An 88,677-nucleotide genomic window follows, 5' to 3' on the forward strand; every position below is an offset into this window, starting at 1 on the left:
ACATACTCAAGAAATAATAAAAACAAAAACTATGATTAATGAACTTCTTGCACTACATACAAAACAACAGATAAAAAAAATTGAACAAGATACTGAACGAGATCGTTTTTTGAATGCAGAAGAAGCAAAACAATATGGATTAATTGATACTATTTTACAGTCTAGAACTAATAAAAATCCATCTATAAATCAAAATAAATATTAAAAATTACATAAATCTAAAAATATATTTTTTATAATCTATATCATATATTAAACATTATAAGGTAAATATATTAAATATGCATTATCATGAAAATTCAATATTAATACTTACCCCAAAAAAAATAAAAAAAAAATTAGATCAGCATATTATTGGACAAAATACAGCAAAAAAAATATTATCAGTAGCAGTCTATAATCACTATAAACGTATTTTATATTTAAATAGCCCGTCTAGATCTAAAGATATTGATATCAAAAAAAGTAACGTGTTATTAATTGGACCTACTGGATGTGGAAAAACATTATTAGCTGAAACATTAGCTAAAACATTAAATATTCCATTTGTTATTGTTGATGCAACATCATTAACTGAAGCAGGATATGTTGGTGATGATGTTGAAAATATTTTACAAAAATTATTGCAAAATTGTCAATATGAAGTTCCTAAAGCTGAAACAGGAATTATATATATTGATGAAATTGATAAAATTGCAAAGAAATCAGATAATGTATCAATTACAAGAGATGTATCAGGAGAAGGTGTACAACAAGCACTACTAAAAATTATAGAAGGAACGATAGCATCTGTACCACCTCAAGGTGGTAGAAAACACCCGAATCAACCATGTATACAAATTGATACATCTAAAATATTATTTATTTGTGCTGGAACATTTGATGGATTAGAAAAAATCATTTTTAAAAAATCAGAAAAAAGTAATAAAATAGGTTTCAATGTTAAACTGAATGTACGAAAAAAAAACATAAACAAAAAAAAACTGTTTGAAAATGTATCAACAAAAAATCTAATAAAATTTGGTTTAATTCCAGAATTTGTAGGACGTTTACCAATAATTGTTACATTAAATAAAATTAATAAAGATATGTTAATTGATATTTTATCTCAACCAAAAAATGCATTAATTAAACAATATCAACAATTATTTTCATTAGAAGGTATTTTATTACATTTTGAAAAAGATGCAATTATAGAAATTGCTAACCAAACAATAAAAAAAAATATTGGTGCTAGAGGTTTACGATCAATAATAGAACATGTTTTATTAGATATAATGTATGATTTACCATCACAAAATCATGTTCGTAAAGTAATAATTAATAAATCTGTAGTACAAAAAAAAATAAAACCAATCATTATATATGATCCAGAATAATTAAAATTAATACATATAAAGTCTGTTTTTATTATAAAAATTAAAATATAAAATTCTATTATAACATAAAATACATATATAACTTAAACAATTCTATATCATACTTTAATTAATACATAAATTTAAAAACAATTATAACAAAAATAAAGAGAATAATATGAACTCTAAATGTTCTAAAAACATTGTTATTCCAATATTACCATTAAGAGATATAGTAATATACCCAGATATAATAATCCCACTATTTGTTGGACGTAAAAAATCTATAAAATGTATTCGAGCTGCGTTAAAAAACGACAAAAAAATTATGTTAGTCACTCAAAAAATATCTAAAGTAGATAATCCAAGTATCAATGAATTATTCAAAATTGGTACAATATCAACTATCTTACAAATGTCTACATTACCTGACGGGACAATAAAAATTCTAGTTAAAGGTTTAAAACGTGGTCAATTACATACAGTATATGATAATAATAATTTATTAACTGCAGAAATTGAAACAATCAAGTCTTATGAAACTAATAAAAAAGAAGTAACAATATTAATGAAAATTGCAGTGGAAAAATTTGAACAATATATAAAATTTAATAAAAACATTCCAATTGAAATACTACATTCTTTACATGATATACATAATTCATCACGATTATCAAATATTTTATCATCGCAGATAACACTAAAATTAAATGATCAACAAAAGATTCTAGAAATACTCAATATTAATAAAAGATTAGAATATTTAATTTTAACAATGGAGTCAGAAATTAATTTATTTCAAATAGAAAAAACTATAAGAAACCGAATACAAAATAGTATTGAAAAAAATCAAAAAGAATATTACCTTAATGAACAAATAAAAGCAATTCAGAAAGAATTAGGTGAAATTGAAGGTATTACTAATGAATGTGATATATTAAAAAATAAACTTCAAAAACTAAAAATACCACAAATAGTAAAAAATAAAGTATTATTAGAATTAAAAAGACTAAAAATGATGTCCCCCATATCAGCAGAAGCATCAGTAATAAGAAGTTATATTGATTGGATTATACAAGTTCCTTGGTCAGCAAAAAGTAAAATTAAAAAAGATATTCATCAAGCTAAAAAAAAATTAGATAATGACCACTACGGTTTAAAAAAAGTTAAAAATAGAATATTAGAATATTTAGCAGTACAATCCAGAACTAATAAAATCAAAGGACCGATTTTATGTTTAGTTGGTCCTCCCGGTGTAGGAAAAACATCGTTAGGTAAATCCATTGCTCAAGCTACAGGAAGAAAATATATTAGAATGGCTTTAGGTGGTATACGTGATGAAGCAGAAATTAGAGGTCATAGACGAACATATATTGGATCACTTCCTGGAAAAATTATACAAAATATTGTTAAATCCGGAGTAAAAAATCCGCTGTTTTTACTAGACGAAATTGATAAAATATCACATGATATACGTGTTGATCCGATATCTGCTTTATTAGAAGTATTAGACCCAGAACAAAATACAAATTTCAATGATCATTACTTAGAATTAGACTATGATTTATCAAATGTCATGTTCGTTGCAACAGCAAATTCAACAAATATTCCAGCTCCATTATTAGATAGAATGGAAATAATTTATGTTTCAAGTTACACAGAAGATGAAAAATTCAATATTGCAAAAAATTACTTAAAACCAAAACAAATTTGTAGAAATGCACTTCAAGAACATGAAATTGAAATTTCAGATAATGCAATTAGAAATATTATTTGTTATTATACAAGAGAAGCAGGTGTACGAGGTTTAGAAAAAGCTATTGCTAAAATATGTAGAAAAGTAGTAAAAACGTTAGTTACAGATCCATCAATTAAAAACATTATTATCAATACAAAAAATATAAAACAATATTTAGGAATAAAAAAATTTTACTACGGAAAACAAAATCAAAACAATCATGTTGGACAAGTTACTGGATTAGCTTGGACAGAAGTAGGAGGTGAACTATTAACTATTGAAACAGCCTGTGTTCCTGGAAAAGGAAAATTAATATATACAGGATCATTAGGCGAAATCATGAAAGAATCTATACAAACAGCATTAACTGTTGTACGTTCACAATCTAAAAAATTAAATATTAAATTAGATTTTTATGAAAAACATGACATACACGTTCATATTCCAGAAAGTGCAACACCTAAAGATGGCCCTAGTGCAGGTATTGCAATTTGCACTGCTATAATATCCACATTAACAAAAAATCCTGTACGATCAGATATTGCAATGACTGGAGAAATTACTCTAAATGGTAATATTTTAATGATTGGAGGACTAAAAGAAAAAATATTAGCAGCACACCGTGGTAAAATAAAAAATATCATCATCCCATATCAAAATAGGTACAACTTAATAGAAATACCAAAAAAAATTTTATCAGACTTAACAATACATACAGTAAAAACTATTCAAGATGTTTTAAAACTCACTTTCAGTAATAAAACTGATGTTATATAAATACACAATTTATATATAATTTGGCTGGAAAGTATAATTTAATCCAGCCTATATTTTATACCAAATGAGCTATAAAAAAAAATATACTCTAAATTTGTAACATAAATAAATAATATTTTAAAATAAATGGGATATTTTGTGCAATTATTTAAACAAATACGATGGTATTTTTTGAAACAATGGAAACAATATGTAGGATCAATATTTTTATTGATAATTATAGCAATGTTACAGCTTATACCACCTAAAATTATTGGTATATTAATAGATCAAATTACAATAAATAAATCATATGAAAATAAATTACTTTACTGGACTGGATTAATACTTTTCATATCTATATTAATATACATATTAAGATATATGTGGAGAATACTACTATTTGGAACAGCATATAATTTAGCTATTATTATACGTATAAAATTATATAATTATTTAAGTAAAAAAAATGCAAAATTTTATCTAAAATACCGTACTGGAGATTTAATGGCACGTGCCACAAATGATGTTGATAAAGTTGTTTTTGCAGCTGGTGAAGGCGTTTTAACATTAATCGATTCTATCATCACTGGTCTATCTGTGTTAATAATTATGACTATATATATTAATTGGAAATTAACAATTATATCATTAATACCTATGCCAATTATGACAATTATTATTACAAAATATGGAAAAAAATTATATCATGCTTTTAAAAAATCACAAAAAACATTCTCAGATTTAAATAATCAAACACAAGAAAGTTTAACAAATATTTATATGATTAAAAATTTTGGATTAGAAAAATATGAAATGAAAAAATTTAAAAAAATTACTGATAATATCAATATAAAAAATATTATAGTATCAAAAATTGATGCAAAGTTTGACCCAATAATTTATTATTCTATTACATGTTCCAATATACTAACAATGTATACAGGAGGTTACTTAATCTGGAATCACAGTATTACCATTGGACAACTAACAAGTTTTATGATGTATTTAAGTTTAATGACTTGGCCTATGCTAGCACTTGCTTGGATGTTTAATATTATTGAAAGAGGTCATGCTGCTTGGAATCGTATTCAAAATATTATAAATAAAGAATATATGATTCAAAGTAATAAAAAAAATATTTTAGAAAATTCAAAAAACATAACAATTGAAATATCCCAATTTAAATATCCAAACACTATACAATATGCATTACATAATATCTCTATGAACATTAAATTTAATCAAATAATAGGTATTTGCGGACCCACTGGAAGTGGAAAAAGTACACTATTATCTTTAATACAAAGGCATTTTGAAAATTTTATAGGAAATATTTTTTATAATAATATACCTATAAAAAATTATAATATACTACACTGGAGAAATAAATTAACTTGTGTTCACCAAAAAACATTTTTATTTTCTGATACTATTAGAAATAATATTGCTTTTAGTAACATGCAAGCTCAGCAAATCGATATAGAAAATGTTGCAAAATTATCAAATATTCATCAAGATATTATAAATTTTACAAATGGATATGAAACAAAAATTGGAGAACAAGGAATTATTTTGTCGGGTGGCCAAAAACAAAGATTGGCAATTTCAAGAGCATTATTATTAAATACAGAAATTTTAATATTAGACAATGCTTTATCTGCAATAGATCGATTAACACAATATAAGATTTTAAAAAATATCATATCTTGGAAAAATGATAATCATACAATTGTTATTATAACAAATGAATTGCATATACTAAAAAAAACAAATAATATATTTATTATGGAAAATGGAAGTATAACAAATCAAGGTACTCATAATCAATTAATAAAATACCATAACTGGTATAGTACTATATTTCAAAAATATAAAATAAACAAAACAATATAATTATAAAAAATATCAATAAAAGGATATATATGGCTAATTTAATGCACGGTTGGCCAACATTAAAACGTCTACTAAAATATAGTATAAAATTTAAAAAAAAAATTAGTATAGCATGTTTATTATTAATATTCGCATCTTTTACTGAAATATTAGGACCAATTTTAGTAAGCTATTTTATTAATAATATACTTACTACACGTATATTAAATAAAAATATAATTATCATAATTTTTTTTTCTTATTTGATCACACAAACTATATCAATCATATTAAATTACTTACAAGTATTACTTTTTAATAAAATTGCTATTAAAATAATACAAAAATTAAGATTAAAAGTAATATCTTCCGTATTATCTCAACCCTTACAATTTTTTAATGAACAACCAATCGGAAAAATTGTTTCTACTATTACGAATGATACAGAAATAATTAAAGCACTATATGATACAGTATTAACAACTATATTTAAAAATAGTATCTTAATATGCATTGTACTATGCACAATGTTTTTTTTACAGTGGAAAATGGCAATTACTGCTATTACATTATTTCCATTAATACTGATCATAATATTAATTTATCAAATTTACAGTACACCAATATTACGAATGATGCGAATATATTTAGCACAAATAAATCATGAATTTAATGAAATAATTAATGGTATGTATATAATTCAACAATTTTCTCAAGAAAAACATTTCAAAAAAATAATTGAATATACTAGTAAAAAACATTACCAAACTAGAATGCAAGCACTAAAATTAGATAGTATATTATTAAGACCACTAATTAGCTTATTGTTTTCAATCGTACTATGTACATTAATAATATTATTTGTAATATCTCCAAGAAATATATTATCAATTGGAACATTATACGCCTTTATTACCTATTTGAACCGCTTAAATGAACCGTTAATCACTATTGCTACACAACAAACTATATTACAACAAGCAGTAGTTGCGGGAGAACGAATATTTAATATGATTGATAGAAATAAACAAATTTATGGTAGTGATATTATTCCACTAAAAACAGGAGAAATTATAATATCCAATGTAAGTTTTCAATATCAAAAAAAAACACCGATTATACTCCATAATATTAATTTACATATCAAACCAAAAACATTCACTTCTATTGTTGGAAAAACGGGGAGTGGAAAAAGTACATTAATAAATTTGTTAATGGGGTATTATCCCGTAACAAAAGGTATAATTCATATTGATAAACGACCATTGTCGACATTAAATTATAAAGTATTACGTAATGGAATATATATGGTACAACAAGAACCAACAATTTTTACAGGAACTATTAAAGTAAATATTACTTTAGGAAAAAAAGTTTGTGAAAAAAAAATATGGCATATTTTAAAAATAGTTAAATTATATTATTTTGTGCAATCTTTACCTGAAAAATTAAACTTTATATTAAAAGAAAAAGGTAATAATTTATCAGCAGGTCAATTACAATTATTATGCATAGCACGCGTTTTATTATTAAAACCTAAAATTTTAATATTAGATGAAGCCACAGCAAATATAGATTCTAAAATAGAGAAGGAAATTCAAAAAACATTAATTTCTATTAAAAAAAAATCAACATTAATTATTATTGCACATAGGCTATCAACAATTATTAAATCAGATAATATTATTGTTTTAAACAACGGAAAAATTATCGAAACTGGAAACCATAATACACTTCTTAAAAAAAAGGGTATATACTATAAAATATATAATATGTAGTAAAATATATTATAAATTTGTTAGCTCAATAATACCTATTTTCATTTAATTTAGCTGCTTCTTTCCAGACCTGACTAGTTTTTTAAATTACGATAGTATTAGAGCTAACAAATTTACTTAAACTAAAATTTTATTTAGTATAATATTCTTATAATACATAAAAAATATAAAAAATACAAATATTAATTTCTATATATGTATATATATATTATACTACATATTTCTTAAAATGTATTTAATAAAAAATATATAAACTAATGAACTACAAAATTTTAGCAAGAAAATGGAGACCAAAAAATTTTTCTGAGGTTATTGGTCAAGACTATATTATAAAAACAATAAAAAATAGTTTTATATTGAATAAAATTCATCAATCTTGGATTTTTTGTGGCACAAGAGGAATTGGTAAAACAACAATTGCTAGGTTACTAGCACAAGTTTTAAATTGTTCCGATAGAAAAGAAGAACGCGCATGTCATATTTGTTCAAATTGTCAAGATATTACAAATAATTGTTTTCCGGATATATCAGAAATAGATGCCGCTTCAAAAACTAAAGTAGAAGAAATTAAAGAAATATTAGAAACAGCGCAATACATGCCAATTAAGGGTAAATTTAAAATTTACATAATCGATGAAATACATATGTTATCTAAATATAGTTTTAACGCATTATTAAAAATTTTAGAAGAACCACCTAAACATGTAAAATTTATTTTACTTACTACAGAAATTAATAAATTACCAGATACAATTATATCACGATGTATTTTTTTTCATTTAAAGTTAATAAATTATCTAGATATTAAACAACACCTAAAAAAAATTTTGAAATTAGAAAAAATTGATTTTGAATCATCTGCTTTAAAAATTATTTCCGAATACTCAAACGGAAGTATAAGAGACGCATTAAATTTAACCGAACAAATAATATTATTTAGTAATCAAAATATTACAAAAAAACTTACCTTAAATATGTTAGGTATGTTAGATAAACACTATGCATTAAAAATTATTATTTCAGTTTTTAAAAAAAATGCTGTAAAAATTATAAATTTATTAAATTATCTTTACGATGAAAATATCAATTTAGAACAAGTATTAATTAAAATATTAAAAATATTTTATGATATTGCAATATTAAAAAAAATACCACAAAATAATGATAAAAATATATTTTCAAAATATAAAAATCAAATATTCAAAATATCTACACAAATTACTTATGAGGAATTACAAAATTATTACAAAATTATATTACATGGAAAAAAAATATTATATCTATTTCCTAGCATCAAAATGGGAATAGAAATAACACTATTAAACTTATTACATTCTGTAAAAAATAAATTGATTTTTTAAAATATTAAAATATAGTAAAATATTTATGTTATAAAAAAATATTATATTATTAATTAATATAAAAATTACAAGGATCAATTATTATGTTTAATAACAACAATGTTAGTGAATTCATGAAAAAAGCACAACAAATACAAGAAAAAATGCAAGAAATACAAAAATCCATTAATATTATAAAAGTTCAAGGTGAATCTGGAGCAGGATTAGTTAAAGTAATGATGAATGGTCAACATCATTGTATTAAAATTGAAATTGATGATAGTTTATTAAAATTATCTGAAAAAAATATACTTGAAGATTTAATAACAGCAGCATTTAACGATGCTAACCGAAAAATTAATGAAGAAAAAAAAAATAAAATGTCTAATATGAATCCTGGTATGCCTTTACCAAAAGATATCAATTTCATGATATAAAAAAAATAAATTATAGAATAATATAATAAATAATAACAAAAAATTTTTTAGGAAAATAAATATAATGATAAATACAAAAGAAAAACACCAATTTCAATCCGAAACAAAACAATTATTACATTTAATGATCAATTCACTGTATTCAAGTAAAGAAATATTTATAAGAGAATTAATATCTAACGGATCAGATGCAATTGATAAAATGAGATTCACAATTTTATCAAAAAATATAGATAATAAATTATCATGCAATATGTATATTAGAATTACATTAGATAGAAAAGAAAAAAAAATTATCATATCAGATAATGGTATTGGTATGACAAAAAATGAAGTTATTAAAAACTTAGGTATGATTGCAAATTCTGGGACAAAAAAATTTATAAATACTATAAAAAATCAAAACAATCAACACAATCAATTAATTGGTAATTTTGGTGTTGGCTTTTATTCTTCTTTTATGGTTGCTGAAAAAGTTGTTGTAAAAACCAAACATATGGATGCAAATCAAGATGATTATGGTATTATATGGGAATCGGACGGTAAAGGTGAATATATTATTGATAAAATTCAAAAAAAAGAACATGGAACAGATATTGAATTATATTTAAAAAGTACAGAGATACAATTTTTAGAAAATTGGAAAATACAAAATATTATTGAAAAATATTCAAATCATATCTCAATTCCAATTCAATTACAAGAATATGATAAAAAAAATAATACTGTACTATGGAAACAAATAAATCAAGGCCAAGCATTATGGACACGAAATAAATTACAAATTACTAAAGATGAATATAAAAAATTTTACTACAGTATTACTAAAGATACTGAAAAACCACTTATTTGGACTCATAATACAGTTGAAGGAACTTACGAATATACATGCTTATTATACATTCCAAGTAAATCAATATGGAATATACTAGATCAAGAAAAACAAAAAAATGGATTAAAATTATATGTAAAAAAAATTTTTATTATGGATGATGCGAATCAATTCTTACCTAATTATTTACGATTTATAAAAGGTATTTTAGATACAAATAATCTACCATTAAATATCTCTAGGGAAATTTTGCAAGAAAATAAAAGTACAAATATTTTAAGAATATCATTAACAAAAAGAATATTAAAACTAATAAAAAAATTATCTTTAGAAAATCCAAATAAATATAAAATATTTTTTAAAGAATTTGGACCAATTTTAAAAGAAGGAATTGCAGAAGATACAACAAATCAAGAAATAATTGCTAGCTTATTAAGATTTACGTCTATGAAATATAATTCTAAAGAACAAACATTATCGTTAACAGAATACATTACTAACATGCATGCTGAACAAAATAAAATATACTTTCTCATTGCAGAAAATTATGATGCAGCTAATACTAGCCCACATTTAGAAATATTTCGTAAAAATAAAATTGATGTTTTATTATTATCAGAACGTATTGATGATTGGATGATGCATTATTTAACTATATTTCAAAATAAAAAATTTCAATCTATTAGTAAATTTGATCCAGATTCTGAAAAATTATTTGGTAAAATTGATAATAACATTAATATTACTCCTGAAATACAAGATTTTTTAAATAAAATTCAAAATACACTACAAAAACATATCGCTTCCGTAAAATTAAGCCAAAGACTAGTAGATAGCCCAGCTGTATTAATTACAGATAAAAATGCTATTAGTCCACAAATGTCAAAACTATTTAAAGCTGCTGGACAAAATATACCATCAATAAAATATATTTTTGAAATTAATCCAAACCATTCTTTAATAAAAAAAATAATTAAAATAAAAAATACAGAAAAAATTAATATCTGGATTCAAACGTTATTTGATCAAGCATTATTATCTACACATGGTACATTAAAAAATCCAAATAACTTTATAAAAAATATTAATCAATTATTGACTGAAAAATAAAACTTATATATGAAAATTATAATTTTTGGACCGCCGGGATCAGGAAAAGGAACACAGTCTAATTTAATAATGAAAAAATATAATATTCCAATAATATCTACAGGCGATATCTTGCGTAATATTATGCTTAAAAAAAATCCATTAAGTACAGTTATTAAAAAAAATATAAAAAATGGAATGTTAATTGAAGATAATATAATAATTAATTTAATCATTACAGAAATAAAAAAAACATATATGTATGGTTTTATATTAGATGGTTTTCCAAGAAATATAACACAGTTACAAATCATGAATGAAAAAAATATTAAAATTGATTATATTATTGAGTTAATACTTAATAAAAAAATAATTTATGAACGTATTTTAGGAAGACGTATTCATGTTAAATCAGGAAGAATATATCATATTAAATATAACCCACCAAAAATTCCAGAACAAGATGATATTACTAATGAAAAATTAATTACTCGAATTGATGATAATATTAAAACTATTAAAAAAAGATTAATAGAATATCAAAATATGCATAATATTATGATAAATTACTATAAAAATCAAAAATATAATAACATGACAAAATATGCACAAATAAATACTGAACGATCAATAGAAAGTGTATTTTCTGAGATTAAAAAATTTATAAAATCATAAAAAATATATTTTTACAAATCAATTAATAATTATCAATAAAATACGCTCTATAGGATTCGAACCTATGACCTACGGCTTAGAAGGCCGTTGCTCTATCCAACTGAGCTAAGAGCGCAATATAAAATAATACAATTTATAAAATTTTTTATTAAATAAAATTATACTACATTAGTACATTAAAATCTATATTTAAATACAAAAATCAGGATAAAATATGATAAACAAAATTATGAATGGATCTATTCTTGCTAATGAAATAATTCAAAAAATAAAAAACCAAGTAAAATATGAAACGCGTTTTAGAAAAAGACCACCAGGATTAGCAGTTATTTGGATAGATAATAATGAATCATCTAAATTATATGTTCAAAAAAAAAGAATTGCTTGCAATAAAGTAGGTTTTTTTTCAGAAGAATGGAAATTAAAAAAAACAATTACAGAAATGGAAATAATTAATTTAATTGAAAAATTAAATTTAAATAATAATATTGACGGTATATTAGTACAATTACCATTACCAAAAAATATTAACACCAATAATATTATTGAAGCAATTTATCCTAAAAAAGATATTGATGGATTTCATCCTTATAACATTGGATGTTTATGTCAAAAAAAACCAAAACTGCGACCATGTACTTCTAGAGGTATTATTAAAATTTTAAATAAATATAACATTAATATGTATGGTATGAATGCAACAATAATAGGAGCTTCAAATATTGTTGGACGTCCTATGGGATTAGAACTACTATTATCAGGATGTACAACAACCATCACACATAGATTTACATCAAATCTAAATGAACATATTTCTAAATCAGATTTAATTATTGTAGCAGTTGGAAAACCAAATTTTATAGATGAAAAACATATTAAACCTGGAGCAGTAATTATTGATGTAGGTATTAATAAAATACCGTCTCAAAATATCATTGTAGGTGATGTAAATTTTGAAAAAGTATTACCAAAAGTTTCTTATATTACTCCAGTACCAGGAGGTGTTGGACCAATGACTGTTGCGACATTATTAAAAAACACATTAGAAGCTTATCAAGAAAAATATGAATATAGATACTTTAATGTAATATATAAAATATTATAATTTATCATTTTTTTTTAAAAAAACAGATGGATTTTGGTTTAATAACCCAATTGTATTTGACAAATGTTTTAATTGATATAATAATTGCATCGTTACACACATATTATTTTGTGTAATAGATATGTTTACTGCTTTTAATAAAGAAAATAATATAGATATTGCGCAAGGGGTATTAAAATCATCATGAATAGCATTGTAAAACTTTATACAGAAATCCTGATATTTTAAAGAAAATTCTGTTTTTAATACAGAATGATTATAATCTAATTTATCTAATGCAATGTACAATTTTCGTAAAGATATTTTTGATTGTATTAAATTATTGACATTATATAAAAGCGGTTTACGATAATGTGTTAATAAAAAAAAATATCGTATAACTTCAGCATCATATACTTTAAGTAAAGTATGTAAAAAAACAGTATTTTTTAATGATTTAGACATTTTATTTTTTTTAATTAATAATGAACCTACATGTATCCAATATTTTCCATACGATGGAACATCATATAACACAGTAGACTGTGCTCTCTCATTTTCATGATGTGGAAATAATAAATCCACACCTCCCCCATGAATATCAAGATGTTTTCCAAAATATTTATCATTTATTGTAGAACATTCTATATGCCATCCAGGACGACCCAAACCCCATGGAGAATTCCAATTTGGTGTATCTTGAACATCTAATTTTTTCCACAAAACAAAATCATGTGCAAAAAATTTATTTGAATAACATGTACTATTTTTCAATTGATCTAATTTTTGCCGAGATAGTATACCATAATTCTGATAACTTGAAATAGAAAAAAGAACATCACCATTTTTAGAAATATACGCATTTTTTTTTTCAAGTAGTTTTTGTATTATCAAAATAATATCTTGAATATGTAATGTTATTCTAGGTTCAATATCAGGTTTTAATAAACCTAAATTTAAAAAATCTCGCTTCATAGATTGAATCATTCTATTTGTTAAATCAACCACACTTTCATGATTCAGATTAGCTGCTTGTATAATCTTATCGTCAATATCAGTAATATTTCGTATGTATTGTACTTTATATTTAGAGTATTTCAAATACCTAACAATCATATCAAATACTGTAAATGTCCGAGCATGACCAATATGACAATAATCATATACAGTAATACCACATACATATATATTAACTGATTTTAAGAATATAGAAGAAAACACCTCTTTTTTTTTAGTTAGAGTATTAAAAATTTTTAACATCATGAACTCTTATATAAAATGTTTATATTACGTATAATATAAATATAATGAAAAATATATATATTGTAAAAATATTACATAAAAATGTAATTTCACCACAGAACGGTAGTAATATATTTGCACTGTGGCGAGTATGTTATATTAATAATAAAAAATTTAATTAATAAATACAACAATTATAAACTAACAACATTAGCCGCAGATGGTCCTTTTGCACCTTCAGTAATCTCAAATTCAACACTTTGACCTTCTGACAAAGTCTTAAATCCGTTACTTTGTATAGCTGAAAAGTGCACAAAAACATCCTTACTACCATCTTCTGGAGTAATAAAACCAAAACCTTTTGATTCATTAAACCACTTCACATTACCTTTAATCTTAGACATCAAAATTACCTTACTTATAACCAACAAATAAAAACTTTAACAGTACTTTAAAATGGATATTAACACAATATAATTATATAAAGGTTTCTACATTCACCACTAAAAAAAAGTATTCAAAAATTACCACACCATTACAATGATAAAAAAACATTTATAGTTTCAAACAATGATCCAAACTATTAATATTAATTATTAATAAATGTAAAAATAAATAAATTAGATAAATATGTAATAAATAAAAACTATAAATTATGTTTTAATGTTTGATTTTAATATTTTTACTAGAGGAATTTTATTACGAGGAGTTTAAGAACGGAGTTATAGGATGGAATATAATTGTATTTTAATAAATACAAACTTATAAAATAATCATAAATTTTAAAATAAAATTTTATAATTAAAAACATACCCTGGTAATTTCCTACTCTTGCACGAGGAGAGCCTCGTACTACCATCGGCGTTATAATATTTCACTTCTGAGTTCGGTATGGATTCAGGTGGTACCATTATGCTATTTTTACCAGGGTATAAAAAAATAAAATCATATTTTAAAATTTTTTAAAATATAAAATTAATAAAAAACAACTACAGTATTGTAAGATCAAGCCTCTCGGGTCATTAGTACTGGTTAGCTCAACATATCACTATGCTTACACACCCAGCCTATCAACGTTGTAGTCTTCAACGTCCCTTCAGTAGACTTTCGTCTCAGGGAAGACTAATCTTGGGGCAAGTTTCGTGCTTAGATGCTTTCAGCGCTTATCTTTTCCGCATGTAGCTACCGGGCAATGCCATTGGCATGACAACCCGAACACCAGTGATGCGTCCACTTCGGTCCTCTCGTACTAGAAGTAGACCCCCTCAATCTTCCTACGCCCACGGCAGATAGGGACCGAACTGTCTCACGACGTTCTAAACCCAGCTCGCGTACCACTTTAAATGGCGAACAGCCATACCCTTGGGACCTGCTTCAGCCCCAGGATGTGATGAGCCGACATCGAGGTGCCAAACACCGCCGTCGATATGAACTCTTGGGCGGTATTAGCCTGTTATCCCCGGAGTACCTTTTATTTGTTGAGCGATGGCCCTTCCATACAGAACCACCGGATCACTAAGACCTGCTTTCGCACCTGCTCGCGTTATCACGCTCGCAGTTAAACTGGCTTATGCCTTTACACTAACCTCACGATTTCCGACCGTGATTAGCCAATCTTTGTGCTCCTCCGTTACTCTTTGGGAGGAGACCGCCCCAGTCAAACTACCCACCAGACACTGTCTCTATACCGGATTACGGTATTAGGTTAGAAGACTAAATTTTAAAGGGTGGTATTTCAAGGTTGACTCTAATAAACCTAGCGATTTATCTTCTCTGTCTCCCACCTATCCTACACATTAAAAATCAATATTCCATGTCAAGCTATAGTAAAGGTTCACGGGGTCTTTCCGTCTTGCCGCGGGTACACTGCATCTTCACAGCAATTTCAATTTCACTGAGTCCCAGGTGGAGACAGTCTGGCCATCATTACGCCATTCGTGCAGGTCGGAACTTACCCGACAAGGAATTTCGCTACCTTAGGACCGTTATAGTTACGGCCGCCGTTTACCGGGGCTTCGATTAAGAGCTTCAAGTTTTAACTTTAACCCCCTCAATTAACCTTCCGGCACCGGGCAGGCGTCACACCGTATACGTCCACTTTCGTGTTTGCACAGTGCTGTGTTTTTAATAAACAGTTGCAGCCAGCTGGTATCTTCGACTAATCTCGGCTAAAAAAGCAAGTTTTTTCACCTAACATTAGTGTGCCTTCTCCCGAAGTTACGGCACCATTTTGCCTAGTTCCTTCACCTGGGTTCTCTCAAGCGCCTTGGTATACTCTACCTAACCACCTGTGTCGGTTTTGGGTACGATTTAATTTCACCTGTAGCTTAGAGGATTTTCTTGGAAGTGTGGTATTAATTACTTCATTACCGTAGTAACTCGTCATAACGCCTCAACTTAAAAATAACCGGATTTGCCTAGTTATTATATCTACACGCTTAAACCAGGATATCCGTTACCTGGATAATCTAACCTACTCCGTTTCCCCTTCGCAGTAAAATTAAGCACAGGAATATTAACCTGTTTCCCATCGATTACGCCCTTCGGCCTCACCTTAGGGGTCGGCTTACCCTGCCCCGATTAACGTTGGACAGGAAACCTTGGTTTTTCGGCGAGCAGGTTTTTCACCTGCTTTATCGTTACTCATGTCAGCATTCGCACTTCTGATACCTCCAAAACACTTTACAATGTTTCTTCACAGGCTTACAGAACGCTCCTCTACCCAATAAAAAAATAATTTTTTACTGCCACAGCTTCGGTATATAGTTTTAGCCCCGTTAAATCTTCCGCGCAGGCTGACTTGACCAGTGAGCTATTACGCTTTCTTTAAATGATGGCTGCTTCTAAGCCAACATCCTGGTTGTCTATGACTTCCCACATCGTTTCCCACTTAACTATAATTTTGGGACCTTAGCTGGTGGTCTGGGTTGTTTCCCTTTCCACAACGAACGTTAGCACCCGCTGTGTGTCTCCCGTGATAACATTCTTCGGTATTCGGAGTTTGCATCGGATTGGTAAGCCGGTATGGCCCCCTAACCGAAACAGTGCTCTACCCCCGAAGATGAATTCACGAGGCGCTACCTAAATAGCTTTCGAGGAGAACCAGCTATCTCCCGGTTTGATTGGCCTTTCACCCCTAGCCATAGGTCATCCGCTGATTTTTCAACATCAGTCGGTTCGGTCCTCCAGTCGGTTTTACCCGACCTTCAACCTGCCCGTGGCTAGATCACCGGGTTTCGGGTCTGTATCTTGCAACTTAACGCCCATTTAAGACTCGGTTTCCCTACGGCTCCCTTATACAGTTAACCTTGCTACAAAATACAAGTCGCTGACCCATTATACAAAAGGTACGCAGTCACCTGATACATTAGGCTTCTACTGCTTGTACGTATATGGTTTCAGGATCTATTTCACTCCCCTAACCGGGGTTCTTTTCACCTTTCCCTTACGGTACTAGTTCACTATCGGTCAATCAGGAGTATTTAGCCTTGGAGGATGGTCCCCCCATATTCAAACAAGATTTCTCGTGTCCCGTTCTACTTTTTGAGTCCACTAATTTAATTTTTTTAATATACTGGGCTATCACCATGTTTCGCTATTTTTTCCAAAATATTCTAATAAAAATTAAACAGATTATAACTCTGGGCTGTTCCCTTTTCGCTCGCCGCTACTAGGAGAATCTCAATTGATTTCTTTTCCTCAAGATACTTAGATGTTTCAGTTCTCTTGGTTTGCTTTATTAACCTATTTATTCAGTTAACAATGACATTAAAAATGTCGGGTTTCCCCATTCGGAAATTACCGGCTATAACGCTTCTTATCAGCTTACCGATACTTTTCGCAGATTAGTACGTCCTTCATCGCTTCTGATTGCCAAGGCATCCACCATATACGCTTACTCGCTTGATCTGACAATCTATAGTTGTTTTATATTAATTTTATATTTTTAAAGAGCGCTTTAAATTTTATATCTTATATTATATAAAATATAAAATTTAAAATTCAATAAATACATAATAACATAAAATGTTATTTTTGCATACATATTTTTTATTTTAAATTTGTCCCCTAGGGGATTTGAACCCCTGTTGCCGCCGTGAAAGGGCGATGTCCTAGACCTCTAGACGAAGGGGACTAAATAATCTAAAATAATAAAATATAAAAAAATAAATCTAGAAATTATTTACATAAGTATAAGATATTATTATTACAAAACATCAGAAAATAATCAATATTTTTTTATATGATATCACTCACTATTCACAAAAATATTTTTTATTTTTATTTAAAAGATTAATTACAGATTGCACATTTGGAAAAATTCCGTTCCATAAATAAAAAGAATATGCCGCTTGACTAACTAACATACCAATTCCATCTGCATAATAGATACCACCATGATCTTGATACCATTGTAAAAATGGTGTTAACTTATCATCATAAAATAAATCATAAAATACTGTACGTTCAGGATAAAAAATAGTATTGTCAAGAAAAAAACTACATTCTTGGTGTATACCAGCAGATGTAGCATTAATCACTACATGATAATTTAAAACCTTTAGATCATCAATTCTAATTGCTTTAATAAAACCAAATTTTTTAAAATATGAAGCTACATGCAAAGCGCGACTGAATGTTCGATTTACAATATCAATAGAACAATTTAAAGATAACAAATTTGGTATAATACCTCTTGCTGCCCCACCAGCACCAATTAACAAAATCTTTTGATTCATATGAATAAAATTTAGTCTATTCAAATCATATAAACAACCAATACCATCTGTATTATCTCCCAAAATTATGTTATTTTTTAATTTTTTTAAAACATTAACAGAATGAGTCATTTGAGCTCTTCTCGTTACAATATGTGATAACTTATATGCTTCTTCTTTAAATGGTACTGTAACATTAGCACCTTGCCCATATGTTTTAAAAAATTCTAATACGACATTTGAAAACATATTATTTTCAACTTGTTTAATATTATAATCAAACATCAAACCCGTATTATGTGAAAAATATTTATATATAATAGGTGACTTAGAATGATGTACAGGATTACCAAATAACAAATAATTATATTTTTTTTGAATAGGCATTACGAACATATTCTCCAGTTAAAATATTAAAAATTTTTGAAGGATATAAAAAATTACCAATGTTACCATCTAATATTGGAATATCAGATCCAAAATATTTTAATACATCTTTTACAGTACGTGATTCTGGCATACCAGTAAAATTTGCACTAGTTGATATAATTGGCTTACCATAATATAAACATAATCTTTTTACAACAGGATGTTTTGTAACGCGTACAGCAACTAAATTAGAAAAACCAGTAATCCAATTTGAAATATTGGATCGAGCAGGTACTAAAAAAGTAATAAAACCAGAATATAAAGAAAATATTTTTTGTTTTTGAAAATCAGATAATCTACATTCATTAATATATGGTATTAATTGATTATAAGATGCAGCGACTAAAATTAAACCTTTTCTTTTACTCCTATTTTTTAATTTTAATAAATTTATTATAGCATCATCACTATCAGGATTACAACCCAAAGCAAACACTGCTTCTGTAGGATACGCAATAATATAATTTTTATTTAAAAAATCTATACACTTTAAAAGTGATGTATATATATGACATGTTTTTAACATACATTTATTTCAATTAATTATGTTGATAATAGAACAAATATTATATAGTATCATAGAATAATAACTATCATTACATATATTATATATTTTACAAACTCTTATAATATTAAATTATACTCATTTATATATAACATTAATATGGCAATACTAAAAATATTAAAATATCCAGATAAAAAATTACGATTAATAGCAAATCCAGTAAGATCAGTAAATAAAAAAATTCAGAATATAATAAATGACATGTTTGAAACTATGTATAATAAACAAGGTATAGGTTTAGCTGCAACACAAGTTGATATTAAATTAAATATTATCGTTATTGATCTAATGATAAAAAAATACCAACCAATAGTTCTTATTAATCCAAAAATAATAAAAAAAATAGGTATCATACAAACCAAAGAAAGTTGTTTATCAATCCCTGGAATCAGTAAAAAAATTACTAGAGCAAAAGAAATTAAAATAAGTGCATTAAATTATTACGGTAAAAAAATATATATCTCAGCACATGAACTTCTTGCAATATGTATACAACACGAAATGGATCATTTAATTGGAAAATTATTGATTGATTATTTATAATATCATAAATTAAAACAGTAACACAATATAATATGAACGATAAAAAAAAAAAAATAAAAATCATTTTTGCAGGTACTCCACATTTTGCAGCATGCCACTTAGAAACATTAATAACATCAAAACATATAATATTAGGTATTTTAACACAACCAGACCGTCCTAATAAAAGAGGTAATATTACAACATACACACCAGTTAAAACATTAGCAAAAAAATATAAAATTCCAGTTTTTCAACCCATTCAAATTCAAAATACAACCGACTGTACAGAAATATTAAATATGAAAGCAGACATTATGATTGTTGTAGCATATGGAGTAATATTACCAAAATTTTTATTAAATGCATTTCCTATGGGATGCATTAATGTACATGCTTCTTTATTACCCCATTGGAGAGGTGCTGCACCAATCCAATGGGCAATATTAAAAGGCGAAAAAAAAACAGGAATTACAATTATCCAAATGGAAGAAAAATTAGATGCTGGAAAAATATTATATACAGTACCATGTAACATTCTTAATAAAGATACAACAAACAGCTTACTTCATAAACTCAGTAGAATTGGATCACAAGCAATACTAATAGTTCTAAAAAAAATAAATAATAAAAGTATTATTCCTATAATACAAGATGAAAATAAAGTAACTTATGCAACTAAATTATCAAAATTAATGGGAAAAATTAATTTTTTTACATCTGCAAAAGTGATAGAACGTATGATTCGAGCATTTCATCCATGGCCAGGAACTTATATTGAAATCAAAAATATAAAAATAAAAATTTATCAAGCAGAAATTATAAAATCAAATTTAATATATCAAATTGGTCAAATTATTAAAATAAATAAATATGGTATACAAATACAAACAAAGAAAAATATTTTAAACATTCAAAAAATACAAATACCAGGAAAAAAAATTCATTCAGTATGTAAATTTATACAAACAAAAAATAAATTATTTCAAGTTAATCAAATATTAACTACTGAAAGTATCAAGTAAATATAAACGGCAATAATATGCCGTTATATAAAACTAAAATATACAAAAATTTATTTTTTATATAAAATATCACGATCAACAAATTTCATATAAGCAATGTTTGCTTTATCTCCAGATCGAAAACCGTATTTCAAAATTTGCGTATATCCACCTGGGCGATTTAAAAAAAAAGGTCCTAATTCATTAAATAATTTTAATACACTAATATCATCTCTAATTTTTGAAAAAACTAATCTTCTATTAGCAACAGAGTCAATTTTAGAAACAGTAATTAATGGTTCAATAATGGTACGTAATTCTTTTGCTTTAGGCAAAGTAGTCTTTATAAGTTCATATTTTAATAACGAACATGCCATATTAGCAAACATAGCTTTATAATGACTAGAAGTACGATTTAAAGAACGACCACATTTTCTATGTCTCATTGGCTATCCCCATATGCATAAAAATAAAAAACACACATATTATTATATTCACCTTACGTTTTTGGAGGCCAATTTTTAATACGCATGCCTAACGATAATCCTTTTGAAGACAATATCTCTTTAATTTCAGTTAAAGATTTTTTACCAAGATTTGGTGCTTTCAATAATTCTGATTCAGTCTTTTGTACTAAATCACCTATGTGATTTACCATTTCTGTTTTTAAACAATTTGCAGATCGTACAGTCAATTCTAAATCATCAACCGACTTAAGTAAAATAGGATCAAAATCTGGTTTTTTTTCTTTAACTTCAACAACCGGTTGTTTTGTTAAATAATTTAAGTCAACAAAGGTTGATAATTGTTCAGATAAAATAGTAGCAGAACGACGCACTGCTTCTTCAGGATCAATAGTTCCATTTGTTTCTATTTCTATAATTAACTTATCTAAATCTGTACGCTGTTTAACCCTTGCCGGTTCTACAAAATATGCAATGCGTTCAATAGGACTATAACAAGTATCTAAAGATATACAACCAACATGTTTATTAATATCATGTGATGCAATTCTCGATGCAGCAGAAACATAACCAATACCTTTATTTACTTTCATAATCATATCAATTGATGCTGTTGGATCAGTTATATTACAAATTACATGTTGTGGATTCATGATAACAACACTACTATCATGTATAATATCAGACGCTTGAACAAACCCAATACCAGATTTTTGAATTTGTAAGACTGCTTGATCTTTACCATTAATTTTAATAGCTAACTCTTTAATATGCAATAATATCGTTAATATATCTTCTTGAATACCAGTTTTAGCACTATATTCATGTAAAATACCTTTAATTTGTACTTCAGTGACAGCATATCCTGGTATTGATGAGAGCAATATTCTACGCAACGCATTACCAATAGTATGACCAAAACCTCGTTCTAAAGGTTCAATGGTAACTTTAAAATAAGTTGCTCGAATTTGTTCAATATCCACTATACTTGGTTTTAATAAACCTGTCGACAAATTTTGCATTTATTCTCCCTCCCCCAATCATTTGTTTTTAATTTATTTTGAATAAAGTTCAATAATTAGGTGTTCATTAATATCCGATGCTAAATCAGAACGGTCAGGCACTCTAATAAATCTGCCTTCTAATTTATCTTTATTAATAACTAACCAAACTGGTTTTTCTCGTTGTTCTGATAATTCTAAAGAGAATTTTATCCTTTTTTGCATATTACATTTATCTCGAACTGTAATACAATCATCTGGGAATAATTGATAAGAAGCAATATTAACAACTTTATTATTTACCATAATTCCTTTATGATTAATTATTTGTCGAGATTCTGCACGTGTTGAACCAAAACCCAAGCGATATACTACATTATCTAATCTACTCTCTAAAAATATTAATAAATTTTCACCAGTATTACCTTTTAATTTCGTTGCGCGTTTATAATAATTATGAAATTGACGTTCTAATACACCATATAAACGACGTACTTTTTGTTTTTCTCGTAACTGTAACCCGTATTCAGATAATCTAGATCTTCTTGTACCTTGCTGACCAGGTAATTGATTAATTTTACATTTAGAATCAATACTACGATAACTAGATTTTAAAAATAAGTCTGTATTTTCTCTACGACTTAACTTTAATTTTGGTTTTAAATATTTTGCCATATCTAAGTCTCTCAAAATTTTAAATTATACACGTCTCTTTTTAGGAGGACGACAACCGTTATGCGGAATTGGAGTAACATCGGTAATATTTGTAATCTTAAATCCAGCAGTATTTAACGCTCGAATTGTCGATTCTCTTCCTGGACCCGGTCCCTTCACCATAACATCTAAATTCTTTATACCATACTCTTTAATAGATTCAATACATCGTTCTACAGCAACCTGTGCTGCAAAAGGTGTTGATTTACGTGATCCTCGAAAACCTGATCCACCAGAAGTCGCCCAACCTAAAGCATTACCTTGACGATCAGTAATTGTCACTATTGTATTATTAAAAGATGCATGAATATATGCAATACCATCTAAAATTTTTTTTTTAATTTTTTTCTTTGTCCGAATTGTAGATTTTACCATATTGAAATGCTCTTTAAAATTATTTTTTTATTGGTTTACGAGGACCTTTTCTAGTACGAGCATTAGTTTTTGTCCTTTGCCCTCTTACAGGTAATCCTCTACGATGTCGAAAACCGCGATAACATCCAAGGTCTATTAATCGTTTAATATGAATAGTACGTGTTCTACGCAAATCTCCTTCTACAATTAACGTAGAAATTGTATGACGTAATAAATCGATTTGTTTTTCAGTCAAATCTTTAGTTTTAATCGTTTCAGATATATTACAATTCATACAAATACTTTTAGCACGTGATTTACCTATACCATATATTGCACGTAATGCAATCATGATATGTTTATAATTAGGAATATTAATTCCTGCAATACGAGCCATTATATTCCTCTACAGTAACATTAATAAATAGTATTATTATCATAAATAAAAAAATACTATAAAAATAAATTAAAAAATTATCCTTGACGTTGTTTATGTTTTGGATAATGTGTACATACAACACGCAATACATTTTGTCTTTTTACAATTTTACAATTACGACATAATTTTTTAATCGATGCACGAACTTTCATATTTACACCATATATTTAAATTACAATAATTTAAAATAATTAAAAATATTATAGTTAACGATTCATCCTTAAAGGTGATTTCTTTAAAAAAATATTATATTTATTTGAAATCATAAATGTTTGAAATTGTGCAATAAAATCAATAACCACAACAACAATAATTAATAATGAATTTCCTCCAATAAAAAAAGGAATATGCATAGTAATTTTAAAAAACTCAGGTATCAAAACAACAAAAATAATATATAGTGCATTTAAAAAAATTAATCGATTAATAATATTATTAATATATCTTGTTGTCTGTATTCCTGGTCGAATACCTGGGATAAAAACACCAGATTTTTTTAAATTTTCAGAAATCTCTCTAGGATTACATACTAAATTATCATAAAAAAAACAAAACAAAAAAATTAATATAGAATACAATAGAATATAACACACTGTACCTGGCTTAATATAATACTCAAGAACTGAAAAAAATAAAAATCCAACATGTACCTTAAAATATGATATAACCACAGATAACAAAATAATTACACTAGAAGCAAAAATAGCTGGTATTACACCCGACATATTAATTTTTAAAGGTAAATGCGTGTGTTGCATAACATACATTTTATGTAAATTACGTTGTTTAGAATGATACAAAACAATTTTTCGATAACTACTTTCAATAAAAACAATACAAAAAATCAATACAAACAAAAGTAAAAATATAAAACATAAATAAAGCAGTGACATATGTATTAATTTCATATTTCGAATCATACTAGAAATGCTTAAAGGCATTTTAGCAACAATACCAATAAACATAATCATTGAAATACCATTACCAATTCCACATTCAGTAATCAATTCACCCAACCACATTAATAAAATTGTTCCAGTACATAAACTTAATATAGTGGTAAAATAAAAATATAAATCAGGGTGTTCAATCATTTGAGCAACACTAGATATATTCGGTAAAGTTAATGCAATTCCTATCGATTGAAATATTGCAATTAATAACGTAATATATCGTATATACTGATTGATTTTTTTTTTTCCTACTTCACCCGATTTTTTAATATTAGATAGTTTTTTTATAGTTAATGTTAGTAACTGCATGATAATAGAAGCAGAAATATACGGCATAATACCTAAAGAAAAAATTGATGCATAACTTAAAGCACCTCCGGAGAACATATTAAACAAATCAATTACTGTACCATTTTGTAATTTTAAAAAATTTGATAAAACAGTATGATTAATACCAGGAATAGGTATAAAAAAACCAACTCTGAAAATGATTATTGAAAATATTAAAAAAATAATTCTTTGTTTTAATTCTACTAAAGTATTATTCACATTATTTAATTTTGATTGTATAATAGTAGCCATATTATCAAACGGTTTCCTTAACTGTCCCACCTAACGTTTCAATAGCTACACGTGCACCTTTTGTAACTTTAATACCATGAACTACAACTTTTTTTTCTAAAATTCCTGTATTAATAATCTTTACATATCGAATATTTTTTCTAATAATATTTAAATCTTTTAATGTAATTAAATTAATACATGCACTAGATATTTTATTAATATCGGATAATCTAATTTCTTGAATAATGTATTTTTTACGTGAAACAAAACCAAATTTTGGAATACGCCGATATAATGGCATTTGCCCACCTTCAAAACCTCTCCTAATACTAACACCTGTTCTTGATTTTTGACCTTTATGTCCCCTACCACATGTTTTACCAAATCCGGTTCCAATACCCCGACCAACACGTTTATTTTTTTTTTTTGAACCGTATATTGATTTTAAATTATTTAAATACAATGTTTTATCCTTTTTTAATATCAATCATATAAGACACCTGATTAATCATACCACGAATAGATGGTGTGTCTAATCGAATTACTGTATGTCCAATATGTCGCAAACCTAATCCTATAATTGTTGCCTTATGTTTAGGTAAACGACCAATACTACTTTTAGTTTGTGTAATGAAAATTTTTTTTATCATATCTATTATCCTAATATTTCAAAAATAGTTTTATTTCTTTTAGCAGCAATCATTTCAGGAGATTTCATATTTTTTAAACCATTCATTGTTGCCCGAACAACATTAATTGGATTAGTTGAACCATAGGTTTTTGCTAAAACATTATGTATACCAACAACTTCTAAAATTGCGCGCATTGCACCTCCTGCAATAATACCTGTTCCTTTTGATGCTGGTTTCATAAAAACTTTAGAACTAGTATGTGAACCATTTACAGGATGTTGTAAAGTACCGTTTTTAATATTAATATAAATCATATTACGACGCGCATGTTCCATAGCTTTTTGTATAGCAGCAGGTACTTCTCGAGCTTTTCCATATCCAATACCTACTTTACCTTTATTATTACCAACAACCGTTAAAGCAGTAAATGAAAAAATTCTACCTCCTTTAACAGTTTTAGATACGCGATTAACTGTAATTAATTTTTCTTTTAAATCAACATGATTTTTTTTTCCGTAATTCACCATTTCACGATATCCTTTAAAATTTTAATCCTGATTTTCGTGCAGATTCTGCCAACATTTGTACACGACCATGATATTTAAATCCTGAACGATCGAATACTACAGATTGAATACCTTTTTTTAATGCACGATTTGCAATAATTACCCCAATAAAACTAGCAGATTTCTTATTTCCAGTATATGAATCCAGTTGTCTTTGAATCCCTTTTTCTAATGTTGATGCAGACGTTACAATAGTCGAAGTTTTGGTATCAAAAATCTGAGCATACATATGACGAGAAGTACGATGTATGATCAATCGTATTACATTTAAAGATTTAAGGTGATAACGTGTTTTTAAACTCCGCCGTACCCTCGAAGAGATATTTTTTTTTAAAACAATCATTATTTTTTCTTAGCCTCTTTAATACGTATTTTTTCATCAAAATAACGAATACCTTTTCCTTTATATACTTCTGGTTTACGTTTAGAACGTAAATTCGCTGCTACTTGACCAAGTAATTGTTTATTCATACTTGTTAAAACAATTTCAGTTGTAGAAATATTTTCCGCTATAATATCAGAGGGCAAACAATATTTAATTGTATGAGAATACCCTAAAGACATATTTAGTACATTATTTTTTTCAATATTAATACGGTATCCTACACCCACCAATTGTAATTTCTTTGAAAAACCAGTTGTTACACCAATAATCATAGAATTTACTAACGATCTTGTAGTACCTGCATGCATCCAACCATCCTTGGTATTTAATTTGGATTGAAAAAATATTTTATTATTATTGTATTTAATTATAACAGATTGATGAATATTATGTGACATAGATTTATTCTTATTACTAATAACAATATTATTCTTACGTAAAATCACGTTGATATTTTCAGGAACTACAATTGGATTTTTTGCAATACGAGACATATAAAAACCTCCATACTTAAGATACTATACAAATAATTTCTCCACCTATACCCATTTTATCAGCTTTTTTATTACTGATAATACCCTTCGAAGTAGAAATAATGGCAATACCTAAACCATCCATAATTACTGGTAAACTATTTTTATTTTTGTAAATACGTAAACTAGGTTTACTAACTCGTTTTATTTCTTCAATTACAGGATTACCATTAAAATATTTTAAAAAAATATTTAATACTGTTTTTTTTTCTTTTTTTTGTACTGTATAATAATCAATGTAACCTTCTTGTTTCAAAACATTAATAATAGCAATTTTAAAATTAGACGCAGGTATACAAACTTCTACCTTATTTGCTTTTTGACCATTACGGATACTAGTTAACATATCTGATATTGGATCTTGCATATTCATATTACAACTCTCTTTTTTAATATATATGTATTATATTTACCAACTAGATTTTCTTAACCCTGGAATTTCACCACGCATTGCAGCTTCTCGAACCTTAATTCTACTTAAACCAAATTTTCTCAAAAATCCATGAGGACGACCTGTTTGAAAACATCGATTACGTTGTCTAGATAAACTAGAATCGCGAGGTAAAGTTTGTAATTTTAATACTGCTTCCCATCTTGTTTCTTTTGATAATGACATATTTATAATAATTTTCTTTAATTTTTGACGCTTAACAAAAAATTTTTTTCCTAATTTGACACGCTTTAATTCACGTGCTTTCATTGATTCTTTAGCCATATTAATCCTTAAAAATTAAATCTGAAAAGGAAAATAAAACGAAGAAAGTAATGCAAAACCTTCAGCATCAGATAATGCAGTTGTTGTAATAGAAATATCTAATCCACGCACTTTGTCAATAGTATCATAATTAATTTCAGGAAATATAATTTGTTCAGATATACCCATATTATAATTCCCTCTTCCATCAAAAGATTTTTTAGAAAAACCGCGAAAATCACGAATTCTTGGTATAACTATTGTAATTAAACGATTTAAAAAATCCCATTTACGTATACCGCGTAACGTAACCTTACAACCTATTGGATAACCCTGACGTATCTTAAAACCAGCAATAGATTTTCTTGATTTTGTGATAATTGGTTTTTGACCTGTAATTAATGTTAAATCTTTTACTGCTTGCTCTAAAATTTTTTTATCATTATTTGCTTTTCCAACACCCATATTTAAAGTAATCTTTTCTATATTTGGTACTTGCATAATAGATGCATATTGAAATTCTTTCATCAATTTTTTAATAATTTCTGTTTTATACAACTTATATAATACAATCATTATAAAATCCTACTAATTATTTAATAATTTGATTATTAGATTTTAAAAATCGAACTTTTTTTCCAGAAATATATTTAAATCCAATACGATCGGCCTTTTTAGTATCAGTATTAAAAATAGCTACATTTGAAATATGTATTAAAGCCTCTTTTTTTATAATACTAGAATTAATATTTTGTGCAGGTACTCCCTTTTGATGTTTTTTAATTATATTAATACCTTTTACAATAACTTTAGATTTACTCGTTAAAATAAATTGTACTATTCCAGTTTTCCCTTTATCTTTACCAGATAAAATAATAACATGATCTAAACGATGAATTTTTAAAGCCATATTCTCCTCACATGTTTAAAATAACTAAAACACCTCTGGTGCTAAAGAAATAATTTTCATAAATTTTTCTGTTCTTAACTCACGTGTTATTGGACCAAAAATACGAGTACCAATCGGTTGATTAACGTTATTTAAAATCACGCAAGCATTGTGGTCAAAACGAATCAACGACCCATCCGAACGACGAATTCCTTTTTTTGTACGAACAACAACTGCATTAAATACTTCACCTTTTTTTACTTTACCTCTTGGTACTGCTTCTTTAATTGAAACTTTTATTAAATCACCAATTTTTGCATACCGCTTTTTTGAACCCCCTAAAACTCTAATGCACATTGCAGATTTTGCTCCAGAATTATCTGCAATACATAATATTGTTTGCTCTTGTATCATAATGTTTTATATTCCAAAATAAATTCATTCTCAATATAAATTAATTACATAGTATATACATAATATATTATTTAAAGTATCAGGAAGACATGTCAGTATTCATGTCTTCGAAAAAAAATTACTAAATAATAAACTTTTTAATAATTCTAATTAATTTCCATGACTTTGTTTTAGAAATCGGACGACATTCCGATACTTCTACAATATCTCCATTAACACATGTATTACACTCATCATGAATATGTAATTTAGTTTTTTTTTTAATAAATTTCTTATATATTGGATGTTTAATTAAACGTTCAACTAATATTACAGCAGATTTATTCATTTTATTACTTATAACTGTTCCTTGTAATGTATGTAATTTAACAGTCATGTATTATTCCTGTTTTTGATAGTAATTATTGTTTTAATACGTGCAATCTTTTTGCGAACTATTCGCAACATGTGATTTTTTTTAAATTTTCCAGAAGCAAGTTGTATCTTTAAACTAAATTTTTCACGTAATAAATTTAACAATTCAGCACGTAAATCAATAATTTTTTTTTGATGTAATACAGATAATTTCATTATATCACCATTTACTTACAAAAGTTGTTTTAACAGATAATTTTGATGTTGCTAACTTAAATGCTAATCTAGATTCATCCTCAGACAATCCAGAAATTTCATATAATACTTTACCAGGTTGTACCAATGCTACCCAATATTCAACATTACCTTTACCTTTACCCATCCTAACTTCTAGTGGTTTTTGTGTAATTGGTTTATCTGGAAAAACTCTTATCCATAGTTTACCCTGTCGTTTCATAGATTTTGTAATTGCTCGTCTTGCCGACTCAATTTGACGTGATGTTAATCTACCAAGTGTAATTGCTTTTAAACCAAAAGTTCCAAAGCTAATATTAGAATTTAAAATCATTCCTCTATTTCGACCTTTATGCATTTTACGAAATTTTGTACGCTTAGGTTGTAACATGATTATAATAACCTCCGTACTCTAGGTAATATTCGATACTGCCTTTTTTCATGTAAAAAACTTTTATTTTCATTTTTTAAAAATTGCATACCATCCAAAATTTCTCCTTTAAACACCCAAACTTTCACTCCAATTATACCATAAGTAGTATGTGCTTCAGATAAACTATACTCAATATTTGCACGTAAAGTATGTAATGGTACACGACCTTCACGATACCATTCTCGACGTGCAATTTCGGTTCCTCCTAATCTTCCACTAACTTCTACCTTAATACCTTTAGCACCTTGACGCATAGCATTTTGTACTGCACGTTTCATTGCTCTTCTAAACATAATTCTTCTTTCAAGCTGCATAGTAATATTATCTGCAATTAATTTAGCATCTAACTCAGGTTTTTTAACTTCGGAAATATTAATTTGTGTGGGAAAACCAGTCATACCTGCTACAATTAACCTTAATTTTTCAACATCTTCACCTTTTTTACCAATAACAATACCAGGACGAGATGTATAAATAGTTACACGCACACTTTTAGCAGGTCTTTCAATTACAATACGTGAAACAGATGCTTTTTTTAGTTTTGTATTTAAGAAAGCTCGTATTTTGAAATCACTATATAAATATTCGCAAAACTCTTTTTTTTGCGCAAACCAAGTAGAATTCCAAGTTTTTATTATACCTAATCGCATACCATGAGGATGTACTTTTTGACCCATAACTATTTTTCTCCTTAATGTTATTCATCAGATAAAATAACAGTAATATGACTAGTTCGTTTTAAAATTCTATCTGAACGACCTTTTGCTCGTGGCATCATCCTCTTCATCGTAGGACCAGAATCAACAAAAATACTTTTTATAAACAAATTATCTATACCTATACCATAATTATGCTCTGCATTTGCAATTGCTGACTTCAATAACTTGATTACAAAAAACGCTGTTTTTTTTTTATGAAAATATAATGTATTAAGTACTTGACATACTTTCTTACCTCTAATAGTATCTACTACTAATCTAACTTTTTGAGCTGATGACTTTACCTTACGATATTTTGCTATGATTTCCATAAATTCATCTTATGCCTATTTTTTTTTAATTTTTTTATCAGATATATGTCCTCGATAAGTTCTAGTTAGTACAAATTCTCCTAACTTATGTCCTACCATTTCTTCAGTAATAAAAATTGGTATATGTTGTCTACCATTATGGATTGAAATTGTTAATCCAACCATATTTGGAAAAATTGTTGAACGTCTGGACCATGTTTTTAATGGTTTTTTATTTCCATCTGCTACATATTTTTCAACTTTTTTGAATAAACTAATATCAATAAAAGGACCTTTTTTAATAGATCGCGGCATATAATACCCTTATATTACTTATTATAATTACGATTTCGTAAAATAAATTTTTCAGTTCGTTTATTTTTACGTGTTTTTTTTCCTTTCGTTTGTTGACCCCATGGTGTAACCGGATGTTTACCAAAATTTCTACCTTCTCCACCTCCATGGGGGTGATCAATAGGATTCATTGCTGTACCCCGTACAGTTGGTCTAATTCCTCTCCAGCGCGAAGATCCTGCCTTACCTAACATTTGTAACATATGTTCAGAATTACCCACTTCACCGACTGTTGCACGGCATCTGCCATCAATTCTCCGTATTTCTCCTGAACGTAACCTAATACTAACATAACTACCTTCATAAGCAATAATTTGTGCAGAACTTCCGGCAGTACGAGCAATTTGTCCACCTTTACCAATTTTTATTTCAATATTATGAATCAATGTTCCAGTTGGTATATTCTTTATAGGTAAACTATTACCAATTTGTATTGGAACTTTTTCACCAGAAATAATCTTCGATCCGACTAACAAACCTTTTGGAGCTAAAATATAGTTTCTTGTACCATCTTCATATAAAATTAAAAATATATTAGATGATCGATTAGGATCATATTCCAAACGTTCTATTTTAGCATAAATATTATCTTTAGTACGCTTAAAATCAATTATACGATACATTCTTTTGTGTCTACCACCAATATGCCGCATAGTAATACGACCAAGATTATTTCTACCTCCGCTTTTACTGTTATGTTGTATAAGCGGTTGAAATGGACGACCATGATATAAATTTTGTTGTACTACTTTAACAACATGACGCCTTCCTGGAGAAGTCGGGTTACATTTAACAATTACCATAATAAAATTTTACCTTTAAATAACATTATTAATAAAATCCAAATTTTGACCTGGTTTTAATTGAACATATGCTTTTTTCCAATGGTTACGCCGGATATTGTACTTACCTCGTTTTTTTACTTTCCCTTTTATTAATACTGTATTAACGCGCTCAATTTCAACTGAAAATATTTTTTTTACAGCCTGTTTAATATCATTTTTATTAGATTTTACTGCAACCTTTAATATTATTGTATTATTTTTTTTTAAAACAAGAGTTGATTTTTCAGAAATATGTGGTGTATACAACACATCGAATAATTTATAGTCAGATATCATATGAGTATTGTCTCAATTTTTTTAATTGCAGCAATAGTTATAATAATATTTTTAAAATTAATTAAACTAACTGGATCAATTGACTTTACTTCGTGCACACATACTTTATATAAATTACGTGATGCTAATAATAAATTATCATCTACTTTATTTACAATAATATATGCTTCATGTAACGATATACTCTTTAATTTATCAAATAAAAGTTTTGTTTTTGGTTGCGATATAGAAAAATTTTTAAAAATAAATAAACGATTTTGTTGAATTAATTTCGAAAAAATACTTCTTAATGCTCCACGATACATTTTTTTATTAATTTTTTGTGTATATGATTTAGGTTTTGCTGCAAAAGTAACCCCACCAGTCCTCCAAATCGGACTTCGAATAGAACCTACACGAGCACGACCTGTACCTTTTTGACGCCAGGGTTTTTTCCCAGAACCAGACACTTCTGATCTGTTCTTTTGAGCACGACTACCTTGTCTAGCACTAGCAAGATAAGCAGTAACTACTTGATGTACTAGTGCTGTATTAAATTTTTTTTTAAAAATAATATCTGAAACAGAAATACAAGATTGTTCTTCTTGAACAATTAATTGCATATTCACTCCTTATAATTTTATTGCTGGCTTAACAATAATATTTCCACCTACCGCACCAGGAATAGAACCCTTGACAAACATTAAATTCATCTTAAAATCAATTTGTATTACTTTTAAATTTTGAATTGTTACACGTTTATTACCTAATTGACCAGACATTTTTTTACCTTTAAATACTCTACCTGGAGTTTGATTCTGACCAATAGACCCCGGAGCTCTATGTGATAACGAATTACCATGAGTAGCATCTTGCATACTAAAATTCCAACGTTTTACTGTTCCTGAAAATCCTTTTCCTTTAGTAACTCCAGAAACATCAACTTTATTAATAGAATTAAATAAAGTAATATCAATAATTTGACCTAATTTAAAAACCTCACTTTCATGAATTCTAAATTCCCATAAACCAATCCCTGCTAACACTCCAGATTTATTAAAATGACCAACTTCTGGTTTAAGTAATTTTTTTTTTTTCTTAATTCCTGTTGTTAATTGAATTGCATTATAGTGGTCATTAACCTTATTTTTAATTTGTGTAACATAATGCTTTTTAATTTCAATTACTGTAATTGGGGTTGATACACCATCTTGATGAAAAATACGAGTCATACCAATTTTTTTACCAATAAGTCCAATCATAAAATTTTACCAAAAATAATTATATTTTATTTAATCTAAACTGATTTGTACATCTACTCCAGCAGCCAAATCAAGTCGCATTAATGCATCAACAGTTTTTTCAGTCGGTTGAACAATATCAATTAATCGTTTATGAGTACGAATTTCATATTGATCACGTGCATCCTTATCAACATGAGGTGATATCAACACCGTAAATCGTTCTTTTTTTGTTGGTAACGGAATAGGTCCTTTAACTTTTGCACCTGTTCTTTTAGCAGTTGCAACAATCTCAAACGTTGATTGATCAATTAAATGATGATCAAATGCTTTTAATCTAATACGAATTCTTTGGTTCTGCATAAAATAAGGATTCCAATAATATAAATATTAAAAATATCGCATAAAAAAAGCGCAGTTATATAAAAAATTATAAAATAAAATTCTTATGTAAATTTAATCTATATACTAATTTTAAAATCCTAAAAAACATATTAAATTAAATATTTGTATACTATAATAATATTTATAGTTTTATAAATAAAATCAAGAAAAGAGAATGTACTATCTCCCCTTCTTGATAATCATTTAAATCATTATTTATACTACAACCGATAAAATAAATATTTAAATTAATTCATTACTTTAATTACTACACCAGCACCAACAGTTCGTCCACCTTCACGAATCGCAAAACGTAAACCATCAGCCATAGCAATAGGATGTATTAATGTAACAACCATTTTAATATTATCTCCCGGCATAACCATTTCTACTCCGTCAGGTAATTCAATAAATCCTGTAACATCAGTTGTTCTAAAATAAAATTGAGGTCGATAACCTTTAAAAAACGGTGTATGACGTCCACCTTCTTCTTTTGATAAAATATAAACTTCAGATTCAAACTTTGTATGTGGAGTAATACTACCAGGTTTAGCTAAAACCTGTCCTCGCTCTATTTCATCACGCTTTGTGCCTCGTAATAATATACCGACATTTTCTCCAGCACGTCCTTCATCTAATAACTTCCGAAACATTTCAACACCAGTACAAATTGTTTTTGTAGTGGGTTTAATACCAACAATTTCAATTTCTTCACCTACTTTAATAATACCTTTTTCTACTCTCCCAGTAACTACTGTACCTCTACCAGAAATAGAAAATACATCTTCAATTGGCAATAAAAATGCCTGATCAATATCTCTCTTTGGATTTGGAATATAATTATCTAATGCATTTGACAAATCAAGTATTTTTGATTCCCAATTACTATCTCCCTCTAATGCTTTAAGAGCAGATCCACGAATAATTGGGGTATCATCTCCTGGAAAATCATATTGTGTTAATAAATCACGCACTTCCATCTCTACTAATTCTAATAATTCTTCATCATCAACCATATCACATTTATTTAAAAATACCACTATGTGAGGCACACCAACCTGCCGAGCTAATAAAATATGCTCTCTTGTTTGCGGCATAGGACCATCAGTAGCTGCAACAACTAAAATAGCGCCATCCATTTGAGCAGCTCCAGTAATCATATTTTTAATATAATCAGCGTGTCCTGGGCAATCAACATGTGCATAATGTCTAATTTTAGTATCGTATTCAACATGTGATGTATTAATTGTAATGCCTCTTGCTTTTTCTTCCGGCGCATTATCAATTTGATCAAAAGCACGAGCCGAACCACCATAATGTTTAGACAGAACAGTTGTAATCGCAGAAGTTAATGTAGTTTTACCGTGATCTACATGACCTATTGTTCCAACATTAACATGTGTTTTTAATCTTTGAAATTTTTCTTTAGACACGGTTTTTCCTTTTATTCATAATTTTTATAAGTATTAAAAGAAGTTACATGTTATGTATTATTTATCTCGTGATTCCACGATATTTAATGCAATAGTTTTTGGTGTCTCTAAATAATTTAGAAATTCCATAGAATAAGAAGCTCTTCCTTGAGTTTGAGAACGTAAATCTGTTGCATACCCAAACATTTCAGATAAAGGTACTTTTGCAAATATTAATTTTCCTAATGACAAATCTTGCATACCTTCAATAATCCCTCTTCTACGATTTAAATCACCTATAACATCGCCCATATAATCTTCCGGTGTTTCAACTTCAACCTTCATAATAGGTTCTAATAAAATAGGTTTTGCTTTCTTAAAAGCATCTTTAAAAGCCATAGATGCTGCAAACTTAAAAGCAAGTTCAGATGAATCAACATCATGATATGATCCAAAATGTAATCTTACTCCAATATCAACAACTGGATAACCTGCAAGCGGACCAGATTTTAATTGTTCCTGAATACCTTTATCAATTGCAGAAATATATTCATTCGGAATAACACCACCTTTAATATCATTAATAAATCGGTAACCATGTTCATCAATATTTAAAGGAAATAAATCAATTACAACATGTCCATACTGACCTCTACCTCCTGTTTGCTTAATATATTTACCTTCAATATTTTTCACAATATTACAAATTGTTTCACGATACGCTACTTGAGGTTGACCAATATTAGCACCAACATTAAATTCTCTTTTCATACGATCAATAATAATTTCTAAATGTAATTCACCCATACCAGAAATGATTGTTTGATTTGATTCATGATCTGTACGTACTCGAAATGAAGGATCCTCTTTTGCTAAACGGTTTAATGCTAAACCCATACGTTCTTGATCTGTTTTCGTTTTTGGTTCTATTGCAATTGAAATAACTGGCTCAGGAAATTCCATTTTTTCTAAAATAATAGGATGATTTAAATCACATAAAGTATCTCCGGTTGTAACATTTTTTAAACCAATAGCCGCAGCAATATCACCAGCACATACTTCTTTAATTTCTTCTCTTTTATTAGCATGCATTTGAACAATTCTTCCAAATCGTTCTTTTTGCATTTTACCAGAATTTAATATTGTATCACCAGAAGATACAACACCTGAGTAAACTCTAAAAAACGTTAAATTCCCAACAAATGGATCATTAGCAATTTTAAAAGCTAAAGCAGAAAAAAATTCTTTATCATCTGTAATACGTGTAGATACTTTTGATAATTTTGTATCTATTACACCTTCAACTGAAGAAATATCAATAGGAGATGGTAGATATTCAATAATAGCATCTAAAAGAGACTGTATACCTTTATTTTTAAATGCAGAGCCACATGTTACTAATACAATTTCATTTTTTAATACTCTAGAACGTAATGCTAATTTTATTTCTTCTTCTGATATAAAATCATTATTTAAATATTGTTCCATAATCTGTTCATTAGATTCTACTGCTGCCTCAACCAAAATTTGATTCCATTTCTTTGTTTCTAATATCATATTATCAGGAATATTTTTATAAGAGAATGTAATACCTTGATCATCTTCATTCCAATAAATTGCTCTCATTTTTAAAATATCCACTATCCCAACAAAATTTTCTTCTGTACCAATCGGTAATTGTAAAGGAATTGGAATAATTTTCAAGCGTTTTTTCATTTGTTGTAGTACTTGAAAAAAATTTGCTCCAATACGATCCATTTTATTTACAAAAGCAATACGAGGAACATGATATTTATCTGCTTGTCTCCAAACAGTTTCTGATTGTGGTTGTACACCACCTACAGCACAATACACCATAACTGCTCCATCTAAAACACGCATAGAACGCTCGACTTCAATAGTAAAATCGACATGACCTGGAGTATCAATAATATTAATTCTGTGAGATTGAAACTGATTATTCATACCAGACCAAAAAGTCGTAGTTGCAGCTGAAGTAATTGTAATACCACGTTCTTGCTCTTGCTCCATCCAATCCATTGTAGCCGTACCATCATGTACTTCACCAATTTTATGATTAATACCTGTATAAAACAAAATACGTTCTGTTGTAGTTGTTTTACCAGCGTCAATATGTGCACTAATTCCAATATTTCGATAATATGTAATAGGAGTTTTACGAATCATTAAATTCCTCTCTAAAAAAAATAAATATTATGTATCAAGATATATTATAAAATAATTTTGTAATTATATTTAGACTAACATTTTTAAATATATTTAAAATACCTTAAAATCAAAATTACCATCGATAATGTGCAAATGCTTTATTTGCCTCAGCTATACGATGTACCTCATCTCGTTTTTTAATTGCTGCACCTTTTTTATCTAAAATTTCTACAAACTCTTGAAATAATCTCAAAAACATTGAATGATCCTTACGACGACGTGCTGCACTAACAATCCATTTCATAGCTAATGTATTTCTTCGTACTGGACGTACTTCTACTGGTACCTGATATGTTGATCCACCAACACGACGTGACTTCACTTCAACAGTTGGACGCACGTTGTTCAAAATTAATTCAAATACATCTAACTCATTCTTATTGATTTGACGAGATATTTTCTCTAATGCAGAATATACAATAAATTCTGCAATAGATTTTTTACCATTCATCATCAATATATTAATAAATTTTGCTAAAATTTCTGATGCAAACTTTGGATCAGGTAAAATTTTCCTTTGATCAATAATTCGACGACGTGACATAATAAAGCTCCTTTTGTTATATATGTTATATATTATAATAAAATTATTTTTTTACTCTTTTTACACCATATTTCGATCTACTTTTTTTTCGATTTTTAACTCCTGCACAATCCAAAGCACCTCGAACAACATGATATCGTACACCAGGTAAATCTTTCACACGTCCACCACGAATCAAAATCACTGAATGTTCTTGTAAATTATGTCCTTCACCCCCAATATATGCAGTTACCTCAAATCCATTAGTTAACTTTACTCGACATACCTTTCTAAGAGCTGAATTAGGTTTTTTAGGGGTCGTAGTATAAACTCTCGTACAAACACCACGTTTTTGTGGACAACCTTCCAATGCAGGAACGTTGTTTTTAGCTATTCTTTTAACACGTGGCATTCGCACTAATTGATTTATAGTAGTCATACAATCCTTTTTTTTCAACATCATGAATAATAATTGTATATTCAAAACAATATAATATATACAAACAATATACAACTATAAAATATTTTATTTTCTACCAATTCATACATTTTGCATGTTGTTCTGTTAAATTTACAAACTTAGCATAATTAATTAATGTAAAATGACTAGAAATATAATGTGAAACTCCTCTAGCTAATACATCCTCTTCTAATACAAATAAATTTTTTGACTGTTTAATCAATTTATCTAAGAAAAAATTATCACTTAAAGAAATCAAAACACCATCTTGTAATGTAATAAGACTATCTTGAGCAGATAACATGTTTAACATAGAATAAATATCTATTTTAAAAGGCGAATTTGATAATATATGTAACATAAATTTTTTTTATAATTTGTTAAAAGTTTAGAATAAAATCAAATTTTTGTATTTTTTTTCTGATTTTTTTAAAACTACAAATATTTATATTTAGTATAAAATGAGAATGTTCATAAAAACCACGTTGCAACAAAGAATCATAACACAAATAAAAATTATTAATATTATTGGTAATTAAAATTTTAAAAGTAAGATAATAAGATTGTGATAATATATAATGTGGTTTTTGGTAATTTAATATTTGAAATATCCCATCTCCAACAAAAAATATACCTATATTTTCCACATAACATGACATCGATAATGCTAAATTTAAACCTTCTTGACCTAAATTTGTACCATACGGTGCATGTGAAAATATAATCGCTATTTTTTTCATATAAAGTTAAAATTGTAATAAACGATCTGAATGTAGTATTGAATAAGCCAATTTACCTAATCCGACTAACTGAAACCCAAAATAATTATTTTCCTTTACAACATCTACTTGTTGTTCAAAATCTGTAAATCGCATACCTCTAGTTTGTGCCGCAGTACAACAAATATATAAATTAATTGAAAATTCTTTACTAAGATTATACCAACAATCTACTAAATTAATTCCATTTACTACGTTTTTAACAATTTTTATCCCATTAAAAACTCCATCGCTATAAAAAAAAATACTCTTGATAGAATTATTAGTTGTTTGCATAATACTTTGGGAAAATAAAAACGCACTTTTTGCATTTTGTGAATCAAATAACGAACGTGTAACAAGTATAGTATATAATAACATGATATCCAAATAATACAAAGTCAAATTATACAATTATTACAATTTATCTTAACATATAATAAAAAAAAATAAAATACTTATAAATAATTTTAAAAAATTACTGTCATGATATTATTTATACCAATCATGTAAAATTATATAATATCAATACATAACATATAATATTAAAAATATTAACATAAAATACAGAAAATATGAACAATAAAGATAAAATTGGATTAACTATTATTAGTTTTTTAGCATATTATTTAACAGGAGCAATGATTGTTGTAACAGGAGTAATAATAAGAAGTATTTCAGAATATTTTAAATTATCTATTGCAGATATGAGTAGTATTTTTACTTTTCTAAATGCTGGTATATTAGTTTCTATTTTTCTAAACTCTTGGATAACAAAACTTATTTCCTTAAAAAAACAAATTATTTGTGGATTAGGATTAATAATAATATCAATTATAGGATTTATCAAAGTACATAATATACTGATTTTTTGTATTAATATATTTCTACTTGGTATGGTTGGTGGTATTACCATGTCAATAGGAACATTTTTAATTACAAACATTTATTTTGGGAAAGAACGAACGTCAAAACTATTAATTACAGACTCGTTTTTTAGCATGTCCGGTATTATTTTCCCAATTATTTCAGCATTTTTATTAAAAAATAATATATTATGGTATTGGATTTATTTTATTATTGGTATAATATATGCTATCATTTTTATAATTACTTTAAACGTAAAATTTCCAATATACCAACTAGAATCTTATATAACTGATACATCATCAAAAAAAAATTATCGAATCAGTATATTCATGTTATGTTGTTCTGCTTTATGTTATATTCTCGGACAATTAATTTTTATTTCTTGGATTCCGGAATATGCAAGACAAAACATTGGTATGAATATCCAATCAGCTAGTCATTTAGTTAGCAATTTTTGGTTATCTTATATGGTAGGTATGTGGTGTTTTAGTTATATTATAAAATTCATCGATTTACAAATCGCATTAACTATATTAAGTGGTATATCTACATTACTTATGTATTATTTTATTCATAACCATAATATACATTTATTTAATATCATTATGATTGCATTAGGTTTTTTTTCAAGTGCAATTTATACAATAATTATTACTTTAACATCTTTACAAACAAAAACACCATCACAAAAGTTAATAAATTTAATATTAATTTGTGGTACTGTAGGAACATTATTAACATTTATTATTACTGGACCTATTGTATTTAAAATTGGTATACGTGGAGCATTAATCATAGCAAATATACTATATAGTACAGTATTTATATTATCTGTACTGTTAGGGTTTACAAGCAAACATAAAATAAATTTTTAAAAACAATAAACTAAATTTATAAACCAAGAACATTATAAATCTTTTTCATAGTTTTTTTAGCTTGTTTTTTTGCTACACATGCACCAAAATCTAAAATATCACGTAAATAATTTTTTTTATTTTTAAAATAATAAAATTGTTCTTGTAATTGTAATAATTTTTCTGATATAGATTGTGCAACTAATAATTTAAAATGTTTATATGTTGTATTCATTAACATATTTTCTAATACTGCAATACTTATACCTGTTAAACTAGAATAAATATTTAACAGGTTTGAAATACCTGGTTTATTTTTAATATCATAAAAAATTTTATTATCTGAATCAGTTACTGATCTAGTGATCTTTTTTAAAATAGATTCATGATTATCTAATAAAAATATTACATTATTTATATTATTATCCGATTTAGACATTTTATTGTTTGGATTTAACAAAGCCATAATTTTAGCGCCATTTATATTCGGTATATACACTTCAGGTACTGTCACAATATGACCATATAAAAAATTTAATCTTTTAGCAATATCACGTACTAATTCCACATGTTGCATTTGATCCTTACCAACCAATACCTTATGACTTTGGTATAATAAAATGTCTGCAGCCATTAAAATTGGATAATTAAATAAACCAATATTAATATTACTAGAATTCACTTTTGATTTTTTTTTAAACTGTGTCATACGCATTAATTCTCCAAAATGTGTATGACAATTTAATATCCAATTTAATTGACAATGTTCTTGAACCTCTGATTGCAAAAATATTATACTTTTTTTTGGATTCACCCCAACAGCTAAATAAAGAGCTAATGTATCAAAAATATTTTTACGAAACAATTTTTTGTTTTGATTAACTGTTATAGCATGTAAATCTGCAATACTATAAATACAATGGTAAATATCCTGCATATGCATCCAATGCGATATTGTACCAATATAATTTCCTAAAGTAAGTTGACCAGACGGTTGTATAGCACTAAAAATAATTGATTTTGATAACGACATATAGATTCCTATATTTAAAAAATATTACAATATTATTTTTTATGTAAAGCATTTAATTTCTTTTTAATCATATCAATAGTATATTTATAATTATTAGATTGAAAAATACATGAACCTATAACAAATATATCAGCTCCTGCACAAGCAACATTAGCAATATTATTTACATTAATACCACCATCAACCTCTAATAATATTTTTGCATTCACTTCATTAATTTTTTTTCTTACATAATCAATTTTTCTTAAAACAGGTAAAATAAATTTTTGTCCAGAAAATCCAGGCATGACACTCATTAATAAAATAATATCTAAATGATCCATAAAATCAGATAAAATATTCAAAGACGTATTTGGATTAATTGCTAAACCAGCTTTACAACCGCATTGTTTAATTAAAGATAATGTACCTATAATATTTTTACTAGATTCTGGATGAAAAGTAATAAAATCAGCCCCTGCTTTTGCAAATAATGGAATTAAATTATCTACACAGTTAACCATTAAATGTACATCAATAGGTGCTTGAATACCATATTTGCGTAAAGATTTTAAAACCATAGGACCGAAAGTTAAATTAGGAACATAATGATTATCCATAACATCAAAGTGAATTATATCACCACCGGCACGAAGAACATCTGCTACATCTTGACCTAATTTCGAACAATCTGCTGATAAAATTGAAGGAGCAATAAAAAAATTTTTCATTTTCATCTCATATATTTGCAATCATAGAAAGTGGTTATATCAAACATGATTTTATTACATTAATAATAATATCTTGCTGTACATTTTGTAAAACTTGTAATTTACCAATTGCAGTAGGTACAATTAATTGTATAATACCAGAATAACTTTTTTTATCACGTATCATGTATTTTAAATAAGATTCAGGATGCATATCTTTTGGAGCATGAATAGGTAAATCAGCATGTTTAATTAAATTAATCATACGTTTTGCATCATTAGTATTAATTATACCTAATATTTCTGATGTTCGAATTGCCATAACCATACCTACAGATACAGCTTCACCATGTAACCAATGTGAATATTTAAAATGTGCTTCAATGGCATGACCAAATGTATGACCTAAATTTAATAAAAGACGACAATTTTTTTCACGCTCATCTATACTCACGATATTATTTTTTAATTCACAACATTTATAAATACAATATAAAACACTATCTAAATCTAATGATAATATTTTTTTTACATTTTTTTCTAACCATCTAAAAAAAATATAATCAAAGGAAATAGCATATTTAATCACCTCTGAAACACCCGATACTAATTGTTTATATGGTAATGTTGATAAAAAATCAATATCAGTAATTACAGATTCAGGTTGCCAAAAAGTACCAATCATATTTTTACCAAGGATATGATTTACTCCCGTCTTCCCACCTATTGCAGCATCAACTTGTGATAATAATGTTGTAGGAATTTGTACAAATCGTATTCCTCTCTGATAAATAGATGCAGCAAAACCCCCCATATCACCTATAACACCACCTCCCAAAGCAATTAATATCGAATTACGATCATGTAATTTTTTTAATAAATCTGTTAATAATAAATTAATTGAATTTAATGTTTTATAATTTTCACCATCAGATACAATAAATTCATCAACAATAATTTCATGTTCTGAAAAATATTTCAATATTTTTTTTTTCCATAATATTGATATTGTATTGTTTGTTAATAATAAACATCTATCTCCTCTTTTAAAAGGACTGAAAATATGTGTTTGATTAAATATATTATACCCAATATTAATTGGATAAGTATGACTTTTAGTTTTTACAAATAATGTTTTTATCATAATAATATGCTCAAATTCAAATAAAAATATAATTTAAATTGTTTTTAAAGTATTTACGATATAATTTACAATTGATTTTGTATGTTGATTATTAGTATTAATGGTAATATCAGACATTGCTTCATATAAAGGATTTCTAACAATAGCTAATCTTCTCAAAACCATTTCTGATGATTCAGTAGTATTTAATAATGGTCTATGTTTGTCCCGATTAGTACGTAATAATTGCTTTTCAATTGCTACTTTTAAATAAATAATTACACCACGAGCAGATAAAATATTTCTGATTCTTTTTGAAAGAATCGAACCCCCTCCAGTTGCTAATACAATTTTATTCATTTTTGTCAATTCGCTAATTACCTTTTCTTCACGTACTCTAAAACCAGATTCACCTTCTATATCAAATACCCAACTAATATCTACTCCAGTTCGTTTTTCAATTTCATGATCTGAATCATAAAATGACATACCTAGTTGTTTTGATAATTGAAAACCAATCGTACTTTTTCCAGCACCCATTGGCCCTATCAAAAAGATATTTCTTTTTTCAATCATATTTTTAATATTAATTGTTTTTTTATTTTATAATATCTAGTAGGTATCAAACTCTATTAGAAGAAAGAAAAATGTTTCGATAATTAAATATAATCATAATACTATAAATCTTTAAAATAATACAATAAATTTATACACATAACATACTATCGTGAAATATGATTTTTAAATACATAATATTCATACAATAAAATTACTTGATTATATTTATATCATATATGATAATATTATATATCGGTGAGATGTCCGAGAGGATTAAGGAGCATGCCTGGAAAGCGTGTATACATTTATAAAATGTATCAAGGGTTCGAATCCCTTTCTCACCAAAAATATCCATAATTTTTTACATACATCACGTTGTATAAAAAATCATAATATTAATGTATTTAAAGCAAGTTCAATAGTATTATTAAAAGTAAATTCTCGTTCTTTTGGTGTTAAATTTTTATTTAAGATAATATGATCTGATACGGAACATAATGACAATGCTTGTACATTATATTCAGCAGCAATACTATAAATACCTGCCGTTTCCATATCTATACCTAATATTTTATATCTATTTAATACATTATAAAATGATTTATTATGTGTATAAAAAATATCCGTAGTAAAAAAATTTCCAATATGTATTGTAAGGTTCATATCATCAGCACAAGTTTTTGCTTGTAATAATAAATTAAAATCTGCAATTGCTGAAAAATCATAATTTTCAAATTTAATTCGATTAAAATTGGAATCAGTACATGCACCCATTGCAACAACAATATCTTTTAAATGAATTGTGTTTTGTGTTGTACCACATGTCCCTACTCTAATAATTTTTTTAACATTATAAAATTTAATCAATTCTTCAACATAAATACTAGCAGATGGTATTCCCATTCCATGACTCATAATCGAAACTAAAATATTTTTATAATATCCCGTATAACCTAACATATTACGAACATTTGTTATTTGAAATGCATTTTTTAAAAAATTTTCTGAAATATATCTGACACGACGAGGATCACCAGACATAATAACACGATTAGAAAAATCACTTTTTTTAGCATTAATGTGAGGCGTAATCATAATATTTATTACCTTAAAAAATATAAATTTTATCAAATATATTTAAAAATACTATTATCATTATTGTATCAATTTTATAATATACTAACTCCATACTCCATAGAAGATAATAAAAAATATTTTGCTATCGTTTGTGCAATATCAGAAAAAGTTTTACGATGACCTAAATAACTATTTTGCATAAATTTGTTATATAATAAAATTGGAACAAATTCTCTAGTATGATCCGTTCCTGGCCAAGTAGGATCACATCCATGATCTGCTGTAATAATTAATATATCTTCATCATGTAAAGCATGTAAAATGTTTGGCAATTGCCTATCAAAAAACTCTAAACCAGATGCATAACCAGAAACATCTCGTCTATGTCCCCAAATAGAATCAAAATCTACAAAATTCACAAAAACAATAGTATTATGTAAAGCATATTGTATTTGTTCAATAGTTTTATTAATTAGTGCAGTTAATCCAACTGCACGAATAGATTGTGTTATACCAACATTAGCAAAAATATCTGAAATTTTACCTAATGCAATAACATGACCATCTTTTTCTTGTATCAATTTTTGTAATATAGTTTTCTGATGAGGTGGTTTAGAAAAATCTTTCCTATTACCTGTACGAATAAAGTTTAATTTATGTTCTCCAAGAAATGGACGAGCAATAACTCTCGTAATATTGAAATTATATTTATCTAAAATAACTCTAATACCATGACATAATTCATATAAATTATTTAATCCAAAATATTTTTCGTGACAGGCAACTTGAAAAACAGAATCAGAAGATGTATAAAAAATTGGTTTTTTAGTCTGGATATGCAGTTCACCAAAATCGTTTAATATTTCCGTTCCTGAAGCTTGACAATTACCTAGGGTGCCAGACAATTTAAACTTTAAAATTATTTTATTTAATATATCAATAGGAAAACTATTTTTTTTATTTTTAAAATAATCCCAATGAAACAACACTGGTACTCCTGCTATTTCCCAATGCCCAGACGAAGTATCTTTTGCTGTAGAAATTTCACTTGCAAAACCATAATTACTGATAATATTAATGGGTTGTACAATACCAAGCGGAAAATGTCCTGTAATTTTATAATAAATTTTCCCTAAACCTAAAGACATTAAATTTGGAATATTTAAATTACCCAAACGATTATGATTTGCTTTTCCAAAATAACAATGTTCAGTAATGTGACCAAATGTATCTGCACCAACATCATTAAACTTATTAGCATCACAACTATGTCCTACACCAAAAGAATCTAATACTAAAATAAACACTCGTTTCATATAACAACCTAGTAATATTTTTTTAATAATAAAAATATTTATATGAACATCCTGTATAATCAATCTAATCATAAAAAATTTTATAAAAAAGAATGTGCACCACGATTATGTACTGTAAGATCTTGTACACCATTTAAATCGGTAAAATTACTTAAAATTTTTTTTTCAATACTATTTTTTAAAGTAACATTTGACATCGTACAACCATTACAACCGCCTAAAAACCGTATCATCACATATTTTTGGTCTGAAATATCAACTAAAATAATTTTACCACCATGCATACTTAACATAGGATTAATTTGATAATCAATAAAATGTTGTACTTGATTAAATAACGATTTTTTTTTTACATCACTATATACATTATTATTATTTGAAATAATTCGTTTTATAGCATTTGGAGCTAATAACATTAATTTTTGATTCGTATCATCACCAACTAAATCAATTTTAGAATCGTATAAATAAGGAGAAATTATTTTATTAATATAAATACTAAAACCGGTATATTTCAATTCAATATCTTTATTTAATACTTTTTGATATGTATCATAAGAAATTTTACATTCAGCATATTCAGTACCTGGATATTTAATTGAAATTCTTAAATAATTTTTTTTTTTTTGTTTTGATAATAAATACTTCAAATATTTTTGTGCTTTTTTAGTAATATTTATCATAAAATTATTATAATATTAATTAAAAAATACATGATATTAATATATTATCATAAATATATGATTACATAATATCTAAAAATATTTAATATAAAATAGAAATAATCTATACATATGTTTGATATAAATGTTTAAAAATATATGATATAATATCTGATGAATTTTTATTATCATAATTAAAACGGTAATTCTTCATCAAATTCCACATGTGACATATCTTCTTCTAAAAGTTTATTTTTTAAATTAACATCAACCTGATCATTAGTATTTAATGATGTCGAATGTGTAATATCATTATTATTTTTATCATTATTATCAACAGAATTTGCACGTCGATTACCTAACATTTGCATTCTACCGTTCATATTCACTATAATCTCTGTTGTATAACGATCAACTCCAGACTTATCAATCCATTTACGAGTTTGTAAAGATCCTTCTATGTATATCTGTGAACCTTTATATAAAAACTTATTTGCAATTTCTGCTAATTTACCAAATAACACAATTTTATGCCATTCAGTTTTTTCTTTAATTGAATTTGTATGTTTATCTTTCCAACTATCTGATGTTGCTAAAGTAATATTCGTTACTGCATTTCCATTAGACATGTAACGTATTTCAGGATTTTTTCCTAAATTACCAATTAAAATTACTTTATTAATACCTCTAGCCATTTTTCATTCCTTATAATAAAAACATTATCAATAAATATACAATATTAAAAAAAATAATATATATAATTTAAATTATCCTATTTATATAATTTAAAAATATAATGTAATTTTCAAAATAGCAAAAAAATTAACCAATAAACTAATATCAAAATTAAAAATTGTAAATTAAATACTAAATAAATGAAAAAATCTAATTTTTTTAAACAAAATGAAATTAATAAACATCCACCTTATTCCCTGGAAGCAGAACAATCTATATTAGGTGGACTCATGTTAGATAATACAAAATGGGATATTGTTGCAAATTATATTATTGCAGATGACTTTTTTAATACAGCACATAAAATCATTTTTCATGAAATGCAAAAATTAACTGACCAAAATTCTCCAATAGATTTAATTACTTTATCTGAATCACTAGAAAAAAAAAAAAAATTAATACAAGTAGGAAAATTCTCTTATTTATCTGAAATGATTAAAAATACTCCAAGTGCTGAAAATATTATTGCATATATTAATATAATAAAAGAATATGCAATATTACGTGAAATTATTACTATAGGAAATAAAATTGCTTATTTAGGGTATAATACAAATGGAAAAACTAGTTCAGAAATTTTAGACTATGTGGAATATAATGTATTAAATATAACTCAAAAACGATTAAATCAAGATAAAAATCCTAAAAATATACGCTTCATGCTCGATAAAACAATTAATGCAATAGAAAAATTACTGAATTCACCTAATAATAACATTACAGGATTAGATACAGGATATATAGACTTAAATAAAATGACATTAGGATTACAACCGTCAGATCTTATTATTATTGCAGCACGTCCTTCTATGGGTAAAACTACTTTATCAATGAATATTTGTGAAAATATTGCAATGCAGTATAACAAACCAATATTAATATTCAGTTTAGAAATGCCAGGCGAACAAATAATGATACGAATGTTATCATCTTTATCACGTGTATATCAACATAATATTCGTACTGGATTACTTACTGATGAAGATTGGTCTCGTATATCTAGCACTATTAATATTCTTTTAAAGAAAAACAACATATATATAGATGATTCATCCCAATTAACACCTAATGAAATACGCTCAAAAGCTAGGCAATTATATAAATCTAGAGGTTTAAGTTTAATTATGATTGATTATCTACAATTAATACACGTACCACATTTATCTACGCAACGTACACTAGAAATTGCTGAGATCTCTAGATCATTAAAATCTTTAGCTAAAGAATTAAAAATACCTATCATTGCTGTTTCACAATTAAATAGATCATTAGAACAAAGATCAGATAGAAAACCTATAAATTCAGATTTAAGAGAATCTGGTTCATTAGAGCAAGATGCAGATTTAATTATGTTTATTTATCGGGATGAATTATATAATGAAAACAGTGAATTCAAAGGTATTGCAGAAATTATTATTGGTAAACAAAGAAACGGTCCTAATGGCACAATAAAATTAATATTTAACGGTAATTTATGTCGATTTGACAATTATTACCAGTAATTTATAAATATCATGATCAAGGAATCCTTGCTATCTCATACCTACTATGTAATTAAATTCATGACATCATTATATACAAATCACGCATATTATATATTTATACCATAAAAAATAGAAAATAAAATTTTCATTTAATTAAATATTAAATTTATATAAAATAATATATACGATAAATATAATGATTGAGCGTACTAAGTGGAAATGACTTTACAAAATAATCTGTTAATTGCTATGCCGGGGATCAAAAATCCTTTTTTTAAAAAAACAGTAATATATATTTGTGAACATAATCAAGAAGGAGCAATGGGTATTATAATAAATAAACCATTAAAAAAATTAAAAATAGAAAATATTTTAGAACAGCTAAATATTAATCCATCGTCATGCTTATTCGGACCTAAAGTGAAAGATGCGGTAATTATGGGAGGTCCTCAAGCACAGGAGAGGGGATTTATATTACATTCTTCAAGAAAACCATTTTATTCTAGTATTTATATTTCTGAAAAAACTGTAATCACAACATCTAGAGATATTCTAGAATCTTTATCTATTTTAGAAGAACCAACGAATATATTAGTTGCTTTAGGATATTGTACATGGGATAAAAATCAATTAGAATATGAATTATTAAATAATTTTTGGTTAACCGCTTCTGTAAATCAATCAATATTATTTCACACACCAATTAAAAACAGATGGATTAAAGCATCAAAAATTTTAGGTATTGATATCTATCAATTATCCATTTACTTTGGACATGCATGAATCATGATTATATTATCATTCGATTTCGGTACAAAAAATATCGGTGTAGCTATTGGTCAAAATATTACATATACAGCACATGCATTAAACTGTATTCAAGTTAAAAAAGGTATTCCAGATTGGAAAAAAATTAACACTTTAATTACGTGTTGGATGCCAAAATTAATTGTTGTAGGATACCCATTAAATATGGATGGTTCTAAACAAAATTTTACTAAAAAAACTATTACTTTTGTAAAACTATTAAAAAAACGTTTTCTTATCGATGTGGAATTACATGATGAACGATTAACAACAATAGAATCAAAATCAATTTTATATATGCAAGGAGGATATAAAAAATTAAAAAAAAATTATATAGATTCTTTAGCAGCTGCACTAATATTAGAAAGTTGGTTTCAAAACAACAAAAAAATAAAATTATGACTTTAATTGATAGGAAATATCATGATTTTTATGCCTTCATTAAGTTTATATATTCATATACCATGGTGCATAAAAATATGCCCATATTGTGATTTTAATGCATATAAATTAAAAAAACATGACTCAAAAATACATTATATCCGACATCTACTAACAGATTTAAACAATCATAAAGATATTATTAAAAATCGAATTATAAAAACCATTTTCATAGGTGGAGGTACACCAAGCCTTCTTGATATTAATTTATTAAAATACTTATTAAATACAGTAAAAAAAAATATATCCTATAATAATAATATTGAAATTACTATAGAAATCAATCCAGAAACCATGACAATAGAAAAAATACTAGATTATATACAATGTGGAATTAATAGAATATCATTAGGTATACAAACTTTTAATCCAATCTTATTAAAATTACTCGGTCGTACACATTCTATAGAAAATACAATCCATTTACTATATGAAATAAAAAAATACACTGAACTAAATGTTAATATTGATCTAATGTATGGTATACCACAACAAACATTACAACATTGTTTATCTGATCTAGAACAAGCTATATTAATTAATCCAAATCATATTTCTTGGTACCAATTAAATATAGAAAAAAATACTATTTTTTATTATCAAAAACCACAATTACCGAAAGAATCTGAAATTTGGAAAATGTATAATCAGGGTAATAAATTATTGATACAAGCAAATTATAAACGATATGAAATATCCTCTTATGCTAAAAATAATAAAACATGTTTACATAATTTAAATTACTGGAAATTTGGTGATTATCTTGGTATCGGATGTGGTGCACATAGCAAAATAACAAAAAAAAATGGAGATATTGTACGAATTATAAAAAAAAATAGATTATATGAATATTGTAATAAAAATAAAATGTATATTTCAGACAATATAATAATTCCAGACCAAGAAAAACCAGGAGAATACTTTATGAATGTATGTCGATTATTCAAACCAATTAAAAAAACAGATTTTAATTTGTATACACAATTAAAATTAGATTATATAAAAAAAAAAATAAAAAAAGCAGTATTAAAAAAATACCTTATAGAAACACCAGAGTACTGGAATATTACGTTAAAAGGGAGAAATTTTTTAAATGATTTGATTATGTTATTTATATAAATAGACTGTATATTTCATTATGAAGTAAATTTATCTTGTACATTGAAAAATTAAATTAAAAATTTTTTTTTTCTTTAATACTGCTTTCTGCCCAAATTTAGTCATGTTAATAAAATACTTTAATATGTCAGAATGAAAATAATTTGATATATTTATGAAATTTTTTATTGTACGAATCATATTAATAATATATTGTTTATATAACATACAATCAGTTATAATATGTAATATTCCATTATAAACTATTTTTTTTGAAAGTAATATTATAAATGATTTTTGTAAAATACGTCTTTTATGATGACAAGTTTTTGGCCAAGGGTCAGGAAAAAATAATTGAATAACATTAATTGTATTATTTGGTATCATATATTGTAGTACCTCTAAAGCATCATGAGCAATAACTTTTAAATTATATATTCTCAGTTTAGAATCATGTATTTTCCTAATAACACCAGCAATACCAGGTAGGTATACTTCAATACCTAACACGTTATACGATTTATTCTGTAAAGCAGTATAAAATAAATTTTTTCCATTACCAAAACCAATTTCTAATATTATTGGAAGTTTTTTTTTTATAAAAATATCATTAAAATTAATAAATTTATTTTGAAAATTTATTCCAAAATGACACCAATATCTTTTTAATATGTAAATAATATTTTTATTAATATGACGTAAACGAGATTTAAAACTATGTGTTGTACGTAAAAAAACACCATTTTTATTATACTGTGGTGTAATAAAATTATTAGTTATAATATTTTTCATAATTTTTTATAAAATTCATATAATTAATTATAAATATTTTTATATTGTACGTTACAAATATACATGAATCAAAAATATAAGTATTTTAAAATATATGATATGGAAAATTGGAAATTTGCACAAATTATAGTAAATTGGCAACATCAATTTGGCCGAAATAATTTACCATGGCAAAAAAATAATGACGTATATTCAATATGGATATCGGAAATTATGTTACAACAAACACAAGTGAAAACAGTTGTACCATATTTTAAGAAATTTATTCATACATTCAATAACATTTATGATTTGTCAAAATCTGATTTAAACAAAATATTACACTTATGGAGCGGTTTAGGATACTATAATCGTGCACATAACATATATAAAACATCAAAAATTATAGTTGATAAATATAATGGATTTTTTCCAAAAAATGTTTATAATTTAACACAATTACCAGGTATTGGATTAACAACAGCACATGCAATTCTATCCCTTGCTTATAATTTCTCACTACCAATTCTAGATAGTAATGTAAAACGAATATTAACTCGATTCTATAATTTAAAAAAAAATAACATCAGTAATATAAAATATGAAAAAAAATTATGGAAAATAATAAAATTACTTATTCCCATTCATCATGCTAAAAAATTTAATCAAGGTATGATGGATTTAGGTTCTCTAATATGTTCTTACAAAAATCCAAAATGTACTATTTGCCCAATTAAAATATCGTGTAAATATACTAAATATAAATCACATACTGTAAAAAAAATACAAATTAATAACCTAAAAAAAAGAAAAAGACTTTTTTATATTGTACTACAGCATAAAAAATACATTTATCTAAAATATAGAAAAAAAAAAACAATATGGAAAAAAATGTTTTGTTTTCCTGAATTTTATAATTTACAAGATATGCAATGCTGGTTATCAAAAAAAAATATTCAAAAAATTTACCATGAAAAATATTATCATACAAACCATAAATTCAGTCATTTTGAACTTAAAATGATATTTATACATATTACTATAAAAAATACAAAATTCAAAAAAAATAAACATAATTTATGGTATAACATACAAGAAAAACAACACATTGGTATACCTAAACCAATATATAATATCTTAATTCAGATCACTAATCAATTCCATAAAAATGAAAAAATAATATGAAACTAATATTTTGTCAATATTTTAAAAAAGTTTTAGAAGGTTTTGAAGATCCATTTTATCCAGGATTAATAGGTAAAAAAATATTTCATAATATCTCTAAAAAAGCCTGGAATATATGGATGAAGGAACAAACAAAATTTATTAATGAAAATAATTTAAATATGCTAAATAATAACGATATTCAGAAGGTTGAAAAATACATGATGAATTTCTTATTTATTAAAAATTAATAATAAAACTGTTTCATTAATAAACAAGCATATTGTTCTAATTCTACTAATAATGCACATAATCTATGATTTGTACTATGTTTATCTAATAATTGTTTCAACATAATAAAATAATTACTTACTATATTTTCAGAAAATACTTGTATACAATGTATTTTCCATTTTTTTCTTTCCAATTGACTTAATAAAATTGGAAAATTACGCGCTCGTAATCGAAAAAACATCTCTTGTAACTTTTTATTTAAATCGAATTGTATATTATTCCAAGCACTAATTTTAATACTATGTATTTTATACATAGTGTTTTTTTCTTTTTGAGAAAAAAATGAATCATATATCTTTAAATCCACATTATTAGTAATATTACTATAAGTATATTTTTTAAAAAAATTATTCATTTTTTTTAAAAAATTATATTCTTTCTGTAAAATACATATCTTATTTAAGTATACATTCATGTTAATAAAAAATGTCAATAATTTTTTTTTAGTAAAAAAATCTAACGGAATAAGAATTGGACATTTGTTAATATTTAAAAAACCAACACCAAAACTATATAATTTCTGAATATTAATTTTATTAATATGTGTAACACGTACATAATTTATTAAAATATCAAGATCCATATATAAATCAAAAAATATTAAATTATTAGAATTACTCCAACATATTGGAACAATACAAGTAATATTATTTCGCATGGAACCAAGATAATTTGAAATATGAATTAAAGGAGTATAATTATGAATATTAATTAACTTCTTAATATTACTTTTTAACCTGTATTTAAAAAAAAAATTAAATAATGCTGGTTTTTTTTTTTTTATAAAACGCATTACTTCTATTGTTGCATATACATCAGATAAAGCATCATGTGCATTATGATTAATATTATTAGTCTTAGTTAAATCTTCCAATTTAAAACTAACAAAACCAAGTTTATTTTTAGGCCAAATAATATTATCTGGTGTCAATATATAACATGCTCTTACAAGACATATTAAATCCCATCGAGAATTATTATTTTTCCAACTCCAAGAATAAGGATCTAAAAAATTACGATAAAAAATATTTCTTGTTATTTCATCATCAAACTGAATATTATTATATCCTACAATACAAGTATTCCTAGTATTTAAAATACTAAATATTTTCTTAGAAAAAAAAAACTCATTTAATCCATTTTTTTTAGTGTACTGTGGTGTAATACCTGTTAATAGTACAGATTTAGGATCTGGTAAATAATCAATAGGAGGATAACAAAAAAAATGATGGTGTGGTTCAATAATATTTAAATCTACATCAGTACGTATACATGCAAATTGAGATGGCTTGTCTAAAGCAGGATGTAATCCAAAAGTTTCATAATCATAAAACAAAAAAGTAAAATTATTTTCTATTAAATTTTTCACAAAAGGTTACGCTATATAAATATTTTTAAGAAGTATATTTACCTCCTCCGACTGGGCTCGAACCAGTGACATACGGATTAACAGTCCGCCGTTCTACCAACTGAACTACAGAGGATTATATTAAGTTATATATTACCATGTAAAAATAATTTTGTCAAAAACTTTTAATTATACTATAATGATTATAGTAATAAAATATTCACAATGAATTTTATTGGCCCTTTAGCTCAGTGGTAGAGCACGCGACTCATAATCGCTTGGTCGCTGGTTCGAATCCAGCAAGGGCCACACATAAATAATAAAGTCATAATATTTAAACATAAGAGATACAAAAAATATGTATCAAGAAAATTTTATTAAATTCGCTTTAAAAAGACAAGCTTTACAATTTGGAAATTTTTATTTAAAATCAGGACGTTATAGTCCATATTTTTTTAATTCAAATTGTTTTTACAATGGTTCAGACATATTAAAAATAGGAGAAATGTATAGCGATATTATACAAAAGACTCAAATAAATTTTGATGTTATTTTTGGTTTAGCTTACAAAGGTATTCCAATAGCAACCGCTATAGCAATAGCATTAAAAAAAAAATATAACTTAAAAATACCATATTTCTTTAATAGAAAAGAACGAAAAACCTATAGTGATTCAGGTACTATCATTGGTACACAATATACTAAAAAAAATATTATTATTATTGATGACGTCATAACATCAGGTATGACAATTCAACAATCGAGCACAATTCTTAACTTTAAAGAAAATAATAATAATATTGCAGGAATATTTGTCTTATTTGATCGCCAAGAATTGTGTCTATCACACCTTCAGACTGCAGAAAACGAATTAATTAAACAATATGATTGTCCAATATTTTCTATTATTAATATTATAGACATTATTAAATATCTAAAAAAAAAAAATATTCATCAAGATTATCTAAAAATAATAATTAAATATTATCAGAAATATGGATCATTAAATGTAAATAATATATAAAATATTATTTATTACACACCAGAATGTCCAAAACCACTTTTATTTCTAGTAGTAAGTGGAAAATTAGACACCACATTAAAATTAGGTTTAATAATTGGAACGAATAATAACTGTGCAATTCTATCACCAGGTTTAATATAAAATTTTTTTAAACTCCGATTCCAAATTGAAATCATTAACTCACCTTGATAATCAGAATCAATTAATCCTATTGTATTACCCAAAATAATACCATAATTATGTCCTAAACCAGAACGTGGTACAATTATTGCAGTAATTAAAGGATTACTAATAAAAATAGCAAGACCAGAAGGTAATAATATAACTTGATTTGGATACACTGTAATATTTTTATATATCATCGCCTGTAAATCTAAAGCACTAGATCCTGATGTTTGATATTTTAAAAACGAAGTATCATATTCTAATCTTTTATCTAAAATTTTTATATCAACATTATACATAAAATATACTTCACTATAAATCAATGTTTTTATTAAAAAATATTTAATTTGAAGATGTATTATTTAATAATACATCTTTTTTTTTATTAAAAAATATTGTTCAAAAAATTACATATAAAAATAATATTTATTATAATATATTTTTTACATATTACTATTCAGGAATAATTTTCACCAATATATAACATGAAACATTTTTATACGGTTGAAATATAACAAAATATTTACCTATCGTACGAATTACACCTTCTGGAATAACTAATTCATTTTTATCTATATGTACACCTGATTTTACAATCGAATGTACAATGTCTTTTACTCCAATTGATCCAAATAATTGCCCTGTTTTACGAGACTTAGTACAAATAATAATTGGACTAATTTGTTTTATTTTTAAAATTCTTAATTGTGCATTTTTTATATCAATCTTTTCTTTTAATTGTATTTCCTGATTATGATACTTTAATTCTTGAATATTATGAATATTCGAAAATACAGCCATACCATATGGAACAAGATAATTTCTAGCATATCCCGATTTTACTTTTACAGTGTTACCAAATTTACCTAAACCTGGCATATCTTTTAATAAAATAATTTTCATATTTATTTACTTAAAATAATTAACGATGTTGATCTGTATAAGAAATTAAAGCAAGATACCTAGCACATTTAATTGCTCTAGATAATTGTTTTTGATATTTTGAACGAGTACCTGTAATACGGCTTGGGACAATTTTACTATTTTCTGTAATATAATGCTTTAATGTAGAAATATCTTTATAATCTATTCGAATGACATTATCCGCCGTAAAACGACAAAATTTTCTTCTTCGAAAATATCGAACCATTTCTATTTCCCCATATCTACTCAAAATTATTATAAAAATATCAATCATTTATAACATAAATTATTTTAATACCGGTTTCTCATCCTTTAATTTTAACATTGGTGATATAGTCTCAATTTTATGTTTTAAATGTAAAATTAAATTTCGGATTACATAATCATCAAAATGAAATTTATCTTTCAATTTATTCAGAATATGTAGTGACAATTCAACATTCATTAAAATATAATACGCTTTTCTTAATTTTTGAATAGAATAAGCTAATTGCCGTCTACCCCAATCTTCAAAACGATGTATTAAACCATTATTTTGTATAATAAATTGTTTATAATCATGAATAATCTTCATCAACTGCTCTGATGTTTGATCAGGATGTATCATAAGAACAATTTCATAATGACGCATGATATTACAAATCCTTTTAAAAACGATAACATATAAAAAATAGTATATATTATAATATCAAATATAAACTAATTTATTAATATATATATTAACAAAATTGACATAATTAATAAAAAATTTACATTATATAAATCATAATATACTAATAGTACCTATACAATAACATAAAAAAAATAAAGTTAACAAACGATATCAATAAATATAAAAAATTTATACATAATTTACATTAGATATATCACGTACTATAATCGTATCTAATCTATCTGGTCCAGTAGAAATAATATCAATAAAAATACCTTGCCCAATATAATTTTCAATGTAATTAATATATTTTTTTGCCAATATTGGTAATTTTGAAAATATAGTTATACCTTTAGTAGATTCTTGCCAACCAGGTAAAACTTTGTACACTGGTTTAAACTCATTCCAATTAAAATTTTCAAATGGATTTGTAATAATTTTATCAGTATATATATTTTTATAAGCAATACAAACCTTAATTTCTGATAATCCATCTAAAACATCTAATTTTGTTAAACATAGAGAAGAAATCGAATTTAACATTACCATTCTTGATAATAATACTAAATCTAACCAACCAGTTCTTCTTCTACGACCAGTTGTCGAACCAAATTCTTGACCTACTCTACATAAATAATCATTTGTTATATCTGTTAATTCAGTAGGAAATGGTCCAGAACCAACCCTAGTACAGTATGCTTTTATAATACCAATAACAGCATGCATTTGAGTTAAACGTGCTCCAGAACCAGTAAAAATACCACCAATAGTACTATTCGAAGAAGTAACATATGGAAATGTTCCATGATCTAAATCTAATAATGCACCCTGCGCTCCTTCAAATATAACTTTCTTATTATCAAGTTCTGCTTGTTTTAATATTAAAGATATATCTCGAATACGATTTTTAAAAACTTTTTTTAATAATAATAAATCTTCTAAAATAAAATCATAATTAACTGGATTAGATTTATAATAATTTACAAATTGAAAATTATAATAATGTACAATATTTTTTAATTTTTCTCGTAAAGTAGATTCATGATATAAATCACGAATTTGTAAACCAAACCGTGCAACTTTATCTTCATACGCAGGACCAATACCTTTTTTGGTTGTTCCAATACATTTTTTATCAAGTAATTTTTCTCTGAGAATGTCCATTTTCACATGATATGGCAAAATTAAAGGACAATTATGTGATATAAATAAACGACCATCCAGTGAAATACCTAAATTAGATAACATATTGATTTCATCAAGCAAACTTTGTGGAGAAATTACAACACCATTACCTAATAAACAAATAATATTAGTATGCAAGATCCCTGATGGAATCAAATGCAAAATAATTTTTTTATTATTTACAACTAAAGTATGTCCAGCATTATGTCCACCCTGATATCGAACCACATAACTTGCTGTACGTGTTAAAAAATCTACAATTTTCCCCTTACCTTCATCACCCCACTGCATTCCTAATATAACAATATTTTGATTCATAATATACCTTATATACTGAATGTAATTAAAAAATTGAATATTTCACTTATCAATATATTTATAATAAAAATAAAAAAATTGTATAAATTATACTTAATATAAAATAATTAACTTGCTATCCAATGCAACGTATTATTTAATAATTGGGAACCGTATGTTGTTAAAATAGATTCCGGATGAAATTGAAAACCACATACTTTATCTTGATTACTCCGTACCGCCATAACCATATCATTAAAAAAAGCATTAATAACTAAATTTTTTGGAATATTTTTACAAACCAAAGAATGATACCTTGCTACTAAAAATGGATTCGGTAAATCAGTAAACATATCCTTTTGGTCATGATATATATAAGATGTTTTACCATGTACAATAGTACCTGAATACTCCACAATACCTCCATAACATTCTACAATAGCTTGATGTCCTAAACAAATACCAATAATTGGAATTTTTCCTATTATTTCCTGTAGTAATTTTAATATACAACCAGAATTTTTAGGTTTCCCTGGTCCAGGCGATAATAAAACAATAGGTTTATTTAATCTAGATAAAGCTGATAAAATAATATGCAATGATACTGTATTACGGTAAATAATAACGTTATTTCCGTTTACCCTTAACTGATCAACAATGTTATACGTAAAAGAATCAAAATTATCCACTAAAAGAATATCTTTAGACATTCTATCATACATCCTTTTCATAATTTGACTGAATAATTGAATTTAATACAACTTGTGCTTTATTACGACTTTCATTAGCCTCATCAATTGGAATAGAATCTAAAACTATACCTGCTCCAGCTTGTATTGTAGCAATGTTATTTTCTACATAAGCAGATCTAATTATAATACATGTATCCAAAATACCTGATGCTGTAAAATAACCAATAGCTCCACCGTAACTTCCTCGTTTATTTTTTTCTACTTCATAAATTAATTGCATAGCACGAATTTTTGGTGCTCCAGTTAATGTACCCATATTCATGCAAGCAGAATATGCATGTAATGCATCTAAATCACTTTTTAAAATACCAACAACCTTTGAAACTAAATGCATTACATGCGAATATCGATCAACTTTAGTTAATTGAGCAACATATCTAGTACCTGGTACACATATTTTAGCCAAATCATTTCTTGCTAAATCAACTAACATTAGGTGTTCCGACAATTCTTTATGGTTAGTACGCATTTCTAACTCAATTCTACTATCAAAATCAAGATCAAAATTCCCAAAATTATCTAAACCCCTTGATCTAGTTCCAGCAATAGGATAAATTTCAATTTTACGATTAATTGGATTATATTTCAATGAACTTTCAGGAGATGCACCAAATAATGTAAAATCTTGATCCTGCATAAAAAACATATACGGACTAGGATTATTTAATTTCAAAACATGATATGCTGATAAAGGATATGGGCATAATAAAGAAAATTTTCTGGATGGAACTACTTGAAATATTTCACCTTTTCGTATATATACTTTCATTTTATTAACAATTTTTTGATATTCTATATCACTAAAATTTATTTCAATATTTGATTTAGGAATTTTATGTATAGGTATACTAATAGGATTGTTTTTCAAACGGGCACGAATATTAAATAATTCTTTAGTAATCCGTTGCTTTTCATGAATATCCTGATAAAATACATTACCTTGAATGGTACTTTTTTTATTTAAATGATCCGTAATTAATAATATTTCTGACAAATAAAAACAAAAATCTGGACATTTTTGAGTACTACTTACATTAGGTAACGTTTCCAGTATGTTAACTAAATCATATGAAAACAATCCACCAAAAAAAATTGAATCAAGATCTTTAGGATCTGATTTGATAGATGCAATAATCCATCTAAAAATATCAAATATGGATAATGCACGTAATTTCATATCTTCATCTAAATCAGATGTATTATATGGAAAAATAAGCTTTAACTGATTGTTACAAAAATTAATTTTTACTATTTTAGGAATAATTTTACAAATTTCATGTAATATAGTTTGACCATTTTTTGTTAAAGCATCAAGAATGACAACTTGATTATATGCAGTAATACGTATTGCTGCATTAATAATCATCATACTTCTTAATTGATATTTTTTATTTATTTCTGCAGATTCTAACAATAAAGTTGATTTTTTATTACCACAAATTTCATAAAAAGTTGCTGCTGGATCACTTCTATAAGGAACATCCATTGTAATATTTTGAAAATTATTTTTTTTATTTCTCTGATTCATTTTTGTATATCAATTTGATAATAAATCATTTTTATTTTTATATTATGTATAAATACTACATATTAATTTCCTTAATATATAACATTTTATGTATATAACAAAAATCATACTATGTAATGATAGTATCATGTAATATAAAAATATTTAAAATAAAAATAATATACTAAAAAATAAATTATTTTTATACAATATTTATACTTATTAAACAAAAGTATCATATTATGTTAATATATATTAAAATTTAACAATAATATAAATATATCCAATTTAATACTTTAGATGTTAATATATTTATATTATTATCAGATAAAATATGTAAATTATTCCAATTTTTTAACCACGTCATTTGTTTTTTTGCAAATTGCCGTGTTGAAATAATTGATCTATAAATCATATCATTATAACTAATATTATTTAAAAAATATAACCACATGTGACGATAACCAATACATTGTATTGCAGGTGATTTGATATTTAAATCACTTCGATAAAATAACTTCCGTACTTCATATTCAAAACCTTGATGTAACATATGATAAAAACGTATGGTAATTTGATGATATAAAAATTTTTTTTCTGGAATAAGAGCAAATTGTATTACTTTATACGGAAAAGAATTAGATACTGTTTTTTTTAATACACTCATTTTATTACCAGTTAATAAATATACTTCTAAAGCTCGCACAATTCGATGAATATCATTCGGGTGAATAATATTAGCAGATTCACGATCTACACAAGATAAATATTGATGCAAAAAAGTTTTACCACTAATCTGATGATAATATAAAAGTCTATTACGTAATTCTATATTTGCTGTTGGCAGTATTGATATACCATGTAGTAAAATATAATAATATAACATAGTACCACCAACTAATAATGGAATCTTATTCATATATAAAATTTCTTCAATAGCCTGAATAACATCACGACGAAAATCAAATACAGAATATAAATCGCTCGGATCCACTAAATTAATTAATCGATGTGGATGTTTTAACAATTCTATACTACTAGGTTTAGCGGTACCAATATCCATAGTTTTATAAATTAAAGCTGAATCAACACTAATCAATTCTACCGGAAGATATTTACGTAAATGCATTGCTAATCTTGATTTACCAGATGCGGTTGGACCCATTAAAAAAATAACAAATTTATTATTAAAATAATTAATCATATATAAAAATTATTTAGTATATTTATTATAGTAATTAATTAAACCCTGTGTTGAAACATCATAATGTAAGCTACATTTATCATGAATAAAATCACTATAAATACTCTGTGATATCTGTTTACCAAGTTCTACACCCCATTGGTCAAAACTAAATATATTAAATATCACACCTTGAGTAAATATTTTATGTTCATATAATGTAATTAATAAACCTAATGAATAAGGATCTATTTTTTTAAATAAAAGCGTGTTACTTGGACGATTACCCTCAAAAAATTTAAATTTTTCAATATATTGATCTTTTATACCATGTATACATGAAAGATTACTATTTTTTTTATGAAAAAAATTACCAAAAGCTAATGCATGCGTTTGAGCAAAAAAATTCGATAATAATACTGTATGGTGATTATATATAGGATTATGAGATAATATAGGAGCAATAAAATCACAAGGAATTAACTTTGTACCCTGATGCATTAATTGATAAAATGAATGTTGACCATTTGTTCCTACCGCACCCCAAATAATCGGACCAGTTTGCCAACATACTCTATTACCATTCTGATCAATATTTTTCCCATTAGATTCCATATTACTTTGTTGAATATATTCTGGAAAACGATGTAAATATTGATCATATGGTAAAATCGCTTCTGTTTCAGTATTAAAAAAATTATTATACCAAATACCTATTAAAGCAAGTAAAACAGGAATATTTTTATTAAAATCAGTTTGTTTAAAATGAACATCCATATCATATGCACCAGTTAATAACTGATCAAAATTTGTAAATCCAATTGATAACGCTATTGATAATCCCATTGCAGACCATATAGAATAACGTCCACCAACCCAATCCCATAATCGAAAAATATTATTTTTTGAAATACCAAAATTTTCTGCTTTTCTAACTGCTGTAGTAACCGCAAAAAAATGCTGATCCATATGCTCAATATTATCTGCCTTTTTTAAAAAATATGTTTTAATAGTTTTAGCATTTATCATAGTTTCTTGTGTAGTAAAAGTTTTAGATGAAATTAAAAATATTGTAGTTTCAAAATCAATTTTTTGTAATAACTGAAATAATTCTGTACTATCAATATTAGAAATAAAAAACATATTTAAATGATTTTTATATGCTTGTAAAGCATCTGTTACCATTTTTGGTCCTAAATCAGAACCACCAATACCAATATTTACAACATTAGTAATTCTTTTTCCTGAATATCCTTTCCACTTACCAGAAATTATTTGATCTGAAAAAATTTTAATTTTATCTAAAACAAAATTAATTTCCGGCATAATATCAAACCCGTTTAATATAATTTGATTATTCAATTTATTTCGTAAAGCAGTATGTAAAACTGGACGATTCTCAGTAATATTAATACTTATACCAGAAAACATTTTTTGAATTGCTTCATGTAAATGCATATCATGAGCTAAATTTAATAACAACCGTACTGTTTTATAAGTTATTCTATTTTTTGAGATATCAACTAATAATTTATCCTTAAATGAAAATGAAAGATGTTTAAAACGATCCTGGTCTGTATTAAATAAATCAGTTAAATGTACATTCTTAATATCTTGAAAATGATTTTTCAAATTTTTCCAAGCAAGGGTTTCAATAGGAGTAATATTTTTCATCATACAACAATCCTTTTTTATGTAATAAATTTTTTATATAAAATTGAAACTTGAAAAAAAAATTAATAAACCTTATATTATCAAATAAAGTAAAATATAAAATTATTAAATACAGAATTTAAAAAATATTTTTATTAAATATAACATTAACAATAAGGTAAATAATTATGCCATATAATTCTATCTCTTTTACTCCAATATTATCAAATAGTTTATTTTCTAATAGATTTAATCAAATTGATAAAATTTTTAGTACTTTAACAGGAGAAAAACCATTATCTAATATTCCTGATTATGATATTATTAAATGTAATGATAGAAAATACCTATTTGTACTTACTGTTCCAGGATATTTAGAAAATGAATTAAATATATCTATTGAAAATAATCAACTTAAAATATCTGGAACCAAACAAAAAAAAGAAAACCAACAAAACAAAAATATACAATATATACATAAAGGAATTAAAAATAATAACTTTGATATTCAATTTAATTTACAACATCCAATTAAAATAAATCAAGCTACTTTGGAAACAGGATTATTAAAAATAAAATTTGAATACGAAGTTCCAGAATCACAAAAGATAAAAAGAATTCATATACAAAAAATATAAAATAATGTATAAAAAATAAAAAATATTATTATTTCTGATATCATTGTTATTATATCAAAAAAAAAATTATAAGACGAATAATACATATATTATAATAACAATGATAAATAATAATAATTTAATATGGATTGATCTAGAAATGACTGGATTAAATCCAGAAAAACATCGAATCATAGAAATTAGCACAGTAATTACAAATTCAAATATTGAGATACTTGCAGTTGGTCCATGTATCCCAATAAAACAGAATAACTATACTTTATCATTAATGAATACATGGAACAAAAAAATACATAACAAAAATAATCTAATTCATAAAATTAAAAATAGTAAATGTAATGAAAAGCAAGCTGAACAAGAAATACTCAATTTTATAAAACAATGGGTACCAAATAAAAAATCACCTATGTGTGGTAATACAGTTAGTCAAGACAGGCGTTTCTTAATTAAATATATGCCAACTTTAGAATCATATTTTCATTACCGCCATATTGATGTTAGTACAATACAAGAATTATTGAAACGATGGCATCCAAATCTGATGAAAAAATTTAAAAAACATAGTAAACATATGGCATTATTTGATATATACAATTCTATTGACGAACTTATTTTTTATAAAAAAGTTTTTATAAAAAAAAATATAATTAAAAAAACAACTTAAATACTTGCAGTTTATTTAAATTATGTTATATACTATAATAGTAAGCGCAAAAAAATGAAATCTGCGGGAATAGCTCAGTTGGTAGAGCGCAACCTTGCCAAGGTTGAGGTCGCGAGTTCGAACCTCGTTTCCCGCTAAATAATTTCATTAAAAAATATGTAAATACAGAAAAAATGAAATGTATACAATAATACTATTAATTAAAAAAATCTCTTATTAAAACGTTCAATACGACCTCCATGAGACACATTTCTTTGTTTTCCAGTATAAAATGGATGACATTGCGAACATATGTCAATATGTAAAGTACTTATATTTAAAGTAGAAAATATATTAATAGTATTACCACAAGAGCAAGTAACCATAGTTTCTTCATATTTAGGATGAATATTTTTTTTCATATTTCCTCTTACTATACAACTACTATAAAAGCAGTAATATGTTAAATAATAGAATTATAATTATAAGCACAACAAACAGTTATAATTTAAAATATATAATATTTACTAATTATAAATTAGATAATATTTATAATTAAAAAACGCAAAAAATATTCAATTTTTTTCATCTTATATAAAAAAAAGAGATCTATTTATGACCACAATATTAAGTATTAGACTAAATAATAAAGTAGTAATTGGTGGAGACGGTCAAGCCACCTTAGGTAATACTATCATGAAAAGTAATGTTAATAAAGTAAGATCTCTTTATAACAATAAAGTTATTTCAGGATTTGCAGGAGGTACAGCAGATTCATTTACTTTATTTGAACTTTTTGAAAAAAAACTGGAAATGTATCAAGGACAATTAAAAAAATCAGCAATAGAACTTGCTAAAGATTGGCGTAGTGATCGTATACTCAGAAAATTAGAGGCAATATTAGCTGTTGCTGATAAAAATACATCATTAATTATTACAGGAAATGGAGATGTCATACAACCAGAACATGATATCATTGCTATTGGTTCCGGGGGAGCATATGCTCAAGCAGCTGCTTATGCATTATTAAAAAATTCTCAACTAGAAGCACGAAGTATTGTTAAAAAAGCATTAAACATTGCAGCAGATATTTGTATATATACAAATCATATATTTACTATTAAAGAATTACATTCAGAAAAATAAAAGGATTATTCTTATGCCAACTATCACTCCTCAAAAAATTGTCAAAGAACTTGATAAATTTATTGTTGGACAAAAAAAAGCAAAAAGAGCAGTAGCAGTAGCGTTAAGAAATCGTTGGAGAAGAATGCAATTACCACATAACTTACAAAATGAAATTACTCCAAAAAATATTCTTATGATAGGACCAACCGGTGTAGGAAAAACTGAAATTGCTCGTAGATTAGCAAAATTAGCTCATGCTCCGTTTATTAAAGTTGAAGCAACAAAATTTACAGAAGTAGGATATGTTGGAAAAGAAGTTGATTCAATAATTCGTGATTTAATTGAAACAGCAATTAAAATAATAAAAATTAAAAAAAATAAACAAAATAAATACCAAGCAAAAAAAATAGCAGAAAAAAAAATATTAGATATTCTTGTACCAACATTTCAAGAAAACAAAGAAAATAATACAACTACAAAACCAACAACAACTATTCAAATGTTCCATAAAAAACTTAAATCAGGAGAACTAGATAATAAAGAAATTGAAATCAATATCACTAATAACCCTATGGGTGTTGAAATTATGGCACCACCAGGTATGGAAGAATTAACAAGTCAATTACAATCGTTATTTAAAAATCTTAACAATAGAAAAAAAACAAAAAAAAAAGTAAAAATTAAAGATGCTATGAAATTATTATGTGAAGAAGAAGCAGCAAAATTATTAAATCTAGAAGAAATAAAAAACGAAGCTATTACATCAGTCGAACAGAATGGTATAGTTTTTATTGACGAACTAGATAAAATTTGTAAAAAAAGAGGTACAACAGGTCTTGATGTATCACGAGAAGGTGTACAAAGAGATTTATTACCATTAATTGAAGGATGTACAGTATCAACAAAATATGGCACAATAAAAACAGATCATATTCTATTTATTACATCCGGAGCATTTCAAGTATCAAGCCCATCAGATTTAATACCAGAATTACAAGGTAGATTACCTATTCGAGTAAATTTACATTCATTAAATATTCAAGATTTTGAAAAAATATTAACTGAACCAAAAACAGCACTAATTACACAATATATTGCATTAATGAAAACAGAAGGTGTAAATATTAAATTTACAAAAGATGGAATATATAAAATTGCAGAAGCGTCATGGAAAGTAAATACAGTTATGGAAAATATAGGTGCAAGACGATTATATACTGTATTAGAAAGGTTAATGGAAGATATTTCATTCATGGCAAATGAAACTAAAGATCAAGTTATTATAATAAATGCTGAATATGTCAGTAAACATTTAGATCAATTAATATTTAACGAAGACTTAAATCGATTTATATTATAAAATATAAATAAAGACCAGTATTAAAAAAGGTTCTGATATGACTCAATGGATCAATGCTAAAGTAATAAAAGTAAAAAAATGGACAGAAAGGTTATTTTCAATAATTTTAAATGCACCAATACAAGAATTTTATGCTGGACAATTTGCAAAACTTGCAATAAAAACCCCTGAGAATAAATATATCAAAAGAGTATATTCATACGTGAATGCTCCATATGATAAAAACTTAGAATTTTTTATAACACTCATACCTAATGGAGTTATGTCAAACCAATTATATCATTTAACCACAGGCGAAGAAATATTAATTTCTAAAACAGCATCAGGTTTCTTTACAATTAAAGAAATTCCAACATGTAACACACTCTGGATGATGGCAACTGGAACAGCTATAGGTCCATTCTGTTCAATTTTACAAGAGGGATCTGGATTAGAAAAATTTAAAAAAATTATCCTAATATACGCTGTAAAATATGCACATGAATTAGTATACCTACCATTAATAAAAAACCTACAAAAAAAATATAATAATAAATTATTGATACAAACAATTACTAGTCAAGAACAACATACAAACTCATTAACTGGTCGAATTCCTGCATTAATAAACCAACACATACTAGAGAAAACCGTGGGTTATGAAATCTGTCCAAAGACATCGCATATTATGTTATGCGGTAACCCAAATATGGTAAAAGATACACAATCTATACTAATAAAAAAACGTAACTTAAAAAAACATTTACGTAGAATATCAGGACACATTAGCAGTGAAAATTATTGGTAATGATATTTTTATTAAAATATTTATTAATATAATCGCATATTAACAATCCTGCATAGAAAACGTTAGTACTTCATTGATTTTATTAATATTACATATAATCATAATTATTCTATCTATTCCTAACGCAACACCTGAACAATAAGGCATATATTTATTATCTAATGCAGTTAAAAAACGCATATCAATTTCTATTTTTGGAATTTTTTCTCTTTCTCTATACATATTTTCTAGATCAAATCGTTTTTTTTGTTCTACAGAATTAACCAATTCACAAAATCCATTACCTAATTCTATACCTTTAAAAAATAATTCAAATCGATCAGAAATACGTAAATCAAACTTATTAATTCTAGCAAGCATGGCTTGATTTTCAGGATAATGATATACAAATATTGGATTTTTTAAACCTAAATTTGGTTGAATAACAATTAAAAATATTAAATTTAATAAATCAATAACAGTATTTTTTTTTTTTATTAAATGTTCATGATTAATTTTTTTTAACACACTATATGCTTCTTTCATACTAATATTCAGTGGATTAATAGATAATACTTCCATAAAAATATCTTTGTATGAAATACGTTCACAAGCCTGAAAATCAAAAATTAATTGCAACAACGATTCAATACTTTCCATCATATCAAACATATTATAATATGGTTGATACCATTCCAACATAGAAAATTCACAATTATGTAAATTACCAACTTCTTCATTACGAAAAACACGACAAATTTGATAAATAGAACCAATATCATAAGATAATAATCTTTTCATATGATATTCTGGACTAGTAATTAACCAATTATTTATATCAATATCATGAAAATTATTTCTATTATATACGATTTTAAACGGTACTAAATGATAATCTGTCACTGTATATTGTGTCATAATTGGTGTTTCTACTTCTAAAATATTTTTTTTTAAAAAAAAATTGCGAATACTAGATATAATACTTGCCCGTCTTGATAAAATAAAATTACATTTTTTAAACATTAATATTCTCAAAAAATAAACCTGTTTTTTTAATAAAAATTATTTTAAGCCCATATATTTATGGGCTCAATATTAATTGCAATAATAATAATGTATATTGAATACAAATAATATAATTTCTATAACATTATTTAATAAAATTAAAATATTTAATTTTAGGTAATGCATCTTCTGATAAAATAATAGAAGTACGAGCACCGAAATTTGTATAATTTTTATCCGTTACTTCATCTGTAATCTTAATTAAACGGCCTAAATATGTTACTGTTAACTTAATTTGATTATCTTTTAATGTATCTATTGTATACAGTATAGAAGATTGTTCAGGAATAAATTTATCTATTTCTGCAGTATTATAAAAAACATGTAAACATGGTTGACTTGTTAAGTCCTGTTGAAAACAGGATAAAACTAAATTTCTTAAATATGTATTTGGAATAGCTAATTTTAAACAATTTAAAGTATGATAATGTAATCCAAAAGCAAAATGTGCATTATCTATTATTATACTATTTTTTTTTGGTAATTTAATATCTAATAATTTATCTTGTATTTTCTTTGCTTCATGAAAAATTTTTTGACTTAAAAAATCTGTACTACTAAGTTTATTAATTACATCTAATGAAATCCAATCAATATTTTTCATTTTATTTTCAAAAAATACAAGATTAGATTTTGAAACATGTTTTTGATAATGACGTGATTTAATACCATTTGATTTAAGTCTATAAAAGATACTATCTATGTTAGGCATAGTTAATAAATTTACTAAACTAAAATTTTTTTTCATTTTTTCAAAAAAATCTGATTTATTATGAGTAGATTTTTGTCGTTCAAATGTTATTACATCATCATATACTTTTTTTTGAAAAAATTCCTTTATATTATGATGAAATAACAAAATATTTTTAACGACTTCAGCTGATTTATTAATAGTATTAATAAATCTTGAACCATCTAAATTAGATTTTATAATATCAACCGGATTTAATACAATGTTTTCAAAAATATTATTCATGTTAGGCATAGCATTTGCACAATCTTTTACAAAACTAAAAATACAAGACTTACAATCTTTGCTATGATTATCTTCACTTGAGTTTAATGTTGGTATAGACAATAAAATATTATGTTTGATTTTATTGAAGGTAATATCCGCTATTTTTTGAGAAATGATTCCCTTTGCAAAAATAAAATACTTAATATTAGCAATAGAATTCATAATAAATGCTTTCACGGTATGCAAATGCATTACGTCATCTGGTTGTTTAAACGTCATCATAGATCTAGTTTTATTATTCACATTCTTTAAAACATGCGTTTTATTATAACTAATATTTTTTATTTTTGGATCAGTATGATGTATTACTTTATTTGCTTGTATTAATATTCTGTTATCTCGAATAGGGAAAATAGTTGTCATATTGTTAGAATTCTCCCTTTACTCGAATAGATCGAAATTGTTAGTTGATGGAATTAAAGACTATCAACTAATATTATATATATTATTTAAAAAATATTGCAACAAAAAAATTACATGATAAATATATAAATTATATTTTAATATACTTAATATACTTAAAATTTATTTATATTAACTATATATGACATATAAAATAAATATTATTAATCATACAAACAAAAAAAAATTATCATTTATTCAAAATACTTGGAATATTAAACATGACTGTAAATCAAAATTTTCTTTGATTATTAACAAAAATCGAATTGAGTTAAAAAACCACTCTATAATATGTAAAAACAATATATGGGTGGAATTTAATTATAAAAAAATGAAACTATATGAATATGATAAAAAAATAAAAATGATACAAGCTATTGGAATAAAAAAAAATATTTTTCCAAATATTTTAGATGCTACTACTGGATTAGGAAAAGATGCATTTATATTTTTTTCACATGGATGTCATGTCACTATGGTCGAACGTAATCCAATTATATCAATTTTACTATATGATGGATTAAAAAGAAGTTATAAAGATAATAATATTAAAAATTTAATAAAACAACGTATGCATTTAATTTATAATACAAGTTTTAATATTAACAAATTTAATATAAAACAACCTGATGTTATTTATTTAGACCCTATGTTCCCAAAAATAAAAAAAAAAGCACTATCTAAAAAAACAATACGAACAATTCAAGATATAGTTGGTTATGATACAGATTCTGATTTATTACTATCAAAATGCATATCATTTGCTATAAAACGTGTTGTTGTAAAACGACCTAAACAATCATATCACCTTGCAAATATTAAACCGCATCATATTATTAAAACAAAAAAACATCGTTTTGATATTTACGTAAAATAAATAAAACCTGAAAATATATTAAAAATAATTATTATATGATATAAATATATAATGATAAAATTATTTTTTTAAAATTATATTTAATCTATAATCATGTACATTAAATAAAATAATTTATATATACTTATTTATTATTCTGTATTAATATCAATACGATGTACAGTTTTTGCACCGATTAATAGCATGGTAATAATAAATATAGAAATCCCAAACCAATTACCAAAAGACCAAAAAACACCTCCAAATGTACCAAGTATACTTGAACCTAAATAATAACAACATAAATATAATGAAGATGCTTGACCTTTTGCTATTTTAGAACGATAACCTATCCAACTGCTTGAAACAGAATGAGCAGAAAAAAAACCACTAGAAAACATCATTAATCCTAAAATAATAAAAATTAAAATATTCCATTGTGTAATAATAATACCAAAAACCATAATTAATAAGGACCAAATTAATACATTTCTTCTACCATACTGCACAATAAATTCACTAGCTTTAGGAGAACTATATGCTCCCGTTAAATATACAACAGATAATAATCCTATAACAATTTGATTTAAAAAAAATGGTTTAATCATTAATCGATAACCAACATAATTAAACAAAGTAACAAAACTACCCATCAAAATAAAACCAATAAAAAATAAAGTCGATAATACATTATCATTACATTGTATAAAAAAACTACGCATAATTTTATTCGGTTTCAAAGAAATGCTAATAAAATTCTTAGAATTAGGTAATAAGATTAAAAATAATATAGATCCAGTTAATGATACTAAACCAATAATAAAAAGCGATTTTTCCCAAGAAAAATAATTTACTAATACACTACTTAAAAACCTACCAGAAAAACCACCAATAGTATTACCACTAATATATAGTCCTATTGCAAAAGGCAATACATTAGGATGTATTTCCTCGCTTAAATAAGTCATAGCAACAGCAGCCACACCACTTAATGTTAATCCAGTTAACATCCTTAAGATAATAACTTCAATCCACGTATGCATTGCAGAACACAAAATAGTTAGTGAGGTAGCTAATAATAATGATATACTCATAATAATTTTACGACCGAATGTATCTGATAAAGAACCAGTAAATAACATACCAATCGCCATAGATGCTGTAGCCGCAGACAATGATAAACTACTCTGTGCGGGTGTTAAATGAAATTCACTTGAAAAAGTAGGTAAAATTGGTTGTACACAATATAAAATTGAAAAAGTAGCTAATCCAGCTGAAAATAAGGCAATGATTACTTTTTTAAATTTTATAGTTTCACGTCCGATATATTCTTTACGATCGCATGGAAAATTAGTAATTACATGTTGTTTATCATATTTTTTATTGAAATCAGACAAGATTCCCTCCTTATATTTTTAGTAGAAATATTATATTTAATTTAATATATCATATAAAAATAACCTTTTGAATTGTTATATCAATCATTACAAAAAAATCAATTTATTAAAATTGAAAAAGTTTTTTATTAATATAACCATCATATACATGTTCGGCAGGGCCAGTCATATAAACATCATGTCCAAATCCATTCCAAGAAATTTCTAAATTACCGCCAGGTAGAGTAACAAGCACTTTTTTTTTTAAAATTCCCTGTATAATACCAAATATAACTGAAGCACATGCACCGCTACCACATGCTTGTGTTTCACCTACACCTCGTTCATACACACGTAAAATAATCTGATCTGCGGATATAACTTGTATATAATTAACATTAACACCTTCTGGAAATAAAGGATGATTATTTAATAATTTTCCAATATTTAATATTGGATATTGATTAATGTTATTTACAATAATAACACAATGTGGATTTCCAATAAAAATTGTACCATATGTTATTGTATAATCATGTATGCTAATTGTTTTTAAACTAAAATTTTTTAATACAAACTCTGGAATATTTAATTCATTAAATTTTGGCTTACCCATGTTGACAATAATATTTTTTTTATTAATAAATTGAATTGAAATATGACTATTTTTTGTCTTTACTATAATATTTCGTTTTTTCGTCATATTTTTCAGATATATAAAATATGAAAAACATCTAGCACCATTACCACACTGTGCTACCTCAGAACCATTAGCATTAAAAATTCGATAATAAAAATCATAATTAATATTTTTTGCACTTTCAACTATTAATAATTGATCAAACCCAATACCAGTATTTCGATCAGATATTTTTTGTACTATTTTACTTGATAAATAAAATTCTTGATTAATTCTATCTAAAATGACAAAATCGTTACCTAAACCATGCATTTTTGAAAAATATAATATTTTATTTTTATTTAACATAATAAGTAATATGAATATAAATGAATCAATAAAAGTCTGATAGTATTTACTAGTTATATTTTCAAATGCAAATACTAAAATAATTCAAAATATTATTGGATAAATTTATGAATCTTAAACAATCTGAATTTCATAATCTATATAATATAATTTTAACAAAAATTGAAAATTATTTAGATCATTTAAGTTATGAAAATGATTTAGATTATGAAATTAATCATCAAATTATGACAATATCATTTTCTAAAAAAAGTAAAATTATTATTAGTAAACAAGAATTTTTAAAACAAATATGGTTGGCAACAAAAAAGAATGGGTATCATTTTTCTTATAAAAATAATAATTGGATTTGTAATCGTAATAAAATTAACTTTTGGGATATTTTAAAAGAATCATTTTATTTACAAGGAGGAATTAAACTTAAAATTTAAAATATCATAACATAAAATTTGAATCGGCGAAAGAGGATTTGAACCCCTGACCTACTGGTCCCAAACCAGTTGCGCTACCAAGCTGCGCTATTCGCCGAATTAATGAATATATGTAAAAATTTCAAAAAAAAAATGAATATATGGGGTGACTAATGGGGCTCGAACCCATGACATCTGGAACCACAATCCAGGACTCTACCAACTGAGCTATAGTCACCGTACATTATAGTATAAATATTATATACTACTTAAAATTATAACATATTCTTAATTTTAAGTAAATATTTTTAAAAATTAATATAAGATTTGCGCTCGACAGGATTTGAACCTGAGACCTCTACCTTCGGAGGGTAGCGCTCTATCCAACTGAGCTACGAGCGCTTTAAAAATATAATTTTATTTTTAGGATATAAATATAATAAATTAACTAAGTATAGATTCAAAAATATATTTTATGTTATAATACATTATATTACATGTTATAATTATTTAGTATTGATTTTTATATACGTTGCATCATATTAAAAAATTCATAATTCGTCTTTGTCATAGATAATTTATTAATTAAAAAATCCATTGCGTCAATTTCATTCATCGGGTGAATGATTTTTCTCAAAATCCACATTTTTTTTAATTCTTCAGACGAAGTTAATAATTCTTCTTTTCTAGTTCCCGAACGATTATAATCAATTGCTGGAAAAACACGCTTTTCTGCAATCTTTCGGGATAATAATAATTCCATATTACCTGTACCTTTAAATTCTTCATAAATTACTTCGTCCATTTTAGATCCTGTATCAATCAATGACGTAGCAATAATTGTTAGGCTACCCCCTTCTTCTACATTTCTTGCAGCTCCAAAAAAACGTTTTGGTCGGTGTAAAGCATTAGCATCTACGCCACCTGTTAATACTTTTCCTGAAGCAGGTACAACTGTATTATAAGCTCTAGCTAACCTGGTAACAGAATCTAATAAAACAACAACATCTTTTTTATGTTCCACTAAACGCTTAGCTTTTTCAATAACCATCTCTGCCACTTGAATATGTCGCAGAGCTGGTTCATCAAACGTTGAAGCTATAACTTCACCTTTTACTAATCGTTGCATTTCTGTTACTTCTTCAGGTCGTTCATCAATTAATAAGACTATTAAAACACAGTCGGAATGATTTTGTGCAATACTCTGAGCAATATTTTGCAATAACATGGTTTTTCCAGCTTTTGGTGGAGCTACAATTAACCCTCTTTGTCCCCTACCAATAGGAGCCGCTAAATCTAAAACACGCGTCGTTAAATCTTCAGTAGATCCATTACCTCTTTCCATTCTGAGTCGTGAATTAGCATGTAATGGCGTTAAATTTTCAAATAAAATTTTAGTACGTGCATTTTCTGGTTTTTCATAATTCACTTTATTAACTTTTAATAAAGCAAAATACCTTTCACCTTCTTTTGGTGGTCTAATCTTACCAGCAATAGTATCGCCTGTTCGTAAATTAAATCTACGGATTTGACTTGGTGATATATATATATCGTCGGGACCAGCTAAATATGAACTATCTGAAGAACGTAAAAAACCAAATCCATCTTGCAATATTTCTAAAACTCCATCTCCAAAGATATTTTCACCACCTTTTGCATGTTGTTTTAGAATAGTAAAAATAATATCTTGTTTTCGCATTCGAGCTAAATTTTCTAGTCCGATCTTATTACCAAGAATAATTAATTCAGAAACTAACATATTTTTCAGTGTAGTAAGATTCATAAATATCGTTTCTTAATAAAGAACTAATATATAACTATAGAAATACTGGGAGTTATCTTTAGAGGAGGGGAGGAGGGATATAAAATTATGCTATATTAAAATATTAAAAAGCTTTTACACTATAATAATAACACGATATTAAAAAAATATCTAGCGGTTTTGGAGTAAAATCGACAACCAAAATTTGCATATTATTGAATATTAAAATGTAAATTTAATAATTTTTCAATTTCAGTTTTAGAAATAACTCCTGAATTTCTTGCAATTAATTTTTTTTCTTTAAATAATAATAATGTCGGTATACTTTGTATAGAATATTTTAATGTAATTTCTTTACAAGAATCGACATTAACTTTTGCTACAATTAATGAATTTTGATATTTTTTCGCTATTTCTTCTAAAATCGGAACAAAAATTTTACAAGGACCACACCAATCTGCCCAAAAATCAATAATAACAGGTTTATCTATATTACGAGTAACTGCACGAAAATTATCATTTGTTAAAGTAATAATTAAACTATTCATTATATTTTCCTTAAATATATGATTACAAAAAATATATACAAATACCATTACAATATATTATATTATATTTTCCAAATTAAATCATTTTGAGGTAACTCAAATAAAAAACGACTGGGTTGAATATCTATAATTTTGTTATATAAAAACCTTTGTTGGCAAAAACTTAATGTTAACTCTGATTTAGCTCGCGTAATCGCTACGTATATTAATCGACGTTCCTCAGAAATATCATTTATATTAATTTGTTGATATGAAGGAATAATACCTTCTTCAAAACCTACTATAAATACAACTGGAAATTCCAAACCTTTTGATGCATGCATTGTCAGTAATTGTATAGCATCATATTTTTGATTTGGATCAGAATATATATTAATTTCTCGCATCGAAAATTGATTCACTATTTTTATTAATATTTCATATAAATCTAATGCAACATATCTTTCACAATATTTTTTAAATAAAGAACTAATCCAATCTAATAATATTGTAACATTTTTTATACACTGTTGATTATTATTTATAATACGTTTTACTAACCATTTTTTATACTTAATATCATCAATAATTTTATATAATATTTTTTTTGGTTGTATCTTCGAAAATGTAATTATACTTTTAATCCAAGTGATAAAATTATCTAATTGATGACTTACACGTATAGGTAAGATCTTTTTAAAATTATTATCTTGTATAGTATAAAAATAACTTTTCTTATGACAATTTGCATATTGAATAATTTTATTTACCGTGTGTACACCAATTTTACGTGGGGGTAAATTAATAATTCTTAAAAAAGAAATGTTATCATCTTGATTAATGACAAATTTTAAATATGATATTAAATTTTTAATTTCAGAACGATTAAAAAATGAATTATTACCATGAATAAAATACGGTATTTGTTTGTAAAATAAATGCTGTTCAAAAACTTTAGCCTGTTGATTAGTACGATATAAAATTGCATAATCATAATAATTCATACCATGTTGTAATTTATGTAATAATATTTCATTAACGATTGTTTTTGCTTCTTGATATTCATTTTTTAATTTTAAAACCTTAATTTTAACACCGTATTCTAAATTAGAAAATAATTTTTTTTGAAAAACATGTACGTTATTAGATATCAATATATTAGCAACACGTAAAATTCTTTTAGATGATCGATAATTATGCTCCATCTTAATTACTTTTAAATTAGGATAATCAGTTTTTAATAACAAGATATTATCAATATTTGCTCCACGCCAAGCATAAATGGATTGATCATCATCTCCTACTACTGTAAAATTAGATAAATCTCCTGTTAATAATTGAATTAATTGATATTGACTAAAATTAGTATCTTGATATTCATCTACCAACAAATATTTAATATCATTTTGCCATTTTCGTTGAATATAATTATACTTCTTTAATAAAGAAACTGCTATATAAATTAAATCGTCAAAATCAAAAACATTATATTTTTTTAAAAATTGATTATACTTTTGATAATATATAGAAAATATCTTTTCTTCTTGTGAAACAGCACGTCTTTTTGCTTCTTCTGGAGTAATAATTTTATTTTTTTGAAAAGAAATATATGAAATAATTTTCTTTAAAAAATTATGATCATATTGTATATTATGATCAACAATACTTTTTATTAATCGTATTTGATCTAATGAATCAAATAAGGTATAATTTTTTTTATACCCCAATAAAGGTAATGATTGCGAAATAATTTTCATACCTAATGCATGAAATGTATAAATATGTAAATTATTCTCAATATGTCTCGTTTTTTTTAAAACTTGACAAATTCTTAATTTCATTTCTTGAGCAGCTTTATTTGTAAAAGTAACTGCAAAAATTTCACTGGTATTATATCCATATTTACTAATTAATTCAATAATTTTATTAACTATAACAGAAGTTTTACCTGAACCTGCCCCTGCTAATACTAAGCAAGGACCTTGTATTGTATTAATTGCTTGTATTTGCTGTTTATTTAGCAACATATAATAATTTAATTATTTACAATACTTTTCATATTTTTCATATAACTTCTTAATTTTCTTCCAATTTTTTCAATATCATGATTATAAATTTTTTGGTTTAGAGTTTGTAATTTTATATTACTAATCACAGCATTTGGATAAGATATACCAATATCATCTTGACGTATATTACGAATAAAATTACTCAAAATAGGTATAGCTCTTTTTGTAAATAAATAACTACCATATTCTGCTGTATCAGATATTACTAAATTCATTTCATAAAAACGTTTTCTAGCAATTGTATTTGCAATTAAAGGTAATTCATGTAAAGATTCATAATATGCAGACTCTGCTTTAATACCAGACGATACCATTGTTTCAAACGCTAATTCCACTCCTGCTTTCAATATAGCCACCATTAATGTACCATGTTGGAAATATTGATCTTCTGTAATTTTTGCCTTTGAAACTTCTGCTTGCTCAAATGCAGTATTTTTAATTTCATCACGCCATGTTAACAAGTTTTTATCTTTATTCTTCCAATCTAGAATCATATTACGAGAAAAATTACCAGAAATAATATCATCCATATGTTTTTCAAATAATGATTTTAACATTTGTTTTAAATTATTTGATAACTCACATGCTCTAAATTTAGCAGAATTAGACAACCTATTCAACATTAAAGTAATACCGCCATGTTTAAGAGATTCAGTAAGAATTTCCCAACCATGCTGTAATAACTTAACTGCATAATCTGATTTATAACCATTAGTAATTAGATAATCATAAATCGCAATTGAACTGGATTGTAATAACCCACATAATATCGTTTGTTCCCCCATCAGATCTGATTTGACTTCAGCTATAAAAGATGATTTTAAAACTCCTGCTCTATGACTACCAATAGAAAACGACCAAGCTTTTGCAATTTCTAAACCTTGTTGTAAAAAATCATTTTCAGTATGTACTGCAATCAAAGCTGGTACACCAAATCCTCGTTTATATTCTTCACGTACTTCAGTTCCTGGACATTTTGGAGCTACCATAATTACAGTAATATCTTTTCGAATTATTTCCCCAACCTCAACTATATTAAAACCATGTGAATAACCTAAAACAGAATTTTTTTTCATCAATGATTGTATATTTTCAATAACAATTGAATGTTGTTTATCAGGTGTTAAATTAATTACTAAATCTGCTTCTGGTATCAATGTTTCATAATTTCCAACGGGAAAATTATGATTAATTGCATTTTTCCAAGATTGATTTTTAGTTAAAATACTTTCATTTTTTAATGCATAAGAAATATTTAAACCTGAATCACGCATATTTAAACCTTGATTTAATCCTTGAGCACCACAACCAATAATCACTATCTTTTTATCCTTTAAAATATCAATCACATTTATAAAATTTTTCTTATCTAAAAAAGAACACTGTTGTAATTGTATTATTTGGTTACGAAAATTCAATGTATTAAAATAATTATTCATGTTATTTATGTATTCCTATATAAAAAAAAGTACGCACAATATTTTTAATTATTGATAAGCGAACTATGTTGTAATAATAAGTTAATATGTTTCTTATTACGTACTGCTCCTTGATCAGCACTAGTTGCAAATAGTGCATACAATTTTAATGCTAACGAAATTTTACGCGAACGATTCTTGGGTCGATATGCTTTTTGAGATTGTTTTTCTTCTTTTTTACGTCGTACTAATTCTGATTCTGTAATATCTAAAGAAATTAATCGATTAGGAATATCAATGGATATCTGATCGTTATCTTTAACTAATGCAATTAAACCTTTACTAGCGGCTTCAGGAGAAACATGACCAATTGATAAACCGGAAGTACCACCTGAAAATCTTCCATCAGTTATTAAAGCACAACATTTATCTATACCCATAGATTTTAAATATGTGCTAGGATATAGCATTTCTTGCATTCCTGGTCCACCTTTTGGTCCTTCATAACGAATCAATACAATATCACCAGAACAAATTTTATTATTTAAAATTGCTTCTACAGCAGAATCTTGACTTTCATATACCTTTACACGACCTATAAATACTAATTGATCTTCATCCAATCCTGCAGTTTTTACAATACACCCATTCTTTGCTAAATTACCATATAAAACTGCTAATCCACCATCCTTGCTATATGCAAATTGTGCTGACCTAATACATCCAAATTGACGATCAGAATCTACTGTATCCCAACGAAATGATTGTGAATATGGTTCTGTAGTTCTTATACCTGCTGGTCCAGCCTGAAACATTTGAATCACATTATTATTTTTAGTATATTTAATATTATATATATTTAACATCGTATTTAAAGATTGACCTAAAATGTTATGCACATTTTTATGTAATAAATTAACTTCATTTAATTCTCCTAAAATACCCATAATACCACCTGCACGATGCACATCTTCTACATGATACAACGTACTACTAGGAGCAACTTTACATAAATGCGGAGTTGTACGTGATAATCGATCAATATCTTTCATCGTAAAATCAATATTACCTTCATGTGCAGCTGCTAATAAATGTAAAATAGTATTTGTTGATCCACCCATTGCAATATCTAAACGCATTGCATTTTCAAAAGAAAATTTATTTGCAATATTTAATGGTAAAACAGATACATTATTATCATGATAATACTGTTGTGTTATTTTTACTATTGTTTTTGCAGAATCAATAAATATTTTTTTTCTATCAATATGCGTAGCCAATATAGTGCCATTACCTGGTAATGCCAAACCTATTGCTTCCATTAAACAATTCATAGAATTTGCTGTAAACATACCTGAACATGAACCACATGTAGGACATGCTGATGTTTCAATATCATATACATGATCATCAGATATGTTAGAATTTGCACTATTACTAATAGCATCCACTAAATTTATTTTATGTAATTGATTATTAATATAAACTTTACCGGCTTCCATAGGACCACCAGAAACAAATACAGAAGGTATATTTAATCGAAGTGATGCCATAAACATAGCCGGAGTAATTTTATCACAGTTTGAAATACAAATCATGGCATCCACACAATGTGCATTAATCATATATTCAATTGAATCAGCAATTAATTCACGCGAAGGTAAAGAATATAACATACCCTCATGCCCCATGGCAATACCATCGTCTACAGCAATAGTATTAAACTCTTTAGCTACACCTTGACCAGTTTCATTAATTGCATCTGACACTAGTTTACCGACATCTTGTAAATGTATGTGTCCAGGAACAAATTGAGCAAAAGAATTAACAACCGCAATAATCGGTTTTTTAAAATCATTATCTTTCATTCCTGTTGCACGCCATAATGCTCTAGCACCTGCCATATTTCTACCACTAGTACTAGTATTAGAACGATATTTAGGCATAATTTCTAATCTCTAAAATAAAAACATCTATATTATAAAAAATATATTAAAAATTGATCATTAGATTGTACTAATATCAATTAATATAATTTAATAAAAAACAAATCAAAAAATAAATCATCATCAATCATGCAGGGATGAAGGGACTTGAACCCCTAACATTCGGTTTTGGAGACCGACACTCTACCATTTGAGTTACATCCCTATATAATTAAGAGTATACTATTTTCATTATATTTCGTCTATGTAAAAATATATTAAAAACATTAAAAATTTTTAAAGTAAAATATATAAAATATATAAATATAAAAAATAATATATCAATTTTTTAGATATTATAAAATAATAATATTTATATTAAAAAAATCTACATTAAAAAATTTTTGAAAAGGTATAATATGAAGTTCCCAATTTATTTAGATTATGCTTCAACAACACCAGTAGATGAAGAAGTCATACGGAATATGAAAAAATATTTAACACTTGATGGTACATTTGGTAACTCTGCATCGCGATCACATCAATTTGGTTGGTTAGCAGAAGAAGCAATAGACATTGCGCGTGAACAAATTGCAGAATTAATTAATTCTGATTCAAGAGAAATCATATTTACTTCCGGAGCTACTGAATCTAATAATCTAGCAATTAAAGGTTGTTGTAATTTTTATCGTAGTAAAGGTAATCATATTATTACAAGTAGTACCGAGCATAAATCCGTACTAGATACTTGTAGATATTTAGAACAAAATAAATATTCTGTAACATATATTAACCCAAAACCAAATGGTATAATTGATTTACAAGATATTATAAAAAATATAAAAAAAAATACAATATTAATCTCTATAATGTATGTTAATAATGAAACTGGTACTATACAAGATATAAGTAAAATATCAAATATATGCCGTGAAAAAAAAATTTTTTTACATGTAGATGCAACACAAGCTGTAGGTAAAATACCAATCGATCTACAAAAAATCCATATTGATTTGATGTCATTTTCAGCACATAAAATTTATGGTCCTAAAGGTATTGGAGTATTATATATAAAACGTAAACCAAGGATTCGATTAACCCCACAAATACATGGCGGTAGCCATGAACGTGGTATGCGATCTGGTACACTACCAGTACATCAAATTGTTGGTATTAGTACTGCATGTAAAATAGCACAACGTAATATGTTACATGAAATAAAATATATTGCCAATCTAAGAAATATACTTTGGAATGGTATTAAAAATATTGAAGAAATATATTTGAATACTAATCTTAAATATAGCGCACCACATATTTTAAATGTTAGTTTTAATTTTGTAGAAGGTGAATCTTTAATTATGGCATTAAAAAATTTAGCTGTTTCATCTGGATCCGCATGCACTTCTGCAAGTTTAGAACCTTCATATGTATTAAAAGCATTAGGATTAAAAGATGAATTAGCACACAGTTCAATTCGATTTTCAATAGGACGATTTACAACAGAATCTGAAATTAATTATACAATTAATGTTATTCATCAAGCAATACAAAAACTACGTGAATTATCACCATTGTGGGAAATGTTTAAAGATGGTGTTGATTTGAATAAAGTTAAATGGCAACACAATTAAAATTAAATATAAGGTATAAAACATGACATATAGTAAAAAAGTTATTGATCATTATGAAAATCCACGTAATGTTGGATCATTTAAAAATATTGAATCTAAAAAAATTGGTAGTGGATTAGTAGGTGCTCCAGCTTGTGGAGATGTTATGAAATTACAAATCAAAGTCAATGAAAAAGGAATTATTGAAGATGCTTGTTTTAAAACATATGGTTGTGGTTCTGCAATTGCATCAAGTTCTTTAATTACCGAATGGATTAAAGGAAAATCTATAGAAGAAGCTGAAAAAATTACAAATACTACTATTGCAGATGAATTAGATTTACCACCCGTTAAAATTCACTGTTCTATTCTTGCAGAAGATGCAATTAAAGCAGCAATTCAAGATTATAAAAAAAAGAAATAAATATTTACATTCCTGATATATTAAAATGACGTATAACTTCAATATTTCAGGAATATAAACTAAAAAATATCAATATCAAGAATAATATTAAATATAATCAATTTATTATAATCAGGATAGAAATATGTCAAAAATTATTTTTTTACCAAATAATATTTTATTATCAGAAAAAAAAATTTGTGTTATGAAAATTGGTGAAACCATTTTAGATATTGCTTTAAAAAATAATATTAATATGCAACATGCATGTGAAAAATCATGCGCATGTAGTACATGTCATTGTATTATTCGAAAAGGATATGATTCATTATCAAATATTACGGAACAAGAAGAAGATGTACTAGATAAAGCATATGGAGTAGAATATCATAGTCGATTAGCTTGCCAAGCAAAAATTATTACTTTAAATGTAAACATAGAAATTGAAATACCTAATATAAAATAAATATATAAAACTAAACATAATAATCTTTATTTAAATTATATGTATGGATTATTTTTATTCTTAAAAATAATTTTAATTGTACTACCAAACAAATTTAAACGTGCTTGAAAAAAATTGATTAAATAACGCTTATAATTCTTTGAAATATATACCAATTGATTACCATGTATTACAATTGTAGGCGGATTATATCCTCCGGGATGTGCATATTGTAATTTTATTTGTTTACCCCGCATAAATTTCGGAGGATACTCCTGAATTGCTTGATACATAATTTTTGTTAATTCAGAAGATTTCATAATAAAATTAATATTATTATTTAATTTATTAATTAAAAAAAATATTTTTTTTATACCTTTTTTATATAAAGCAGAAATAAAATGGATATAAAAATAATTTATCATTTTATATTTCCAGCATAAATAATCTTTTATTTTTTTTTGTTCCAATAACGATAATTTTTCTGATTTATTAATTAATATTAATATTTTTTTTCCAGATTGAATCATAATATTGAGAAGCCATATATCTTGTTTATTAAAACCATCAGTATAATCAATAACTAACAATGTGATATAAGTACTAGAAATAGCATGTAAAGTTTTTAATACTGATAATGATTCAATTGAATTATTATATTTTTTACGTACACCTGCTGTATCAATAATAACATATTTTTTTTTTTTAAACATTACTGTATCAGTAATACTATCACGTGTTGTACCTGGTATATTAGAAGTCACAACTCGATATTTGTTTAACAAAACATTAAATAATGTTGATTTACCAACATTTGGTTTTCCAATAATAGCAACCATAATATGTTGAATTAAATTATTGCTTGGTTGTGTAATTATTGTATCATACGTGGAATCTGATGGTAATAATAAATGACAATTATTCCAAATTTCTATCTGGTTTTTTAAATTTTTTATACCTACAGATTGTAACGCTGAAATTAAAAAAATATCTTTAATACCAAAACAAAAATATTCACTAAATTTATAATGATAGTTTTTTATTTTATCAATTTTATTAATAACAATAAAAATCTTTTTCGACTGTTTACGTATAACTTCAAATAATATTTTATCTTCTTCAGTAATACTAGTTTGTATATTAAAAACAAATAAAATTAAATTTGATTCACGAATTGCAATAAAAGTTTGATTTAAAATACTCTTTTGTAGTATACTATCTTTATTAGAATCTAATTGTATTCCTGCTGTATCAATAATATTAAAAACGCTATTTTTCAGCTTTAAAATACCGTACTGTCGATCTCTTGTAAAATTTATAGAATGATGTACTATAGAAACATTCTTTTTTATTAATCTATTAAATAATGTTGATTTTCCAACATTTGTTCGTCCCAATAAAACTATATTTAATATCATAAGATACAAATCCTTAAATAAAAAACAATATTATCGTATTTTAAAGAAATTAACATAAAAAATACATTTAATAAAGTATATTATATTATCATTAATACTAAATAATATTTATATATCAATGTATGATATATGTTTATTACAGGCAAGTACTAATGTTGTATGATATATGTTTATTACAGGCAAGTACTAATGTTGTATGATATATGTTTATTACAGGCAAGTACTAATGTTGTATGATATATGTTT

Annotated in this window: 98 protein-coding genes, 10 tRNA genes, 2 rRNA genes, 1 other RNA gene and 1 pseudogene (1 of these 112 running past the window's edge); 33 read left to right on the top strand and 79 right to left on the bottom strand. The window is 25.8% G+C overall.

Annotated elements, in window-relative coordinates:
- From clpP to AB4W50_RS01645, 5 genes and pseudogenes are all read left to right on the top strand, one after another.
- Positions 1-205 carry the final stretch of an ATP-dependent Clp endopeptidase proteolytic subunit ClpP gene (gene clpP / locus AB4W50_RS01625; RefSeq protein ID WP_367677035.1) on the top strand. 446 nt of this gene lie to the left of the window's left edge, so only the last 205 of its 651 coding nucleotides appear in the window; its start codon lies off the left edge, out of view; the stop codon is at positions 203-205.
- 88 nt (positions 206-293) lie between these two features.
- Positions 294-1,379: pseudogene (gene clpX, locus AB4W50_RS01630) on the top strand (ATP-dependent Clp protease ATP-binding subunit ClpX); the annotation flags it as partial.
- Between the two features lie 157 nt (positions 1,380-1,536).
- Entirely contained in the window at positions 1,537-3,873 is a 2,337-nt protein-coding gene (gene lon, locus AB4W50_RS01635; RefSeq protein WP_367677036.1) for an endopeptidase La, read from the top strand.
- 138 nt (positions 3,874-4,011) lie between these two features.
- Positions 4,012-5,748 (top strand): ABC transporter transmembrane domain-containing protein, encoded by a 1,737-nt coding sequence (locus AB4W50_RS01640; RefSeq protein ID WP_367677037.1) that lies wholly within the window; start codon positions 4,012-4,014, stop codon positions 5,746-5,748.
- Positions 5,749-5,777: 29 nt separating this feature from the next.
- Complete coding sequence (locus tag AB4W50_RS01645) at positions 5,778-7,505, top strand: SmdB family multidrug efflux ABC transporter permease/ATP-binding protein (RefSeq protein WP_367677038.1); 1,728 nt, start codon at positions 5,778-5,780, stop codon at positions 7,503-7,505.
- A 15-nt stretch (positions 7,506-7,520) separates the two neighbouring features.
- Here the strand turns inward: AB4W50_RS01645 and ffs are convergent.
- Positions 7,521-7,615, bottom strand: an RNA gene (ffs, locus tag AB4W50_RS01650) — signal recognition particle sRNA small type.
- Between the two features lie 147 nt (positions 7,616-7,762).
- Between ffs and dnaX the strand changes: the two genes are divergently transcribed.
- The 4 genes from dnaX (at position 7,763) to AB4W50_RS01670 (ending at position 11,878) form a co-directional block, all read left to right on the top strand.
- On the top strand, positions 7,763-8,866 hold the full coding sequence (dnaX, locus tag AB4W50_RS01655) for a DNA polymerase III subunit gamma/tau (RefSeq protein ID WP_367677039.1): 1,104 nt from the start codon (positions 7,763-7,765) through the stop codon (positions 8,864-8,866).
- Between the two features lie 83 nt (positions 8,867-8,949).
- Positions 8,950-9,282 carry a YbaB/EbfC family nucleoid-associated protein gene (locus tag AB4W50_RS01660; RefSeq protein WP_367677040.1) on the top strand — a complete coding sequence of 111 codons (333 nt, stop codon included), beginning with the start codon at positions 8,950-8,952 and terminating at the stop codon, positions 9,280-9,282.
- A gap of 64 nt (positions 9,283-9,346) precedes the next feature.
- Complete coding sequence (htpG, locus tag AB4W50_RS01665) at positions 9,347-11,224, top strand: molecular chaperone HtpG (protein WP_367677041.1); 1,878 nt, start codon at positions 9,347-9,349, stop codon at positions 11,222-11,224.
- A gap of 9 nt (positions 11,225-11,233) precedes the next feature.
- The gene (locus AB4W50_RS01670; RefSeq protein WP_367677042.1) at positions 11,234-11,878 is read left to right on the top strand and encodes an adenylate kinase family protein; all 645 of its coding nucleotides are present in this window, start codon (positions 11,234-11,236) and stop codon (positions 11,876-11,878) included.
- Between the two features lie 41 nt (positions 11,879-11,919).
- On the opposite strand, the gene AB4W50_RS01675 is transcribed toward AB4W50_RS01670, so the two are convergent.
- A tRNA-Arg gene (locus tag AB4W50_RS01675) sits at positions 11,920-11,993 on the bottom strand.
- A 99-nt stretch (positions 11,994-12,092) separates the two neighbouring features.
- Here AB4W50_RS01675 and folD point away from each other — a divergent pair.
- Positions 12,093-12,983, top strand: a complete 891-nt coding sequence (folD, locus tag AB4W50_RS01680) for a bifunctional methylenetetrahydrofolate dehydrogenase/methenyltetrahydrofolate cyclohydrolase FolD (protein WP_367677043.1) — start codon at positions 12,093-12,095, stop codon at positions 12,981-12,983.
- Here folD and cysS read toward each other — a convergent pair.
- From cysS to AB4W50_RS01715, 7 genes are all read right to left on the bottom strand, one after another.
- Positions 12,978-14,225, bottom strand: a complete 1,248-nt coding sequence (cysS, locus tag AB4W50_RS01685) for a cysteine--tRNA ligase (protein ID WP_367677044.1) — start codon at positions 14,223-14,225, stop codon at positions 12,978-12,980. The two genes, folD and cysS, sit on opposite strands and share 6 nt — an antisense overlap.
- 173 nt (positions 14,226-14,398) lie before the next feature.
- Complete coding sequence (gene cspE / locus AB4W50_RS01690) at positions 14,399-14,608, bottom strand: transcription antiterminator/RNA stability regulator CspE (RefSeq protein WP_158349571.1); 210 nt, start codon at positions 14,606-14,608, stop codon at positions 14,399-14,401.
- Positions 14,609-15,016: 408 nt separating this feature from the next.
- Positions 15,017-15,133: ribosomal RNA gene (rrf, locus tag AB4W50_RS01695) — 5S ribosomal RNA — on the bottom strand.
- A 72-nt stretch (positions 15,134-15,205) separates the two neighbouring features.
- A 23S ribosomal RNA gene (locus AB4W50_RS01700) occupies positions 15,206-18,113 on the bottom strand.
- A gap of 153 nt (positions 18,114-18,266) precedes the next feature.
- Positions 18,267-18,339 (bottom strand) — tRNA-Glu (locus AB4W50_RS01705).
- Positions 18,340-18,460: 121 nt separating this feature from the next.
- Entirely contained in the window at positions 18,461-19,309 is an 849-nt protein-coding gene (gene aroE, locus AB4W50_RS01710; protein WP_367677045.1) for a shikimate dehydrogenase, read from the bottom strand.
- Positions 19,287-19,877 (bottom strand): Sua5/YciO/YrdC/YwlC family protein, encoded by a 591-nt coding sequence (locus AB4W50_RS01715; protein ID WP_367677046.1) that lies wholly within the window; start codon positions 19,875-19,877, stop codon positions 19,287-19,289. The genes aroE and AB4W50_RS01715 overlap by 23 nt, the downstream gene beginning before the upstream one ends.
- Before the next feature lie 138 nt (positions 19,878-20,015).
- Here AB4W50_RS01715 and def point away from each other — a divergent pair, with 138 nt between their 5' ends.
- Positions 20,016-20,459: a peptide deformylase gene (def, locus tag AB4W50_RS01720; RefSeq protein WP_367677047.1), complete on the top strand. Its 444-nt coding sequence runs from the start codon at positions 20,016-20,018 to the stop codon at positions 20,457-20,459.
- Positions 20,460-20,491: 32 nt separating this feature from the next.
- A complete protein-coding gene (fmt, locus tag AB4W50_RS01725; protein WP_367677048.1) occupies positions 20,492-21,463 on the top strand; it encodes a methionyl-tRNA formyltransferase in 972 nt (323 codons plus the stop codon).
- A gap of 50 nt (positions 21,464-21,513) precedes the next feature.
- Here fmt and rplQ read toward each other — a convergent pair whose 3' ends face one another.
- The 35 genes from rplQ to tusD form a co-directional block, all read right to left on the bottom strand.
- Positions 21,514-21,888, bottom strand: a complete 375-nt coding sequence (rplQ, locus tag AB4W50_RS01730) for a 50S ribosomal protein L17 (RefSeq protein WP_367677049.1) — start codon at positions 21,886-21,888, stop codon at positions 21,514-21,516.
- Positions 21,889-21,941: 53 nt separating this feature from the next.
- Complete coding sequence (gene rpoA, locus AB4W50_RS01735; protein ID WP_367677050.1) at positions 21,942-22,928, bottom strand: DNA-directed RNA polymerase subunit alpha; 987 nt, start codon at positions 22,926-22,928, stop codon at positions 21,942-21,944.
- Positions 22,929-22,961: 33 nt separating this feature from the next.
- Positions 22,962-23,582: a 30S ribosomal protein S4 gene (gene rpsD / locus AB4W50_RS01740; RefSeq protein ID WP_367677051.1), complete on the bottom strand. Its 621-nt coding sequence runs from the start codon at positions 23,580-23,582 to the stop codon at positions 22,962-22,964.
- Positions 23,583-23,606: 24 nt separating this feature from the next.
- Positions 23,607-23,996, bottom strand: coding sequence for a 30S ribosomal protein S11 (gene rpsK, locus AB4W50_RS01745; protein ID WP_367677052.1), 390 nt, complete (start codon positions 23,994-23,996; stop codon positions 23,607-23,609).
- A 19-nt stretch (positions 23,997-24,015) separates the two neighbouring features.
- Positions 24,016-24,372: a 30S ribosomal protein S13 gene (gene rpsM, locus AB4W50_RS01750; RefSeq protein ID WP_367677053.1), complete on the bottom strand. Its 357-nt coding sequence runs from the start codon at positions 24,370-24,372 to the stop codon at positions 24,016-24,018.
- Positions 24,373-24,449: 77 nt separating this feature from the next.
- A complete protein-coding gene (gene rpmJ, locus AB4W50_RS01755) occupies positions 24,450-24,566 on the bottom strand; it encodes a 50S ribosomal protein L36 (protein ID WP_367677054.1) in 117 nt (38 codons plus the stop codon).
- 54 nt (positions 24,567-24,620) lie between these two features.
- Positions 24,621-25,949, bottom strand: a complete 1,329-nt coding sequence (secY, locus tag AB4W50_RS01760; RefSeq protein ID WP_367677055.1) for a preprotein translocase subunit SecY — start codon at positions 25,947-25,949, stop codon at positions 24,621-24,623.
- Between the two features lie 4 nt (positions 25,950-25,953).
- Positions 25,954-26,394, bottom strand: coding sequence for a 50S ribosomal protein L15 (rplO, locus tag AB4W50_RS01765; RefSeq protein ID WP_367677313.1), 441 nt, complete (start codon positions 26,392-26,394; stop codon positions 25,954-25,956).
- A gap of 4 nt (positions 26,395-26,398) precedes the next feature.
- Positions 26,399-26,581, bottom strand: coding sequence for a 50S ribosomal protein L30 (gene rpmD, locus AB4W50_RS01770; protein ID WP_367677056.1), 183 nt, complete (start codon positions 26,579-26,581; stop codon positions 26,399-26,401).
- 5 nt (positions 26,582-26,586) lie between these two features.
- Entirely contained in the window at positions 26,587-27,090 is a 504-nt protein-coding gene (gene rpsE, locus AB4W50_RS01775) for a 30S ribosomal protein S5 (RefSeq protein WP_367677057.1), read from the bottom strand.
- 13 nt (positions 27,091-27,103) lie between these two features.
- A complete protein-coding gene (gene rplR, locus AB4W50_RS01780) occupies positions 27,104-27,472 on the bottom strand; it encodes a 50S ribosomal protein L18 (protein WP_367677058.1) in 369 nt (122 codons plus the stop codon).
- Positions 27,472-28,008 (bottom strand): 50S ribosomal protein L6, encoded by a 537-nt coding sequence (gene rplF, locus AB4W50_RS01785; protein WP_367677059.1) that lies wholly within the window; start codon positions 28,006-28,008, stop codon positions 27,472-27,474. The genes rplR and rplF overlap by 1 nt, the downstream gene beginning before the upstream one ends.
- 16 nt (positions 28,009-28,024) lie before the next feature.
- The gene (rpsH, locus tag AB4W50_RS01790; protein WP_367677060.1) at positions 28,025-28,420 is read right to left on the bottom strand and encodes a 30S ribosomal protein S8; all 396 of its coding nucleotides are present in this window, start codon (positions 28,418-28,420) and stop codon (positions 28,025-28,027) included.
- A 36-nt stretch (positions 28,421-28,456) separates the two neighbouring features.
- A complete protein-coding gene (rpsN, locus tag AB4W50_RS01795; RefSeq protein WP_367677061.1) occupies positions 28,457-28,762 on the bottom strand; it encodes a 30S ribosomal protein S14 in 306 nt (101 codons plus the stop codon).
- 15 nt (positions 28,763-28,777) lie between these two features.
- A complete protein-coding gene (gene rplE / locus AB4W50_RS01800) occupies positions 28,778-29,317 on the bottom strand; it encodes a 50S ribosomal protein L5 (RefSeq protein ID WP_367677062.1) in 540 nt (179 codons plus the stop codon).
- Positions 29,318-29,333: 16 nt separating this feature from the next.
- A complete protein-coding gene (gene rplX, locus AB4W50_RS01805; RefSeq protein ID WP_367677063.1) occupies positions 29,334-29,651 on the bottom strand; it encodes a 50S ribosomal protein L24 in 318 nt (105 codons plus the stop codon).
- Between the two features lie 24 nt (positions 29,652-29,675).
- A complete protein-coding gene (gene rplN / locus AB4W50_RS01810) occupies positions 29,676-30,044 on the bottom strand; it encodes a 50S ribosomal protein L14 (RefSeq protein ID WP_367677064.1) in 369 nt (122 codons plus the stop codon).
- A 121-nt stretch (positions 30,045-30,165) separates the two neighbouring features.
- Positions 30,166-30,420 carry a 30S ribosomal protein S17 gene (rpsQ, locus tag AB4W50_RS01815; RefSeq protein ID WP_367677065.1) on the bottom strand — a complete coding sequence of 85 codons (255 nt, stop codon included), beginning with the start codon at positions 30,418-30,420 and terminating at the stop codon, positions 30,166-30,168.
- A complete protein-coding gene (rpmC, locus tag AB4W50_RS01820; protein WP_367677066.1) occupies positions 30,417-30,614 on the bottom strand; it encodes a 50S ribosomal protein L29 in 198 nt (65 codons plus the stop codon). The genes rpsQ and rpmC overlap by 4 nt, the downstream gene beginning before the upstream one ends.
- A gap of 4 nt (positions 30,615-30,618) precedes the next feature.
- Positions 30,619-31,023, bottom strand: a complete 405-nt coding sequence (gene rplP / locus AB4W50_RS01825) for a 50S ribosomal protein L16 (protein ID WP_367677067.1) — start codon at positions 31,021-31,023, stop codon at positions 30,619-30,621.
- A gap of 2 nt (positions 31,024-31,025) precedes the next feature.
- Positions 31,026-31,742 carry a 30S ribosomal protein S3 gene (gene rpsC / locus AB4W50_RS01830; RefSeq protein ID WP_367677068.1) on the bottom strand — a complete coding sequence of 239 codons (717 nt, stop codon included), beginning with the start codon at positions 31,740-31,742 and terminating at the stop codon, positions 31,026-31,028.
- Between the two features lie 20 nt (positions 31,743-31,762).
- Positions 31,763-32,095 (bottom strand): 50S ribosomal protein L22, encoded by a 333-nt coding sequence (gene rplV, locus AB4W50_RS01835; protein WP_367677069.1) that lies wholly within the window; start codon positions 32,093-32,095, stop codon positions 31,763-31,765.
- A 15-nt stretch (positions 32,096-32,110) separates the two neighbouring features.
- Complete coding sequence (gene rpsS, locus AB4W50_RS01840) at positions 32,111-32,389, bottom strand: 30S ribosomal protein S19 (protein ID WP_367677070.1); 279 nt, start codon at positions 32,387-32,389, stop codon at positions 32,111-32,113.
- A 14-nt stretch (positions 32,390-32,403) separates the two neighbouring features.
- Positions 32,404-33,231: a 50S ribosomal protein L2 gene (gene rplB, locus AB4W50_RS01845; RefSeq protein ID WP_367677071.1), complete on the bottom strand. Its 828-nt coding sequence runs from the start codon at positions 33,229-33,231 to the stop codon at positions 32,404-32,406.
- A gap of 15 nt (positions 33,232-33,246) precedes the next feature.
- Positions 33,247-33,549, bottom strand: a complete 303-nt coding sequence (rplW, locus tag AB4W50_RS01850; RefSeq protein ID WP_367677072.1) for a 50S ribosomal protein L23 — start codon at positions 33,547-33,549, stop codon at positions 33,247-33,249.
- Positions 33,546-34,151: a 50S ribosomal protein L4 gene (rplD, locus tag AB4W50_RS01855; RefSeq protein ID WP_367677073.1), complete on the bottom strand. Its 606-nt coding sequence runs from the start codon at positions 34,149-34,151 to the stop codon at positions 33,546-33,548. The genes rplW and rplD overlap by 4 nt, the downstream gene beginning before the upstream one ends.
- A 9-nt stretch (positions 34,152-34,160) precedes the next feature.
- A complete protein-coding gene (gene rplC, locus AB4W50_RS01860) occupies positions 34,161-34,790 on the bottom strand; it encodes a 50S ribosomal protein L3 (RefSeq protein ID WP_367677074.1) in 630 nt (209 codons plus the stop codon).
- Between the two features lie 30 nt (positions 34,791-34,820).
- On the bottom strand, positions 34,821-35,132 hold the full coding sequence (rpsJ, locus tag AB4W50_RS01865; protein ID WP_367677075.1) for a 30S ribosomal protein S10: 312 nt from the start codon (positions 35,130-35,132) through the stop codon (positions 34,821-34,823).
- 269 nt (positions 35,133-35,401) lie between these two features.
- Positions 35,402-36,586: an elongation factor Tu gene (gene tuf / locus AB4W50_RS01870; protein ID WP_367677076.1), complete on the bottom strand. Its 1,185-nt coding sequence runs from the start codon at positions 36,584-36,586 to the stop codon at positions 35,402-35,404.
- Positions 36,587-36,643: 57 nt separating this feature from the next.
- Positions 36,644-38,752 (bottom strand): elongation factor G, encoded by a 2,109-nt coding sequence (gene fusA / locus AB4W50_RS01875; RefSeq protein ID WP_367677077.1) that lies wholly within the window; start codon positions 38,750-38,752, stop codon positions 36,644-36,646.
- A 115-nt stretch (positions 38,753-38,867) separates the two neighbouring features.
- The gene (gene rpsG / locus AB4W50_RS01880; protein ID WP_367677078.1) at positions 38,868-39,338 is read right to left on the bottom strand and encodes a 30S ribosomal protein S7; all 471 of its coding nucleotides are present in this window, start codon (positions 39,336-39,338) and stop codon (positions 38,868-38,870) included.
- A gap of 43 nt (positions 39,339-39,381) precedes the next feature.
- On the bottom strand, positions 39,382-39,756 hold the full coding sequence (gene rpsL / locus AB4W50_RS01885; protein WP_367677079.1) for a 30S ribosomal protein S12: 375 nt from the start codon (positions 39,754-39,756) through the stop codon (positions 39,382-39,384).
- Positions 39,757-39,850: 94 nt separating this feature from the next.
- A complete protein-coding gene (gene tusB / locus AB4W50_RS01890) occupies positions 39,851-40,138 on the bottom strand; it encodes a sulfurtransferase complex subunit TusB (protein WP_367677080.1) in 288 nt (95 codons plus the stop codon).
- A gap of 19 nt (positions 40,139-40,157) precedes the next feature.
- Positions 40,158-40,517: a sulfurtransferase complex subunit TusC gene (gene tusC / locus AB4W50_RS01895; RefSeq protein ID WP_367677081.1), complete on the bottom strand. Its 360-nt coding sequence runs from the start codon at positions 40,515-40,517 to the stop codon at positions 40,158-40,160.
- Positions 40,518-40,523: 6 nt separating this feature from the next.
- Positions 40,524-40,916 (bottom strand): sulfurtransferase complex subunit TusD, encoded by a 393-nt coding sequence (gene tusD, locus AB4W50_RS01900; RefSeq protein ID WP_367677082.1) that lies wholly within the window; start codon positions 40,914-40,916, stop codon positions 40,524-40,526.
- A gap of 194 nt (positions 40,917-41,110) precedes the next feature.
- Here tusD and tsgA point away from each other — a divergent pair, with 194 nt between their 5' ends.
- Positions 41,111-42,280 carry an MFS transporter TsgA gene (gene tsgA / locus AB4W50_RS01905; RefSeq protein WP_367677083.1) on the top strand — a complete coding sequence of 390 codons (1,170 nt, stop codon included), beginning with the start codon at positions 41,111-41,113 and terminating at the stop codon, positions 42,278-42,280.
- A 16-nt stretch (positions 42,281-42,296) separates the two neighbouring features.
- On the opposite strand, the gene trpS is transcribed toward tsgA, so the two are convergent.
- The 4 genes from trpS to aroK are packed head-to-tail and all read right to left on the bottom strand — an operon-like array spanning position 42,297 to position 45,680.
- On the bottom strand, positions 42,297-43,292 hold the full coding sequence (gene trpS, locus AB4W50_RS01910; protein WP_367677084.1) for a tryptophan--tRNA ligase: 996 nt from the start codon (positions 43,290-43,292) through the stop codon (positions 42,297-42,299).
- 32 nt (positions 43,293-43,324) lie between these two features.
- Complete coding sequence (gene rpe / locus AB4W50_RS01915; RefSeq protein WP_367677085.1) at positions 43,325-44,002, bottom strand: ribulose-phosphate 3-epimerase; 678 nt, start codon at positions 44,000-44,002, stop codon at positions 43,325-43,327.
- Between the two features lie 34 nt (positions 44,003-44,036).
- Positions 44,037-45,125: a 3-dehydroquinate synthase gene (gene aroB / locus AB4W50_RS01920; protein ID WP_367677086.1), complete on the bottom strand. Its 1,089-nt coding sequence runs from the start codon at positions 45,123-45,125 to the stop codon at positions 44,037-44,039.
- Between the two features lie 33 nt (positions 45,126-45,158).
- Positions 45,159-45,680, bottom strand: a complete 522-nt coding sequence (gene aroK, locus AB4W50_RS01925; RefSeq protein ID WP_367677087.1) for a shikimate kinase AroK — start codon at positions 45,678-45,680, stop codon at positions 45,159-45,161.
- Positions 45,681-45,916: 236 nt separating this feature from the next.
- Between aroK and AB4W50_RS01930 the strand changes: the two genes are divergently transcribed.
- Positions 45,917-46,006: transfer RNA gene (locus AB4W50_RS01930), tRNA-Ser, on the top strand.
- A 43-nt stretch (positions 46,007-46,049) separates the two neighbouring features.
- Here AB4W50_RS01930 and deoD read toward each other — a convergent pair.
- The 4 genes from deoD to ssb all read right to left on the bottom strand — a co-directional run bounded on the left by deoD (position 46,050) and on the right by ssb (position 49,412).
- Entirely contained in the window at positions 46,050-46,757 is a 708-nt protein-coding gene (deoD, locus tag AB4W50_RS01935; protein ID WP_367677088.1) for a purine-nucleoside phosphorylase, read from the bottom strand.
- Positions 46,758-46,831: 74 nt separating this feature from the next.
- Positions 46,832-48,055: a phosphopentomutase gene (locus AB4W50_RS01940; RefSeq protein WP_367677089.1), complete on the bottom strand. Its 1,224-nt coding sequence runs from the start codon at positions 48,053-48,055 to the stop codon at positions 46,832-46,834.
- Between the two features lie 80 nt (positions 48,056-48,135).
- Positions 48,136-48,738 (bottom strand): NifU family protein, encoded by a 603-nt coding sequence (locus tag AB4W50_RS01945; protein ID WP_367677090.1) that lies wholly within the window; start codon positions 48,736-48,738, stop codon positions 48,136-48,138.
- A gap of 173 nt (positions 48,739-48,911) precedes the next feature.
- Positions 48,912-49,412: a single-stranded DNA-binding protein gene (gene ssb, locus AB4W50_RS01950; protein ID WP_367677091.1), complete on the bottom strand. Its 501-nt coding sequence runs from the start codon at positions 49,410-49,412 to the stop codon at positions 48,912-48,914.
- Positions 49,413-49,592: 180 nt separating this feature from the next.
- On the opposite strand from ssb, the gene dnaB reads away from it, so the two are divergent.
- From dnaB to hemW, 4 genes are all read left to right on the top strand, one after another.
- Entirely contained in the window at positions 49,593-50,954 is a 1,362-nt protein-coding gene (gene dnaB, locus AB4W50_RS01955) for a replicative DNA helicase (protein ID WP_367677092.1), read from the top strand.
- A 201-nt stretch (positions 50,955-51,155) separates the two neighbouring features.
- Positions 51,156-51,719, top strand: coding sequence for a YqgE/AlgH family protein (locus tag AB4W50_RS01960; RefSeq protein ID WP_367677093.1), 564 nt, complete (start codon positions 51,156-51,158; stop codon positions 51,717-51,719).
- 3 nt (positions 51,720-51,722) lie between these two features.
- Complete coding sequence (ruvX, locus tag AB4W50_RS01965; RefSeq protein WP_367677094.1) at positions 51,723-52,145, top strand: Holliday junction resolvase RuvX; 423 nt, start codon at positions 51,723-51,725, stop codon at positions 52,143-52,145.
- Positions 52,146-52,166: 21 nt separating this feature from the next.
- Positions 52,167-53,303 (top strand): radical SAM family heme chaperone HemW, encoded by a 1,137-nt coding sequence (hemW, locus tag AB4W50_RS01970; protein ID WP_367677095.1) that lies wholly within the window; start codon positions 52,167-52,169, stop codon positions 53,301-53,303.
- Between the two features lie 30 nt (positions 53,304-53,333).
- Here hemW and trmB read toward each other — a convergent pair whose 3' ends face one another.
- Positions 53,334-54,074: a tRNA (guanosine(46)-N7)-methyltransferase TrmB gene (gene trmB, locus AB4W50_RS01975; RefSeq protein WP_367677096.1), complete on the bottom strand. Its 741-nt coding sequence runs from the start codon at positions 54,072-54,074 to the stop codon at positions 53,334-53,336.
- Positions 54,075-54,173: 99 nt separating this feature from the next.
- On the opposite strand from trmB, the gene AB4W50_RS01980 reads away from it, so the two are divergent.
- Both AB4W50_RS01980 and AB4W50_RS01985 read left to right on the top strand, forming a co-directional pair.
- The gene (locus AB4W50_RS01980; RefSeq protein WP_367677314.1) at positions 54,174-55,238 is read left to right on the top strand and encodes an A/G-specific adenine glycosylase; all 1,065 of its coding nucleotides are present in this window, start codon (positions 54,174-54,176) and stop codon (positions 55,236-55,238) included.
- Entirely contained in the window at positions 55,235-55,468 is a 234-nt protein-coding gene (locus AB4W50_RS01985) for an oxidative damage protection protein (RefSeq protein ID WP_367677097.1), read from the top strand. The genes AB4W50_RS01980 and AB4W50_RS01985 overlap by 4 nt, the downstream gene beginning before the upstream one ends.
- On the opposite strand, the gene sbcB is transcribed toward AB4W50_RS01985, so the two are convergent.
- Both sbcB and AB4W50_RS01995 read right to left on the bottom strand, forming a co-directional pair.
- Positions 55,465-56,880, bottom strand: a complete 1,416-nt coding sequence (sbcB, locus tag AB4W50_RS01990) for an exodeoxyribonuclease I (RefSeq protein WP_367677098.1) — start codon at positions 56,878-56,880, stop codon at positions 55,465-55,467. The genes AB4W50_RS01985 and sbcB overlap by 4 nt on opposite strands.
- Positions 56,881-56,922: 42 nt before the next feature.
- Positions 56,923-56,995: transfer RNA gene (locus tag AB4W50_RS01995), tRNA-Asn, on the bottom strand.
- A gap of 101 nt (positions 56,996-57,096) precedes the next feature.
- Here AB4W50_RS01995 and AB4W50_RS02000 point away from each other — a divergent pair.
- A tRNA-Ile gene (locus AB4W50_RS02000) sits at positions 57,097-57,168 on the top strand.
- Positions 57,169-57,217: 49 nt separating this feature from the next.
- The gene (gene pyrE, locus AB4W50_RS02005; protein ID WP_367677099.1) at positions 57,218-57,883 is read left to right on the top strand and encodes an orotate phosphoribosyltransferase; all 666 of its coding nucleotides are present in this window, start codon (positions 57,218-57,220) and stop codon (positions 57,881-57,883) included.
- An 11-nt stretch (positions 57,884-57,894) separates the two neighbouring features.
- Here pyrE and dut read toward each other — a convergent pair whose 3' ends face one another.
- The 9 genes from dut to pgi all read right to left on the bottom strand — a co-directional run bounded on the left by dut (position 57,895) and on the right by pgi (position 66,222).
- Positions 57,895-58,347, bottom strand: coding sequence for a dUTP diphosphatase (dut, locus tag AB4W50_RS02010; RefSeq protein WP_367677100.1), 453 nt, complete (start codon positions 58,345-58,347; stop codon positions 57,895-57,897).
- 154 nt (positions 58,348-58,501) lie between these two features.
- Positions 58,502-58,951, bottom strand: a complete 450-nt coding sequence (rplI, locus tag AB4W50_RS02015) for a 50S ribosomal protein L9 (RefSeq protein WP_367677101.1) — start codon at positions 58,949-58,951, stop codon at positions 58,502-58,504.
- A gap of 19 nt (positions 58,952-58,970) precedes the next feature.
- On the bottom strand, positions 58,971-59,198 hold the full coding sequence (gene rpsR / locus AB4W50_RS02020; protein WP_367677102.1) for a 30S ribosomal protein S18: 228 nt from the start codon (positions 59,196-59,198) through the stop codon (positions 58,971-58,973).
- Positions 59,199-59,258: 60 nt separating this feature from the next.
- On the bottom strand, positions 59,259-59,603 hold the full coding sequence (gene rpsF / locus AB4W50_RS02025; protein WP_367677103.1) for a 30S ribosomal protein S6: 345 nt from the start codon (positions 59,601-59,603) through the stop codon (positions 59,259-59,261).
- A 210-nt stretch (positions 59,604-59,813) separates the two neighbouring features.
- Positions 59,814-61,127 carry an adenylosuccinate synthase gene (locus AB4W50_RS02030; RefSeq protein ID WP_367677104.1) on the bottom strand — a complete coding sequence of 438 codons (1,314 nt, stop codon included), beginning with the start codon at positions 61,125-61,127 and terminating at the stop codon, positions 59,814-59,816.
- A 107-nt stretch (positions 61,128-61,234) separates the two neighbouring features.
- The gene (locus AB4W50_RS02035) at positions 61,235-61,828 is read right to left on the bottom strand and encodes an aminodeoxychorismate/anthranilate synthase component II (protein ID WP_367677105.1); all 594 of its coding nucleotides are present in this window, start codon (positions 61,826-61,828) and stop codon (positions 61,235-61,237) included.
- On the bottom strand, positions 61,821-63,386 hold the full coding sequence (locus tag AB4W50_RS02040; protein WP_367677106.1) for an anthranilate synthase component 1: 1,566 nt from the start codon (positions 63,384-63,386) through the stop codon (positions 61,821-61,823). Before AB4W50_RS02040 ends, AB4W50_RS02035 begins: the two co-directional genes overlap by 8 nt.
- A 241-nt stretch (positions 63,387-63,627) precedes the next feature.
- A complete protein-coding gene (gene miaA, locus AB4W50_RS02045; protein ID WP_367677107.1) occupies positions 63,628-64,530 on the bottom strand; it encodes a tRNA (adenosine(37)-N6)-dimethylallyltransferase MiaA in 903 nt (300 codons plus the stop codon).
- Positions 64,531-64,578: 48 nt separating this feature from the next.
- Positions 64,579-66,222: a glucose-6-phosphate isomerase gene (gene pgi, locus AB4W50_RS02050; protein ID WP_367677315.1), complete on the bottom strand. Its 1,644-nt coding sequence runs from the start codon at positions 66,220-66,222 to the stop codon at positions 64,579-64,581.
- 167 nt (positions 66,223-66,389) lie between these two features.
- Here pgi and AB4W50_RS02055 point away from each other — a divergent pair, with 167 nt between their 5' ends.
- The 3 genes from AB4W50_RS02055 (at position 66,390) to AB4W50_RS02065 (ending at position 67,639) form a co-directional block, all read left to right on the top strand.
- Entirely contained in the window at positions 66,390-66,839 is a 450-nt protein-coding gene (locus AB4W50_RS02055; RefSeq protein WP_367677108.1) for an Hsp20 family protein, read from the top strand.
- A gap of 100 nt (positions 66,840-66,939) precedes the next feature.
- Complete coding sequence (gene orn / locus AB4W50_RS02060; RefSeq protein ID WP_367677109.1) at positions 66,940-67,503, top strand: oligoribonuclease; 564 nt, start codon at positions 66,940-66,942, stop codon at positions 67,501-67,503.
- Between the two features lie 63 nt (positions 67,504-67,566).
- Positions 67,567-67,639, top strand: a tRNA-Gly gene (locus AB4W50_RS02065).
- A 64-nt stretch (positions 67,640-67,703) separates the two neighbouring features.
- On the opposite strand, the gene rpmE is transcribed toward AB4W50_RS02065, so the two are convergent.
- Positions 67,704-67,904, bottom strand: a complete 201-nt coding sequence (gene rpmE, locus AB4W50_RS02070; RefSeq protein ID WP_367677110.1) for a 50S ribosomal protein L31 — start codon at positions 67,902-67,904, stop codon at positions 67,704-67,706.
- A 193-nt stretch (positions 67,905-68,097) separates the two neighbouring features.
- Between rpmE and hslV the strand changes: the two genes are divergently transcribed.
- From hslV to AB4W50_RS02085, 3 genes are read left to right on the top strand one after another with little or no spacing between them, the layout of a single operon-like run.
- Entirely contained in the window at positions 68,098-68,628 is a 531-nt protein-coding gene (gene hslV / locus AB4W50_RS02075) for an ATP-dependent protease subunit HslV (RefSeq protein ID WP_367677111.1), read from the top strand.
- A 13-nt stretch (positions 68,629-68,641) separates the two neighbouring features.
- The gene (hslU, locus tag AB4W50_RS02080) at positions 68,642-69,970 is read left to right on the top strand and encodes an ATP-dependent protease ATPase subunit HslU (protein WP_367677112.1); all 1,329 of its coding nucleotides are present in this window, start codon (positions 68,642-68,644) and stop codon (positions 69,968-69,970) included.
- 37 nt (positions 69,971-70,007) lie between these two features.
- Positions 70,008-70,757, top strand: a complete 750-nt coding sequence (locus tag AB4W50_RS02085) for an FAD-binding oxidoreductase (protein WP_367677113.1) — start codon at positions 70,008-70,010, stop codon at positions 70,755-70,757.
- A gap of 39 nt (positions 70,758-70,796) precedes the next feature.
- Here AB4W50_RS02085 and epmA read toward each other — a convergent pair whose 3' ends face one another.
- Positions 70,797-71,759: an elongation factor P--(R)-beta-lysine ligase gene (epmA, locus tag AB4W50_RS02090; protein ID WP_367677114.1), complete on the bottom strand. Its 963-nt coding sequence runs from the start codon at positions 71,757-71,759 to the stop codon at positions 70,797-70,799.
- Positions 71,760-71,886: 127 nt separating this feature from the next.
- On the bottom strand, positions 71,887-73,182 hold the full coding sequence (locus tag AB4W50_RS02095) for a hypothetical protein (protein WP_367677115.1): 1,296 nt from the start codon (positions 73,180-73,182) through the stop codon (positions 71,887-71,889).
- 181 nt (positions 73,183-73,363) lie between these two features.
- Between AB4W50_RS02095 and AB4W50_RS02100 the strand changes: the two genes are divergently transcribed.
- A complete protein-coding gene (locus AB4W50_RS02100) occupies positions 73,364-74,098 on the top strand; it encodes a class I SAM-dependent methyltransferase (RefSeq protein ID WP_367677116.1) in 735 nt (244 codons plus the stop codon).
- A gap of 131 nt (positions 74,099-74,229) precedes the next feature.
- Here AB4W50_RS02100 and AB4W50_RS02105 read toward each other — a convergent pair whose 3' ends face one another.
- Positions 74,230-75,474, bottom strand: a complete 1,245-nt coding sequence (locus AB4W50_RS02105; RefSeq protein WP_367677117.1) for an MFS transporter — start codon at positions 75,472-75,474, stop codon at positions 74,230-74,232.
- 106 nt (positions 75,475-75,580) lie between these two features.
- Complete coding sequence (dapF, locus tag AB4W50_RS02110; RefSeq protein ID WP_367677118.1) at positions 75,581-76,441, bottom strand: diaminopimelate epimerase; 861 nt, start codon at positions 76,439-76,441, stop codon at positions 75,581-75,583.
- Positions 76,442-76,536: 95 nt separating this feature from the next.
- Between dapF and cyaY the strand changes: the two genes are divergently transcribed.
- Positions 76,537-76,872, top strand: coding sequence for an iron donor protein CyaY (cyaY, locus tag AB4W50_RS02115; RefSeq protein WP_367677119.1), 336 nt, complete (start codon positions 76,537-76,539; stop codon positions 76,870-76,872).
- A 23-nt stretch (positions 76,873-76,895) separates the two neighbouring features.
- Here the strand turns inward: cyaY and AB4W50_RS02120 are convergent.
- From AB4W50_RS02120 to AB4W50_RS02160, 9 genes are all read right to left on the bottom strand, one after another.
- Positions 76,896-76,969: transfer RNA gene (locus tag AB4W50_RS02120), tRNA-Pro, on the bottom strand.
- A gap of 44 nt (positions 76,970-77,013) precedes the next feature.
- Positions 77,014-77,089: transfer RNA gene (locus AB4W50_RS02125), tRNA-His, on the bottom strand.
- 90 nt (positions 77,090-77,179) lie between these two features.
- Positions 77,180-77,253: transfer RNA gene (locus AB4W50_RS02130), tRNA-Arg, on the bottom strand.
- Between the two features lie 121 nt (positions 77,254-77,374).
- On the bottom strand, positions 77,375-78,634 hold the full coding sequence (gene rho, locus AB4W50_RS02135; protein WP_367677120.1) for a transcription termination factor Rho: 1,260 nt from the start codon (positions 78,632-78,634) through the stop codon (positions 77,375-77,377).
- Between the two features lie 191 nt (positions 78,635-78,825).
- The gene (gene trxA / locus AB4W50_RS02140; RefSeq protein ID WP_367677121.1) at positions 78,826-79,161 is read right to left on the bottom strand and encodes a thioredoxin; all 336 of its coding nucleotides are present in this window, start codon (positions 79,159-79,161) and stop codon (positions 78,826-78,828) included.
- 62 nt (positions 79,162-79,223) lie between these two features.
- Complete coding sequence (locus AB4W50_RS02145) at positions 79,224-81,167, bottom strand: UvrD-helicase domain-containing protein (protein ID WP_367677122.1); 1,944 nt, start codon at positions 81,165-81,167, stop codon at positions 79,224-79,226.
- An 8-nt stretch (positions 81,168-81,175) separates the two neighbouring features.
- Positions 81,176-82,648, bottom strand: coding sequence for a ketol-acid reductoisomerase (ilvC, locus tag AB4W50_RS02150; protein ID WP_367677123.1), 1,473 nt, complete (start codon positions 82,646-82,648; stop codon positions 81,176-81,178).
- A gap of 44 nt (positions 82,649-82,692) precedes the next feature.
- On the bottom strand, positions 82,693-84,573 hold the full coding sequence (gene ilvD / locus AB4W50_RS02155; RefSeq protein WP_367677124.1) for a dihydroxy-acid dehydratase: 1,881 nt from the start codon (positions 84,571-84,573) through the stop codon (positions 82,693-82,695).
- A gap of 132 nt (positions 84,574-84,705) precedes the next feature.
- A tRNA-Trp gene (locus tag AB4W50_RS02160) sits at positions 84,706-84,778 on the bottom strand.
- 193 nt (positions 84,779-84,971) lie between these two features.
- On the opposite strand from AB4W50_RS02160, the gene AB4W50_RS02165 reads away from it, so the two are divergent.
- The 3 genes from AB4W50_RS02165 (at position 84,972) to fdx (ending at position 87,034) form a co-directional block, all read left to right on the top strand.
- Complete coding sequence (locus AB4W50_RS02165; protein WP_367677125.1) at positions 84,972-86,186, top strand: IscS subfamily cysteine desulfurase; 1,215 nt, start codon at positions 84,972-84,974, stop codon at positions 86,184-86,186.
- A 22-nt stretch (positions 86,187-86,208) separates the two neighbouring features.
- Positions 86,209-86,589: a Fe-S cluster assembly scaffold IscU gene (gene iscU, locus AB4W50_RS02170; RefSeq protein WP_367677126.1), complete on the top strand. Its 381-nt coding sequence runs from the start codon at positions 86,209-86,211 to the stop codon at positions 86,587-86,589.
- A 124-nt stretch (positions 86,590-86,713) separates the two neighbouring features.
- A complete protein-coding gene (gene fdx / locus AB4W50_RS02175; RefSeq protein ID WP_367677127.1) occupies positions 86,714-87,034 on the top strand; it encodes an ISC system 2Fe-2S type ferredoxin in 321 nt (106 codons plus the stop codon).
- Positions 87,035-87,069: 35 nt separating this feature from the next.
- On the opposite strand, the gene der is transcribed toward fdx, so the two are convergent.
- Complete coding sequence (gene der, locus AB4W50_RS02180) at positions 87,070-88,431, bottom strand: ribosome biogenesis GTPase Der (RefSeq protein ID WP_367677128.1); 1,362 nt, start codon at positions 88,429-88,431, stop codon at positions 87,070-87,072.
- Positions 88,432-88,677: the final 246 nt, after the last annotated feature.

The sequence above is a fragment of the Buchnera aphidicola (Takecallis arundicolens) genome, from assembly GCF_964058945.1.
GTDB lineage: Bacteria > Pseudomonadota > Gammaproteobacteria > Enterobacterales > Enterobacteriaceae > Buchnera_L > Buchnera_L aphidicola_AH.

Bases quoted from the DNA above. Each gene is read 5' to 3' on its own strand.
- rho (WP_367677120.1), bottom strand. From the start codon at position 78,634: ATGAATCTTACTACACTGAAAAATATGTTAGTTTCTGAATTAATTATT.
- dapF (WP_367677118.1), bottom strand. From the start codon at position 76,441: ATGTTAAATAAAAATAAAATATTATATTTTTCAAAAATGCATGGTTTA.
- AB4W50_RS01985 (WP_367677097.1), top strand. From the start codon at position 55,235: ATGAAACTAATATTTTGTCAATATTTTAAAAAAGTTTTAGAAGGTTTT.
- lon (WP_367677036.1), top strand. From the start codon at position 1,537: ATGAACTCTAAATGTTCTAAAAACATTGTTATTCCAATATTACCATTA.
- rplI (WP_367677101.1), bottom strand. From the start codon at position 58,951: ATGAAAATTATTTTATTAAAAGATATGCCAGGTTTAGGTAAATTTGGT.
- rplW (WP_367677072.1), bottom strand. From the start codon at position 33,549: ATGATATCTGACTATAAATTATTCGATGTGTTGTATACACCACATATT.
- tsgA (WP_367677083.1), top strand. From the start codon at position 41,111: ATGAACAATAAAGATAAAATTGGATTAACTATTATTAGTTTTTTAGCA.
- rpe (WP_367677085.1), bottom strand. From the start codon at position 44,002: ATGAAAAATTTTTTTATTGCTCCTTCAATTTTATCAGCAGATTGTTCG.
- AB4W50_RS02085 (WP_367677113.1), top strand. From the start codon at position 70,008: ATGACTCAATGGATCAATGCTAAAGTAATAAAAGTAAAAAAATGGACA.
- dut (WP_367677100.1), bottom strand. From the start codon at position 58,347: ATGTATAATGTTGATATAAAAATTTTAGATAAAAGATTAGAATATGAT.
- dnaB (WP_367677092.1), top strand. From the start codon at position 49,593: ATGAAAAAATCTAATTTTTTTAAACAAAATGAAATTAATAAACATCCA.
- pgi (WP_367677315.1), bottom strand. From the start codon at position 66,222: ATGAAAAATATTACTCCTATTGAAACCCTTGCTTGGAAAAATTTGAAA.
- AB4W50_RS02145 (WP_367677122.1), bottom strand. From the start codon at position 81,167: ATGTTGCTAAATAAACAGCAAATACAAGCAATTAATACAATACAAGGT.
- rpsD (WP_367677051.1), bottom strand. From the start codon at position 23,582: ATGGCAAAATATTTAAAACCAAAATTAAAGTTAAGTCGTAGAGAAAAT.
- AB4W50_RS02040 (WP_367677106.1), bottom strand. From the start codon at position 63,386: ATGAATCAGAGAAATAAAAAAAATAATTTTCAAAATATTACAATGGAT.
- rpsQ (WP_367677065.1), bottom strand. From the start codon at position 30,420: ATGACTGTTAAATTACATACATTACAAGGAACAGTTATAAGTAATAAA.
- AB4W50_RS02100 (WP_367677116.1), top strand. From the start codon at position 73,364: ATGACATATAAAATAAATATTATTAATCATACAAACAAAAAAAAATTA.
- orn (WP_367677109.1), top strand. From the start codon at position 66,940: ATGATAAATAATAATAATTTAATATGGATTGATCTAGAAATGACTGGA.
- rpmE (WP_367677110.1), bottom strand. From the start codon at position 67,904: ATGAAAAAAAATATTCATCCTAAATATGAAGAAACTATGGTTACTTGC.
- ssb (WP_367677091.1), bottom strand. From the start codon at position 49,412: ATGGCTAGAGGTATTAATAAAGTAATTTTAATTGGTAATTTAGGAAAA.
- rplE (WP_367677062.1), bottom strand. From the start codon at position 29,317: ATGATTGTATTATATAAGTTGTATAAAACAGAAATTATTAAAAAATTG.
- AB4W50_RS02055 (WP_367677108.1), top strand. From the start codon at position 66,390: ATGCCATATAATTCTATCTCTTTTACTCCAATATTATCAAATAGTTTA.
- rpsM (WP_367677053.1), bottom strand. From the start codon at position 24,372: ATGGCTCGTATTGCAGGAATTAATATTCCTAATTATAAACATATCATG.
- htpG (WP_367677041.1), top strand. From the start codon at position 9,347: ATGATAAATACAAAAGAAAAACACCAATTTCAATCCGAAACAAAACAA.
- rpsK (WP_367677052.1), bottom strand. From the start codon at position 23,996: ATGGTAAAATCTACAATTCGGACAAAGAAAAAAATTAAAAAAAAAATT.
- secY (WP_367677055.1), bottom strand. From the start codon at position 25,949: ATGGCTACTATTATACAATCAAAATTAAATAATGTGAATAATACTTTA.
- pyrE (WP_367677099.1), top strand. From the start codon at position 57,218: ATGTATCAAGAAAATTTTATTAAATTCGCTTTAAAAAGACAAGCTTTA.
- tusB (WP_367677080.1), bottom strand. From the start codon at position 40,138: ATGTTACATATATTATCAAATTCGCCTTTTAAAATAGATATTTATTCT.
- rpsL (WP_367677079.1), bottom strand. From the start codon at position 39,756: ATGACTACTATAAATCAATTAGTGCGAATGCCACGTGTTAAAAGAATA.
- rpmC (WP_367677066.1), bottom strand. From the start codon at position 30,614: ATGAAATTATCTGTATTACATCAAAAAAAAATTATTGATTTACGTGCT.
- rplQ (WP_367677049.1), bottom strand. From the start codon at position 21,888: ATGAGACATAGAAAATGTGGTCGTTCTTTAAATCGTACTTCTAGTCAT.
- aroE (WP_367677045.1), bottom strand. From the start codon at position 19,309: ATGCCTATTCAAAAAAAATATAATTATTTGTTATTTGGTAATCCTGTA.
- AB4W50_RS02165 (WP_367677125.1), top strand. From the start codon at position 84,972: ATGAAGTTCCCAATTTATTTAGATTATGCTTCAACAACACCAGTAGAT.
- def (WP_367677047.1), top strand. From the start codon at position 20,016: ATGGCAATACTAAAAATATTAAAATATCCAGATAAAAAATTACGATTA.
- deoD (WP_367677088.1), bottom strand. From the start codon at position 46,757: ATGATTACGCCTCACATTAATGCTAAAAAAAGTGATTTTTCTAATCGT.
- aroK (WP_367677087.1), bottom strand. From the start codon at position 45,680: ATGATTGAAAAAAGAAATATCTTTTTGATAGGGCCAATGGGTGCTGGA.
- folD (WP_367677043.1), top strand. From the start codon at position 12,093: ATGATAAACAAAATTATGAATGGATCTATTCTTGCTAATGAAATAATT.
- cspE (WP_158349571.1), bottom strand. From the start codon at position 14,608: ATGTCTAAGATTAAAGGTAATGTGAAGTGGTTTAATGAATCAAAAGGT.
- rplX (WP_367677063.1), bottom strand. From the start codon at position 29,651: ATGGCTTTAAAAATTCATCGTTTAGATCATGTTATTATTTTATCTGGT.
- trpS (WP_367677084.1), bottom strand. From the start codon at position 43,292: ATGTCGTTATCAAAATCAATTATTTTTAGTGCTATACAACCGTCTGGT.
- AB4W50_RS01940 (WP_367677089.1), bottom strand. From the start codon at position 48,055: ATGAAACGAGTGTTTATTTTAGTATTAGATTCTTTTGGTGTAGGACAT.
- fusA (WP_367677077.1), bottom strand. From the start codon at position 38,752: ATGATTCGTAAAACTCCTATTACATATTATCGAAATATTGGAATTAGT.
- fdx (WP_367677127.1), top strand. From the start codon at position 86,714: ATGTCAAAAATTATTTTTTTACCAAATAATATTTTATTATCAGAAAAA.
- iscU (WP_367677126.1), top strand. From the start codon at position 86,209: ATGACATATAGTAAAAAAGTTATTGATCATTATGAAAATCCACGTAAT.
- hslV (WP_367677111.1), top strand. From the start codon at position 68,098: ATGACCACAATATTAAGTATTAGACTAAATAATAAAGTAGTAATTGGT.
- AB4W50_RS01945 (WP_367677090.1), bottom strand. From the start codon at position 48,738: ATGATAAATATTACTAAAAAAGCACAAAAATATTTGAAGTATTTATTA.
- rpsH (WP_367677060.1), bottom strand. From the start codon at position 28,420: ATGAATATGCAAGATCCAATATCAGATATGTTAACTAGTATCCGTAAT.
- hemW (WP_367677095.1), top strand. From the start codon at position 52,167: ATGATTTTTATGCCTTCATTAAGTTTATATATTCATATACCATGGTGC.
- rpsN (WP_367677061.1), bottom strand. From the start codon at position 28,762: ATGGCTAAAGAATCAATGAAAGCACGTGAATTAAAGCGTGTCAAATTA.
- rpsS (WP_367677070.1), bottom strand. From the start codon at position 32,389: ATGCCGCGATCTATTAAAAAAGGTCCTTTTATTGATATTAGTTTATTC.
- AB4W50_RS02035 (WP_367677105.1), bottom strand. From the start codon at position 61,828: ATGTATGATAGAATGTCTAAAGATATTCTTTTAGTGGATAATTTTGAT.
- AB4W50_RS02030 (WP_367677104.1), bottom strand. From the start codon at position 61,127: ATGAATCAAAATATTGTTATATTAGGAATGCAGTGGGGTGATGAAGGT.
- ilvC (WP_367677123.1), bottom strand. From the start codon at position 82,648: ATGAATAATTATTTTAATACATTGAATTTTCGTAACCAAATAATACAA.
- hslU (WP_367677112.1), top strand. From the start codon at position 68,642: ATGCCAACTATCACTCCTCAAAAAATTGTCAAAGAACTTGATAAATTT.
- rpmD (WP_367677056.1), bottom strand. From the start codon at position 26,581: ATGATAAAAAAAATTTTCATTACACAAACTAAAAGTAGTATTGGTCGT.
- AB4W50_RS01960 (WP_367677093.1), top strand. From the start codon at position 51,156: ATGACTTTACAAAATAATCTGTTAATTGCTATGCCGGGGATCAAAAAT.
- rpsC (WP_367677068.1), bottom strand. From the start codon at position 31,742: ATGGGTCAAAAAGTACATCCTCATGGTATGCGATTAGGTATAATAAAA.
- AB4W50_RS01645 (WP_367677038.1), top strand. From the start codon at position 5,778: ATGGCTAATTTAATGCACGGTTGGCCAACATTAAAACGTCTACTAAAA.
- rpmJ (WP_367677054.1), bottom strand. From the start codon at position 24,566: ATGAAAGTTCGTGCATCGATTAAAAAATTATGTCGTAATTGTAAAATT.
- tusC (WP_367677081.1), bottom strand. From the start codon at position 40,517: ATGAAAAAAATAGCGATTATATTTTCACATGCACCGTATGGTACAAAT.
- rpsE (WP_367677057.1), bottom strand. From the start codon at position 27,090: ATGGTGAATTACGGAAAAAAAAATCATGTTGATTTAAAAGAAAAATTA.
- rpsR (WP_367677102.1), bottom strand. From the start codon at position 59,198: ATGGTTCGATATTTTCGAAGAAGAAAATTTTGTCGTTTTACGGCGGAT.
- rplR (WP_367677058.1), bottom strand. From the start codon at position 27,472: ATGATTGTTTTAAAAAAAAATATCTCTTCGAGGGTACGGCGGAGTTTA.
- AB4W50_RS01715 (WP_367677046.1), bottom strand. From the start codon at position 19,877: ATGTTAAAAACATGTCATATATATACATCACTTTTAAAGTGTATAGAT.
- AB4W50_RS01660 (WP_367677040.1), top strand. From the start codon at position 8,950: ATGTTTAATAACAACAATGTTAGTGAATTCATGAAAAAAGCACAACAA.
- AB4W50_RS02095 (WP_367677115.1), bottom strand. From the start codon at position 73,182: ATGACAACTATTTTCCCTATTCGAGATAACAGAATATTAATACAAGCA.
- ruvX (WP_367677094.1), top strand. From the start codon at position 51,723: ATGATTATATTATCATTCGATTTCGGTACAAAAAATATCGGTGTAGCT.
- rpoA (WP_367677050.1), bottom strand. From the start codon at position 22,928: ATGCAAAATTTGTCGACAGGTTTATTAAAACCAAGTATAGTGGATATT.
- rplV (WP_367677069.1), bottom strand. From the start codon at position 32,095: ATGGAAATCATAGCAAAATATCGTAAGGTAAAGTCATCAGCTCAAAAA.
- miaA (WP_367677107.1), bottom strand. From the start codon at position 64,530: ATGGGTCCAACCGCATCTGGTAAATCAAGATTAGCAATGCATTTACGT.
- rplC (WP_367677074.1), bottom strand. From the start codon at position 34,790: ATGATTGGACTTATTGGTAAAAAAATTGGTATGACTCGTATTTTTCAT.
- dnaX (WP_367677039.1), top strand. From the start codon at position 7,763: ATGAACTACAAAATTTTAGCAAGAAAATGGAGACCAAAAAATTTTTCT.
- rplN (WP_367677064.1), bottom strand. From the start codon at position 30,044: ATGATACAAGAGCAAACAATATTATGTATTGCAGATAATTCTGGAGCA.
- cysS (WP_367677044.1), bottom strand. From the start codon at position 14,225: ATGATGTTAAAAATTTTTAATACTCTAACTAAAAAAAAAGAGGTGTTT.
- rplB (WP_367677071.1), bottom strand. From the start codon at position 33,231: ATGGTAATTGTTAAATGTAACCCGACTTCTCCAGGAAGGCGTCATGTT.
- fmt (WP_367677048.1), top strand. From the start codon at position 20,492: ATGAACGATAAAAAAAAAAAAATAAAAATCATTTTTGCAGGTACTCCA.
- tusD (WP_367677082.1), bottom strand. From the start codon at position 40,916: ATGTTATTATATACTATACTTGTTACACGTTCGTTATTTGATTCACAA.
- rpsJ (WP_367677075.1), bottom strand. From the start codon at position 35,132: ATGCAGAACCAAAGAATTCGTATTAGATTAAAAGCATTTGATCATCAT.
- ilvD (WP_367677124.1), bottom strand. From the start codon at position 84,573: ATGCCTAAATATCGTTCTAATACTAGTACTAGTGGTAGAAATATGGCA.
- AB4W50_RS01670 (WP_367677042.1), top strand. From the start codon at position 11,234: ATGAAAATTATAATTTTTGGACCGCCGGGATCAGGAAAAGGAACACAG.
- AB4W50_RS01980 (WP_367677314.1), top strand. From the start codon at position 54,174: ATGGAAAATTGGAAATTTGCACAAATTATAGTAAATTGGCAACATCAA.
- rpsF (WP_367677103.1), bottom strand. From the start codon at position 59,603: ATGCGTCATTATGAAATTGTTCTTATGATACATCCTGATCAAACATCA.
- trxA (WP_367677121.1), bottom strand. From the start codon at position 79,161: ATGAATAGTTTAATTATTACTTTAACAAATGATAATTTTCGTGCAGTT.
- aroB (WP_367677086.1), bottom strand. From the start codon at position 45,125: ATGATAAAAACATTATTTGTAAAAACTAAAAGTCATACTTATCCAATT.
- rplD (WP_367677073.1), bottom strand. From the start codon at position 34,151: ATGCAATTAATTGTTCAAGAAGAACAATCTTGTATTTCTGTTTCAGAT.
- trmB (WP_367677096.1), bottom strand. From the start codon at position 54,074: ATGAAAAATATTATAACTAATAATTTTATTACACCACAGTATAATAAA.
- rplP (WP_367677067.1), bottom strand. From the start codon at position 31,023: ATGTTACAACCTAAGCGTACAAAATTTCGTAAAATGCATAAAGGTCGA.
- epmA (WP_367677114.1), bottom strand. From the start codon at position 71,759: ATGTTTAAAAAATGTAATTTTATTTTATCAAGACGGGCAAGTATTATA.
- rpsG (WP_367677078.1), bottom strand. From the start codon at position 39,338: ATGTCACGTCGTCGAATTATTGATCAAAGGAAAATTTTACCTGATCCA.
- rplF (WP_367677059.1), bottom strand. From the start codon at position 28,008: ATGTCTCGTATTGCAAAAAATCCAATTGTAGTTCCTGAAAATATCAAC.
- der (WP_367677128.1), bottom strand. From the start codon at position 88,431: ATGATATTAAATATAGTTTTATTGGGACGAACAAATGTTGGAAAATCA.